Annotated in this window: 102 protein-coding genes, 1 tRNA gene and 1 pseudogene (1 of these 104 only partly in view); 67 read left to right on the top strand and 37 right to left on the bottom strand. The window is 64.9% G+C overall.

Annotation, left to right across the window (positions count from 1 at the left end; translation table 11 throughout):
* The first annotated feature begins 192 nt into the window (after positions 1 to 192).
* The 6 genes from ssuE to HU735_RS04255 all read left to right on the top strand — a co-directional run bounded on the left by ssuE (position 193) and on the right by HU735_RS04255 (position 4,922).
* Complete coding sequence (ssuE, locus tag HU735_RS04230; RefSeq protein WP_186712554.1) at positions 193 to 786, top strand: NADPH-dependent FMN reductase; 594 nt, start codon at positions 193 to 195, stop codon at positions 784 to 786.
* 95 nt (positions 787 to 881) lie between these two features.
* Complete coding sequence (locus HU735_RS04235; protein WP_028689217.1) at positions 882 to 1,847, top strand: sulfonate ABC transporter substrate-binding protein; 966 nt, start codon at positions 882 to 884, stop codon at positions 1,845 to 1,847.
* Between the two features lie 60 nt (positions 1,848 to 1,907).
* The gene (gene ssuD, locus HU735_RS04240) at positions 1,908 to 3,056 is read left to right on the top strand and encodes an FMNH2-dependent alkanesulfonate monooxygenase (protein WP_186712555.1); all 1,149 of its coding nucleotides are present in this window, start codon (positions 1,908 to 1,910) and stop codon (positions 3,054 to 3,056) included.
* An 11-nt stretch (positions 3,057 to 3,067) separates the two neighbouring features.
* Entirely contained in the window at positions 3,068 to 3,865 is a 798-nt protein-coding gene (gene ssuC, locus HU735_RS04245) for an aliphatic sulfonate ABC transporter permease SsuC (protein WP_186712556.1), read from the top strand.
* The gene (gene ssuB, locus HU735_RS04250; protein ID WP_028689214.1) at positions 3,865 to 4,677 is read left to right on the top strand and encodes an aliphatic sulfonates ABC transporter ATP-binding protein; all 813 of its coding nucleotides are present in this window, start codon (positions 3,865 to 3,867) and stop codon (positions 4,675 to 4,677) included. Before ssuC ends, ssuB begins: the two co-directional genes overlap by 1 nt.
* Positions 4,678 to 4,706: 29 nt before the next feature.
* On the top strand, positions 4,707 to 4,922 hold the full coding sequence (locus HU735_RS04255) for a molybdopterin-binding protein (protein ID WP_008095172.1): 216 nt from the start codon (positions 4,707 to 4,709) through the stop codon (positions 4,920 to 4,922).
* A gap of 113 nt (positions 4,923 to 5,035) precedes the next feature.
* Here HU735_RS04255 and HU735_RS04260 read toward each other — a convergent pair whose 3' ends face one another.
* The 4 genes from HU735_RS04260 to HU735_RS04275 all read right to left on the bottom strand — a co-directional run bounded on the left by HU735_RS04260 (position 5,036) and on the right by HU735_RS04275 (position 10,176).
* Positions 5,036 to 5,662, bottom strand: a complete 627-nt coding sequence (locus HU735_RS04260) for a TetR/AcrR family transcriptional regulator (protein ID WP_186712557.1) — start codon at positions 5,660 to 5,662, stop codon at positions 5,036 to 5,038.
* Entirely contained in the window at positions 5,662 to 7,239 is a 1,578-nt protein-coding gene (gene gshA / locus HU735_RS04265; protein ID WP_186712558.1) for a glutamate--cysteine ligase, read from the bottom strand. Before gshA ends, HU735_RS04260 begins: the two co-directional genes overlap by 1 nt.
* A gap of 229 nt (positions 7,240 to 7,468) precedes the next feature.
* Positions 7,469 to 7,852, bottom strand: coding sequence for a PaaI family thioesterase (locus tag HU735_RS04270; protein ID WP_110735521.1), 384 nt, complete (start codon positions 7,850 to 7,852; stop codon positions 7,469 to 7,471).
* A complete protein-coding gene (locus HU735_RS04275) occupies positions 7,852 to 10,176 on the bottom strand; it encodes a Tex family protein (RefSeq protein ID WP_186712559.1) in 2,325 nt (774 codons plus the stop codon). Before HU735_RS04275 ends, HU735_RS04270 begins: the two co-directional genes overlap by 1 nt.
* Positions 10,177 to 10,405: 229 nt before the next feature.
* Between HU735_RS04275 and ompR the strand changes: the two genes are divergently transcribed.
* Complete coding sequence (gene ompR, locus HU735_RS04280) at positions 10,406 to 11,146, top strand: two-component system response regulator OmpR (RefSeq protein WP_050707447.1); 741 nt, start codon at positions 10,406 to 10,408, stop codon at positions 11,144 to 11,146.
* Positions 11,147 to 11,240: 94 nt separating this feature from the next.
* The gene (locus tag HU735_RS04285; RefSeq protein ID WP_110735515.1) at positions 11,241 to 12,554 is read left to right on the top strand and encodes an ATP-binding protein; all 1,314 of its coding nucleotides are present in this window, start codon (positions 11,241 to 11,243) and stop codon (positions 12,552 to 12,554) included.
* Positions 12,555 to 12,661: 107 nt separating this feature from the next.
* On the opposite strand, the gene rimK is transcribed toward HU735_RS04285, so the two are convergent.
* The gene (gene rimK / locus HU735_RS04290) at positions 12,662 to 13,567 is read right to left on the bottom strand and encodes a 30S ribosomal protein S6--L-glutamate ligase (RefSeq protein WP_011531656.1); all 906 of its coding nucleotides are present in this window, start codon (positions 13,565 to 13,567) and stop codon (positions 12,662 to 12,664) included.
* On the bottom strand, positions 13,564 to 14,013 hold the full coding sequence (locus tag HU735_RS04295; protein WP_175406171.1) for an ATP-dependent zinc protease: 450 nt from the start codon (positions 14,011 to 14,013) through the stop codon (positions 13,564 to 13,566). Before HU735_RS04295 ends, rimK begins: the two co-directional genes overlap by 4 nt.
* A 142-nt stretch (positions 14,014 to 14,155) precedes the next feature.
* Here HU735_RS04295 and HU735_RS04300 point away from each other — a divergent pair, with 142 nt between their 5' ends.
* The 6 genes from HU735_RS04300 to gcvP all read left to right on the top strand — a co-directional run bounded on the left by HU735_RS04300 (position 14,156) and on the right by gcvP (position 22,109).
* Positions 14,156 to 14,557: a S4 domain-containing protein gene (locus tag HU735_RS04300; RefSeq protein WP_050707444.1), complete on the top strand. Its 402-nt coding sequence runs from the start codon at positions 14,156 to 14,158 to the stop codon at positions 14,555 to 14,557.
* 123 nt (positions 14,558 to 14,680) lie between these two features.
* Positions 14,681 to 15,682, top strand: a complete 1,002-nt coding sequence (locus tag HU735_RS04305) for an extracellular solute-binding protein (protein WP_186712560.1) — start codon at positions 14,681 to 14,683, stop codon at positions 15,680 to 15,682.
* Positions 15,683 to 15,798: 116 nt separating this feature from the next.
* Positions 15,799 to 17,421, top strand: coding sequence for an iron ABC transporter permease (locus HU735_RS04310; protein WP_186712561.1), 1,623 nt, complete (start codon positions 15,799 to 15,801; stop codon positions 17,419 to 17,421).
* Positions 17,422 to 17,545: 124 nt separating this feature from the next.
* The gene (gcvT, locus tag HU735_RS04315) at positions 17,546 to 18,628 is read left to right on the top strand and encodes a glycine cleavage system aminomethyltransferase GcvT (protein ID WP_186712562.1); all 1,083 of its coding nucleotides are present in this window, start codon (positions 17,546 to 17,548) and stop codon (positions 18,626 to 18,628) included.
* Positions 18,629 to 18,677: 49 nt separating this feature from the next.
* On the top strand, positions 18,678 to 19,061 hold the full coding sequence (gene gcvH / locus HU735_RS04320) for a glycine cleavage system protein GcvH (protein ID WP_186712563.1): 384 nt from the start codon (positions 18,678 to 18,680) through the stop codon (positions 19,059 to 19,061).
* Positions 19,062 to 19,235: 174 nt separating this feature from the next.
* On the top strand, positions 19,236 to 22,109 hold the full coding sequence (gene gcvP, locus HU735_RS04325; RefSeq protein WP_186712564.1) for an aminomethyl-transferring glycine dehydrogenase: 2,874 nt from the start codon (positions 19,236 to 19,238) through the stop codon (positions 22,107 to 22,109).
* Positions 22,110 to 22,254: 145 nt separating this feature from the next.
* Here gcvP and HU735_RS04330 read toward each other — a convergent pair whose 3' ends face one another.
* From HU735_RS04330 to HU735_RS04340, 3 genes are all read right to left on the bottom strand, one after another.
* Positions 22,255 to 22,569, bottom strand: a complete 315-nt coding sequence (locus HU735_RS04330; protein ID WP_050707438.1) for a DUF2388 domain-containing protein — start codon at positions 22,567 to 22,569, stop codon at positions 22,255 to 22,257.
* A gap of 92 nt (positions 22,570 to 22,661) precedes the next feature.
* Positions 22,662 to 24,344, bottom strand: a complete 1,683-nt coding sequence (locus tag HU735_RS04335) for a GspE/PulE family protein (protein ID WP_186712565.1) — start codon at positions 24,342 to 24,344, stop codon at positions 22,662 to 22,664.
* 99 nt (positions 24,345 to 24,443) lie between these two features.
* A complete protein-coding gene (locus HU735_RS04340) occupies positions 24,444 to 24,758 on the bottom strand; it encodes a hypothetical protein (RefSeq protein ID WP_186712566.1) in 315 nt (104 codons plus the stop codon).
* 126 nt (positions 24,759 to 24,884) lie between these two features.
* On the opposite strand from HU735_RS04340, the gene HU735_RS04345 reads away from it, so the two are divergent.
* Positions 24,885 to 25,355, top strand: coding sequence for an Lrp/AsnC family transcriptional regulator (locus tag HU735_RS04345; protein ID WP_050707492.1), 471 nt, complete (start codon positions 24,885 to 24,887; stop codon positions 25,353 to 25,355).
* 72 nt (positions 25,356 to 25,427) lie between these two features.
* Here HU735_RS04345 and HU735_RS04350 read toward each other — a convergent pair whose 3' ends face one another.
* Positions 25,428 to 26,807: a CYTH domain-containing protein gene (locus HU735_RS04350; protein WP_050707435.1), complete on the bottom strand. Its 1,380-nt coding sequence runs from the start codon at positions 26,805 to 26,807 to the stop codon at positions 25,428 to 25,430.
* A 128-nt stretch (positions 26,808 to 26,935) separates the two neighbouring features.
* Here HU735_RS04350 and argE point away from each other — a divergent pair, with 128 nt between their 5' ends.
* Both argE and argA read left to right on the top strand, forming a co-directional pair.
* Positions 26,936 to 28,081, top strand: a complete 1,146-nt coding sequence (gene argE, locus HU735_RS04355) for an acetylornithine deacetylase (protein ID WP_186712567.1) — start codon at positions 26,936 to 26,938, stop codon at positions 28,079 to 28,081.
* 109 nt (positions 28,082 to 28,190) lie between these two features.
* Entirely contained in the window at positions 28,191 to 29,489 is a 1,299-nt protein-coding gene (argA, locus tag HU735_RS04360; protein ID WP_186712568.1) for an amino-acid N-acetyltransferase, read from the top strand.
* 117 nt (positions 29,490 to 29,606) lie between these two features.
* Here the strand turns inward: argA and HU735_RS04365 are convergent, their stop codons facing one another.
* The gene (locus HU735_RS04365; RefSeq protein WP_050707432.1) at positions 29,607 to 30,983 is read right to left on the bottom strand and encodes a glutamine synthetase family protein; all 1,377 of its coding nucleotides are present in this window, start codon (positions 30,981 to 30,983) and stop codon (positions 29,607 to 29,609) included.
* A gap of 667 nt (positions 30,984 to 31,650) precedes the next feature.
* Here HU735_RS04365 and HU735_RS04370 point away from each other — a divergent pair.
* The 7 genes from HU735_RS04370 (at position 31,651) to HU735_RS04400 (ending at position 39,949) form a co-directional block, all read left to right on the top strand.
* On the top strand, positions 31,651 to 33,009 hold the full coding sequence (locus HU735_RS04370; RefSeq protein ID WP_028688542.1) for a glutamine synthetase family protein: 1,359 nt from the start codon (positions 31,651 to 31,653) through the stop codon (positions 33,007 to 33,009).
* A 48-nt stretch (positions 33,010 to 33,057) separates the two neighbouring features.
* Positions 33,058 to 34,419: an aspartate aminotransferase family protein gene (locus HU735_RS04375; RefSeq protein ID WP_186712569.1), complete on the top strand. Its 1,362-nt coding sequence runs from the start codon at positions 33,058 to 33,060 to the stop codon at positions 34,417 to 34,419.
* 169 nt (positions 34,420 to 34,588) lie between these two features.
* On the top strand, positions 34,589 to 35,686 hold the full coding sequence (locus HU735_RS04380; RefSeq protein ID WP_011536274.1) for a polyamine ABC transporter substrate-binding protein: 1,098 nt from the start codon (positions 34,589 to 34,591) through the stop codon (positions 35,684 to 35,686).
* 161 nt (positions 35,687 to 35,847) lie between these two features.
* On the top strand, positions 35,848 to 36,942 hold the full coding sequence (locus HU735_RS04385) for a polyamine ABC transporter substrate-binding protein (protein WP_186712570.1): 1,095 nt from the start codon (positions 35,848 to 35,850) through the stop codon (positions 36,940 to 36,942).
* Between the two features lie 57 nt (positions 36,943 to 36,999).
* Positions 37,000 to 38,142: a polyamine ABC transporter ATP-binding protein gene (gene potA, locus HU735_RS04390; protein WP_011536272.1), complete on the top strand. Its 1,143-nt coding sequence runs from the start codon at positions 37,000 to 37,002 to the stop codon at positions 38,140 to 38,142.
* A gap of 35 nt (positions 38,143 to 38,177) precedes the next feature.
* Positions 38,178 to 39,059: an ABC transporter permease subunit gene (locus HU735_RS04395; protein ID WP_177330865.1), complete on the top strand. Its 882-nt coding sequence runs from the start codon at positions 38,178 to 38,180 to the stop codon at positions 39,057 to 39,059.
* On the top strand, positions 39,056 to 39,949 hold the full coding sequence (locus HU735_RS04400; RefSeq protein ID WP_186712571.1) for an ABC transporter permease subunit: 894 nt from the start codon (positions 39,056 to 39,058) through the stop codon (positions 39,947 to 39,949). Before HU735_RS04395 ends, HU735_RS04400 begins: the two co-directional genes overlap by 4 nt.
* Positions 39,950 to 40,009: 60 nt before the next feature.
* Here the strand turns inward: HU735_RS04400 and HU735_RS04405 are convergent, their stop codons facing one another.
* Positions 40,010 to 41,176, bottom strand: a complete 1,167-nt coding sequence (locus HU735_RS04405) for an AAA family ATPase (protein WP_186712572.1) — start codon at positions 41,174 to 41,176, stop codon at positions 40,010 to 40,012.
* Positions 41,177 to 41,316: 140 nt separating this feature from the next.
* Here HU735_RS04405 and HU735_RS04410 point away from each other — a divergent pair, with 140 nt between their 5' ends.
* The 18 genes from HU735_RS04410 (at position 41,317) to HU735_RS04495 (ending at position 59,322) form a co-directional block, all read left to right on the top strand.
* The gene (locus tag HU735_RS04410) at positions 41,317 to 42,405 is read left to right on the top strand and encodes an efflux RND transporter periplasmic adaptor subunit (protein ID WP_186712573.1); all 1,089 of its coding nucleotides are present in this window, start codon (positions 41,317 to 41,319) and stop codon (positions 42,403 to 42,405) included.
* Entirely contained in the window at positions 42,402 to 43,469 is a 1,068-nt protein-coding gene (locus HU735_RS04415) for an efflux RND transporter periplasmic adaptor subunit (protein WP_186712574.1), read from the top strand. Before HU735_RS04410 ends, HU735_RS04415 begins: the two co-directional genes overlap by 4 nt.
* Positions 43,466 to 46,519: an efflux RND transporter permease subunit gene (locus HU735_RS04420; protein WP_186712575.1), complete on the top strand. Its 3,054-nt coding sequence runs from the start codon at positions 43,466 to 43,468 to the stop codon at positions 46,517 to 46,519. The genes HU735_RS04415 and HU735_RS04420 overlap by 4 nt, the downstream gene beginning before the upstream one ends.
* Before the next feature lie 219 nt (positions 46,520 to 46,738).
* Entirely contained in the window at positions 46,739 to 46,921 is a 183-nt protein-coding gene (gene oscA, locus HU735_RS04425; protein WP_016489716.1) for a sulfur starvation response protein OscA, read from the top strand.
* A 48-nt stretch (positions 46,922 to 46,969) separates the two neighbouring features.
* A complete protein-coding gene (locus tag HU735_RS04430; RefSeq protein WP_186712576.1) occupies positions 46,970 to 47,977 on the top strand; it encodes a sulfate ABC transporter substrate-binding protein in 1,008 nt (335 codons plus the stop codon).
* 183 nt (positions 47,978 to 48,160) lie between these two features.
* Positions 48,161 to 48,979: a sulfate ABC transporter permease subunit CysT gene (gene cysT / locus HU735_RS04435; protein WP_028688531.1), complete on the top strand. Its 819-nt coding sequence runs from the start codon at positions 48,161 to 48,163 to the stop codon at positions 48,977 to 48,979.
* Between the two features lie 12 nt (positions 48,980 to 48,991).
* On the top strand, positions 48,992 to 49,864 hold the full coding sequence (gene cysW, locus HU735_RS04440; RefSeq protein WP_050707422.1) for a sulfate ABC transporter permease subunit CysW: 873 nt from the start codon (positions 48,992 to 48,994) through the stop codon (positions 49,862 to 49,864).
* Positions 49,865 to 49,867: 3 nt separating this feature from the next.
* Positions 49,868 to 50,857 (top strand): sulfate ABC transporter ATP-binding protein, encoded by a 990-nt coding sequence (locus HU735_RS04445; RefSeq protein WP_011536261.1) that lies wholly within the window; start codon positions 49,868 to 49,870, stop codon positions 50,855 to 50,857.
* Between the two features lie 277 nt (positions 50,858 to 51,134).
* On the top strand, positions 51,135 to 51,932 hold the full coding sequence (locus tag HU735_RS04450) for an energy transducer TonB (RefSeq protein WP_186712577.1): 798 nt from the start codon (positions 51,135 to 51,137) through the stop codon (positions 51,930 to 51,932).
* Positions 51,933 to 51,962: 30 nt separating this feature from the next.
* Positions 51,963 to 52,685 (top strand): MotA/TolQ/ExbB proton channel family protein, encoded by a 723-nt coding sequence (locus HU735_RS04455; protein WP_186712578.1) that lies wholly within the window; start codon positions 51,963 to 51,965, stop codon positions 52,683 to 52,685.
* 1 nt (position 52,686) lies between these two features.
* A complete protein-coding gene (locus tag HU735_RS04460; RefSeq protein WP_028688526.1) occupies positions 52,687 to 53,088 on the top strand; it encodes a biopolymer transporter ExbD in 402 nt (133 codons plus the stop codon).
* 236 nt (positions 53,089 to 53,324) lie between these two features.
* A complete protein-coding gene (locus HU735_RS04465; protein WP_186712579.1) occupies positions 53,325 to 53,906 on the top strand; it encodes an alpha/beta hydrolase in 582 nt (193 codons plus the stop codon).
* A gap of 62 nt (positions 53,907 to 53,968) precedes the next feature.
* On the top strand, positions 53,969 to 54,916 hold the full coding sequence (locus HU735_RS04470; protein WP_186712580.1) for a sigma 54-interacting transcriptional regulator: 948 nt from the start codon (positions 53,969 to 53,971) through the stop codon (positions 54,914 to 54,916).
* A gap of 181 nt (positions 54,917 to 55,097) precedes the next feature.
* Entirely contained in the window at positions 55,098 to 55,883 is a 786-nt protein-coding gene (locus HU735_RS04475) for a MetQ/NlpA family ABC transporter substrate-binding protein (RefSeq protein ID WP_050707418.1), read from the top strand.
* Between the two features lie 494 nt (positions 55,884 to 56,377).
* On the top strand, positions 56,378 to 57,043 hold the full coding sequence (locus tag HU735_RS04480; protein WP_050707417.1) for an amino acid ABC transporter permease: 666 nt from the start codon (positions 56,378 to 56,380) through the stop codon (positions 57,041 to 57,043).
* Complete coding sequence (locus HU735_RS04485) at positions 57,024 to 57,683, top strand: amino acid ABC transporter permease (RefSeq protein ID WP_186712581.1); 660 nt, start codon at positions 57,024 to 57,026, stop codon at positions 57,681 to 57,683. The genes HU735_RS04480 and HU735_RS04485 overlap by 20 nt, the downstream gene beginning before the upstream one ends.
* The gene (locus HU735_RS04490) at positions 57,680 to 58,453 is read left to right on the top strand and encodes an amino acid ABC transporter ATP-binding protein (RefSeq protein ID WP_186712582.1); all 774 of its coding nucleotides are present in this window, start codon (positions 57,680 to 57,682) and stop codon (positions 58,451 to 58,453) included. The genes HU735_RS04485 and HU735_RS04490 overlap by 4 nt, the downstream gene beginning before the upstream one ends.
* Complete coding sequence (locus HU735_RS04495) at positions 58,450 to 59,322, top strand: transporter substrate-binding domain-containing protein (protein WP_186712583.1); 873 nt, start codon at positions 58,450 to 58,452, stop codon at positions 59,320 to 59,322. Before HU735_RS04490 ends, HU735_RS04495 begins: the two co-directional genes overlap by 4 nt.
* An 84-nt stretch (positions 59,323 to 59,406) precedes the next feature.
* On the opposite strand, the gene HU735_RS04500 is transcribed toward HU735_RS04495, so the two are convergent.
* Together HU735_RS04500 and HU735_RS04505 are read right to left on the bottom strand one after the other, a co-directional pair.
* Complete coding sequence (locus HU735_RS04500; RefSeq protein WP_186712584.1) at positions 59,407 to 61,773, bottom strand: penicillin acylase family protein; 2,367 nt, start codon at positions 61,771 to 61,773, stop codon at positions 59,407 to 59,409.
* 118 nt (positions 61,774 to 61,891) lie between these two features.
* Positions 61,892 to 62,473, bottom strand: coding sequence for a DUF6436 domain-containing protein (locus HU735_RS04505; RefSeq protein ID WP_186712585.1), 582 nt, complete (start codon positions 62,471 to 62,473; stop codon positions 61,892 to 61,894).
* A gap of 88 nt (positions 62,474 to 62,561) precedes the next feature.
* Here HU735_RS04505 and HU735_RS04510 point away from each other — a divergent pair, with 88 nt between their 5' ends.
* Complete coding sequence (locus tag HU735_RS04510; protein ID WP_186712586.1) at positions 62,562 to 63,488, top strand: alpha/beta hydrolase; 927 nt, start codon at positions 62,562 to 62,564, stop codon at positions 63,486 to 63,488.
* Here HU735_RS04510 and HU735_RS04515 read toward each other — a convergent pair whose 3' ends face one another.
* Entirely contained in the window at positions 63,489 to 64,241 is a 753-nt protein-coding gene (locus HU735_RS04515) for a DUF2059 domain-containing protein (protein WP_186712587.1), read from the bottom strand.
* A gap of 121 nt (positions 64,242 to 64,362) precedes the next feature.
* On the opposite strand from HU735_RS04515, the gene HU735_RS04520 reads away from it, so the two are divergent.
* Positions 64,363 to 64,986 (top strand): 2OG-Fe(II) oxygenase, encoded by a 624-nt coding sequence (locus HU735_RS04520; RefSeq protein ID WP_186712588.1) that lies wholly within the window; start codon positions 64,363 to 64,365, stop codon positions 64,984 to 64,986.
* The gene (locus HU735_RS04525; protein ID WP_186712589.1) at positions 64,973 to 65,470 is read left to right on the top strand and encodes a DUF523 domain-containing protein; all 498 of its coding nucleotides are present in this window, start codon (positions 64,973 to 64,975) and stop codon (positions 65,468 to 65,470) included. Before HU735_RS04520 ends, HU735_RS04525 begins: the two co-directional genes overlap by 14 nt.
* Positions 65,471 to 65,546: 76 nt before the next feature.
* On the opposite strand, the gene HU735_RS04530 is transcribed toward HU735_RS04525, so the two are convergent.
* Entirely contained in the window at positions 65,547 to 66,029 is a 483-nt protein-coding gene (locus HU735_RS04530; protein WP_186712590.1) for a transporter substrate-binding domain-containing protein, read from the bottom strand.
* 228 nt (positions 66,030 to 66,257) lie between these two features.
* Between HU735_RS04530 and HU735_RS04535 the strand changes: the two genes are divergently transcribed.
* Positions 66,258 to 66,734 (top strand): DUF4399 domain-containing protein, encoded by a 477-nt coding sequence (locus tag HU735_RS04535; protein WP_186712591.1) that lies wholly within the window; start codon positions 66,258 to 66,260, stop codon positions 66,732 to 66,734.
* A 58-nt stretch (positions 66,735 to 66,792) separates the two neighbouring features.
* On the opposite strand, the gene HU735_RS04540 is transcribed toward HU735_RS04535, so the two are convergent.
* Together HU735_RS04540 and HU735_RS04545 are read right to left on the bottom strand one after the other, a co-directional pair.
* Positions 66,793 to 67,662 (bottom strand): LysR family transcriptional regulator, encoded by an 870-nt coding sequence (locus HU735_RS04540; protein ID WP_186712592.1) that lies wholly within the window; start codon positions 67,660 to 67,662, stop codon positions 66,793 to 66,795.
* A 32-nt stretch (positions 67,663 to 67,694) separates the two neighbouring features.
* Positions 67,695 to 69,926, bottom strand: a complete 2,232-nt coding sequence (locus HU735_RS04545) for a heavy metal translocating P-type ATPase (protein ID WP_186712593.1) — start codon at positions 69,924 to 69,926, stop codon at positions 67,695 to 67,697.
* 110 nt (positions 69,927 to 70,036) lie between these two features.
* Here HU735_RS04545 and cadR point away from each other — a divergent pair, with 110 nt between their 5' ends.
* The gene (gene cadR / locus HU735_RS04550; protein ID WP_186712594.1) at positions 70,037 to 70,480 is read left to right on the top strand and encodes a cadmium resistance transcriptional regulator CadR; all 444 of its coding nucleotides are present in this window, start codon (positions 70,037 to 70,039) and stop codon (positions 70,478 to 70,480) included.
* A gap of 102 nt (positions 70,481 to 70,582) precedes the next feature.
* Here cadR and HU735_RS04555 read toward each other — a convergent pair whose 3' ends face one another.
* Genes HU735_RS04555 through HU735_RS04565 form a run of 3 tightly spaced genes read right to left on the bottom strand, consistent with a single transcriptional unit; the run spans position 70,583 to position 73,211 of the window.
* Positions 70,583 to 71,554: a thymidylate synthase gene (locus HU735_RS04555; RefSeq protein WP_186712595.1), complete on the bottom strand. Its 972-nt coding sequence runs from the start codon at positions 71,552 to 71,554 to the stop codon at positions 70,583 to 70,585.
* Positions 71,555 to 71,602: 48 nt separating this feature from the next.
* A complete protein-coding gene (gene lgt, locus HU735_RS04560) occupies positions 71,603 to 72,412 on the bottom strand; it encodes a prolipoprotein diacylglyceryl transferase (protein WP_050707398.1) in 810 nt (269 codons plus the stop codon).
* A 16-nt stretch (positions 72,413 to 72,428) separates the two neighbouring features.
* On the bottom strand, positions 72,429 to 73,211 hold the full coding sequence (locus HU735_RS04565; RefSeq protein WP_050707397.1) for a sulfite exporter TauE/SafE family protein: 783 nt from the start codon (positions 73,209 to 73,211) through the stop codon (positions 72,429 to 72,431).
* Between the two features lie 131 nt (positions 73,212 to 73,342).
* Here HU735_RS04565 and HU735_RS04570 point away from each other — a divergent pair, with 131 nt between their 5' ends.
* Positions 73,343 to 74,089, top strand: a complete 747-nt coding sequence (locus tag HU735_RS04570; protein WP_186712596.1) for an NRDE family protein — start codon at positions 73,343 to 73,345, stop codon at positions 74,087 to 74,089.
* A 116-nt stretch (positions 74,090 to 74,205) separates the two neighbouring features.
* Here the strand turns inward: HU735_RS04570 and ppk2 are convergent, their stop codons facing one another.
* The 5 genes from ppk2 to HU735_RS04595 form a co-directional block, all read right to left on the bottom strand.
* Positions 74,206 to 75,216, bottom strand: a complete 1,011-nt coding sequence (ppk2, locus tag HU735_RS04575) for a polyphosphate kinase 2 (RefSeq protein WP_238349752.1) — start codon at positions 75,214 to 75,216, stop codon at positions 74,206 to 74,208.
* A 188-nt stretch (positions 75,217 to 75,404) separates the two neighbouring features.
* Positions 75,405 to 75,480, bottom strand: a tRNA-Phe gene (locus tag HU735_RS04580).
* 90 nt (positions 75,481 to 75,570) lie between these two features.
* Complete coding sequence (locus HU735_RS04585; protein ID WP_110734368.1) at positions 75,571 to 75,843, bottom strand: oxidative damage protection protein; 273 nt, start codon at positions 75,841 to 75,843, stop codon at positions 75,571 to 75,573.
* Positions 75,840 to 76,907 carry an A/G-specific adenine glycosylase gene (mutY, locus tag HU735_RS04590; RefSeq protein WP_186712597.1) on the bottom strand — a complete coding sequence of 356 codons (1,068 nt, stop codon included), beginning with the start codon at positions 76,905 to 76,907 and terminating at the stop codon, positions 75,840 to 75,842. The genes HU735_RS04585 and mutY overlap by 4 nt, the downstream gene beginning before the upstream one ends.
* Complete coding sequence (locus tag HU735_RS04595; RefSeq protein WP_186712598.1) at positions 76,904 to 79,153, bottom strand: AsmA family protein; 2,250 nt, start codon at positions 79,151 to 79,153, stop codon at positions 76,904 to 76,906. The genes mutY and HU735_RS04595 overlap by 4 nt, the downstream gene beginning before the upstream one ends.
* 416 nt (positions 79,154 to 79,569) lie before the next feature.
* Between HU735_RS04595 and HU735_RS04600 the strand changes: the two genes are divergently transcribed.
* The 6 genes from HU735_RS04600 (at position 79,570) to hisF (ending at position 84,538) form a co-directional block, all read left to right on the top strand.
* Positions 79,570 to 81,228: an OFA family MFS transporter gene (locus HU735_RS04600; protein WP_062572540.1), complete on the top strand. Its 1,659-nt coding sequence runs from the start codon at positions 79,570 to 79,572 to the stop codon at positions 81,226 to 81,228.
* A 271-nt stretch (positions 81,229 to 81,499) separates the two neighbouring features.
* Complete coding sequence (hisB, locus tag HU735_RS04605) at positions 81,500 to 82,093, top strand: imidazoleglycerol-phosphate dehydratase HisB (RefSeq protein ID WP_028688464.1); 594 nt, start codon at positions 81,500 to 81,502, stop codon at positions 82,091 to 82,093.
* The gene (gene hisH / locus HU735_RS04610; RefSeq protein ID WP_028688463.1) at positions 82,094 to 82,732 is read left to right on the top strand and encodes an imidazole glycerol phosphate synthase subunit HisH; all 639 of its coding nucleotides are present in this window, start codon (positions 82,094 to 82,096) and stop codon (positions 82,730 to 82,732) included. It begins immediately after the preceding gene.
* Positions 82,733 to 82,993, top strand: coding sequence for a DUF2164 domain-containing protein (locus HU735_RS04615; RefSeq protein ID WP_186712599.1), 261 nt, complete (start codon positions 82,733 to 82,735; stop codon positions 82,991 to 82,993). It begins immediately after the preceding gene.
* 27 nt (positions 82,994 to 83,020) lie between these two features.
* Positions 83,021 to 83,758: a 1-(5-phosphoribosyl)-5-[(5-phosphoribosylamino)methylideneamino]imidazole-4-carboxamide isomerase gene (hisA, locus tag HU735_RS04620; RefSeq protein ID WP_028688461.1), complete on the top strand. Its 738-nt coding sequence runs from the start codon at positions 83,021 to 83,023 to the stop codon at positions 83,756 to 83,758.
* 9 nt (positions 83,759 to 83,767) lie between these two features.
* Positions 83,768 to 84,538 (top strand): imidazole glycerol phosphate synthase subunit HisF, encoded by a 771-nt coding sequence (hisF, locus tag HU735_RS04625; protein WP_186712600.1) that lies wholly within the window; start codon positions 83,768 to 83,770, stop codon positions 84,536 to 84,538.
* A 138-nt stretch (positions 84,539 to 84,676) separates the two neighbouring features.
* On the opposite strand, the gene choV is transcribed toward hisF, so the two are convergent.
* The 3 genes from choV to HU735_RS04640 form a co-directional block, all read right to left on the bottom strand.
* On the bottom strand, positions 84,677 to 85,855 hold the full coding sequence (gene choV, locus HU735_RS04630) for a choline ABC transporter ATP-binding protein (protein ID WP_050703411.1): 1,179 nt from the start codon (positions 85,853 to 85,855) through the stop codon (positions 84,677 to 84,679).
* The gene (choW, locus tag HU735_RS04635) at positions 85,852 to 86,700 is read right to left on the bottom strand and encodes a choline ABC transporter permease subunit (protein ID WP_172402369.1); all 849 of its coding nucleotides are present in this window, start codon (positions 86,698 to 86,700) and stop codon (positions 85,852 to 85,854) included. Before choW ends, choV begins: the two co-directional genes overlap by 4 nt.
* Before the next feature lie 81 nt (positions 86,701 to 86,781).
* Positions 86,782 to 87,729: a choline ABC transporter substrate-binding protein gene (locus HU735_RS04640; protein ID WP_186712601.1), complete on the bottom strand. Its 948-nt coding sequence runs from the start codon at positions 87,727 to 87,729 to the stop codon at positions 86,782 to 86,784.
* Between the two features lie 444 nt (positions 87,730 to 88,173).
* Between HU735_RS04640 and HU735_RS04645 the strand changes: the two genes are divergently transcribed.
* Both HU735_RS04645 and HU735_RS04650 read left to right on the top strand, forming a co-directional pair.
* Positions 88,174 to 89,550, top strand: a complete 1,377-nt coding sequence (locus HU735_RS04645) for an L-serine ammonia-lyase (protein ID WP_186712602.1) — start codon at positions 88,174 to 88,176, stop codon at positions 89,548 to 89,550.
* A gap of 389 nt (positions 89,551 to 89,939) precedes the next feature.
* The gene (locus tag HU735_RS04650; protein WP_050703415.1) at positions 89,940 to 91,046 is read left to right on the top strand and encodes a GlxA family transcriptional regulator; all 1,107 of its coding nucleotides are present in this window, start codon (positions 89,940 to 89,942) and stop codon (positions 91,044 to 91,046) included.
* 103 nt (positions 91,047 to 91,149) lie between these two features.
* Here HU735_RS04650 and HU735_RS04655 read toward each other — a convergent pair whose 3' ends face one another.
* The 5 genes from HU735_RS04655 to choX form a co-directional block, all read right to left on the bottom strand.
* Positions 91,150 to 91,407: a hypothetical protein gene (locus HU735_RS04655; protein WP_028688456.1), complete on the bottom strand. Its 258-nt coding sequence runs from the start codon at positions 91,405 to 91,407 to the stop codon at positions 91,150 to 91,152.
* Between the two features lie 222 nt (positions 91,408 to 91,629).
* A complete protein-coding gene (locus tag HU735_RS04660; protein ID WP_186712603.1) occupies positions 91,630 to 92,148 on the bottom strand; it encodes a thioesterase family protein in 519 nt (172 codons plus the stop codon).
* Between the two features lie 10 nt (positions 92,149 to 92,158).
* Positions 92,159 to 93,124: an L-carnitine dehydrogenase gene (locus tag HU735_RS04665; RefSeq protein WP_186712604.1), complete on the bottom strand. Its 966-nt coding sequence runs from the start codon at positions 93,122 to 93,124 to the stop codon at positions 92,159 to 92,161.
* 20 nt (positions 93,125 to 93,144) lie between these two features.
* Positions 93,145 to 94,029, bottom strand: a complete 885-nt coding sequence (locus HU735_RS04670; protein WP_186712605.1) for a 3-keto-5-aminohexanoate cleavage protein — start codon at positions 94,027 to 94,029, stop codon at positions 93,145 to 93,147.
* Between the two features lie 197 nt (positions 94,030 to 94,226).
* Entirely contained in the window at positions 94,227 to 95,171 is a 945-nt protein-coding gene (gene choX, locus HU735_RS04675; protein WP_186712606.1) for a choline ABC transporter substrate-binding protein, read from the bottom strand.
* A gap of 144 nt (positions 95,172 to 95,315) precedes the next feature.
* On the opposite strand from choX, the gene HU735_RS04680 reads away from it, so the two are divergent.
* Positions 95,316 to 96,260: a GlxA family transcriptional regulator gene (locus HU735_RS04680; protein ID WP_186712607.1), complete on the top strand. Its 945-nt coding sequence runs from the start codon at positions 95,316 to 95,318 to the stop codon at positions 96,258 to 96,260.
* Positions 96,261 to 96,363: 103 nt separating this feature from the next.
* On the opposite strand, the gene HU735_RS04685 is transcribed toward HU735_RS04680, so the two are convergent.
* On the bottom strand, positions 96,364 to 96,765 hold the full coding sequence (locus HU735_RS04685; RefSeq protein WP_050703427.1) for a lysozyme inhibitor LprI family protein: 402 nt from the start codon (positions 96,763 to 96,765) through the stop codon (positions 96,364 to 96,366).
* Positions 96,766 to 97,040: 275 nt separating this feature from the next.
* Here HU735_RS04685 and HU735_RS04690 point away from each other — a divergent pair, with 275 nt between their 5' ends.
* From HU735_RS04690 to HU735_RS27020, 8 genes and pseudogenes are all read left to right on the top strand, one after another.
* Positions 97,041 to 98,018 carry a dipeptidase gene (locus tag HU735_RS04690; RefSeq protein ID WP_186712608.1) on the top strand — a complete coding sequence of 326 codons (978 nt, stop codon included), beginning with the start codon at positions 97,041 to 97,043 and terminating at the stop codon, positions 98,016 to 98,018.
* 78 nt (positions 98,019 to 98,096) lie between these two features.
* Positions 98,097 to 98,627 (top strand): DUF5943 domain-containing protein, encoded by a 531-nt coding sequence (locus HU735_RS04695; RefSeq protein WP_028688448.1) that lies wholly within the window; start codon positions 98,097 to 98,099, stop codon positions 98,625 to 98,627.
* A 15-nt stretch (positions 98,628 to 98,642) separates the two neighbouring features.
* Positions 98,643 to 100,703 carry a dimethylglycine demethylation protein DgcA gene (dgcA, locus tag HU735_RS04700; protein WP_186712609.1) on the top strand — a complete coding sequence of 687 codons (2,061 nt, stop codon included), beginning with the start codon at positions 98,643 to 98,645 and terminating at the stop codon, positions 100,701 to 100,703.
* 208 nt (positions 100,704 to 100,911) lie between these two features.
* Complete coding sequence (gene dgcB / locus HU735_RS04705; protein WP_186712610.1) at positions 100,912 to 102,864, top strand: dimethylglycine demethylation protein DgcB; 1,953 nt, start codon at positions 100,912 to 100,914, stop codon at positions 102,862 to 102,864.
* On the top strand, positions 102,864 to 104,096 hold the full coding sequence (locus HU735_RS04710; RefSeq protein WP_186712611.1) for an electron transfer flavoprotein subunit alpha/FixB family protein: 1,233 nt from the start codon (positions 102,864 to 102,866) through the stop codon (positions 104,094 to 104,096). The genes dgcB and HU735_RS04710 overlap by 1 nt, the downstream gene beginning before the upstream one ends.
* Before the next feature lie 11 nt (positions 104,097 to 104,107).
* Entirely contained in the window at positions 104,108 to 104,878 is a 771-nt protein-coding gene (locus HU735_RS04715; protein WP_186712612.1) for an electron transfer flavoprotein subunit beta, read from the top strand.
* Positions 104,879 to 105,693: 815 nt separating this feature from the next.
* A complete protein-coding gene (locus HU735_RS04720) occupies positions 105,694 to 106,605 on the top strand; it encodes an RHS repeat-associated core domain-containing protein (RefSeq protein WP_238349754.1) in 912 nt (303 codons plus the stop codon).
* A gap of 230 nt (positions 106,606 to 106,835) precedes the next feature.
* Positions 106,836 to 107,075: pseudogene (locus HU735_RS27020) on the top strand (RHS repeat-associated core domain-containing protein); the annotation flags it as partial.
* Between the two features lie 709 nt (positions 107,076 to 107,784).
* Here the strand turns inward: HU735_RS27020 and gbcA are convergent.
* Complete coding sequence (gbcA, locus tag HU735_RS04730; protein ID WP_186712615.1) at positions 107,785 to 109,077, bottom strand: glycine-betaine demethylase subunit GbcA; 1,293 nt, start codon at positions 109,075 to 109,077, stop codon at positions 107,785 to 107,787.
* Between the two features lie 297 nt (positions 109,078 to 109,374).
* Between gbcA and gbcB the strand changes: the two genes are divergently transcribed.
* Positions 109,375 to 110,475, top strand: a complete 1,101-nt coding sequence (gbcB, locus tag HU735_RS04735) for a glycine-betaine demethylase subunit GbcB (protein WP_050703446.1) — start codon at positions 109,375 to 109,377, stop codon at positions 110,473 to 110,475.
* Between the two features lie 93 nt (positions 110,476 to 110,568).
* Here the strand turns inward: gbcB and HU735_RS04740 are convergent, their stop codons facing one another.
* Complete coding sequence (locus HU735_RS04740) at positions 110,569 to 112,194, bottom strand: methyl-accepting chemotaxis protein (protein WP_186712616.1); 1,626 nt, start codon at positions 112,192 to 112,194, stop codon at positions 110,569 to 110,571.
* Positions 112,195 to 112,471: 277 nt separating this feature from the next.
* On the opposite strand from HU735_RS04740, the gene HU735_RS04745 reads away from it, so the two are divergent.
* Positions 112,472 to 112,608: the 5' portion of a hypothetical protein gene (locus HU735_RS04745; protein ID WP_028688440.1), read on the top strand. 94 nt of this gene lie beyond the right edge of the window; only the first 137 of its 231 coding nucleotides appear in the window; the start codon lies at positions 112,472 to 112,474; its stop codon lies beyond the right edge, outside the window.

The raw sequence follows: 112,608 nt of genomic DNA on the forward strand, positions 1-112,608 counted from the left end.
CGTGGGAGCGGGCTTGCCCCGCGATGGCCATCGCGGGGCAAGCCCGCTCCCACGTTGTTTGAAATGTATTTTCGATCTAAACAAATACGAAAATATGATTTCTAGATATATGTGACGAGCTGTTAATGTCACTTCCATCCAGCGGGGACAACCCCTCGCGGCCCTGCAATCGAATCGAAGGAAGCGCTTTCAATGCTGGTTGTTTCTGTCGGTGGTAGCCCCAGTCTTCGTTCACGCTCCGGCGTGCTGCTAGAACGCTCGCGCGACTGGCTGCAGGAGCGCGGTGTCGAGGTGGTGACCTTCCAGGTGCGGGAATTCCCCGCCGAGGACCTGCTCCACGCGCGCTTCGACAGCCCGCAGGTGCGTCACTTCAACGAGCTGGTGGCCCAGGCCGATGGCCTGGTGGTCGCCACGCCGGTGTACAAGGCGTCGTTCGCCGGTGCCCTGAAGACCTTGCTCGACCTGCTGCCCGAACGTGCCCTGGAACACAAGGTGGTCCTGCCGATCGCCACCGGCGGCAGCATCGCCCACATGCTGGCCGTGGACTACGCCCTCAAGCCCGTGCTGTCGGCCCTCAAGGCGCAGGAGACCCTGCAGGGGATCTTCGCCGACGACAGCCAGGTCGCCTACGGCGAAGGCACCCGACCCGCGCAACTGGCCGCTGCCCTGGAGCAGCGCCTGCAGGATTCGCTGGAAACGTTCCACGGCGCCCTGGCGCGCCGGCCTCGGCCGGTGGTGCCGGGCGAGCTCAACGAACGCCTGATCAGTGCCCGTTGGAGCATCTGATCACCCGCTATACCGCTTGACCGTTATTCCCACCTTACTCGCCCGTCAACGAGGCAAGCAGGTGCTACCCGAACCCACTCGCACAGGAGAGCGCCATGCGCACAATCTTCTTGCGTCGCGGTCTGGTCGCCCTGTTTGCGGCGGCTGTGTCCTTCGGCGCCATCACTCAAGCCCAGGCCGAGAGCCTGCGCATCGGTTATCAGAAATACGGCACCCTGGTGCTGCTCAAGGCCAAGGGCTCGCTGGAAAAGCGCCTGAAGGAACAGGGCATCGACGTGCAATGGACCGAGTTCCCCGGCGGCCCGCAACTGCTCGAAGGCCTCAACGTAGGCTCCATCGACTTCGGCGTGACCGGTGAAACTCCACCAGTGTTTGCCCAGGCTGCGGGTGCCGACCTGCTGTACGTCGCCTATGAGCCGCCAGCCCCGCACAGCGAGGCGATCCTGGTGCCGAAGGGATCGACGATCCAGTCAGTGAAGGAGCTCAAGGGCAAGAAAGTCGCCCTCAATAAGGGTTCCAACGTGCACTACCTGCTGGTACGCGCCCTGGAAGACGCCGGCCTCAAGTACACCGATATCCAGCCCGTCTACCTGCCGCCGGCCGATGCCCGCGCCGCCTTCGAGCGCGGCAGCGTCGACGCCTGGGTGATCTGGGACCCGTACCAGGCCGCTGCCGAGCAACAGCTGCAGGCACGCACCCTGCGTGACGGCAAGGACCTGGTCGACAACCACCAGTTCTACCTGGCCACCCGCAGCTATGCCACCCAGCATCCGGCGGTGATCAACACCCTGGTCGAGGAAGTACGCGCCGTGGGCGAGTGGTCCCAGGCCAACCCGCAGCAGGTCACCGACCAGGTCGCGCCGCTGCTCGGCCTGCCCGCCGACATCACCCTGACCTCGGTGAAACGCCAGGGCTACGGCGCCGCGCCGCTGACTCCGGAAGTGATCGCCGCGCAGCAGAAGATCGCCGACACCTTCCAGGCCCTGAAGCTGATTCCCAAGCCCTTGAGTATCAAGGACGTGATCTGGACACCCCCGGCCAAGGTCGCCAGCGCGCCTTGAACGATTCGCCTGCGCCGGGGCGCCGCCCCGGCATGAGCCACCCTTGAGGAGACAACTCCAATGAGCCTTAACATCTTCTGGTTCCTCCCCACCCACGGTGACGGCAAGTACCTGGGCACCAGCGAAGGCGCCCGCGCCGTCGACCACGGCTACCTGAGCCAGATCGCCCAGGCCGCCGACCGCCTGGGCTTCGGCGGCGTGCTGATCCCCACCGGACGTTCCTGCGAGGACTCCTGGCTGGTGGCGGCGTCGCTGATTCCGCTGACCGAGCGCCTGAAGTTCCTGGTGGCCCTGCGCCCGGGGATCATTTCGCCGACCGTGGCCGCGCGTCAGGCCGCCACCCTGGATCGCCTGTCCAACGGCCGGGCGCTGTTCAACCTGGTGACCGGCGGTGATCCGGACGAACTGGCCGGTGACGGCCTGCACCTGAACCACCAGGAGCGCTACGAGGCGTCGGTGGAATTCACCCGCATCTGGCGCAAGGTGCTCGAAGGCGAAACGGTCGACTACGACGGCAAGCATATCCAGGTGAAAGGCGCCAAGCTGCTCTACCCGCCGATCCAGCAGCCGCGTCCGCCGCTGTACTTCGGTGGTTCCTCCGAGGCCGCCCAGGACCTGGCCGCCGAGCAGGTCGAGCTGTACCTGACCTGGGGCGAGCCGCCGGCGGCCGTTGCCGAGAAGATCGCCCAGGTGCGTGAGAAGGCTGCGGCCCAAGGCCGTGAAGTGCGCTTCGGCATCCGCCTGCACGTGATCGTGCGGGAAACCAATGAAGAGGCCTGGGCCGCCGCCGACAGGCTGATCTCGCACCTGGACGACGACACCATCGCCCGCGCCCAGGCGTCGCTGGCGCGCTTCGACTCGGTCGGCCAGCAGCGCATGGCCGCGCTGCACGGCGGCAAGCGCGATAAGCTCGAGGTGGCGCCGAACCTGTGGGCCGGTGTCGGTCTGGTGCGTGGCGGTGCCGGCACCGCGCTGGTGGGCGATGGCCCGACCGTCGCGGCGCGGGTCAAGGAATACGCCGATCTTGGCATCGACACCTTCATCTTCTCCGGTTATCCACACCTTGAGGAGTCGTACCGCGTCGCCGAGCTGCTGTTCCCGCACCTGGACGTGCAGCGCCCGGAGCAGCCGAAGACCGGTGGCTATGTGAGCCCGTTTGGTGAAATGGTCGCCAACGACATCCTGCCCAAGTCCGTGTCGCAGAGCTGAGGACCGGGGCCATGAGTCGTGCATCTCCCACCACCTGGTCCAAGCGCCTGGCGCCCTGGGCCCTGCCGATCCTGCTGCTGGCGGTATGGCAGTTGGCGGTCAGCGCTGGCTGGCTGTCGACCCGCATCCTGCCGGCGCCGAGCGCGGTGGTCAGTGCCGGTGTCGAGCTGGTGCGCAGCGGCCAGATCTGGACCCACCTGGCCATCAGCGGCTGGCGTGCCGGCCTGGGCTTCGTGATCGGTGGCAGCCTCGGCCTGTTGCTGGGCTTCATCACCGGCCTGTCGAACTGGGGCGAGCGCCTGCTCGACAGCTCGGTGCAGATGATCCGCAACGTGCCGCACCTGGCGCTGATCCCGCTGGTGATCCTGTGGTTCGGCATCGACGAGTCGGCAAAGATCTTCCTGGTGGCGCTGGGGACGCTGTTCCCCATCTACCTGAACACCTACCACGGGATCCGCAACGTCGATCCGGCGCTGGTGGAGATGGCGCGCAGCTACGGGCTGTCGGGCTTCGCCCTGTTCCGCCAGGTGATCCTGCCGGGGGCGCTGCCTTCGATCCTGGTCGGTGTGCGCTTCGCTCTGGGCTTCATGTGGCTGACGCTGATCGTCGCCGAGACCATCTCGGCCAACGCCGGCATCGGCTACCTGGCGATGAACGCCCGCGAGTTCCTGCAGACCGATGTGGTGGTGTTGGCCATCGTCCTGTACGCGGTGCTCGGCAAGCTGGCCGACCTGGCTGCCCGGGGCCTGGAGCGGGTGTGGCTGCGCTGGCACCCGGCGTACCAGGTGGCGAAGAAGGAGGGCGCATGATGACCGTGCTCAAGGAACAGCCGCCACGCCTGCTGCGTGGCATCCCCCTGGCGGCCCGGGACCTGCGTCGCACCTTCGGCCAGCGTGAAGTGCTGCGCGGCATCGACCTGCACATTCCGGCCGGCCAGTTCGTCGCCATCGTCGGCCGCAGCGGATGTGGCAAGAGCACCTTGCTGCGCCTGCTGGCCGGGCTCGACCAACCCAGCGCCGGCCAACTGCTGGCGGGGGCCGCGCCGCTGGCCGAGGCCCGCGAGGATACCCGCCTGATGTTCCAGGACGCACGCCTGCTGCCCTGGAAGAAGGTGATCGACAACGTGGGCCTGGGCTTGTCCGGCAACTGGCGGCCCCGCGCCCTGGAGGCACTGGAGGCGGTCGGACTGGTCGATCGCGCCAACGACTGGCCGGCGGCGTTGTCCGGCGGCCAGAAGCAGCGGGTGGCCCTGGCCCGGGCGCTCATTCACCAGCCGCGCCTGCTGCTGCTGGACGAGCCATTGGGTGCGCTGGATGCCCTGACCCGCATCGAAATGCAGCAATTGATCGAGCGCCTGTGGCGCCAGCACGGTTTCACCGTGTTGCTGGTCACCCACGACGTCAGCGAAGCCGTCGCCGTGGCCGACCGGGTGATCCTGATCGAAGACGGCGCCGTCGGCCTGGACCTGGTCGTCGACCTGCCCCGGCCACGGGTGCGGGGTTCGCACCGCCTGGCGGCGCTGGAAAGCGAAGTGCTCAACCGTGTTCTGTCCGTCCCGGGCACCCCGCCCGATCCGGAACCTGTAGCCCCCTTGCCCACGCAGTTGCGTTGGGCTCACTGAATCCTCGAAGCCGCAAAAGGAATGACGCCATGACCATCAAAGCCATCAACGTTCGCAACCAGTTCAAAGGCACCGTGAAGGAAATCCTCGAAGGCCCGGTACTGTCGGAAATCGACGTGCAGACCGCCTCCGGTATCGTCACTTCGGTGATCACCACCCGCTCCGTGAAGGAGCTGGAGCTGCAGGTGGGCAGTGAAGTGATCGCCTTCGTGAAATCGACCGAGGTGTCCATCGCCAAGCTCTGATTTCCGGTGTCTTGCGAAGCGTGGGAGCGGGCTTGCCCCGCGATGGCGTCAGTCGACACATCTACGTGGCCTGACTTGACGCTATCGCGGGGCAAGCCCGCTCCCACGCGGGATCAGCGCTTGGCCAGATAAGGCGGCAGATACAGCCCCAGATAGGCCTCAAACACCCGCATCCCCTCTTCCGCCATGCGCGGCGTGATCGCTTCATGCAACTGCATCGAGCGGGCATACACCCGGTCGCTCAGCTCCATCGCCAACGCGAACACATCCATGTCCCTAGGCATCGCCGGCAGCTGGAAATGCCGGTCGAACAGCCGGTGCATCAGCTCGCCCAGCTCCAGGTCGTGCTGACGGTCGGCCTGCACCACCTCACTCAACCCATGCTGGGCCAGGATCAGCTGCCGCGCCGCGGCATCTTCGTTGTAGATGTCGAGCATGCGCTGCTCGATCAGCCGCGACAGTTGCGGCCAGGTACTGAACGCGCTGCTGTCGATGGGCGCGTTCAGGGCCTCGCGAAACGCCCGGTGCACATCGGCGGTCAACGCCTCGAGCAAGGCCGGCACGCTGGCGAAGAAGTGATACACCGACGACGGCGGAATCTGCGCCCGTTCGGCCACGCTGTAGATCGACAGCGCCGCCACCCCTTGCCCGGCCAGCAGCTCGCGGGCCGCGGCCAGGATCGCTTCGATCCTGGCCTGGCTGCTGGCGCGTGGCTTGCGTGGGGAGGTGGGGCGGGTCATCAGTTGCTGATCGCCAGGATGCTGGCCTGGTAGGCGCCGACGAACAGGTCGAAGTCACCCACCTCCTGCTGCTCCAGGCGCGACTGCTCGGCCAGGGATTCACGGGCGAGGGTTTCGAAGGCCTGCTGGCGCTCGGCGGGCAGCGGCTGCTCGCGGAAGCTCTCGGCGTGCAGGCGGCTCTGGCGCAGGGAGAACTGGACGAAGCTCTCGTCGTGCTCGGTCATGCGCGCCAGCACCTGGGCCGATGGCGTCAGCTCGGGGTCGTCGACCTTGGCCTGTTGCGCTTCCAGGGCCTTGGCGTGTTCGTTGCCGCCCTGGGCGCGGTCGAGCAGCCCGGCCAGCTGGCCGATGCGTTCGATAAGTTCGCTTGCCCATGCCTTCAGCGCGACCGGCTGGCCGTCACGGCGCAGCTCCAGGCCCGGGCGCCGGCCGTCCTTGACCACGGTGAGGAAGTTGTCGGTGCACTGGCCGCACTCGCCGTTGTCCAGCTGCGGGCTTTCTTCCAGGGCGCAGAACAGCAGGAAGGCGTCGAGGAAGCGCGCTTCGGTCAGGTCGATACCCACCGGCAGGAACGGGTTGATGTCCAGGCAGCGCACTTCCACGTACTGCACGCCACGGGAGGTCAGGGCCTGGATCGGCCGCTCGCCGGTGTAGGTGACGCGCTTGGGGCGGATGTTCGAGTAGTACTCGTTCTCGATCTGCAGGATGTTGGTGTTCAACTGCACCCACTCGCCATCCTTGTGCGTGCCGACCTCGACATAGGGCGGGTAGGGCGTGCCGACGGCCTTGCGCAGGCTGTCGGTGTAGCTGGCCAGGTTGTTGTAGCAGGGCGTCAGGCCCGCCTGGGCGTTGCTCTGGTAGCCCAGGTCGCTCATGCGCAGGCTGGTGGCGTAGGGCAGGTAGAGGGTCTGGGCATCCAGCTCTTCGAGCTGGTGCGGGCGGCCGCGCAGGAAGCCTTTGTCCAGGGCCGGGGAGGCGCCGAACAGGTACATCAGCAGCCAGCTGTAGCGGCGGAAGTTGCGGATCAGCGCGATATAGGCCGAGGACTGGTAGTCGCGGTCGTCCTGCTCGCCGCCTTCGGCGTCGCGCAGCAACGGCCACAGCGCCTCGGGCAGGGAGAAGTTGTAGTGGATGCCGGCGATGCACTGCATGGTGCGGCCGTAGCGCAGGGCCAGGCCCTTGCGATAGACGTGCTTGAGCTTGCCGATGTTCGAGCTGCCGTATTCGGCGATCGGGATGTCTTCCTCGGCCGGCAACGCGCAGGGCATCGACGGGCTCCACAGGTATTCGTCGCCCAGCTTGGTGTAGACGAAGCGGTGGATCTGGTCGAGGCTCTCGAGCACCTTGGCCGGGTCGGCCAGGGCCGGGGTGATGAACTCCAGCAGCGACTCGGAATAGTCGGTGGTGATCTGCTCGTTGGTCAGCGCCGAACCCAGGGCCTCGGGGTGCGGGGTCTGGGCCAGGCGACCGTCGTCGGTCACGCGCAGGCATTCGCGCTCAATGCCGTGCAGGCACTGCTTGAGCAGGTCGATATTGTCGCCGAGCAGGCTCAGGCGGCGGTTGAGGAGGTCGCTCAAGATGGATTCCTTCACGCGTCAGTCGCCCCAATATGGGGGTAGGGATGACGGTCTACAAGGGTAGTTGGGAAAGGAACTGGCGTTGTCGCCTGGTTTGCTCGGTTCCGGTGCATCTGATCGCGGGGCAAGCCCGCTCCCATGAAGTCTGTGAACGTTCGTGGGAGCGGGCTTGCCCCGCGATCAGGTGTACAGCAATGCGCCGAAAATACCGCAGATGGGGGCCTGTCAGCTAGAGAACCGCGAAGGTTCCCTGGGCCTTGGCCACCAGCTTGTCGTCCTGAAGCACGTCGGCGTCGACCACCAGCGTGCGCCGCCCGGCGTGCAGCACCCGGGCGGTGCACAGCACCTCGCCCTCGCTGACGGCGCGCATGTAGTTGATCTTGCACTCGATGGTCACGCTCTGCTGGTCGAAGCCATGGCTGGCCGAGCAGGCCAGGCCCATGGCGATGTCCACCAGGCTGAAGATCGCTCCGCCGTGCAGCTTCTGGCCGCGGTTGCGCAGGTGCGGCTCGAGCGCCAGGGCCACCTCTGCAACACCCGTGTCCAGGCGTTGCAGGCGGCAGCCCAGGAGCTGGCTGAAGGCGCTCTCGACGTACGCTTTCGGTACGTCCATCACTTCTTCTTCAGTTGCTTGGCGTTGGCGAACAGCGATGCCATGGCGTTGTTGGCCGGCGCGGCGGTGCTGGCCTCGCGCTGGCGCGGCGCCTGCTGCTGGCGGTTGCCGCCGTTGCCACGGTTGCCACCGCGGTTGCCCTCGACCTTCTCGCCCGGGGTGTCGCTCATGCGCATGGACAGGCCGACGCGCTTACGCGGGATGTCCACTTCCATGACCTTGACCTTGACCACGTCGCCGGCCTTGACCGCTTCACGCGGGTCCTTGACGAACTTCTCCGACAACGCCGAGATGTGCACCAGGCCGTCCTGGTGCACGCCGATGTCGACGAAGGCACCGAAGTTGGTGACGTTGGTCACCACGCCTTCGAGGATCATGCCCGGCTCCAGGTCCTTGAGGTCCTCGACGCCGTCCTGGAAGGTGGCGGTCTTGAACTCCGGGCGCGGGTCGCGGCCCGGCTTGTCCAGCTCCTGGAGGATGTCGGTGACGGTCGGCAGGCCGAAGCTTTCGTCGGTGAATTTCTTCGGATCCAGGCGTTTGAGGAAACCGCTGTCGCCGATCAGCGAGCGAATGTCGCGGTCGGTGTCGGCGGCGATGCGCTGCACCAGCGGGTAGGCTTCCGGGTGCACCGCCGAGGCGTCCAGCGGGTTGTCGCCGTTCATCACGCGCAGGAAGCCGGCGGCCTGTTCGAAGGTCTTCTCGCCCAGGCGGCTGACTTTCTTCAGCGCGGCGCGGGTGGCGAACGGGCCGTTGGCGTCGCGGTGGGCGACGATGTTCTGCGCCAGGGTGGCGTTGAGGCCGGAGATGCGCGTCAGCAGCGCCACGGAAGCGGTGTTGACGTCCACGCCCACGGCGTTCACGCAGTCCTCGACCACGGCGTCCAGGCCGCGGGCCAGCTTCACCTGCGACACGTCGTGCTGGTACTGGCCGACGCCGATGGATTTCGGATCGATCTTGACCAGTTCGGCCAGTGGGTCCTGCAGGCGGCGAGCGATGGACACCGCGCCACGGATCGACACGTCCAGGTCAGGGAATTCGCGGGCGGCCAACTCGGAAGCCGAGTACACCGAGGCGCCGGCCTCGGAGACCATGATCTTGGTGATCTTCAGGGCCGGGTATTTCTTGACCAGCTCGGCCACCAGCTTGTCGCTTTCGCGGCTGGCGGTGCCGTTACCGATGGCGATCAGCTCGACCGAGTGCTTGGCGCACAGCGCGGCCATGATGGAAATGGTGCGGTCCCAGTCGTTCTTCGGCGCGTGCGGGTAGACCGTGGTGTGGTCCAGCAGCTTGCCGGTGGCGTCGACCACGGCGATCTTGCAGCCGGTGCGCAGGCCCGGGTCGAAGCCCAGCGTTGCGCGCGGACCGGCCGGGGCGGCCAGCAGCAGGTCGTGCAGGTTGTGGGCGAAGACGTTGATCGCCTCGCCTTCGGCGTTGTCGCGCAGCTCGCCGAACAGGTCGGTTTCCAGGTGGGTGTACAGCTTGACCTTCCAGGTCCAGCGCACCACTTCGCCCAGCCATTTGTCGGCCGGGCGGCTGCGGTTTTCGATGCCGACATGGTTGCCGATCATCAGTTCGCACGGGTGCAGGGTGCCCGGCAGCTCCTCGCCGACTTTCAGCGAGGCGCTCAGCACGCCTTCGTTGCGCCCGCGGAAGATCGCCAGGGCACGGTGCGATGGCGCGCTGCGCAGCAGTTCGTCGTGGGCGAAGTAGTCGCGGAACTTGGCGCCTTCCTCTTCCTTGCCAGCGACCACGCGGGCGGTCAGCACCGCTTCCTGCTTGAGGAAACCGCGCAGCTTGTCGAGCAGGGCGGCGTCCTCGGCGAAGCGCTCCATGAGGATGTACTTGGCGCCTTCCAGGGCGGCCTTGACGTCGGCCACGCCTTTTTCGGCGTCGACGAAACGTGCCGCTTCGCTTTCCGGGTTCAGCTGCGGGTCGTTGAACAGGCCGTCGGCCAGCTCGCCCAGGCCCGCCTCCAGGGCGATCTGGCCCTTGGTGCGGCGCTTCTGCTTGTACGGCAGGTACAGGTCTTCGAGGCGGGTCTTGGTGTCGGCCAGCTTGATCTCGCGGGCCAGCTCCGGGGTCAGCTTGCCCTGCTCCTCGATGCTGGCCAGGATGCTGGCGCGGCGCTCGTCGAGCTCGCGCAGGTAGCGCAGGCGCTCTTCCAGGTGGCGCAGTTGGGTGTCATCCAGGCTGCCGGTCACTTCCTTGCGGTAACGGGCGATGAAGGGCACGGTCGATCCTTCGTCCAACAGGCCCACGGCCGCTTCGACCTGCTGTGGGCGCACGCCCAGTTCCTCGGCGATACGGCTGTTGATGCTGTCCATGAAAACCACCTGACAAATAGTGAATGCAAGGCCGCGGGTGGGCATTCATGCCCGGCGGCGCTGGGTGAAAGCCGCGCATTATACCCATCGTGCCGGGCTTGCGGTGATGGCGCGGCGCCAGCCGACGACGGGGCGACAGTGGCATGCCGGGAAAAATCTGCTAACAATGCACACGGCACGCGCTGCAGTGGCTACGCCATAATGCGCGGCGATATCAGAGGAGTTATTCATGACCAGCACCGCAAACGCCGCAGAAGGCGACAAGATTCTCATCGTCGACGACGACCCGGGCCTGAGCAGCCTGCTGGACCGTTTCTTCACCAGCAAGGGCTTCCGTGTCCGCACCGTGCCCAACGTCGAACAGATGGACCGCCTGCTGGCCCGTGAAGTGTTCAATTTGGTGGTCCTCGACCTGATGCTGCCGGGCGAGGACGGCCTGTCCGCGTGCAAGCGCCTGCGCGCGTCGAACAACCAGATCCCGATCATCATGCTCACCGCCAAGGGCGACGAGCTCAGCCGCATCAAGGGCCTGGAGCTGGGCGCCGACGACTACCTGGCCAAGCCGTTCAACCCCGACGAACTGGTGGCCCGGGTCAAGGCCGTGTTGCGTCGCCAGTCCCCGAGCGTGCCGGGCGCGCCGGGCAGCGAGGAAGAGACTGTCACCTTCGGCGACTACGAGCTGTCGCTGGCAACCCGCGAACTCAAGCGCGGCGACGAGACGCACATGCTCACCACCGGTGAGTTCGCCGTGCTCAAGGCCCTGGTGATGCACGCCCGCGAGCCGCTGACCCGCGACAAGCTGATGAACCTGGCCCGCGGCCGCGAGTGGGACGCCCTGGAGCGCTCCATCGATGTGCAGATCTCGCGCCTGCGCCGGATGATCGAGCCCGACCCGTCCAAGCCACGCTACATCCAGACCGTATGGGGTGTGGGCTACGTCTTCGTGCCGGACGGAAACGCCGGCAAATGAGCCTGTCGGCACGTCAGGGTGCAGCAGGGCGACCCATGCGGGTCGCCCTGTTTGCGTCTGTGGCGGCCGGCCTTTTCAGCGCAGTAGTTGATCGATGAAAACGCCTCTCTGGTTCCCGCAAAGCTTCTTCGCCCGCACCCTCTGGCTGGTGCTGATCGTCGTGCTGTTCTCCAAGGCACTGACGCTCGTGTACCTGCTGATGAACGAGGATGTGCTGGTCGACCGCCAGTACAGCCACGGCGTGGCCCTGACGCTGCGCGCCTACTGGGCCGCGGATGAAGAGAACCGTGACCAGATCGCCGAGGCGGCCGGCCTGATCCGCGTGACCGGCGCCGGCGTGCCGGAGGGCGAGCAGCACTGGCCCTACAGCGAGATCTACCAGCGCCAGATGCAGGCCGAGCTGGGCGATGACACCGAGGTGCGGCTGCGCATCCACGCGCCGCCCGCGCTGTGGGTCAATGCCCCGAGCCTGGGCCCGGGCTGGCTCAAGGTGCCGCTGTATCCGCACCCGCTGCGTGGGCAGAAGATCTGGAACGTGCTCGGTTGGTTCCTGGCCATCGGCCTGTTGTCCACGGCATCGGCCTGGATCTTCGTGCGCCAGCTCAACCAGCCGCTCAAGCGCCTGGTATTTGCTGCCCGCCAGCTGGGCCAGGGGCGCAGCGTGCGCCTGCCGATCAGCGACACCCCGAGCGAGATGACCGAGGTGTACCGGGCGTTCAACCAGATGGCCGAGGATGTCGAGCAGGCCGGGCGTGAGCGCGAGCTGATGCTGGCCGGGGTGTCCCATGACCTGCGCACGCCGCTGACCCGGCTGCGCCTTTCGCTGTCGCTGATGGACAACGACAGCGACCTCAGCGAGGACATGGTCCGCGACATCGAGGACATGGACGCGATCCTCGACCAGTTCCTGGCGTTCATTCGGGACGGGCGTGACGAACCGGTGGAGGAGGTCGACCTCAACGACCTGATCTACGAAGTGGTGGCGCCCTACAACCAGCACAAGGAGCAGGTGCGCCTGTGCCTGGAGCCGATCCCGCCGTTCCCGCTGCGCCGGGTGTCGCTCAAGCGCATGCTGGGCAATCTGATCGGCAACGCCCTGCATCACGCCGGCAAGGGCGTCGAAGTGGCGGCCTATGTGTCGGGCGACCAGAGCGCGCCGTATGTGGTGCTCAGCGTGCTGGACCGTGGCGCTGGCATCGACGAGTCGGAGCTGGAGACCATCTTCAACCCGTTCATCCGTGGCGACCGGGCACGGGGCGGCAAGGGCACCGGGTTGGGGTTGGCGATCGTCAAGCGCATTGCCGCGCAGCATGGCGGCAACGTGGAGCTGCGCAACCGCTCGGGTGGCGGGATCGAGGCGCGGGTGAGACTGCCGCTGGGGTTGTTGCTGCCGCGTAACGCTGTCTGATCGTTGTTGATTGTACGGGCCTCTTCGCGGCTAAAGCCGCTCCCACAGGTTTTTGCATGTTCTCTGTGGGAGCGGCTTTAGCCGCGAAGAGGCCCGTAAAGGCGCCATCAGCCCTTGCCCTTGGTCCGCGTCTGATTCGGCCCGCTGTTCTTCTCCAGGTGCTCGATGATCATCCCGGCCACGTCCTTGCCGGTGGTTACCTCGATACCCTCAAGCCCCGGCGATGAATTCACCTCCATCACCAGCGGCCCGTGATTGGAACGCAGGATATCCACCCCCGCCACGCTAAGGCCCATGACCTTCGCCGCGCGAATGGCGGTCATGCGCTCCTCGGGGGTGATCTTGATCAGGCTGGCCACGCCACCGCGGTGCAGGTTGGAGCGAAACTCGCCCGGCTTGGCCTGGCGCTTCATCGAGGCGATCACCTTGTCGCCCACCACGAAGCAGCGAATGTCGGCACCCCCGGCCTCCTTGATGTATTCCTGGACCATGATGTTCTGCTTCAGGCCCATGAACGCCTCGATCACCGATTCGGCGGCCTTGGTGGTCTCGCACAGCACCACGCCGATGCCCTGGGTGCCTTCGAGCACCTTGATCACCAGTGGCGCGCCGTTGACCATCTGGATCAGGTCGGGAATGTCGTCCGGCGAGTGGGCGAAACCGGTGATCGGCAGGCCGATGCCGCGCCGAGACAGCAATTGCAGCGAACGCAGCTTGTCCCGCGAGCGGGCAATGGCCACCGATTCGTTGAGCGGGTACACGCCCATCATCTCGAACTGGCGCAGCACCGCGCAGCCATAGAAGGTGACCGATGCACCGATGCGCGGGATCACCGCATCGAACCCCTCCAGCGGCTTGCCGCGGTAATGGATCTGCGGCTTGTGGCTGGCGATGTTCATATAGGCCCGGAGCGTGTCGATCACCACCACTTCGTGGCCCCGCTGGGTACCGGCCTCGACCAGGCGGCGGGTGGAATACAGACGCGGATTGCGCGACAGCACAGCGATCTTCATGCAGCACCTGTGACAGGGGAAAGGGTGGCCGGGAAGGCCGGTTTGTCCTGGACGTACTTAAGGCCTGGGTTGACCACCAGCTGGCCATGGATGAGCGCCTTCGAGCCGAGCAGCAGCCGATAGCGCATGCTCTTGCGGCAGGCCAGGGTGAACTCGACCTCCCAGACCCGGTCGCCGAGTGCCAGGGCCGTACGGATCACGTAGCGGATCTGGGCCTGGCCGTTGGAGCTCTTGATGGTCTTCATGGTCACCAGTGGCGCCTCGCAACGCCGGTGGCGCAACTGCACCACCGAGCCCAGGTGCGCGGTGAAGCGCACCCATGGCTGGCCATCGCGCTCGAACGGTTCGACCTCGGTGGCGTGCAGGCTGGAGGTGCTGGCGCCGGTGTCGATCTTGGCGCGCAGGCCGGCGACACCCAGCTCGGGCAGGGCGACCCACTCGCGCAGGCCGATCACAGTCAGGTGGTCAAATGTCTTCACGAAGCGTGCCCTGGGGATATGGAGGTGAACTGTAATGACGGCACGGACTTTTTGCATCCGTCAGTCACGGTAGTACAGTTCCGTGAAAGACAGAATTCGAGGAAAGACCATGGCACAAAAGCCTGAAGACGACGACAAGGTACGCCTGGACAAATGGCTGTGGGCGGCGCGCTTCTACAAGACCCGCGCCCTGGCCAAGGCGGCGATCGAAAGCGGCAAGGTGCACTGCCGGGGCGAGCGCTGCAAGCCGGGCAAGGAGCCGCGGGTGGGCGACGAGTTCGTGCTGCGCACCGGTTTCGACGAGCGCACCGTGGTGGTCAGGGCATTGTCGGTGGTGCGCCGCGGCGCGCCCGAGGCGCAGGCGCTGTATGAGGAAACGGCCGAAAGCATGAAGCGCCGCGAACAGGCGGCCGAGATGCGCAAGGCGGGCGCGCTGGGCATGACCAGCGACGGGCGGCCGAACAAGAAGCAGCGGCGCCAGATCCACCAGTTGCACGGCAGTTTCGACTGATCGGGGCTGTCGTTTGGTTCGTTGCAACCAGCCCTTGCAACATTCGGTAACTCCTCGGCAGATGAGCAAGAAAATGGGATTCACTACCATTTACATCTCTCAATCCAGCGAGGAGTACCCCCGATGTTGCCCCGCAAGCCCCTACTGGCCGCCCTGGCCCTCACTCTGTTCGGCGGCACCGCCCAGGCGGCGGATGAAGTGGTGGTGTACTCCTCGCGCATCGACGAGCTGATCAAGCCGGTGTTCGACGCCTATACCGCCAAGACTGGCGTCAAGATCAAGTTCATCACCGACAAGGAAGCCCCGTTGATGCAGCGCATCAAGGCCGAGGGCGAGAACGGCGTGGCCGACCTGCTGCTCACCGTCGATGCCGGCAACCTCTGGCAGGCCGAACAGATGGGCATCCTGCAGCCGATCAAGTCGGCGGTCATCGACCAGAACATCCCGCCGCAGTACCGCGCCTCGTCCCATGACTGGACCGGCCTGAGCCTGCGCGCGCGGACCATCGCCTACTCCACCGACCGGGTCAAACCGGGGGAACTCAGCACTTACGAGGCACTGGCCGACAAGAACTGGGAGGGCCGCCTGTGCCTGCGCACGGCGAAGAAGGTCTACAACCAGTCGCTGACCGCCACGCTGATCGAGAACCACGGCGAGGCCGCGACCGAGAAGCTGATCAAGGGCTGGGTCAACAACCTGTCCACCGATGTGTTCTCCGACGACACCGCAGTAATCCAGGCCATCGCCGCCGGCCAGTGCGACGTGGGTATCGTCAACACCTACTACTACGGGCGCCTGCACAAGGAGAAGCCTGACCTGCCGGTGAAGCTGTTCTGGCCCAACCAGGCTGATCGCGGCGTGCACGTCAACCTGTCGGGCATCGGCCTGACCAAGCACGCACCGCATCCGGAAGCGGCGAAGAAGCTGGTGGAGTGGATGACCGGCGAGGAGGCGCAGAAGCTGTTCGCCGATATCAACCAGGAGTTCCCGGCCAACCCGAAGGTCAAGCCTTCGGCGGAAGTCGCGGCTTGGGGCACCTTCAAGGCCGACAGCATTCCGGTGGAAGTCGCCGGCAAGCGCCAGGCCGAAGCCATTCGCTTGATGGACCGGGCTGGCTGGAACTGAGCCTATCGCCTTATCCTTGAGAACCAATCGCGGGGCAAGCCCGCTCCCACGAACCATGCGGACGTGGGAGCGGGCTTGCCCCGCGATGCTATCGCCCAGCCATCGAGATCTTCGATTTGCCTCACACCCCCCAACGCCGCTGGTACCTGCCGGTCTCCCTGACCGCCGCCCTGGTCCTGCTCCCACTGAGCGTCCTGCTGCTGTCCTGGCAATCGGTCGACATGCAGATCTGGTCGCACCTGCTCGACACCCAGATGAGCCGCCTGCTGGGCAACACCCTCACCCTGGTGCTGGGGGTGGGCCTCGGCGTGACCGTGCTGGGGGTGAGCCTGGCCTGGCTCACCAGCCTCTGCGAGTTCCCCGGCCGGCGCTGGCTGGACTGGGCGCTGATGCTGCCGTTCGCGATTCCGGCCTATGTCCTGGCGTTCGTCTTCGTCGGTCTGCTCGACTTCTCAGGCCCCGTGCAGACGGCCCTGCGCGAGGTGTTCGGGCCCATGCGCCTGCCACGGGTACGTTCCACCGGCGGGGTGATCACAGTATTGGTGCTGGTGTTCTATCCCTACGTCTACCTGCTGGCGCGCACCGCGTTCCTGGCCCAGGGCAAGGGTCTGATGGAGGCCGCGCGGGTGCTCGGGCTGTCGCCGCTGCAGGCGTTCTGGCGGGTGGCCTTGCCCATGGCGCGCCCGGCCATCGGCGCCGGCATCGCCCTGGCGCTGATGGAGACCCTGGCCGATTTCGGCGCGGTGGCGGTGTTCAACTTCGACACCTTCACCACGGCTATCTACAAGACCTGGTACGGCTTCTTCAGCCTGTCCAGCGCGGCGCAGCTGGCCAGCCTGCTGCTGCTGGCGGTGATGCTGGTGCTGTATGGCGAGCGCCGTGCCCGGGGCGCCAGCCGCAGTGGCAACGAGCGACCACGGGGTCAGGCGCTGTATCACCTGCGAGGCATCAAGGCCTTGGCCGCGAGCGGCTGGTGCCTGCTTGTCTTCGCCTGCGCCTTCGTCATCCCGATGCTGCAGCTGCTGGCGTGGTTCTGGCAGCGCGGCCGGCACGACCTGGACGAGCGCTACCTCGGCCTGGTCATGCACACCCTGTACCTCGGCGCCATGGCGGCGCTGATCACGGTCAGCGTGGCCATGCTGATGGCCTTCGCCCGGCGCCAGGCACCGACCACGGCCATCCGCGCCGGGGTCGGTCTGGCCAACCTCGGCTATGCCTTGCCGGGCTCGGTGTTGGCGGTGTCGATCATGCTGGCGTTCAGCTACCTGGACAACCAGCTGGTGATACCGCTGTCGCAGTGGTTGGGCGGGGCGGGCAAGCCATTGTTGCTGGGCAGCCTGTCGGCCCTGCTGCTGGCCTACCTGGTGCGGTTCATCGCCGTGGCCTATGGCCCGCTGGAAAGCAGCCTGGAGCGGATCCGCCCGTCGTTGCCGGAGGCGTCACGCAGCCTCGGGGTCGCCGGGCCGGGATTGTTTTTCAAGGTGTATCTGCCGCTGCTGGTGCCCGGTGCGCTCAGCGCCGCCCTGTTGGTGTTCGTCGACGTGTTGAAGGAGATGCCGGCGACACTGCTGATGCGCCCATTCGGCTGGGACACCCTGGCCGTGCGGGTGTTCGAGATGACCAGCGAGGGCGAGTGGGCACGGGCCTCGCTGCCGGCCCTGACCCTGGTGCTGGTCGGCCTGCTGCCGGTGATCGGCCTGATCCGTCGCTCGGCCCATCGTCCGGGCCACCCGCGCTGAGGGTGCCACGCAGCTTCCTTGCGGCTACAATGCGCGGCATTCGCAGCGACGGGTCCTACAAAAACAGGTGATGATTGAACATCGCCGACCGCCGCCGCCTCGCCACGCCCGGAAGGAGAAACCCATGGGACAGCGTACGCCTCTGTATGACCTGCACCTGGCGCTCGGCGCCAAGACGGTCGATTTCGGCGGATGGGACATGCCCCTGCATTACGGCTCGCAAGTCGAGGAGCACCATCAGGTGCGCAGTGACTGCGGGGTCTTCGATGTCTCCCACATGACCGTCATCGATATCGACGGTTGCGCCGCCACGCCCTGGCTGCAACACCTGCTGGCCAATGACGTGACGCGTCTGGAAAACCCCGGCAAGGCCCTCTACAGCCCCCTGCTCAACGCCGCTGGCGGAGTGATCGACGACCTGATCGCCTACCGCACCGAGGACGGCTACCGCCTGGTGGCCAACGCCGCCACCCGCGACAAGGTACTGGCCTGGCTGCAAGCGCAGAGCGAAGGTTTCAAGGTCGGCTTCAAGGTCCGTCCCGAGCTGGCCATTCTCGCCATCCAGGGCCCGCATGCCCGGGAAAAGGTCGCTGCCCTGCTCAGCGCCTCGCGTGCCGCGCTGATCCGCGAGCTGCGCCCCTTCGAAGGCCTTGCCGACGGTGACTGGTTCATCGCCCGTACCGGTTATACCGGCGAGGACGGCCTGGAGATCATCCTTCCCGGCGAGCAGGCCCCGGCGTTCTTCAACGACCTGGTCGGCGCCGGCATCGCCCCGAGCGGCCTGGGCGCGCGCGACACCCTGCGCCTGGAAGCCGGCATGAACCTGTACGGCCAGGACATCGACGAAGCCCACACCCCGCTGACCTCCAACCTGGGTTGGAGCGTCGCCTGGGAGCCGGCGGGCCGCGAGTTCATCGGCCGTGCCGGCCTGCTGGCGGAAATCGAGCAGGGCGTGAAGGAAAAACTGGTCGGCCTGGTGCTCGAGGAGCGTGGTGTTCTGCGTGCCCACCAGGTGGTCCGTGTATCCGGGATTGGCGAAGGAGAGATCACCAGTGGTAGTTTCTCGCCTACGCTGAGCAAATCCATTGCCCTGGCCCGCGTGCCCATGGCCACCGGCGACCGCGCCGAAGTGGAGATCCGTGGCAAGTGGTACCCGGTGCGGGTGGTCAAGCCGACCTTCGTGCGCCATGGCAAGATCCTGATCTGATTATCCAAATGGCGGGCCGACCGCTGACCCTAACGAGGAATACAAGACAATGAGCCAAATCCCCGCCGACCTGCGTTATGCCGAAAGCCATGAATGGGCCCGCCTGGAAGCCGATGGCACCGTGACCGTGGGCATCAGCGACCACGCCCAGGCCGCACTGGGTGACGTGGTGTTCGTCGAGCTGGCCGAAGTCGGCAAGGTGTTCGCCGCCGGCGACGCCGCTGGCGTGGTCGAGTCGGTCAAGGCTGCCTCGGACATCTATGCGCCGGTGGGCGGCGAGGTGATCGCGGTCAATGAAGAACTGGCCGACAGCCCGGAACTGCTCAACGAAGAGCCCTACGAATCGTGGATCTTCAAGCTCAAGCCGAGCGACAAGTCCGAGCTGGACAAGCTGCTGGATGCCGCTGGTTACGCAGCCCTGATCGGCGAGTGACAGGACCGGCTTCATCGCGGGGCAAGCCCGCTCCCACGCATGGTACACATCGTGGGAGCGGGCTTGCCCCGCGATGAGGCCTGCACTGCAAATGCAATAATCCCCGCACATTCGGCAATCCTTCCTAGACTTGTAAGTCTCCCTTGAGAACTGGTCCAGGAAGAGATCGTCGCCATGTCCCAGTCGCCATCCCTGCATCAACTGCAAGAGCCCAACCCTTTCCTGCGTCGCCACCTGGGGCCCGATGCCCAGGAGCAGCAGGCCATGCTCGACGTCCTCGGCGTCGCCAGCCGCAGCGAACTGATCGAGCAGACGGTACCGCCGGGCATCCGCTTCAACCGCCCGCTGGACCTGCCGCCGGCCCTCGATGAGCAGGCCGCGTTGGCCAGGCTGGCGGGCCATGCCGCGCAGAACCAGCTGTGGACCAGCCTGATCGGCATGGGCTACCACGCGACCATCACCCCTACTGTCATCCTGCGCAACGTGCTGGAGAATCCCGGCTGGTACACCGCCTACACGCCCTATCAGCCGGAGATCGCCCAGGGGCGCCTTGAGGCGCTGCTGAACTACCAGCAGATGGTCATCGACCTCACCGGCCTGGCGCTGGCCAATGCCTCCTTGCTCGACGAGGCCACCGCCGCCGCCGAGGCCATGGCCCTGGCCAAGCGCGTGGCGCGCAGCAAGAGCAACGCCTTCTTCGCCGACGAGCACTGCCACCCGCAGACCCTGTCGGTGCTCAAGACCCGTGCCGAGGGCTTTGGTTTCGAGCTGATCATCGATTCTGTGGATAACCTGGCCAAGCACAAGGTGTTCGGGGCGTTGCTGCAGTACCCGGACACCCACGGCGAAGTGCGCGACCTGCGCCCGCTGATCGACCAGCTGCACGCCCAGCAGGCCCTGGCCTGCGTCGCCGCCGACATCCTCAGCCTGGTGGTGCTCACGCCGCCGGGCGAACTGGGGGCCGATGTGGTGCTCGGCTCGACCCAGCGTTTTGGCGTGCCGATGGGCTACGGCGGGCCGCACGCGGCCTATTTTGCCTGCCGCGACGACTACAAGCGGGCCATGCCCGGGCGCATCATTGGGGTGTCCCGCGATGCCCGCGGCAACACCGCGCTGCGCATGGCCCTGCAGACCCGCGAGCAACACATTCGTCGGGAGAAGGCCAACTCCAATATCTGCACGGCCCAGGTGCTGCTGGCCAACATCGCCGGCTTCTACGCTGTCTACCACGGCCCTGAAGGCCTGCAACGCATCGCCCAGCGGGTGCACCGGCTGACCTTCATCCTCGCCGCCGGCCTCGAAGCCAAGGGCATCAAGCGCCTCAACCAGCATTTCTTCGACACCCTGACCCTGGACGTCGGCGGCACTCAGGCGGCAATCATCGAGAGCGCCGAGGCCGCGCGTATCAACCTGCGCATCCTCGGGCGCGGGCATCTGGGGGTGAGCCTGGACGAAACCTGTAACGAAGCCACGGTGCTCAAGCTGCTGGATATCTTCCTCGGCGTCGATCATGGCCTGGACATCGCCACGCTCGATCAGCAGGCGCTGCCCGAAGGCATCCCCGGCGCGCTGGTGCGCCGTACGCCGATCCTCGGGCACGCGGTGTTCAACCTGCACCACAGCGAAACCGAGATGCTGCGCTACCTCAAGCAGCTGGAGAACAAGGACCTGGCGCTGAACCAGTCGATGATCCCGCTGGGCTCGTGCACCATGAAGCTCAATGCCAGCAGCGAGATGATCCCCATTACCTGGCCGGAGTTCGCCCAGCCGCATCCCTTTGCCCCAGCCGCCCAGGTGCAAGGCTACAAGGCGATGATCGACGAACTGGAAAGCTGGTTGTGCGCCATCACCGGCTTCGACGCCATCTGCATGCAGCCCAACTCCGGTGCCCAGGGTGAATACGCCGGGCTCATGGCCATCACCCGTTACCACCGCAGCCGCCACCAGCCCGGGCGCACCTTGTGCCTGATTCCGTCCTCGGCCCATGGCACCAACCCGGCATCGGCGCAGATGGCCGGCATGGAGGTGGTGATCGTCGAGTGCGACGAAGACGGCAACGTCGATCTCGACGACCTCAAGGCCAAGGCCCACGCCGCCGGCGAGCGGCTGTCATGCCTGATGGTGACCTACCCCTCCACCCACGGCGTGTACGAGGAGGGAATCCGCGAGATCTGCGAAGTGGTGCACCAGCACGGCGGGCAGGTGTACATGGATGGCGCCAACCTCAATGCCCAGGTGGGGCTGGCGCGACCGGCGGACATCGGTGCCGATGTCTCGCACATGAACCTGCACAAGACCTTCTGCATTCCCCATGGCGGTGGCGGCCCGGGCATGGGCCCGATCGGCATCCGCGCCCACCTCAAGCCGTTCGTCGCCAGCCACCCGGTGGTGCCGGTGCCAGGGCTGGAACCGACCAACAGCGCGGTGAGCGCGGCGCCCTGGGGCAGTGCCAGCATCCTGCCGATCAGCTGGATGTACATCGCCATGATGGGGCCGCAACTGGCCGACGCCAGCGAGGTGGCGATCCTGTCCGCCAACTACCTGGCCAGCCAGCTGCGCGATGCCTTCCCGGTGCTCTACCGTGGGCGCAACCAGCGGGTCGCCCACGAGTGCATCTTCGACCTGCGGCCGCTCAAGGCGCTGACCGGCATCACCGAGGAGGATGTGGCCAAGCGCCTGATGGACTACGGCTTCCATGCGCCGACCATGTCGTTCCCGGTGCCGGGCACGCTGATGGTCGAGCCCACCGAGAGCGAGTCGAAGGCCGAACTGGACCGTTTCGTCGAGGCGATGCTGGCGATCAGGGCGGAAATCGCCGAGGTGCAGGAGGGCAACTGGCCGACCGAGGACAATCCGCTCAAGCATGCGCCGCACACCCTGGCCGATGTGCTGGCGCCGTGGGACCGGCCATACAGCATCGAGCAGGGCATCGCCCCCAGCGCTCACGCGCGCCAGCATAAATACTGGCCGGCGGTGAACCGGGTCGACAACGTGTATGGGGACAGGAATCTGTTCTGTGCGTGCGTGCCGGTGGAGGCATATCGCTAGCGTCTGGCGTGGTGTCTTGCATTGGGGCCGCTGTGCGGCCCATCGCCGGCAAGCCGGCTCCCACAGGGGCCGCGTATGGCCTGAGGCGACGCGATCGGGGTGGGAGCCGGCTTGCCGGCGATGGGCTGCAAAGCAGCCCCGGGACTTACTCGGCCACGGCGTTCTTGGCCAGGATCGCGTTGGCCAGTTCCATGTCGCTGGCCTGGACGCCCGGGTTGTCCGCGCGTACCTGACGGATCGCGGCTTCCAGGAACGGACCGCGGATGGCGCCTTCACTGGCGACGAAGCTGCCGGCGTCGTCCTGGGCGGCGACGATCAGCTTGTGGTCCTTGAAGGTCAGGTAGGTCGAGGCAGTGGTGGCACCGGAGGAGATGACGTTGCGCCAGAACGTGTCGGCCATGGCGGAGCCAAGGGGCAGCGAGCAGAGGACGGTGGCTGCGATGGCTGTTTTGAAACGCATGATGAATCACCTCGGTCGATGAGGGCTGTCGGAATGCCGGTTTGATCCGGTTTACCGCTGCCAAGTTCCCGACCACACAGGGGATTTCTTACTTATCCACAGACCCGCAGCACTTCCTCCAGGGAGGTCAGCCGTTGCTCGGCCAGCCGGCGCCCGCAGCGGCGCAGGTCGTGCAGGCCATCGGCGGCCGCCTGCTGGCGCAGCGCCTCCAGGTCGGCGCCCGGGGTGATACGCTGGCGCAACGCGCTGCCGACCCGGAGCAGCTCGAACAGCCCGGTGCGGCCATGAAACCCGCTGCCCCGGCAGGTCTGGCAGGCGGGGCGATCGGTGTTTTCCATGCCTTGGCAGGATGGGCACAGGGTGCGCACCAGGCGTTGGGCCATGACCCCGAGTAGCGTGGCCCTGATCAGATAGTCGGCCACCTTCAGCTCCTGCAAGCGGGTGATCGCCGCGCAGGCATCGTCGGTGTGCAGGGTGGACAGCACCAGATGGCCGGTCAAGGCCGCCTGTACCGCCACCTGGGCGGTTTCCTGATCGCGGATCTCGCCGATCATGATGATGTCCGGGTCTTGCCGCAGCAGGGCGCGCACGCCATCGGCGAAGCCCAGGCCCAGGCCGGGTTGCACCTGCAACTGGTTGATCGTCGGCTCCAGGCGCTCGATGGGGTCTTCGATGCTGCACAGGTTGACCTGGGGCGTGGCCAGGTGGCGCAGGCTGGCGTAAAGGGTGCTGGTCTTGCCCGAACCGGTGGGGCCGGTCACCAGCAGGATGCCCTGGCGCCGCTGCAGCAGGGCTTTCCACTGGGCCAGCAAGGGCGCGTCCAGGCCAAGGTGTTCGAGGGCTTCGTGGCGTAGCTGCGGATCGAACAGGCGCAGCACCAGCTTCTCGCCGAATGGCGTGGGCAGCGTGGACAGGCGCAGTTCGATCTGCGCGCCATCCGGCAGGCGGCTTTTCAGGCGACCGTCCTGTGGCCGGCGTTTCTCCGCCACGTTCATCCGGCCCAGGTGCTTCAGGCGGCTGACCATGGCCAGGGCGACGCCCGCCGGGAAGGCGTAGACGGGGTACAGCAGGCCATCGATGCGCAGGCGCAGGTGACCCAGCTCGCGGCGCGGTTCCAGGTGGATATCGCTGGCGCGCTGCTCGATGGCGTACTGCAGCATCCAGTCGACGATGCGCACCACATGTTGATCCTCGGCGCCCGCCTGGGCCTGGCTGGCGCCCAGCTCCAGCAGTTGCTCCAGCTCGCCGAGCCCGGTTGCCGGGGGCTGTCCGGCGCCGCGCAGCGAATGCGCCAGGCCGAAGAAGGTGGGCGTCAGCTGGCGAATCTGCCGTGGACTGGCCAGCACCCGTTGCACGCGCTTGCCCAGGCCTTGGCTCAGGTCGGCTTCCCAGTCACGTCGATAGGGTTGGGCGCTGGCCACGGTCACGCTGCTGTCATCCAGCGCCACGGCGAGGATGCCGTGACGCTCGGCGAAGGCCGCGGACATCAGGCTGGCGACCTGTGCCAGGTCGACCTGCAGCGGGTCGATGTGCAGGAACGGCTGGCCTACCAGGTCGGCCAGCCAGTGGCAGAGCGCATCGAGGCCCAGGCGCTGGCCAGGGTGCAACGGGTCTGCCAGGGCCAGCTCGGCGATCAGCTCCAGGGGATGTTCGTCAGGGTGCTGCCTGGCCCGCTCGAGCGCCTTGAGCGCGTCGCAGGCGGCGATCCGTTGTTCGGCGAGCAAGGCGTCGAGCAGCCGGTTCAGGTCCAGGTCTTGGCTAGCGTTGGCGAACATGGCGATATCCCTGCCAGGTGATCCATGACGCTGGCAAGGCTAGCCAGAGGGCGCGCCGGTCGGGTGAATAAAGGGTTTCGGAATCTTGCCGGAGCGCGATCAGGCCGAGGCGGCCTGCGCCAGGCGTGGCTGGCACTCCAGGCTGACATCGGCCACGCAGACCAGGTTGCGCAGCTTCTGCGCGATGACTTCGGCGCGGTGCCAGCTCAGGCCGCCGATGCCGATTTCCATGTCCAGCAGGTCATCGCACTGGCTGACCCGCACGCTGTGCGGCGTGAGGAACTGCAGGGCGAACAGGTTGAGCACGCGGCACAGGCTGTCCGGCTCCGCTTCGGCCTGCAGGCGATAGTGGACAATGCTGTGGGCGGTGTTGGCGGCCCAGGCGTCGATCCTGGGGTGTTCGGCTGCGTGCATGGCGTTTCTCCGCGAAAGTGGAGAAATTCTTGCACGTTGGTGGTGGTATTTTTTCGCTATGATTTAAGTGTTTTGTATTGTTTGCGAATAATTCAATTCGCAAAGTCAGACTTTGGAGAATTGATGATGCATGGCGAACTGGACGCCTATGATCGGCGGATCCTCGAACTGCTGCAGGAGGACGCGTCACTGTCCAGCGCGCAGATCGCCGAGCGTGTGGGCCTGTCGCAGTCGCCGTGCTGGCGGCGCATCCAGCGCTTGAAGGAGGAGGGCGTGATCCGCGGGCAGGTGACCCTGCTCGATCGCAAGAAGGTGGGGCTGAACACGCAGATCTTTGCCGAAGTGAAGCTCAACGCCCACGGGCGTTCGAACTTCGCCGAGTTCACCGAGGCGATCCGCGGTTTTCCCGAAGTGCTGGAATGCTACGTGCTGATGGGGGCGGTGGACTTCCTGCTGCGCATCGTCACCTCGGATATCGAGGCTTACGAGCGGTTCTTCTTCGAAAAACTATCGAATGTGCCGGGTATCCAGGAAGTGAATTCGATCGTGGCGCTCTCGGAGATCAAGTCGACCACCAGCTTGCCGTTGAGACCCTGAAGAGCCGATCGCGGGGCAAGTCGCAACGGCGCACCGCCGCTCCCACGCAGTGCAGGAGCGGGCAGCGCGGACTCAGGCCTTGAGCAGGTGTTTCCAGGCGCGGTTCTGCTCGATGGCGCGGGCCTGCTCGATGCGGGCTTCGAGCAGTTCTTCCTTGCCTTCTTCCACCAGCGGCTGCTCGGCCAGCTCGTGCAGCTTGTTCAGCTCGCCGTAGAGGCGGTCCTGCTGCGGTAGGTCCAGCACCTGGCGGGCGTGGTGCAGCCAGGTCTGCACGCATTCGATGCGCGGCAGCTGTTCGGCCAGGTCTTCCGGGCGCTGCACGTACAGCGGCAGCTTCAGGGCACGGGACTCCTCGCCCAGCAGGTGCTGCAGCCAGCTGGCCAGCTGCGCCTTGCCCTGGCGCTCGCCACGGCCCTTGCGCTCGGCGGTCCAGGCGCGGGCGCTCAGCCAGCGCGCGGTCTCCAGGGAGAACTGGCCCCAGCGCGGGTCTTCCAGCTCTTCGGCGAACTGCTCGGGGGCGGCGCGGCGAATGTCCTCGTCATCGTTGCCGGCCAGCACCAGCGGGCGCCAGTCTTCCAGTAGCGCGTCGAGGCTGGCGCGCAGGGCGCGGGTGGTCGGGCGCGGCGCGGCCTGGCCGAGGCTGGCAGTGAGGGCGCGCAGTTCGGCCAGGCAGCGAACCCAGTCTTGCAGCAGGCGCCAGTGGCCATTATGGCGATACTGCTCGGCCAGGCGCTGGCTGCTGCCCAGCAGTTGCCAGGCGAGGGCGGCATAGGCGTCGTCCAGCGGCATCTCGGCCTGCAGTTCGGTCACCGGCAGGCCCAGCTCGTAGCTGTCCGGATCGAGCAGGCGGTAGCCGCGCTCGGCCTTGCTGATGTCGCAGGGCATCAGCGGCAGGCTGGCGGCCAACTCGGCGGCCAGCTCCAGCAGCGCCTCAGGGGTGCCTTCACGCAGTTCCAGCTCCAGCTCGCAGATTTCTTCCTTGCGCTTGCCTGCGATCACGAAACCTTGATCCAGCGCGGCCTCGATCACTACCTTCGCCTTGCCGCGGCCCCAGGCGATCTCGGCGTACTCGCGGGTGAAGTCGGTGGTGAACAGCGGCTTGATGGTCTTCTTGTCCAGCTCGGCCAGTTGCTCGGGCCAGCAGGTGGCGTCGAGCTTCTTCAGATCGAGCTTGACCTTGTCCAGGTGCCACTCGTGCTCGTTGCGCTCGGACAGCCCGGCGACGCTCTGGCCACGGCACTTGAGGGTCTGGATGATGACCTCGCCATCACGGCGCAGGCGCAGGGCGACGCGGGCGGCGGACAGGTCGCGCTCCGGGGTGTCGAAGTACTGGTTGAGCAGTTCGCGGGTCTGCCAGCCGGACTTGTTGCGCTTCTTCAGCAGGGGGTGCTCGCGCAGGGCGGCAAGGGTCTCGCGGCTGGCGCGGAGTTTGAGTTCGGTTTCTTTGTGCATCGCGGGCTCGGAAGGAGGGGCATCGTTGCCGGGCAGTCTACAGTACTTGCTCCACGAGGATGCTGTGGATTGCCAGGTGACGGGTCGCCATTGTTATGATGCCTTTCACGCCGTCGAGGAGTCCGCGCATGCCGTTGCCGTCGCTGAAAGACCAGTTCGCCGCCCTGATCGCCGCGCCCTCGGTCAGTTGCACCCAGCCTGCGCTGGACCAGTCCAACCGCGCGGTCATCGACCTGCTGGCCGGCTGGCTGGACGACCTGGGGTTCACCTGCGAGATCCAGCAGGTCAGCCCCGGCAAGTTCAACCTCCTGGCCAGTCGCGGCACCGGCCCGGGCGGCCTGGTGCTGGCCGGGCACAGCGATACCGTGCCCTACGACCCGCAGCTGTGGCGCAGCGATCCGCTCGAGCTGACCGAGGTCGATGGCCGCTGGGTCGGGCTGGGCAGCTGCGACATGAAAGGCTTCTTCGCCCTGGTCATCGATGCGGTCATCCCGCTGCTCGAACACGATTTCAAGCAACCGCTGCTGATTCTCGCCACCTGCGACGAGGAAAGCTCGATGTCGGGCGCCCGCGCCCTGGCCGAGGCCGGCCAGCCGCTCGGACGGGCGGCGGTGATCGGCGAACCCACCGGGCTCAAGCCGATCAGGATGCACAAGGGCATCCTCATGGACCGCATCGATATCCTCGGACGCAGTGGCCATTCGTCGGATCCGAGCCTGGGCCGCAGTGCCATGGAAGCCATGCACGCGGTGATGGGCGAGCTCATGGGCCTGCGCCGCACCTGGCAGGAGCAGTACCGCAACCCGCAGTTCACGGTGCCGACGCCGACCCTGAACTTCGGCTGCATCCACGGTGGCGACAATCCCAACCGTATCTGTGGCCAGTGCGCCCTGGAATTCGACCTGCGCCCGCTGCCGGGCATGGATGTCGAGCAGCTGCGCGCGGCGATCCGCGGCAAGATCGCGCCGCTGGCCGAGCGCCACGACGTGCGTATCGACTTTGCGCCGCTGTTCCCCGAAGTGCCGCCGTTCGAGCAGAACGCCGACAGCGAACTGGTGCGCCTGGCCGAGCGCCTGACCGGCCACCGCGCCGAAGCGGTGGCCTTCGGCACCGAAGCGCCTTATCTTCAGCAGCTCGGTTGTCAGACCATCGTGCTCGGCCCGGGTGACATCGCCTGTGCCCACCAGCCCGGTGAATACCTTGAAATGTCACGAATCGAGCCTACCGTGCGTCTATTGCGTGACCTGATCCGGCACTATTGCCTGAGCCATTGATCTTTCCCTGAGCAGAGGAGACCGCGCGTGACCGCAAGCCTGTTCCGACGATGACTTTCGAACGTTGTGCGCCTTTTCGTTCTCCGTTCACTTATCCACAGGCCCTGTCATGCCCGATTACGTCAACTGGCTGCGTCATGCGTCTCCCTACATTAACGCCCACCGCGACTGCACCTTCGTGGTCATGCTCCCCGGTGACGGCGTCGAACACCCGAACTTCGGCAACATCGTCCACGACCTGGTGCTGCTGCACAGCCTTGGCGTGCGCCTGGTGCTGGTCCACGGCTCGCGCCCGCAGATCGAAAGCCGCCTGGCCGCGCGCGGCCTGACCCCGCACTACCATCACGGCATGCGCATTACCGACGCGGCGACGCTCGATTGCGTGATCGATGCGGTTGGCGCCCTGCGCCTGGCCATCGAGGCGCGCCTGTCGATGGACATGGCGGCCTCGCCGATGCAGGGCTCGCGCTTGCGGGTGGCCTCCGGCAACCTGGTCACCGCACGGCCGATCGGCGTGCTCGAAGGGGTCGACTACCACCACACCGGCGAAGTACGCCGGGTCGACCGCAAGGGCATCAACCGCCTGCTCGACGAGCGCTCCATCGTGCTGCTGTCGCCGCTGGGCTATTCGCCGACCGGCGAGATCTTCAACCTCGCCTGCGAGGACGTGGCCACCCGCGCCGCCATCGAGCTGGGCGCCGACAAGCTGCTGCTGTTCGGCGCCGAACCGGGCCTGCTGGACGAGCGTGGCCAGCTGGTGCGCGAGCTGCGGCCACAACACATCGCGCCGCACCTGCAGCGCCTGGGCAGCGACTACCAGGCCGAGCTGCTGGACGCCGCCGCCGAGGCCTGCAAGGGCGGCGTGGCGCGCAGCCATATCGTCAGCTATGCCGAGGACGGTGCGCTGCTGACCGAGCTGTTCACCCGTGGCGGTGGCGGTACGCTGGTCTCCCAGGAGCAGTTCGAAGTGGTGCGCGAGGCGACCATCGAGGATGTCGGCGGCCTGCTGGAGCTGATCAGCCCGCTGGAAGAGCAGGGCATTCTGGTGCGCCGTTCGCGCGAGGTGCTGGAGCGGGAGATCGAGCAGTTCAGCGTGGTCGAGCGCGAGGGCATGATCATTGCCTGCGCGGCGCTGTACCCGATTGCCGACTCCGAGGCCGGGGAGCTGGCGTGCTTGGCGGTGAACCCGGAGTACCGGCATGGCGGGCGTGGCGACGAACTGCTCGAGCGCATCGAGGAGCGGGCGCGCAAGCTTGGGCTCAATACCCTGTTCGTGCTGACGACTCGGACCGCGCATTGGTTCCGAGAGCGAGGCTTTGCGCCCAGTGGCGTGGAGCGGCTGCCGGCGGCGCGGGCTTCGCTGTACAACTACCAGCGCAATTCGAAGATCTTCGAGAAGCCGCTCTGATGCCATCGCGGGTCAAGCCCGCTCCCACGGTGTACCTAGGCTGGCGCACGTGGGAGCGGGCTTTACCCGCGATGCGATGGCAAAGAAAAACGCCGCCCTTGTGGGCGGCGTTTTCGTTTACACGGTATGCAGGTACCAGTTGTACTCGAGGTCGGAGATCGAATGCTCGAACTCCTCCAGCTCGCTCTCCTTGCACGCGACGAAGATGTCGATGTACTTCGGATCGATGTACTTGTTGAGGATCTCGCTGTCGTCCAGCTCGCGCAGGGCATCGCGCAGGTTGTTCGGCAGGCTCTGCTCCAACTGTTCGTACGAGTTGCCTTCGATCGGCTCGCCCGGTTCGATCTTGTTGGTCAGACCGTGGTGCACGCCGGCCAGCACGGCGGCCATCATCAGGTACGGGTTGGCGTCGGCGCCGGCCACGCGGTGCTCGATGCGCACGGCGTCCGCCGAACCGGTCGGCACGCGCAGGGCCACGGTGCGGTTGTCCAGGCCCCAGCTCGGTGCGTTGGGCACGTAGAACTGCGCGCCGAAACGGCGGTACGAGTTGACGTTCGGGCAGAGGAACGCCATCGAAGCGGGCAGGGTCTCGAGCACACCGCCGACAGCGTGACGTAGCGCGGCGTTCTGCTCGGGATCCTCGCTGGTGAAGATGTTGTTGCCATCCTTGTCCAGCACGGAGATGTGTACATGCAGGCCGTTGCCTGCCTGGCCCGGGTAGGGCTTGGCCATGAACGTGGTGTCCATTTCATGGTCGTAGGCGATGTTCTTGATCAGGCGCTTGAGCAGCACCGCGTAGTCACAGGCCTTGAGCGGGTCGGCGACGTGGTGCAGGTTGACTTCGAACTGCGCCGGGGCGCTTTCCTTGACGATGGCGTCGGCGGGGATGCCTTGCTCCTTCGCGCCTTCGAGGATGTCCTGCAGGCAGTCGGCGTATTCGTCGAGGTCGTCGATCAGGTAGACCTGGGTCGACTGCGGTCGCTTGCCCGAGATCGGCGAGCGCGGCGGCTGCGGACGGCCGTTCACGTTCTCCTGGTCGATCAGGTAGAACTCCAGCTCGAACGCGGCGCAGATGGTCAGGCCCATCTCGGTGAACTTGCTCACCACCTGGCGCAGTACTTCGCGCGGGTCGGCGAAGAAGGGTTCGCCTTCGAGTTCGTGCATGGTCATCAGCAGCTGCGCGGTTGGGCGCTTCTGCCAGGGTTCGTTGGAGAGGGTGCCGGGGATGGGGTAGCAGATGCGGTCGGCATCGCCGATGTCCAGGCCAAGGCCGGTGCTTTCGACGGTCGAACCGTTGATATCCAGGGCGAAGAGGGAGGCAGGCAGGTTGATGCCTTTCTCGTAAACCTTGTGGAGGCTGGTGCGCTCGATGCGCTTGCCACGCACCACACCATTCATATCTGCAATCAGAAGGTCAACGTAGAGAACCTCAGGATGTTCCTTAAGGAACGCGTTCGCTTCGTTAAGCTGAACGGCACGCGGGGGTACCGACATGATGCAACACCTTTGTTGTTAAAAATATCAATCAAGGGGGGCTTGCAACCCCAGTCAATCGGAAAGACCAGGTGAAGTCAAGCCAAGCCCATGATGCCCTTAAATGGCACATCTACGGCAGATTTGCTGCATATCGGGGCGTGCCATTATCCGCTATTTTCGCCCTGAAGGGTTATCCCGAGCAGGGCGTGTTTTATTTTTTACGGAGAGGTTGTGTAAAAAAATGAACGAGGATAAGCTCGGTCACAACCCAGAACACAATAATACGAGGGTCACATGGTCCGCTTGCCGAGACCTGTCAGCGCCGCATGCACGGTGCGTTCAGGTACATCTCCCGGTTGCCGTCCGGTCATCGCACGCCTGCATCGAAGGGGCGCCGCGCTGGCCGCAATAATTGACGGTTCGCGTAAAAAAGCCATACCTCGTAACGCTTTACCGCAACGCCTCCTTTCCTTCTGCCCTTCGCTTTTTGTCCGGACACGCTTTCGTGGTGTGTATCCGCTGTGGTCTCGCGCGTGGGGTTTTGCTTTAGCCATGCACAGCATCCAGAATCAAGGCGCGGGCCTTTCCAGGCCCCTCGGCGCCCTGCGCGCCGACTTTGCCCGACGCCTGGCGTCAGTGGCCGCCGGTTGCCTTCAGCCGCGCCACATTACCTCCTGAGGTATTTATGAGTCACAACCTCGACCAGCTCACCGATTGGTTGAAAGAGCACAAGATCACCGAAGTGGAATGCCTGATCAGCGACCTGACCGGCATCACCCGCGGCAAGATCTCGCCCACCAACAAATTCATCGCCGAGAAAGGCATGCGCCTGCCCGAGAGCGTGCTGCTGCAGACCGTGACCGGCGATTACGTCGACGACGACATCTATTACGAACTGCTCGACCCGGCCGACATCGACATGATCTGCCGCCCCGACGAGAACGCGGTGTTTCTCGTGCCATGGGCCATCGAACCGACCGCCCAGGTGATCCACGACACCTACGACAAGAAGGGCAACCCGGTCGAGCTGTCGCCGCGCAACGTGCTGAAGAAGGTCCTGAAACTCTACGCCGACAAGGGCTGGCAGCCGATCGTCGCGCCCGAGATGGAGTTCTACCTCACCAAGCGTAGCGAAGACCCGGACTTTCCGCTGCAGCCGCCGGTGGGCCGTTCCGGCCGTCCGGAAACCGGCCGCCAGTCGTTCTCCATCGAGGCGGCCAACGAATTCGACCCGCTGTTCGAGGATGTCTACGACTGGTGCGAACTGCAGCAGCTGGACCTCGACACGCTGATCCACGAGGACGGCACGGCGCAGATGGAGATCAACTTCCGTCACGGCGACGCGCTGCACCTGGCAGACCAGATCCTGGTGTTCAAGCGCACCATGCGCGAGGCCGCGCTCAAGCACAACGTGGCCGCCACCTTCATGGCCAAGCCCATGACCGGCGAGCCGGGCAGCGCGATGCACCTGCACCAGAGCGTGGTCGACGTGGCCACCGGCAAGAACATCTTCTCCAACGCCGACGGCAGCATGAGCGAGCTGTTCCTACACCATATCGGTGGCCTGCAGAAGTTCATCCCCGAGGCGCTGCCGCTGTTCGCCCCCAACGTCAACTCGTTCCGCCGCTTCCTGCCCGACACCTCGGCGCCGGTGAACGTCGAGTGGGGCGAAGAGAACCGTACCGTCGGCCTGCGCGTGCCGGATGCCGGCCCGCAGAACCGCCGGGTCGAGAACCGCCTGCCGGGCGCCGACGCCAACCCTTACCTGGCCATCGCCGCGAGCCTGCTGTGCGGCTATATCGGCATGGTCGAAGGCATCGAGGCCAGCGCGCCGGTGCAGGGCCGAGGCTACGAGCGGCGCAACCTGCGCCTGCCGCTGACCATCGAGGATGCCTTGGAGCGCATGGAGAACAGCCGCGCGCTAGTGCAGTACCTGGGCAAGAAATTCATCACCGGCTACGTCGCCACCAAGCGCGCCGAGCATGAGAACTTCAAGCGCGTCATCAGCTCCTGGGAGCGTGAGTTCCTGCTGTTTGCTGTGTGATCAACCCTGAGGCCGCCTGCGGGCGGCCACCGGAAAATGGAGAGGCACATGAGCGTCAACAACCCGCAAACCCGTGAATGGCAAACCCTGAGCGGCGAGCACCACCTTGCACCTTTCAGTGACTACAAGCAGCTGAAGGAGAAGGGGCCGCGCATCATCACCAAGGCGCAGGGCGTGCATTTGTGGGACAGCGAGGGGCACAAGATCCTCGACGGCATGGCCGGCCTGTGGTGCGTGGCGGTCGGCTATGGCCGCGAAGAGCTGGTGCAGGCGGCAGAAAAGCAGATGCGCGAACTGCCGTACTACAACCTGTTCTTCCAGACTGCCCACCCGCCGGCGCTGGAGCTGGCCAAGGCGATCACCGACGTGGCGCCCGAGGGCATGACCCATGTGTTCTTCACCGGTTCCGGCTCCGAGGGCAACGACACCGTGCTGCGCATGGTCCGTCACTACTGGGCGCTGAAGGGCAAGCCGCACAAGCAGACCATCATCGGCCGCATCAACGGCTACCACGGCTCCACCTTTGCGGGTGCGTGCCTGGGCGGCATGAGCGGCATGCACGAGCAGGGTGGCCTGCCGATTCCGGGCATCGTGCATATCCCGCAGCCATATTGGTTTGGCGAGGGTGGCGACATGACCCCGGACGAATTCGGCGTGTGGGCGGCCGAGCAGCTGGAGAAGAAGATTCTCGAAGTCGGCGAGGACAACGTCGCCGCCTTCATCGCCGAGCCGATCCAGGGCGCCGGCGGGGTAATCATTCCGCCTGAGACCTACTGGCCGAAGATCAAGGAGATCCTCGCCAAGTACGACATCCTGTTCGTCGCCGACGAAGTGATCTGCGGTTTTGGCCGCACCGGCGAGTGGTTCGGCTCCGACTACTACGACCTTGCGCCTGACCTGATGACCATCGCCAAGGGCCTGACCTCCGGTTACATCCCCATGGGCGGTGTGATCGTGCGTGACACAGTGGCCAAGGTGATCAGCGAAGGTGGTGACTTCAACCACGGTTTCACCTACTCCGGCCACCCGGTGGCGGCGGCGGTGGGCCTGGAAAACCTGCGCATCCTGCGTGACGAGAAGATTGTCGAGCGTGCCCGCACCGAAACGGCACCGTATTTGCAAAAACGACTGCGTGAGCTGCAGGACCACCCGCTGGTGGGCGAGGTACGCGGCCTGGGCCTGCTCGGCGCGATCGAGCTGGTCAAGGACAAGGCCACTCGCAGCCGCTACGAGGGCAAGGGCGTCGGCATGATCTGCCGCACCCACTGCTTCGAGAACGGCCTGGTGATGCGCGCGGTGGGCGACACCATGATCATCGCGCCGCCGCTGGTGATCAGCCGCGAAGAGATCGACGAACTGGTGGAAAAGGCGCGCAAGTGCCTGGACCTGACCTACGAAGCGGTGAAATGACAGTCTGCTAGGCTGGCGAGGTGACATTAATGTCGTTGCAAGGCCCTGCTTCTGTTGAAACAGCGCCTTGTAACTTGCCAGACTAACGGCTGTTTAGTCGCCCAACGCGCGTCCCGTGGTACCTGGCTGCTGAACAGATGGCTTGATAATAAATTCTGGAGCATTACGCATGAAGAAATTGGGCAAGACGCTGCTGGCCGCCGCCCTGATGGGTGCCATGGCCACCGCTGTTCAGGCTGACGACAAGGTGCTGCACGTCTACAACTGGTCGGACTACATCGCCCCGGACACCGTGGCCAACTTCGAGAAGCAGACCGGCATCAAGGTGGTCTACGACGTCTTCGACAGCAACGAGACCCTCGAAGCCAAGCTGCTGGCGGGCAAGTCGGGCTACGACATCGTCGTGCCGTCCAACAACTTCCTGGCCAAGCAGATCAAGGCGGGCGTCTATCAGGAACTGGACCGCTCCAAGCTGCCCAACTGGAAGAACCTCGACCCGGCGCTGCTCAAGGCCGTGGGTGATGCCAGCGACCCGGGCAACAAGTTCGCCTTCCCGTACATGTGGGGCTCCATCGGCATTGGCTACAACCCGGAGAAGGTCAAGGCCGCGCTGGGCGTGGACAAGATCGACTCGTGGGATGCCGTGTTCAAGCCCGAGAACATCGCCAAGCTCAAGAGCTGCGGCGTGAGCTTCCTCGATGCCCCGACCGAGATGATCCCGGCCGCGCTGCACTACCTGGGCCTGCCCAGCGACAGCACCAAGAAGGAAGACCTGAAGGCAGCGGAAGACCTGTTCCTGAAGATCCGTCCTTCGATCACCTACTTCCACTCCTCCAAGTACATCTCGGACCTGGCCAACGGCAACATCTGCGTGGCCGTGGGTTACTCGGGTGACCTGGAGCAGTCCAAGGCCCGTGCCCATGAAGCCGGCGACAAGGTCAAGCTGAGCTACACCATTCCGAAGGAAGGTGCCGGTACCTTCTACGACATGGTCGCCATTCCGAAGGATGCCGAGAACGTCGAAGCCGCCTACAAGTTCATGGACTTCCTGCTGCAGCCGGAAGTGATGGCGGGCATCACCAACGCCGTGCGCTTCCCGAACGGCAACAAGGCCGCCACCCCGTTGGTGGACAAAGAGATCACCAGCGATCCGGCCATCTACCCGTCCGATGAAGTGAAGGCCAAGCTGTACGCCATCAAGGCACCGGAGAAGACCGCCCAGCGCGAGATCACCCGCAGCTGGACCAAGATCAAGTCGGGCAAGTAAGCCTGATGCAAGGCCCTCTGGGCCGGGGTTTCCCGGCCTGGAGGCAGGTTAAGGCAAATAAGTTTGCGGCATCCACGCCGTGAAGGTAAGTTGCGCGCCGGTTTTGCGTGTGCGGCCGAGTTTTTCCGCCACTTGAGGCACTGATTGTGAGGACCACCCACTTGTCTATTTCTGTATTTCGCAAGGCCTTGATGGCTGGAGCGGGTCTGACGCTGGCTTGCAGCGTCCAAGCGGCGCCCACGGTGCACATCTACAACTGGTCCGACTATGTCGGCCCCAACACCCTTGCCGATTTCCAGAAGGAAACCGGCATCACCCCGAAATACGACGTCTTTGACAGCAACGAGACGCTGGAAGGCAAGCTGCTGGCCGGGCGCACCGGCTATGACGTGGTCGTGCCGTCCAACCATTTCCTCGGCAAGCAGATCAAGGCGGGCGCGTTCCAGAAGCTCGACCGTGACCTGCTGCCCAACTACGCGAACCTCGACCCGGCGCTGATGAAGCGTCTGGAGAAGAACGATCCGGGCAACCAGTACGCCGTCCCCTACCTGTGGGGCACCAATGGCATCGGCTACAACGTCGAGAAGGTCAAGGCGGCGCTGGGCACCGACAAGATCGACTCCTGGGCGGTGCTGTTCGAACCCGAGAACATGAAGAAGCTCAGCAAATGCGGCGTGGCCTTCCTCGACTCGGCCGACGAGATGCTCCCTGCGGTGCTCAACTACATGGGCCTGGACCCGAACAGCAGCAACCCCAAGGACTACCAGAAGGCGGAAGAGAAACTGCTGGCCGTGCGCCCGTACGTGACCTACTTCCACTCCTCGAAGTACATCACCGATCTCGCCAACGGCGACATCTGCGTGGCCGCCGGCTTCTCCGGCGATATTTTCCAGGCCAAGGCCCGCGCTGAAGAAGCGAAGAAGGGTGTGAAGCTGGCCTACGCCATTCCCAAGGAAGGCGGCAACCTCTGGTTCGATGTGCTGGCGATTCCCAAGGACGCCAGCAACGTCAAGGAGGCCCACGCCTTCATCAACTATTTGCTGAAACCTGAGGTGATCGCCCAGGTCAGTGATTACGTCGGTTACGCCAACCCGAACCCCAAGGCTGGCGACCTGATGGACCAGGCCGTGAGGACTGACGCCGCGGTTTACCCACCGCAGGAAGTGCTGGACAAGATGTTCGTCAACGCCGAGTTGCCACCCAAGGTGCAACGTTTGATGACCCGCAGCTGGACCAAGGTCAAGTCGGGCAAGTAACAATCCAGGCCCGCCAGCGCAGCGGCGGGCACATAAATCTTGTTGGGAGTTTCACTCATGGCAGTTGCCTCCGGTGCCTATAAGAAAGCCCTCGAGGGTGGCCAGCAACCCAAGCAGGTGCTGGTCAAGATCGACCGGGTCACGAAAAAATTCGACGAAACGGTAGCCGTGGACGATGTGTCCCTGGAAATCCGCAAGGGTGAGATCTTCGCCCTGCTGGGTGGCTCCGGGTCCGGCAAATCGACCTTGCTGCGCATGCTGGCCGGCTTCGAGCGTCCGACCGAAGGGCGGATCTTCCTCGACGGCGTCGACATCACCGACATGCCGCCCTACGAGCGGCCGATCAACATGATGTTCCAGTCCTACGCGCTGTTCCCGCACATGACCGTGGCGCAGAACATCGCTTTCGGCCTGCAGCAGGACAAGATGCCCAAGGCTGAGATCGACGCCCGCGTGGCCGAGATGCTCAAGCTGGTGCACATGACCCAGTACGCCAAGCGCAAGCCGCACCAGCTGTCCGGTGGCCAGCGCCAGCGCGTGGCCCTGGCCCGCTCGCTGGCCAAGCGCCCGAAACTGCTGCTGCTCGACGAGCCGATGGGCGCTCTGGACAAGAAACTGCGTTCGCAGATGCAGCTTGAGCTGGTGGAGATCATCGAGCGCGTGGGCGTGACCTGCGTGATGGTGACCCACGACCAGGAAGAGGCCATGACCATGGCCCAGCGCATCGCCATCATGCACCTGGGCTGGATCGCCCAGATCGGCAGCCCGATCGACGTCTATGAAACCCCGACCAGCCGCCTGGTCTGCGAGTTCATCGGCAACGTCAACCTGTTCGAGGGCGAGGTGGTCGACGACGCCGAAGGCCATGCGATCATTGCCAGCCCGGAACTGGAGCGCAAGATCTACGTCGGCCACGGCGTCACCACCTCGGTCGAGGACAAGCACATCACCTACGCCCTGCGTCCGGAGAAGCTGCTGGTCACCACCGAGCAGCCGACCTGCGAGCACAACTGGTCGCGCGGCAAGGTCCACGATATCGCCTACCTCGGCGGTCACTCGGTGTTCCACGTCGAGCTGCCCGGCGGCAAGATCGTCCAGTCGTTCGTCGCCAACGCCGAGCGCCAGGGCACCCGTCCGACCTGGGATGACGAAGTCTACGTGTGGTGGGAAGACGACAGCGGAGTGGTACTGCGCTCATGAAACCACGAAAGCTCAAACGAGCCCTCCAGCGCTTGATCCCCGAAGGACGGCACATGGTGATCGGCGTGCCGTTCATCTGGCTGTTCCTGTTCTTCATGCTGCCGTTCTTCATCGTCCTGAAGATCAGCTTCGCCGAAGCCGACGTGGCGATCCCGCCATACACCGAGATCTACACCTATCTCGAAGGCAAGGTGCAGCTGGTGCTGAACCTGGCCAACTACGGCCTGCTCACCGAGGACGAGCTGTACATCGCGGCCTACCTCGGCTCGTTGAAGGTGGCCTTCTTCAGCACTTTGCTGTGCCTGCTGATCGGCTATCCGATGGCCTACGCCATCTCCAAGGCCAAGAAGGAGTCGCAGACCGTCCTGCTGCTGCTGATCATGATGCCGACCTGGACCGCGATCCTGATCCGCGTCTATGCCTGGATGGGCATTCTCAGCAACAACGGGCTACTCAACAGCTTCCTGCTGTGGCTGGGCCTGATCGACCAGCCGCTGCAGATCCTCAACACCAACCTGGCGGTGTATATCGGCGTGGTCTATTCGTACCTGCCGTTCATGATCCTGCCGTTGTACGCCAACCTGGTGAAGCACGACGAGAGCCTGCTCGAGGCGGCTTCCGACCTGGGTTCGAGCACCTTCAACAGCTTCTGGAAGATCACCGTGCCGCTGTCGAAGAACGGCATCATCGCCGGCTGCATGCTGGTGTTCATCCCGGTGGTGGGCGAGTTCGTCATCCCCGAGCTGCTCGGCGGCCCGGAAACCCTGATGATCGGTAAAGTGCTGTGGCAGGAGTTCTTCAACAACCGCGACTGGCCGGTGGCGTCCGCCCTGGCGGTGGTGATGCTGGCGATCCTGATCGTGCCGATCCTGCTGTTCAACCGTAGCCAGGCCAAAGAGATGGAGGGCCGCGCATGAAACGCTTCAGTTTCTCCAAGCTGATGCTGGTGCTCGGCTTGCTGTTCATCTACCTGCCGATGCTGATCCTGGTGATCTACTCGTTCAACGCCTCGAAACTGGTGACGGTGTGGGGCGGCTGGTCAGTGAAGTGGTACGTCGGCCTGCTCGACAACACCCAACTGATGGGTTCGGTGATGCGCTCTCTGGAGATCGCCTGCTACACGGCGGTCGCCGCAGTGGCGCTGGGCACCCTGGCGGCCTTCGTGCTGACCCGGGTCACCCGCTTCAAGGGCCGCACCCTGTTCGGTGGCCTGGTCACCGCGCCGCTGGTGATGCCCGAGGTAATCACCGGTCTGTCGCTGCTGCTGCTGTTCGTGGCCATGGCGCAGATGATCGGCTGGCCCCAGGAGCGGGGCATCGTCACCATCTGGATCGCCCACACCACGTTCTGCGCCGCCTATGTGGCGGTGGTGGTGTCGGCGCGCCTGCGCGAGCTGGACCTGTCCATCGAAGAGGCGGCCATGGACCTGGGCGCCAAGCCGTGGAAGGTGTTCTTCCTGATCACCATCCCGATGATCGCGCCGTCGCTGGCGGCGGGCGGCATGATGTCGTTCGCCCTGTCGCTGGATGACCTGGTGCTGGCCAGCTTCGTCTCCGGCCCGGGCTCGACCACCCTGCCGATGGAAGTGTTCTCGGCCGTGCGCCTGGGCGTGAAGCCGGAGATCAACGCCGTGGCCAGCCTGATCCTGCTGTCGGTGTCGCTGGTGACCTTCCTGGTCTGGTACTTCAGCCGCCAGGCCGAAGAGCGTCGCCGTCGGGCGATCCAGCAGGCCATCGAAGAGGGCGCCGCGGCGAACGTCTCGCAGCCGCAGGCCCGTCGACCGGCCCAGGCCACCGCGCAGGCCTGATCCGACGCATCGCGGGGTAAGTCGCATCGGGGCACCGATGCGCCTTGCCCCGCGATCTTTTCAGCCCTGGTCCGGCCAGTTCCAGGCCGGTTCATCCAGCATGCCTTGCCCGACGATATCGGTCTGCCCCAAGGTTTTCTCCAGGTGGATCGAATTGCAGTCGGCATCCTCCTCCAGCGCCGCCACCAGACGAGGCGCGTGCGATACCACCCATACCTGACATTGCTGTGCCGCGCGGCGGATCAGGCGTGCCAGTGCCGGCAACAAGTCCGGGTGCAGGCTGGTCTCCGGCTCGTTGAGCACCATCATGCTTGGCGGGCGTGGCGTGAGCAGGGCAGCCACCAGCAACAGGTAGCGCAGGGTGCCGTCGGACAGCTCCGCGGCGCTCAGCGGCCGCAGCAGCCCGGCCTGGTGGAAACGCAGGCCGAACAGGCCGCCGGGCTGGGCGTCGACCGCGAGCCGGGCACCGGGAAAGGCGTCGCTCACGGCGTCTTGCAGGGCCTGCAGGTCACCGATCTCGTCGATGGTCTGCAGGGCGGCGGCGAGGTCGCGGCCGTCGTGATGCAGCACTGGTGTGCGCGTGCCCAGCCGCGCTTGGCGGGCTGGGGCTTCGGCATCGGTACGAAAATGGTCGTAGAAGCGCCAGCTGCGGATCTGTTCGCGCAGATGCAAGACCTCGGGGGAGCTCTGGAGGCTGCCGACCTGGTCGAACAGACTGTCGAACTCGGTCATGTGCTGGTGCAGCACCTGCCATTGGCGCCCGTCGCGGGCCTTGACCATCCCCGCGTTGCGCTGCACCAGCTGGCTGGCGGGCCGGCACAGGGGGCCGGCCCAGATCGTCTCCTGCTTGATCTGCGGGTCCAGGGCGAACTGCGACCGGCTGGGCTCGGGCAGGCCGAGGCTGATCGCGTAGCCGAAGTCTTCGCCGGCGAAGCCCATCTTCAGGCGCCTGGCTTGCTGGCGCGGCCCGCCTTCCACTGGCACCTCGCCGTTGAGCATGCGCCGGGTGAGCTTCTCGGGGCCGGCCCAGAAGGTCGACTCCAGCCCGCCCTCGGCAGCCAGCGCGTTGACCACGCCGCCGCGGGCGGTCTCGGCCAGCAGGCGCAAGGCCTTGTACAGGTTGGACTTGCCGCTGCCGTTGGCGCCGGTGATCACGTTGAGCCGCCCGAGCGGCATCACCAGCTGGTTGATCGAGCGGTAGTTGGCAATGGCCAGGGTGGTCAGCATCGGCGGTGTCCTTGAGCGTCTGGCTGGCAGTATCGCCGATAGCGCTGTGCTTTGTTGAGCCGACAGCGGTGTCGTTTGTCCATCCCTGATCTACGCTTCAAACGCATCCCTCTCACCCTTTGTCGAAGCAAGGAGCCTGCATGACGGTAACGCGTCCGCCGATGGTTGTTTGCCTGGGGCTGCTGTTCACGCTTGCGGGCTGTGGCAAGGAGGAGGCCGCCCCGGTATTGCCCCGGGTCGCGGTGCAGCAGGTGCAGCCCACCGACTTTGCCGCCCGGGTCACCTTGACCGGTGACGTGCAGGCGCGGGTGCAGACCGACCTGTCGTTCCGTGTGGGCGGCAAGATCATCGCCCGCGGCGTCGATGTCGGCGACCACGTCAAGGCCAACCAGGTGCTGGCACGCCTGGATCCCAAGGACCTGCAGAACACCGTCGACTCGGCCAAGGCCGAGGTGTTCGCCGAGCAGGCGCGGGTCACCCAGACCAGCGCCGCGTTCGTGCGCCAGCAGAAGCTCCTGCCCAAGGGCTACACCAGCCAGAGTGAGTACGATTCCGCCGAAGCCGCGCTGCGTAGCAGCCAGAGCGCGCTCAAGGCCGCCCAGGCGCAGTTGGCCAATGCCAACGAGCAGCTGAGCTACACGGCGCTGGTGTCCGAAGCCGATGGGGTGATCACCGCGCGCCAGGCCGAGGTTGGCCAGGTGGTGCAGGCGACCATGCCGATCTTCAGTCTGGCGGTCGATGGCGACCGTGACGCGGTGTTCAATGTCTACGAATCGCTGCTGGTGAAATCCCCCAGCGACGAGGGCGTTGTCGTCAGCCTGCTGGACAACCCGGCGATCAAGGCCGAAGGCCGGGTCCGCGAGATCACCCCGACGGTGTCCGCCGAGAGCGGCACGGTGCAGGTCAAGGTCGCGTTGCGCAACGTGCCGGCCGGCATGCAGCTGGGCTCACCGGTCACGGCCACTGGCAACACCCAGGGCCGGCCCAGCATCGAATTGCCGTGGTCGGCGTTGACCAAGGCGCTGAAGGAGCCGGCGGTGTGGGTGGTGGGCGAGGGCGACAAGGTCGAATTGCGCAAGGTCCAGGTCGCGCGCTACCTCACCGGCAAGGTGGTGATCGCCGACGGTATCAAGGGCGGCGAGACCGTGGTGGTGGGCGGTGGGCAACTGCTGCACCCGGGCATGCAGGTCGAGAAGGTCAGCGCCAAGGACGGAGGGGCCGCGCCATGAAACGTCAGATGCTGATACTGTCGGTCAGCCTGATGCTGGGGGCCTGCGGGAGCGATGAGGCGCCGCCTGAGGCGATACGCCCGGTGCTGTCGACGCTGGTCGAGCCGCAGGTCCAGTCGCAGCTGGGCCGCTTTGCCGGCGCCATCCAGGCCCGATACGAAAGCACCCTGGGGTTTCGGGTGTCCGGACGCATCGCCCGGCGCTGGCTGGATGTCGGCGCCCGGGTAAGCCCTGGCGACACCCTGGCCACCCTCGACCCGACCGACCAGCAGAACCAGTTGCGCGCCGCAGAAGGCGACCTGGCCAAGGTCCAGGCGCAATGGATCAATGCCCAGGCCAATGCCCGCCGCCAGCAGCAGTTGTACGACCGTGGTGTCGGCGCCCAGGCCCAGCTGGACATCGCCCAGACCGACCTGAAAACCACCGGTGCCGCGCTGGACCAGGCGCGCTCGGCAGTCAGCCAGGCCCGCGACCAGCTCGGCTACAGCACCCTGCGCAGTGATCATGCGGCAGTGGTCACCGCCTGGCAGGCCGAGGCGGGGCAGACCGTCAGCGCCGGTCAGGCGGTCGTCACCTTGGCCCGCCCGGACGTCAAGGAGGCGGTGATCGACCTGCCGATCCCGCTCGCCGAACAGTTGAACAAGGACCTCACCTTTACCGTCGCTTCGCAGCTCGACCCGAGCATCAATACCACCGCCACGCTGCGCGAGCTCGAGCCACAGGCTGACGCCACCACCCGTACCCGCCGTGCCCGATTGACCCTGACCAGCACGCCCGATGCCTTCCACTTGGGCACCGCGGTCAGCGTCACCCTGACCTCGGCGGTGAGCCCGCGCAGCGAGTTGCCGCTGACCGCGCTGCTTGAGCGTGATGGCAAGACCCAGGTGTGGGTGGTCGATCCGCAGCAGAAAACCGTGGCCACCCGCGAGGTCGCGTTGATCGAGCGAACCGCCGACAGCATCGTCCTGGCCTCCGGCGTGCAGCCCGGCGAGCGCGTGGTGACCGCTGGAGTGAACAGCCTCAAGCCCGGCCAGAAGGTCACCTTCGACGAGGACGCGCAATGAAAGGAAGCTTCAACCTCTCGGAGTGGGCGCTGAAGCACCAGTCCTTCGTCTGGTACCTGATGTTCGTCGGCCTGCTGATGGGGATCTTTTCCTACTTCAACCTTGGTCGTGAGGAGGACCCGTCCTTCACCATCAAGACCATGGTCATCCAGAGCCGCTGGCCGGGCGCCACCCAGGACGAGACGCTGTACCAGGTCACCGACCGCATCGAGAAGAAGCTCGAGGAACTCGACTCGCTCGACTACGTGAAGAGCTACACCCGCCCGGGCGAGTCCACGGTCTACGTCTACCTGCGCGACACCACCAAGGCCAAGGACATCCCCGAGATCTGGTACCAGGTGCGCAAGAAGATCCAGGACATCCGCGGGCAGTTCCCCGCAGGCATCCAGGGGCCGGCGTTCAACGATGAGTTCGGCGACGTGTTCGGCTCGATCTACGCGTTCACCGCCGACGGCCTCACCCTGCGCCAGCTGCGCGACTATGTCGAGGTGGCGCGGGCCGAGGTGCGCGAGGTGCCCAACATCGGCAAGGTCGAGCTGATCGGCACCCAGGACGAAGTGCTGTACCTGAACTTTTCCACCCGCAAGCTGGCCGCGCTGGGCATTGATCAGCGCCAGGCCATGCAGGCCCTGCAGCAGCAGAACGCGGTGACCCCGGCCGGGGTGATCGAGGCCGGGCCCGAGCGCATCTCGGTGCGCACCACCGGGCAGTTCGCCTCGGAGAAGGACCTGCAGACGGTGAACCTGCGCATCAATGACCGGTTCTTCCGCTTGGCCGACATCGCCGATATCGAGCGCGGCTATGTCGACCCGCCGTCGCCGATGTTCCGCTTCAATGGCCAGACCGCCATTGGCCTGGCGATCGGCATGAAGGCCGGTGCCAACATCGAGGTGTTCGGCGCGGCCCTGAAGGCGCGGATGGACAGCATCGTCCGCGACCTGCCGGTGGGCGTGGGCGTGCACAATGTGTCCGACCAGGCGGTGGTGGTCAAGCAGGCGGTCGGCGGCTTCACCAGCGCGCTGTTCGAAGCCGTGGTGATCGTGCTGGCGGTGAGCTTCGTCAGCCTGGGCATTCGCGCGGGGCTGGTGGTGGCCTGTTCGATCCCGCTGGTGCTGGCGATGGTGTTCGTGTTCATGGAGTACAGCGACATCACCATGCAGCGGATCTCGCTCGGTGCGCTGATCATTGCCCTGGGCCTGTTGGTGGACGACGCGATGATCACCGTCGAGGTGATGGTCACGCGCCTGGAGATGGGCGAGACCAAGGAGCAGGCGGCCACCTTCGCCTACACCTCCACGGCCTTCCCCATGCTCACCGGCACCCTGGTGACGGTGGCCGGTTTCGTGCCGATCGGCCTCAACGCCAGTTCCGCGGGCGAGTACACCTACACACTGTTCGCGGTGATTGCCGTGGCCTTGCTGGTGTCCTGGGTGGTGGCAGTGTTCTTCGCTCCGGTGCTGGGCGTGCACATTCTCAGCAGCAGCAAGCTCAAGCCCCACGAGGCCGAGCCCGGGCGCGTCGGCCGGGCGTTCGAGGGCGGGCTGCTGTGGTGCATGCGCCATCGCTGGCTGACCATCATCGGCACGGTGCTGCTGTTCGCCCTGTCGATGTTCAGCATGCGCTTCGTGCAGAACCAGTTCTTCCCATCGTCGGACCGGCCGGAGATCCTGGTTGACCTCAACCTGCCGCAGAATGCCTCGATCGAAGAGACGCGCAAGGTCGTCGACCGCCTGGAAGCGAGGATCAAGGACGACCCGGACCTGGTGCGCTGGAGCACCTACATCGGCCAGGGCGCGATCCGCTTCTACCTGCCCCTCGACCAGCAATTGCAGAACCCGTACTACGCCCAGCTGGTGATCGTCAGCAAGGGCTTCGAGGAGCGCGAGGGCATGATGCAGCGCCTGCAGAAGCTGCTGCACGAAGAGTTCGTCGGCATCGGCACCAACGTCCAGTCGCTGGAAATGGGCCCGCCGGTGGGCCGGCCGATCCAGTACCGGGTCAGCGGCAAGGACATCGACCAGGTGCGCAGGCACGCCATCGAGCTGGCGACCCTGCTCGACAGCAACGAACACATCGGCGAGATGATCTACGACTGGAACGAGCCCGGTAAGGTGCTGCGCATCGAGATCGCCCAGGACAAGGCACGCCAGCTGGGCCTGTCGTCCGAGGACGTGGCCAATGTGATGAACAGCATTGTCAGCGGCGTGCCGGTCACCCAGGTCAACGACAACATCTACCTGGTCAACGTGGTGGCCCGCGCCGAGGACAGCGAGCGCGGCTCGCCGGATACCTTGCAGAACCTGCAGATCGTCACGCCCAGCGGCGCCTCGATTCCGCTGCTGGCCTTCGCCACCGTGCGCTACGAGCAGGAGCAGCCGCTGGTATGGCGCCGCGACCGCAAGCCGACCATCACCATCAAGGCCTCGGTGGTCGGTGATATCCAGCCCACCGACCTGGTGGCCGAACTCAAGCCCGGCATCGATGACTTCGCCAGCAAGCTGCCGGTGGGCTATGACGTGGCCACCGGCGGTACGGTGGAGGAGAGCAGCAAGGCCCAAGGGCCGATCGCCGACGTCATACCGCTGATGCTGTTCCTGATGGCGACCTTCCTGATGATCCAGCTGCACAGCGTGCAGAAGCTGTTCCTGGTGGTCAGCGTCGCGCCGCTGGGGCTGATCGGCGTGGTGCTGGCGCTGGTGCCCACCGGCACGCCGATGGGCTTCGTGGCGATCCTCGGGATTCTTGCCCTGGCCGGGATCATCATCCGCAACTCGGTGATCCTGGTGACCCAGATCGACGAGTTCGAAGAGCAGGGCTATTCGCCGTGGGACGCGGTGGTGGAGGCGACCAACCACCGCCGCCGGCCGATCCTGCTGACGGCGGCGGCGGCGAGCCTGGGCATGATCCCGATCGCCCGGGAAGTGTTCTGGGGGCCGATGGCCTACGCCATGATTGGCGGCATCATCAGTGCAACGCTGCTGACGCTGCTGTTCCTGCCGGCGCTGTATGTGGCCTGGTACAAGATTCGCGAGCCAAAGCGCGAGTCCTGACACGTACTTCGTGGGAGCGGGCTAGCCCCGCGATGACGATGGTGAATCCATTCATGTCATCGCGGGGCTAGCCCGCTCCCACGATTCGTAAAAGCAGTTATATAAACATTCTTAAACAGTATTTTTAAGAATATCCGCGCCTCACTAGTATTGCCTTCAAGCCAGGCGCAAATCCCCTTCAAACCTCTGCCCGGCACCCTTACTCACAGGAGAACGAGCATGAGTGCATCTCTGCGCAGCATCGACGGTCAGGACGAAGCCACCATTCTGCGTGAAATCCAGAGCGCGTTGCGCGACCTGCGCTTCGGCGCGGTGGAGATCACCGTGCACAACGCCCAGGTGGTGCAGATCGAACGCAAGGAGAAGTTCCGCCTGCAGCAGCCCGGCAACAAGTCCGGCTGACACCGCATCACTTCAAAAACTAGAAAAATGCCAATCGGGAGCTTCACCATGTCCATCCGCCGTTATGCGCTTGCCGCCCTGGCCAGTGCCGTTTTTGCCGGTTCCGCGATCGCCAAGGACTACGAACTGCTGAACGTGTCCTATGACCCGACCCGCGAGCTGTACCAGCAGTACAACGCCGAGTTCATCAAGCACTGGCAAGCCGCCCACCCGGGCGACAAGGTGAAGATCCAGCAGTCCCACGGTGGTTCGGGCAAGCAGGGGCGCGCGGTCATCGACGGCCTGCGCGCCGACGTAGTGACCTTGGCCCTGGCCGGCGACATCGACGAGATCGCCAAGCTCGGCAAGACCCTGCCGGAGGACTGGCAGAAGCGCCTGCCGGACGCCAGCACGCCGTATACCTCGACCATCGTGTTCCTGGTGCGCAAGGGCAACCCGAAAGGCATAAAGGACTGGGGCGACCTGATCAAGAAGGATGTCTCGGTCATCACTCCCAACCCGAAAACCTCCGGCGGTGCCCGCTGGAACTTCCTCGCCGCCTGGGCCTACGGCCTGAAGACCGGCGGCAATGAAGACAAGGCCAAGGCCTACGTGCAGGAGCTGTTCAAGCACGTGCCGGTGCTCGATACCGGCGCCCGTGGCTCGACCATCACCTTCGTCAACAACGGCCAGGGCGATGTGCTGCTGGCCTGGGAAAACGAGGCCTTCCTCGCGCTGAAGGAAGACGGCGGCGCCGACAAGTTCGAGATCGTCGTGCCTTCGCTGTCGATCCTGGCCGAGCCACCGGTGGCGGTGGTCGACAAGAACGCCGAGAAGAAGGGCAACGAAAAGATCGCCGAGGAGTACCTCAAGCACCTGTACAGCCCGGCTGGCCAGAAGATCGCCGCAGAGAACTTCTACCGTCCGCGTGACGCCAAGGTCGCCGCCGAATTCGGCAAGCAGTTCCCGAAACTGGACCTGGTGACCATCGACAAGGACTTCGGCGGCTGGAAGACTGCGCAGCCGAAGTTCTTCAATGATGGTGGGGTGTTCGACCAGATCTATCAGGCACAGTGATCGGTAGTTCCGCCAGTGTCTGGGTATGTTGTGGGAGCGGGCTTGCCCCGCGATGGCGTCGGTAAGCCCACCATCGTAATCGCGGGGCAAGCCCGCTCCCACGCTTACCACCGTTTCACCCTTCAGTAGCCTGCACCGGCCCGGGAGCGCTCCCGGGCTTCGTGCGTTCAACCAGGGACCTTTATGTCACGTCGCATTTCCCCCGTCATACCCGGCTTCGGGCTGACGCTGGGCTACACCTTGGTGTACCTCAGCCTGATCGTGCTGATACCGCTGGCCGCCATGTTCGTGCATGCCGCGCAGCTCACCTGGGAGCAGTTCTGGAACATCATCAGCGCACCACGGGTGCTGGCCGCGCTGAAACTGAGTTTCGGCACCGCCCTGTTCGCCGCCATCATCAACGGTGTGATCGGCACCCTGCTGGCCTGGGTGCTGGTGCGCTACACCTTCCCCGGGCGCAAGGTCATCGACGCGATGATCGACCTGCCGTTCGCCCTGCCCACCGCCGTCGCCGGTATCGCCCTGACTGCCCTGTACGCCCCGGCGGGCTGGGTCGGCCAGTTCGCCACCGACCTCGGCTTCAAGATCGCCTACACCCCCCTGGGCATCACCCTGGCGCTGACCTTCGTCACCCTGCCGTTCGTGGTGCGCACGGTGCAACCGGTGCTGGCCGACATCCCGCGTGAAGTCGAGGAAGCCGCCGCCTGCCTGGGCGCGAAGCCCTTGCAGGTGTTCCGCCACGTGCTGGCGCCCGCGCTGCTGCCGGCGTGGCTGACCGGCTTCGCCCTGGCCTTCGCCCGGGGCGTGGGCGAGTACGGTTCGGTGATCTTCATCGCCGGCAACATGCCGATGAAGACCGAGATCCTGCCGTTGCTGATCATGGTCAAGCTCGACCAGTACGACTACACCGGCGCCACCGCCATCGGCGTGCTGATGCTGGTGGTTTCCTTCATCCTGCTGCTGCTGATCAACCTGCTGCAGCGGCGCATCGAAACCCCTTGAAGGAGGCCGGCAATGTCTAGTCAACCCATGAGCGCAACCGCCGCCGCCAACGCCGCCCGACGCAGCAGCGCCACTTCACGCCGGGTGCTGATCACCCTGGCCTGGATCGTTTTCGCGCTGTTCCTGGCGCTGCCGCTGGTGATCGTGGTGTCGCAGGCGCTGAAGAACGGCTTCGGCACGTTCTTCGAGGCGATCTTCGAGCCCGACGCGCTGTCCGCGCTCAAGCTCACCCTGCTGGCGGTGGCCATCTCGGTGCCGTTGAACCTGGTGTTCGGCGTGTCCGCCGCCTGGTGCGTGAGCAAGTACAGCTTCCGCGGCAAGAGCATCCTGGTCACCCTGATCGACCTGCCGTTTTCGGTGTCGCCGGTGATCGCCGGTCTGGTCTACGTGCTGATGTTCGGTGCGCAGGGCCTGTTCGGGCCGTGGCTGCAGGATCACGATATCCAGATCGTCTTCGCCTTGCCGGGCATTGTCCTGGCGACCATCTTCGTCACCGTGCCGTTCGTCGCCCGTGAACTGATCCCGCTGATGCAGGAGCAGGGCACCCAGGAAGAGGAGGCGGCGCGCCTGCTGGGCGCCAACGGCTGGCAGATGTTCTGGCACGTCACCCTGCCGAACATCAAATGGGGCCTGATCTACGGCGTGGTGCTGTGCACCGCCCGGGCCATGGGCGAGTTCGGCGCGGTGTCGGTGGTGTCCGGCCATATCCGCGGCGTCACCAACACCTTGCCGCTGCACGTGGAGATCCTCTACAACGAGTACAACCACGTCGCGGCCTTCAGCGTGGCCAGCCTGCTGCTGATCCTGGCGCTCTTCATCCTGCTGCTCAAGCAGTGGAGCGAGAACCGTATTAACCGCCTGCGCCACAGCGCCGCGGAGGAATGATTCATGTCGATCGAAGTTCGTAACGTCAGCAAGCGCTTCAACAGCTTCCAGGCCCTGGACAACATCAACCTGGATATCCACAGCGGCGAGCTGGTGGCCCTGCTCGGCCCGTCCGGCTGCGGCAAGACCACCTTGCTGCGCATCATCGCCGGCCTCGAGACCCCGGACAACGGCAGCATCGTGTTCCACGGCGAGGACGTGTCCGGCCATGACGTGCGTGATCGCAACGTTGGTTTCGTGTTCCAGCACTACGCGCTGTTCCGCCACATGAGCGTGTTCGACAACGTCGCCTTCGGCCTGCGCATGAAGCCCAAGGGCGAGCGCCCGAGCGAGAGCAAGATTGCCGAGAAGGTCCATGAACTGCTGAACATGGTCCAGCTCGACTGGCTGTCCGATCGTTACCCCGAGCAGCTGTCCGGCGGCCAGCGCCAGCGTATCGCCCTGGCCCGCGCCCTGGCGGTGGAGCCCAAGGTGCTGCTGCTCGACGAGCCGTTCGGGGCGCTGGATGCCAAGGTGCGCAAGGAGCTGCGCCGCTGGCTGGCGCGCCTGCACGAGGACATCAACCTGACCTCGGTGTTCGTCACCCACGACCAGGAAGAGGCCATGGAAGTCGCCGACCGTATCGTGGTGATGAACAAGGGCGTGATCGAACAGATCGGCTCGCCGGGCGAGGTGTACGAGAAGCCGGCCAACGACTTCGTCTACCACTTCCTTGGCGATTCCAACCGCCTGGCGCTGAGCGAAGGGCACCACGTGCTGTTCCGTCCGCACGAAGTGTCGCTGTCGCGCCATGAGACCGAGGGGCATCATGCTGCCGAAGTGCGCGATATCCGTCCGCTGGGGGCGACCACGCGAGTCACGCTGAAGGTGGAAGGGCAGAGCGAGCTGATCGAGGCCGAAGTGGTCAAGGATCACGACAGCCTCACCGGGCTGGCACGGGGCGAGACGTTGTTCTTCCGGCCGAAGGTGTGGCAAAAGGTGGCGGATATCTGAGCCGGCGCTTGTGATGGAAAACCCGGGCATGGTCCCGGGTTTTTTTTGCCTGAACGGACGCAATCGCATGCCATTCGAGCATTTTTCATATGCCCTTCAGGCATCGAAAAAGCACTGGTCGGCTGCAGGCCTTTACTACCGGGCCCTGCAAGGAACTTGGTAAAACAATTAGATCAAAACGATCTAGCTTTAACTTTAAACATTGCTTTATGAGCTAAGTCTCTGGGCCCGATGATTCAGCCACACACCTGAATCAAGAACCCCAGGAGTTTTAGCAATGGGCAATGTCCAGACGGCCGTCAGGGCCTACGACCAGCCATGGCGCCCGGCATCGGGTGACCTGGTCGAGCTCGGACGCACGCTGCGCCTGCCGCTGGGCCAGTTGCGCCTGCAACGCACGCCGGTCAGCGGCCTCAAGCGTCGCGACAAGCTGGTGCTGGGCCTGCTGGTGCTGATGCTGCATGGCGCGGCGGCGTACTGGGTCAGCCATCAGCCGACCCCCGAGCTGCCGGTCATCCCGCCGAAGATTCCGCCCATGACCATCGAGTTCGCCGCGCCCGCACCACCGGTGGTCGAGCCGCCGCCGCCGGCCCCTGTGGTCCAGCCGCCACCACCACCACCGGTGGTCGACGAACTGGCCGCCAGGCCCGCGCCCAAGCCGGTCCCCAAACCCAAGCCAGTGCCCAAGCCCGTGGCCAAGCCGCAGCCCAAGCCAGTCGAGGCGCCACCGCCAACACCGGTCGCCGCGCCAACACCCCCGGCGCCGGCACCTGCGCCACCCGCACCTGCGCCAGTGACCCCGGCCTCGGCCAACGCCGCGTACCTGAAGAACCCGGCGCCGGAGTATCCGCAGATGGCCCAGCGCCGCGGCTGGGAAGGCACCGTGCTGCTGCGCGTGGAGGTGCTGCCCAGTGGCAAGCCGGGGCAGATCCAGATCCAGAAGAGCAGTGGCCGCGACGCCCTGGACGCCGCTGCGCTGGCTGCGGTGAAGCGCTGGAGCTTCGTCCCGGCCAAGCAGGGCGACGTGGCCCAGGTGGGCTGGGTCAGCGTACCGATCGATTTCAAGCTTCGTTAACTTGCGACCGCATACAGGAAGGACTTCATCATGAGCTTGTTGGCATCTCCCCTCGAATCCGTTGAAAGCGCGGTCATCTGGCTGCTGGTCGGCTTCTCCGTCGCCACCTGGGCACTGGCCCTGGTCAAGGTCGTGCAGTTCGTGCGCCTGAAGAACCAGGACAAACGCTTCCACCAGCAGTTCTGGGCCGCGTCCAGCCTCGACTCCGCCGCCGAGCCCGCCCATGACCTGCCAGGCCCGGCCGCCCGTGTCGCCCAGGCGGGCTTTGCGGCGATCGCGGTCGGCGAGCCTGGCCAGGCCAGTGACCTCAGCCAGACGATCAACCATCAGGACCGCCTGGAACGCGCCCTGCGCCAGCAGATCGTCCGCGAGCGCCGTTCGCTGGAAACCGGCCTGGCAGTGGTGGCCAGTATCGGCAGCACCTCGCCGTTCATCGGCCTGTTCGGCACCGTGTGGGGCATCATGGAAGCCCTCAAGGGCATCAGCGCGGCGGGCTCGGCGAGCCTGGAAACCGTGGCCGGCCCGATCGGCGCGGCGCTGGTCGCCACCGGCGTGGGTATCGCCGTCGCGGTGCCGGCGGTGCTGGTCTACAACTACTTCCTCCGTCGCCTCAAGCTGACTGCGGCCGACCTCGACGACTTCGCCCACGACTTCTACAGCCTGGCGCAGAAGAGTGCCTTCCGCGTGCTGGTGCACCCGGCGGTGCAACGCCAGCACACCGGCTTCACCCAACCTGTGAAGGAGGCCTCCTGACATGGCCTTCTCGACCCAGGACAGCGATGAAGTGTTGAGTGAAATCAACGTCACGCCATTGGTGGACGTCATGCTGGTGCTGTTGGTGGTGTTCATCGTCACCGCGCCGTTGCTGACCAATGCCATCCCGATCAACCTGCCCAAGACCGAGGCCGTGGCCCCGGTGGAGCAGAAGGACCCGCTGGTGGTGAGCATCGACGGCAGCGGCAAGCTGTTCATCAACAAGGACGAGATCCAGCCCGACCTGCTGGAGACCAACCTCAAGGCTGCCAAGGACAAGGACGCCGAGCTGCGTGTGCAGCTGCAGGCCGACGATGGTGTGAATTACGGCGAGGTCGCCCGCGCGATGGCGGCGATCGAACGTGCCGGGATCAGCAAGCTGGCGGTGATTACCGCCCGCTGACCGGCGATACCCTCTTCAGGCAAGTGCTTAGGGGCCATTTTCCTTGGCAGGGGATGGCCCTTTTTTTATTGGAGACGCGGATTTGAAGCCTTTCGCGATCCCTGTAGGACTTAGCACTGTGCAAGACAATTGCTTTCTGGAATTTTGGTTATTAATAAATAGCTTCTTATTCCTTTACGAATATAACCCCCTCCCTATACTTGCACCCAAGCACGCAAACTTCCGGAGGCGTCCCCATGCGCAATGAGTCGATTCGTTACCTGATTGTGCCGGGCTGGCAAGGATCGCCAGACAACCATTGGCAGAGTCACTGGCAGCGTAGCCTGCCCAACAGCGCCCGGGTCGAGCAGCATGACTGGCTGACCCCGCAGCGGCGCGACTGGGTCCAGGCGCTGGAGCAGGCGATTGCCGCCGAACGCTCGCCGGTGATTCTCATCGCCCACAGCCTGGGCTGCATCACGGTCGCCCATTGGGCCGCCCAGGCCAGCCCCGAGCTGCTGCGCCGGGTACGTGGCGCATTGCTGGTGGCGCCGGCGGATGTCGAGCGTCCGACCTGCGCGCCGGCCTTGCGCAATTTCGCGCCGATTCCACTGCAGGCCTTGCCGTTCCCCAGCCAGATGGTCAGCTCCGACAACGACCCGGCGGTGAGCGTGCCGCGTGCGCTGTACCTGACGCAGGTCTGGGGCGCCGAGGCTGGGCTGCTGGCCGACGCCGGGCATATCAACGTCAAGTCGGGTCATGAGCGTTGGGAACAGGGTTTCGCCTACCTCTACCGCTTGCAGGCCCGTATCGATCAGCGCGCGCTGCGCCGCGCCTGATCCGCTGGTTTCATCGAACGAGTCGAATCCCCGGCCGCCTGCGGCCGGGGCGGGAGTATTCCATGACGTTTCACACTGCTTTCGGCCAGCCGTTGCTGACCTTCCCCGAACTGGACAAGAGCCCGCTGAGCATTCGCGCCAAGGCGCTGGTGTTCGTCGATCCGCGTTCCCAGGCGCTGCGCCAGACCCTGGAGCGGTTGGCGCCACAACCCTTGCCCGTGTTGATCCGTGGTGAGACCGGCACCGGCAAGGAGTTGCTGGCCCGGCAGATCCATCGCGGCAGTGACCGCGGGGGGTTGTTCGTGTCGGTCAACTGCGCGGCCATCAGCCCGACCTACGCCGATGCCGAGCTGTTCGGCTACAGCGCCGGCACCCAGGGCGGCACCGCCAGCAGTCGAGCCGGCTGGTTCGGCTCGGCCAACGGCGGCACGCTGTACCTGGACGAGATCGCCGACCTGCCCCTGGCGATCCAGAGCAAGCTGCTGGCGGCCCTGGAAAACCGCGAGGTGACCCGGGTCGGCGCCACCCAGCCGCAGGCCGTCGATGTGCGGCTGGTGGCCGCTTCCAGCATCGACCTGGCCCAGGCCGTGCGCGCCGGTCGCTTCAACGAGCGGCTTTACCATTACCTGCATGAGGGTGAACTCGAGCTGCCGGCATTACGCGATCGGGTCGGCGATATCCTGCCGTTGGCCGAGTACTTCGTCGGTATCTACAGCGTACGCCTGGATCGGCCGCTGCCCCTGATCAGCGAGGCGGCCCAGCAGGCGCTGGAGGCCCATGCCTGGCCGGGCAATACCCGTGAACTGGAGAACGTCATCCACTTCGCCCTGCTGGTCAGCGACGGTGAGGAGATCCTTCCCGCGCATCTCGACCTTCCGGATACCGCGCCATTGGCCAGCCTGGCCCGTCAGCTCGCGCAACTGGGTGCCAGTCGGGAGCCGCAAACCCTGGCCGACCTGCGCGGGCTGCTGAGCGCAGCCTTGGCGCAATTGGGCAAATCCGCGCCGTAGAGCTGTGCGTGGCCGCTCATAAGCAAAGGTCGTGATGGCGATTTGTTTTTGGAATAAGCAGCTAATCAAAAGATATTGTTACGGAATAAAAAATCTCGGTATTGTCCGTTTCACGCCCACCCGAACGGATGGGCACCCGACTCGCCATCTGCGATGGCCCAGCTTTAGAACAAGGATCACCATGAAAAAGACCCTGCTGACCACCGCCCTGGCCGCCGCCCTTTCGTTCGCTGGCCTGGCCAATGCCGCCGAGAAACTGGTGGTCGCCGCCACGCCCGTGCCGCATGCCGAAATCCTCGAACTGATCAAGCCGACCCTGGCCAAGGAAGGCGTGGACCTGCAGATCAAGGTCTTCACCGACTATGTCCAGCCCAACGTGCAGGTCGACCAGAAGCGCCTGGACGCCAACTACTTCCAGACCCTGCCTTACCTGAAGAACTTCAACGAAGGCAAGGGCACCCACCTGGAAACCGTGATCGGCGTGCATGTCGAGCCGTTCGGTGGCTACTCGAAGAAGGTCAAGAGCCTGGCCGAGCTGAAGGATGGCGCCACCGTCGCCATCCCCAACGAAGGCAGCAACAGTGGCCGCGCCCTGCTTCTGCTGCAGAAGGCTGGCCTGATCACTCTGAAAGACCCGAAGAACGCCCTGGCCACGCCGAAAGACATTGCCGAGAACCCGAAGAAGCTCAAGTTCCGCGAGCTGGAATCGGCCATGCTGCCGCGTGTGCTGGACCAGGTCGACCTGGACATGATCAACACCAACTACGCCCTGGAAGCCGGCCTGAACCCGGCCAAGGACGCCCTGGTGATCGAAGGCAGCGACTCGCCGTACGTTAACTTCCTGGTCGCCCGCCCGGACAACAAGGACAGCGAGGCCATCCAGAAGCTGGCCAAGGCGCTGACCAGCCCGGAAGTGAAGGCGTTCATCGAGAAGAAGTACAGCGGTGCGGTACTGCCGGCGTTCTGATACGCGGCCTGGTACGAAAAACGCCGACGCATTTTGCGTCGGCGTTTTTGTTTGGGCTGGCTTGAAGAGGGGGGCGGCAGGCTGCGTGGGAGCGGGCTTGCCCCGCGATGGCGTCTTCAGCGCTGACTGGCCAGCGCCCGGCGCAGGGCCAGGAGCCACAGCAGTTGTTCATTCGAAGCAGGCAAGCAGGGGCTGTTCATCGTTGTCTTCCTTGTTGAATGTGATGGGCCGTGCAAGTCACAGTTTGAGACCCCTTGGAGGGGGAAAGTCTCGGAAAGATCCGCATGTCATGAAGGAAATTTCCGAGCGTCACGGGGTGGTGATATAGATATGCAATAAAGATATTTATAAAAATATTTTTATGCCTTTAGAGTCTAGGGATCGTGCTTACCGGCACAGCGCCACCATTCGTGAAACGACGCCGAGCCACCCTCGTGCCGACCCTGGACCTTCCCCATGCCGTACCTTCGTGACTCCGTGTCGAGGCCCCTTCCATGAGCTTCGACACCGCTTTCATGCTTAGCACACTGCCGGCCTTCTTCAAGGCCGTTGGCGTGACCCTGCAAGTCGGGGCGATCGCCATCGTCACTTCGTTGCTGGTGGCGCTGCTCAACGCGACGATCCTGGTGCTGCGCACGCCGTACCTGTGGCGCCTGGTCAAGGGCTACGTGGAACTTGCCCGCAACACACCACTGCTGATCCAGCTGTTCTTCGTCTACTTCGCCTTGCCGAGCCTGGGGCTGAAGGTCTCCGGCTTCGCCGCCGCGATCATCACCCTGACGTTCATGGGCGGTGCCTACCTCACCGAGGTGCTGCGCGCCGGGGTCGAGGCCGTGCCGCGGGCGCAACTGGAGTCCGGGCGCTCCATCGGGCTCTCCGAAGGGCAGTTGCTGCGCCACGTGATCCTGCCCCAGGCCGGCATCCTCAGCCTGCCGGCACTGTTCGCCAACTTCGTGTTCCTGCTCAAGGAGACCACCGTGGTGTCGGCGGTGGCGGTGCCGGAGATCCTCTACACCACCAAGAACTACATCGCCCTGTACTACAAGACCTACGAAATGCTCGCCGTGCTGACCCTGCTCTGCGTGCTGATCTTCCTGCCGCTGTCGCTGCTGCTGCGCTACCTGGAACGGAGGCTGCAACATGGCCAGTTCGGGCATTGAGCTGCTGCTGGTTTCGCTGCCGCAACTGGCCACGGGCGCCGGGCAGACCTTGGCGATCTCGGCCCTGGGCATCCTGTTCGCCACTTTGGGCGGCGTGCTCTACGGCGTGCTGGCGACCCTCGGCAGCCGTTGGCTGAACATTCTGCTGCAGGTGTACCTGGAGTTGTTCCGGGCGATTCCGGTGCTGGTATGGCTGTACCTGGTGTTCTTCGGCTTGCCGATCTTCTTCGGCCTGAGCATCCCCAGCTTCTGGTGCGCGGTGCTGGTGCTGGGCCTGTGGGGCGCCAGCGAGGTCGGCGAGGTGGTGCGCGGCGCCTTGCAGTCGCTGCCACGCGGGCAGCGCGAGGCGGGGTTGTCGATCGGCCTGGGCGGCTGGCAGCTGTATGGCTACGTGCTGCTGCCCCAGGCGCTCAAGCGCATGACCCCGCCGACCATCAACATCTACACGCGGATCATCAAGACCAGCTCGCTGGCGGTACTGATCGGCGTGGTCGAAGTGATCAAGGCGGGGCAGCAGATCATCGAACGCACCTACGAATCGGTGCTGATCTACGGCGCGCTGTTCCTGTTCTTCTTTCTTGTCTGCTATCCGCTGTCGGCCGCCTCCCGCGTGCTGGAGCGGCGCTGGGCCCACGCATGAATCCATTGATCGAATTCCAAGGCTTCAACAAGTTCTTCGGCCAGCACCAGGTGCTCGCGGACATCGACCTCAAGGTCCAGGCCGGCGAGGTGGTGGTGATCCTCGGCCCCAGCGGCTGCGGCAAGAGCACCCTGCTGCGCTGTCTCAACGGTCTGGAGGAGGCCCAGGGCGGCAGCCTGCGCCTCGACGGCCAGGAGCTGCTCGGCTCCGACACCGACTGGCGCCAGGTGCGCCAGCGGGTCGGCATGGTGTTCCAGAGCTATCACCTGTTCGGCCACATGAGCGTGATCGACAACCTGCTGCTGGGTCCGCTGAAGGTGCAGAAGCGCGAACGGCGCGAAGCCCAGGCCCAGGCCGAGGCGCTGCTGGCCCGGGTCGGCCTGCTGGACAAGCGCGACGCCTTTCCCCGCCAGCTCTCCGGTGGCCAGCAGCAACGCATCGCCATCGTCCGTTCGCTGTGCATGAACCCCCAGGTGATGCTGTTCGACGAGGTCACCGCCGCCCTCGACCCGGAGATGGTCAAGGAGGTGCTGCAGGTGATCCAGGGCCTGGCCCGCGAAGGCATGACCCTGCTCATCGTCACCCACGAAATGGCCTTCGCCCGCGCGGTGGCCGACCGCATCGTGTTCATGGAGGCCGGCAGGATCCTTGAACAGAACCACCCCGAGCGCTTCTTCACCCAACCGCAGAGCGCACGCGCGCAGCAGTTCCTGGAGAAATTCTCGTTCGTCGAAAGCCTGCCCAAGACACTGCACAAGGAACTGTCATGAAGACTGCCCCGTTCGCCAAACTGCTCGCTCCACTGCTTGGCCTGGCCCTGCTGGCCGGCTGCAACAAGTCCGAAGACCCGGGCAAGCCCGCCGCGGCCTCGCCGGCCACCAGCTACCTGGAAACCATCAAGGCCCGCGACAAGCTGATCGTCGGCGTGTTCACCGACAAGCCACCGTTCGGCTTCGTCGATGAAAGCGGCCGCTACGTGGGCTTTGACACCGACATCGGCCGCCGCTTCGCCAAGGACCTGCTGGGCGATGAAAGCAAGGTCGAGTTCGTCGCCGTGGAGCCTGCCAGCCGCATTCCGTTCCTGCAGAGCGACAAGGTCGACCTGATCCTCGCCAACATGACCGTCACCCCCGAGCGCAAGGAAGCGGTGGACTTCACCAACCCCAACCTGCGCGTGGCGGTACAGGCCATCGTCGCCGACGGCAGTCCGGTGCAGAAGCTCGACGACCTGGCCGACAAGACCATTATTGTCACCACCGGTACCACAGCCGATATCTGGCTGACCAAGAATCACCCGGACTGGAAGCTGCTGAAGTTCGAGAAGAACACCGAGTCGCTGGCCGCCCTGGCCAATGGCCGCGGCGATGCCTATGCCCAGGACAACCTGATCCTGTTCAGCTGGGCCAAGCAGAACCCGGGCTACCGCGTGCTGCCGCAGTTGCTGGGCGACGAAGCACCGATCGCTCCGGCGGTGAAGAAGGGCAACACCGAGTTGCGCGACTGGGTGAACAGCGAGCTGGCCAAGCTGGGCGAGGAGAAGTTCCTGCTCAAGCTGTACGACCAGTACGTGCGCAAGGAACTGAGCGACGACACCAAGCCTGAGAGCGTCATCGTCGAAGGCGGCAAGTGGCAGGGTTGAGCCCCGCCTGCTGATCGCGGGACAAGCCCGCTCCCACAACTGGCATTCGTGCGTGGGAGCGGGCTTGCCCCGCGATGGGGCGAATCAATTACCCGGCACCAACCGCAACGTGCTCTGCGCCGGAATCACTCCCATCCGCGCCTTGTGATAGCGCCCCTCGATATAGTCTTCGGCCTGGTCGCCGTAATGCCGGTCGAACGGCACGCCACTCTGCCCGACCGGGTTGATGGTCAGCGCGGTGCCTGCGTCTGCAAAGTCGATCAACCGGCGCGTGGAAGGGCCATAGGTGACCGGCCAGGGCGCCGGGCCGATCTTCGCCGACAGGTTGTTCGGCACCTCGTGGGTGCCGGGCGCGGCAAACGGGCCGACGTTGAACAGCAGGTTGAGCGGCTTCTTCACCCCCAGTGGATGGTTGTGGGTGAGGGTGTGGGCCTTGCCCCATTGCCAGCTGGCCGGATCCTTGCCGAATGTCTCGTGCAGGTGCTTGAGGCTGCGTTGCCAGGCCAGGCGCACGATGGCGCCACGGTCGGTGCGTTCGCTGGCGCCGCGCAGGTTCCACCAGGGCGATGCCGGGTCCGCGGCCAGGCGGGGCAGGGCGGCGTCGATGGCGCGGGTGCTGATCAGCACCGGGAACCAGGTGTCGCCCAGCTCGTCGTGCAGGGCGGCGAACGCCAGTTCGTAGAGGAACTGGTTGAACAACGTGGCACTGGTGGAGTCCAGCGGATAGTCGCCGCGCCAGGCGGCCAGTTGCTCGACCAGCTCCTTCTCCTCGTCGCCCTGGGCGACGTTGCGCAAGGTGCCGAGCAGCGGCGCCAGGGTGCGCGGGCCGTAGTCGGTGCTGGTGTCCAGTTGCAGGGCCTGGCTGTTCTGGGTGTCCCACTTGATGTCCGGGTCGCTCAGCTGGCGATCGAGCTGACGACCGCGATCGGCCAGGTTGTAGTAACCGGGCACGGGGATTGCGCCGGGCGGCTGGTAGTTGGCCGAGACGATGTAGCCGCTCGCCGGATTCTCCTGCTGCGGATTGGCGCTGAACGGGTAGAAGCCCGGCTTGGCGGCCTGGCCGCTGGCGCCATCGAGAATGAACGCCGGGTTGACGCCGTCCGGGCGGATCGGCAGTCGTGCCGCCGCCCACCAGCCGATATCGCCCCGGGCATTGGCCCACACCAGGTTCAGCCCCGGCGCCTGGACCTTGGCGGCTGCCTCGCGCATCTTGCCCAGGGTGTCGGCGCGGTTGATCTGGTAGAAGCCTTCGAGGATCGGGTTGTCGGTTTCCAGGAACGCCCACCACATGGCGATGGGCGTCGGGCCGGCGGTATCGCCGAGCACGCTGTTGACGATCGGGCCATGGGGCGAGCGGCGCAGGGTGATGCTGGCAGGTTCCGCGTCCTTGACCGCGATCTTCTGCTCGGTCTTTTCCAGTGGCTGCCATGTGCCGTCGACCATCACCTGCTCGGGGTTCTGCGGATTGGTCCGCTCCGCGATCAGGTCGACGTCGTCGTTCTGGAACATGGTCAGGCTCCAGCCGAAGTCGCGATTGTGGCCGAGCAGGGCGAACGGGTTGAGCGCCTGGAAGTAGCCATACAGGTTGAAACCCGGCGCCGACAGCTCCGCCTCGTACCAGATCGCCGGCACGGCGAAGCTGATATGCGGGTCGCCCGCCAGCAGCGGCCGGCCACTGCGGGTGCGGCTGCCGGCCACGGCCCAGGCGTTGCTGCCTTCGAACTGCGGGATGCCGGCGTCGCCCAGGGCCTCGTGGCTCAGCCGCGCCAGCTGCTCCAGGCTGCGCCAGGCGGCGGCGGCCAGGGGCGTGGCCACGGCGCCGTCGGGCTGCCAGTCGAGGTCGAAGATCTTCAGGTAGTCGGGGCCGAGCTGGTCGCGGATGTAGGTCAGCGCGGGATCGGTACGGAATGCCGCGGCGAAGCTGTAGGCGAGGTAGCCGGCGATGCTCAGGGTGTCCTCGGCGGTGAAGGGGCGTGGCGGGATGCCGAGCAGGTCGAACTCCATCGGTTTGGGATGGCTGGCCTGCCACTGGTTGATGCCGTCCAGGTAAGCCTGCAGCGCCTGCCAGGCCGGCGACTGGCGGTCCTGGCGCTGCGCCATAAGAGCCGCCTGGTCACGGATGCGCAGGCTGCGGAACAGGGTGTCGGTGGGCAGCAGCTTCTCGCCCAGCACCTCGGCCAGCTCGCCACGGGCCAGGCGGCGCATGATCTCCATCTGGAACAGGCGGTCCTGGGCGTGCACGTAGCCCAGGGCGCGGTAGAGGTCCTGCTCGTTCTGCGCCTGCAGGTGCGGCACGCCGCGGGCATCGAAACGCACGCTGACCGGCGCCTGCAATCCACCGACGGCCACCTCGCCGTCACGTTGCGGCTGCTTGTCCCGCACGTACCAGTAACCGGTGCCTGCGGCGGCCACGGCGATCACCACCGCCAGCAAGGTCAGGCTGCGCTTCATCGAGACTCCTTGTACGTTCGAGCGAGAAATATGGTCCGATCATCGGCGGATGCGCGAACTGAGCATAGCCCTGGAAGGCACTTTCATGTCCCTCGGCGAAAAACAGCGCGCGGGCGCTTCATTCGGTCCAGGGGCAATAGCAGCCGACTGCCAGGGTGTTGGACGCCTGCACCCGGCGGCCTTCATTCAGCGCCGTGAGGATCGGCTCGATGAAGCTATTGCTGGAGTTGCACACCGCGCCTTCGCTGTAGGGGCCGAAGTAGGCGAGGTTACCGTCGCGGTCCCAGATCGCCACGGCGGGGGTGGCCGGCAGCTGCTCGCTGCCGGGCAGGCTGGCCAGGGGCTTGAGCGCGGCGAGGTTGGCCGGCAACTGGCCGTGGCTGCCGTGGCGCTGCACGACATGGAAGCTGACGCCCTGCGGCGCGAAGTGCTCGACCAGTTCACCCAGGTGCTGCTGGTTGCCGACGTTGCACGGGCAGGCCGGGTCCCAGAAGTGCACCACGCGGATCGGGCCCGGACCTGCCAGCTCGGGGGGCAGGCGTAGCTGGCTGCCGTCGAAGAAGGTGGTCTGGTTGTCGAAGGTGCGCAGGTAGCGGGACTGGAAGCTGTCGTAGGCCCACCAGAGGGCGGTGGCGCAGAGCAGCAGTGCAAGTAATGTGAGAAATCGCTTCGCCATGGGGGCCTTGGCACGAGGTCGCATTGTTGGTCGGAGGAGGGGCCAAGCTTGCCATGACGCGGCCCAGAGCTGAATATCGCAGATCAATACTTGCTTCACTGTGGATCTACTGATGCCCGCCAGCTTCAATCCCGACCAGCTGCGTACCAGCCTGTCGCCCCTCGTTGATCTTCAGCCGTTGTCCGCCCAGGGCCAGGCCTACCAGCGCTTCTATGGCCTGGATCTGCCTGCGCGCAGTTGGCTGGGTGGCTTCCGGGTGGCGGGCTTCGACCTGGTCGGCCAGCTCTGGCTGCCGGAGCAGCCGGTGGCGACGGTGTTCCTGCTGCACGGCTACTACGATCACATGGGCCTGTACCGGCATGTGATCGAGTGGGCATTGGGCCAGGGCTACGCGGTGATCGGCTGCGACCTGCCCGGCCATGGCCTGTCCAGTGGCGAGCGGGCCAGCATCGATGATTTCGGCATCTACCAGCAGGTGCTCGATGCGCTGTTCGAGCAGGCCCGCCTGCTGGAACTGCCGCGACCCTGGCATCTATGTGGACAGAGCACCGGCGGGGCGATCGTGGTCGATCACCTGCTGCACCAGGGCGAACGCAGCCCGGCCGATGGCCAGGTGATCCTGCTCGCGCCTCTGGTGCGCCCGCGTGCCTGGCACTGGTCGAAGTTGAGCTATCGGGTGCTGCGTCACTTCGTCAACGGCATCGAGCGGCGGTTCAGCGAGAACACCAACGACCCGGCCTTCCTGCCCTTCCTCGAGGCCGATCCGCTGCAGCCGCGGCGCCTGCCGACCGCCTGGGTCGGGGCGCTAATGAAGTGGGTCCGGCGTATCGAAGCCGCGCCGCGCAGCACGCGCCGGCCCCTGATCGTGCAGGGCGAGGCGGACGGCACGGTGGACTGGCCCTACAACCTCAAGGTGCTCAAGGCCAAGTTCGCCGAGCCGCAGATCCTCATGCTGCCTGAGGCGCGGCATCATCTGGCCAACGAGCTGCCCGGCATTCGCCAGCGCTACTTCGACTTCATCGGCCAGCGCCTGGGCTGATCACTTCAGCTCGGTGGCGTTCTGGCCCACGGCCAGGGCGGCGCGTACCGCGGCCACCGCTGCCTTGTAGTAGGCCTGGCCGTCGGCGGATTCGGCGAAGGTGGCGAATTCCTCCAGCTCGGCGTCCGACAGGTCGCGATAGACGTACAGCAGGGTGTTGTTCAGGTCTTCGCCGACCTGGTTCATCAGGCGCTGGCGCTGGCCATCGAGCAGGTTCTGCGCCTGGCCGCCACCGAACAGGCCGGGCAGCATCGAGCTCAGGCTGTCGGCTGCCACGCCGGCGATCGCCAGGCTGACCTCGGCGCCGGCTTCGCGGGCTGGCAGGGCCTGGGCCAGGTGGCCGACGATCAACAGGCGGTTGTCGCTGGCCTGGACCTTCGGCAGGCCCTTGGCGTTCTTCGCCAGCTGGTCCTTGCGCGTGGCCAGCAGCTCGGCGGCCACCACCTTGCGCCCCAGTGGCGACTGGAAGAACGCCAGGGCCGGCGAGGGGTTCGCCAGGTTGGCGCGCAGCTGCGCCTGAGCCCGGCGGTCCATGGCCTGGGCCTGGAAGCGCTGGTTGCTGTTGTTGACCAGCGCCTGGTAGACGGCAGGCGGCAGGCTGTTGCGGTAGCGCTGCTGGGCGGCGCTCACGGCATCGTTGAAATGGGCGCGCTGGTCGGGCCAACCGGCGGCCTTGTACAGCTGATCGAGGCTGTCTGCCCAGACAGGCATGGTGCAGATCATCAGCAGAAGCAGGGAAAACAGACGGCGCATTCAGGACTCCTGTCGGCAGGCCGCTATTGTCCTAGGCGTGGCGGGGCTTTGTCGAGTCGCCAGCGGCGCTTCCTGACCAAGTGGCGCTGTGCGAGCGATTAGCGAATGGCTATGATGCGCCATGCACACTCCTTTCGAACATCCTCTGCTGTCGACGATCGTCGACGACCTGGCCTCCCGTGGCTGGTCGCAGCAACCTCTTTTCCTGCCCGACGCGCTGTCGCGCGCGCTGGCGGCCGAATGCCGTCGCCGTCACGCCGAGGGCGAACTCAACCCGGCCAGCGTCGGTCGTGGCGCCGCGCAGGAGATCCGCGAGGCGATCCGTGGTGATCAGATCCAGTGGCTCGACCCCGGCGAGTCGGAGGTCTGCGACCGCTACCTGGGCGCGATGGACAGCCTGCGCCAGGCCATCAACCAGGGCTTGTTCCTGGGGCTTGAGGACTTCGAGTGCCATTTTGCCCTTTATCCGCCGGGGGCGTTCTACAAGCGCCATCTCGACCGCTTCCGTGACGACGACCGGCGCATGGTGTCGGCCGTGCTCTACCTCAATGAAGGCTGGCAGCCGGAGGACGGCGGGCAGCTGCGGATGTTCCTGAAGGATGGTGTCGAGCACGACGTGCAGCCGGTCGCGGGTAGCCTGGTGGTGTTCCTGTCGGGTGAAGTGCCGCACGAAGTGCTTCCGGCCGGGCGTGAGCGCCTGTCGTTGACCGGCTGGTTCCGGCGCCGTGGCAATGATCCGTTCTGAGCGGCCGAAGGTGCTGGTCAGCGCCTGTCTGCTGGGCCAGCCGGTGCGCTATGACGGGCGTGCCAGCGGTCATCCCGACATCCTGCAGCGCTGGCAGGCCGAAGGCCGGGTGGTCCCGCTGTGCCCGGAGGTGGCCGGTGGCTTGCCGACGCCGCGCCCGCCTGCGGAAATTCCGGGCGGGCAGGGCGGCCAGGTCCTGGATGGGCAGGCGCGGGTAGTGACGGTGTCCGGCGACGATGTCAGCGAGGCGTTCCTGTCCGGGGCCCGACTGGCGCTGGAGCTGGTGCGTCGGCATCGCATCCGTGTGGCGGTGCTCAAGTCCGGCAGCCCGTCGTGTGGCAACCTGCAGACCTATGACGGCAGTTTCAGCGGTGTGAAGGTGGCGGGGGAAGGGGTGACCACGGCCTTGCTGCGTCGCGAAGGGGTACTCGTGTTCAGCGAACTGGAGCTGGAAGACGCGCAGCGAGCGTTGGCCAAGGTCTGATCGCGGGGCAAGCCCGCTCCCACGCAATGGTGACCATGACGGCAGCGTGGGAGCGGGCTTGCCCCGCGATGCGGTGTTACTGTCCGGCGGTCGCCTGCTTGGTGCCCTTGAGCCATTTGCTTTCCAGGTCAGCCAGACGGCCATCGTTCTCGATCCGCTGCAGAGCATTGTTCACAGCCGTCTCGAAGGCTGGATTGCCCTTCTGGTATGGGATCACCAGTTTCTGGTTGGCCAGGGTACGAATGGCGTCGAGCTTATCGCTCAGTTCGGCGTCTTGCTGGTTGAAGGTCATATCGAACTTGCCGCTCTCCACCCCAGGCAGCACCTCTTCGGCGGGCGTCTCGACGAACTCGGCCCGCACATCCAGCTCCTTGGCCAGGGCCTGCCCCAACTCGATCTCGAAGCCAGTCAGGTGTTCGTTCTCCTTGAACGCATAGGGTGGCGCGTCGCCAAGCACGGCGATGCGCAGTTCGCCACGGTCATTGATTTCGTCGATCAGTTCGGCCTGGGCCAGTGGGCTGAACAGTACCGCCAGCAGAATGCCAATGGTCAAACGCATGAGTGCCCCTTTCTTGTTCGGCAGATGAAGTGCATTCGCCGTGGCTTTCTCGTCTGCCCCGGTCGAACGCAGCCTATGACCTCCAGGTAGCGGCAAGGTTTTCTTCTGCCCTGAAATATTTCTGTCCCTGTTTTTGAACCTCTGCCGGCCGAGCTGGACTATGGTGAAGTACCGCCGTACTTCGTTTAAGCGATAGCGGTCAATTGAAGTGAATCACAGGAGAAGTGAATGAAAAGCCTATTTTCGCGTGCTGCCGTCGCCGGTCTGCTGATGGGGGCGTCGGTGTTCGCCAGTGCCGCGGATACCCTGAAGAGCGAGCAGCCACCGGAAGGCGCCAAGGTCTTCATCGTTTCGCCCGCCGACGGGGCCACGGTCGATAAGACCTTCACCGTCAAGTTCGGCATCGAAGGCATGGGCCTCAAGCCCGCGGGTGACCAGACCCCGCACACCGGCCATCACCACCTGCTGGTGGACGTGGACAAGGCGCCCCTGGCCGACCAGCCGCTGCCCACCAGCCTGATGCCGGAGAACAACGCGCCGCTGCCGGCAGGTCCGCAGGTGCTGCACTTCGGCAAGGCGCAGACCGAGGCGACCATCACCCTCACGCCGGGCAAGCACACCCTGCAGTTGGTGCTGGGCGACAAGTACCACGTGCCGTTCAAGCCGAGCGTCGAGTCGCAGAAGATCACCGTCAACGTGAAGTGATCCGCCGCGCCATCGCCGGCCGGCCCGCTTGCCGGCGATGAGCTCATTGCCGGCCGTTTCAGAACTGCGAGCCAACCACTTCCTGCGCCACGCCCAGAAAAGCCGCCGGCAACCGCGCCTGGCGCCGCTCCTTCAGGCAATACAGGTACTCGTGCATCACCGGCGCATCCTCCAGCACCAGCACCCGCAGTTCCGGGTTATGCGGCACCTCGTGGCGGGCAATGATGCTGATGCCGATATTGCGCAGCACCGCCTCGCGAATCGACTCGCGGCTGCCGATCTCCAGCAAGGCCCCGGCCTTCACATTGGCTTCTTGCATCATCTGCTCGGTCAGCTTGCGCGTGGTCGAGCCCTGCTCGCGCATCAGCAGGCAATGCCCGGCCACCACGTCGATGGACACCGCCTGACGCTGGGCCAGCGGATGATTGCGGTGCACCGCCACCACCAGCGGGTCGGTGCCCAGCACCCGGCGCACCAGGCGCGCATCCTCGAGCAGTTGCGAGGACGCGGCGATATCCACCCGGTAATCCTCGAGCATCTCCAGCACCTGCTGCGAGTTGCCGATTTCCACTGCCACTTCCACCTGGGGCAGGCGCTCGCGGAAGATCTTCACCAGGTCGAGGATGTAGTAGGGCGCCGTGGCGGCGATGCGCAGGCTGCCCTGGGCCTGACCGCTGTTGCGCAGCTCGAACTCGATGTCGGCCTCCTGCTGCAACAGCGCCTTGACCATCGGCAGCAGGCGCACGCCTTCCTCGCTCAGCACCAGGCGCCGACCACCGCGGTAGAACAGTTCGACGTTGTACTGGCCCTCGAGATTGCGGATTTGCGTGGTCACCGTCGGCTGGCTGAGCCCGAGCTTCTTCGCCGCCAGGGTGATGCTGCCCAGGCGGGCCACCATGTAGAAGGCTTTGAGCTCGGCGCTCAGCATTGTGGATAACCTCTGTTCTGCGCTGCGGGCGCCTATTTGCGCAGCAGGCGCAAGCCGTTGAACACCACCAGCAGGCTCACGCCCATGTCGGCGAACACCGCCATCCACATGGTGGCCATGCCGGCAAAGGTGATTGCCAGGAAGATCGCCTTGATTCCCAGGGCCAGCACGATGTTCTGGGTGAGGATCGCCGCGCTTTGGCGCGACAGCCTGACGAACGCCGGGATTTTGCGCAAGTCGTCGTCCATCAGCGCCACGTCGGCGGTCTCGATGGCCGTGTCGGTGCCGGCGGCGGCCATGGCGAAGCCGATCTCGGCACGGGCCAGGGCCGGTGCGTCGTTGATGCCGTCACCGACCATGCCGACCCGATGGCCCTCGCCGTACAGGCGCTCGATGCTGGCCAGCTTGTCCGCCGGCAGCAGGTTGCCCTCGGCGCGATCGATCCCCACCTGGGCGGCGATGGCCTGGGCGGTATGGGGATTGTCGCCGGTCAGCATGACAGTCTTGATGCCCAGCTCGTGCAGTTCGGCGATGGCCTGGCGGCTGCTGTCCTTGACCGTGTCGGCCACGGCGAACAGCGCCAGCGGGCCGGAGCGGTCGAGCAACAGCACCACGGTCTTGCCCTGGCGCTCCAGCACATCGAGCTGCGCTTCAAGCTCCGGGGAGCACAGGCCGAGCTCTTCGACCAGGCGATGGTTGCCCAGGTGGTAGGTCTGGCCCTCGATATCACCGCGCACACCGCGACCGGCCAGGGCGGCGAATTCGCTGACCTCGCTCAAGGCCAGGTCCTGTTCCCTGGCGAACAGGGCGATGGCACCGGACACCGGGTGGTCGGAGCGGGCGGCCAGACTGGCGGCCAGGGCCTGGGCACGGCCTTCGAACAGTGGGTCGAGGACCTTGCTGTCGGTCTGCACCGGCTTGCCGTGGGTGATGGTGCCGGTCTTGTCCAGGGCGAGGAAGTCCAGCTTGCGCCCGCCTTCGAGGTACACGCCGCCCTTGATCAGGATGCCCTTGCGCGCTGCCGCGGCCAGGCCGCTGACGATGGTCACCGGGGTCGAGATCACCAACGCGCATGGGCAGGCCACCACCAGCAGCACCAGGGCACGGTAGATCCAGTCGAACCAGGCGCCGGCCATGAACAGCGGCGGTATCACCGCCACGGCCAGGGCCACGGCGAACACCACCGGGGTATAGATGCGCGAGAACTGGTCGACGAAGCGCTGGGTCGGCGCACGGGCGCCCTGGGCCTCCTCGACGGCCTTGATGATCCGCGCCAGGGTCGACTGGCCGGCGGCGGCGGTGACGCGGTACTCCAGGGCACCGGCCTGGTTGATGGTGCCGGCGAACAGCTTGTCGCCCACGGTCTTCTCGACCGGCAGGCTCTCGCCGGTGATCGGCGCCTGGTCGACGCTGGACTGGCCACTGACCACCTCGCCATCCAGGCCGATGCGCTCGCCCGGCCGCACCCGCACCAGGGCGCCGATCGGCACTTCGCGCACGTCGAGCTCGCGCCACTGGCCGTCGGCCTGCTGCACGGTGGCCAGGTCCGGCGCCAGTTGCATCAGGCCGCCAATGGCATTGCGCGCGCGATCCAGCGAGCGGGCCTCGATCAGCTCGGCGATGGTGAACAGCACCATGACCATGGCCGCCTCCGGCCATTGGCCGATCAGCACGGCGCCGGTCACGGCGATGCTCATCAGGGCATTGATGTTGAGGTTGCGGTTCTTCAGGGCGATCCAGCCCTTCTTGTAGGTGCCCAGGCCGCAGCCGAGGATCGCCGCCAGGGCCAGTGCGGCGACCACCCACTCCGGCGCCTTGCCGGAGAAGTGCACGACTTCGGCGGCGATCGCGGCAATACCCGACAAGGCCAGCGGCCACCAGCGGGTCTTGCTCGCCTGGGGCGCATTGGCGCTGCCGTCGCCCTCGGCGGCCAGCGGTTCGGCCTTCATCCCCAGGCTGTCGATGGCCCGCTCGATCTCGGCGGTGCCAACCAGCGTGTGGCGCACGCCGAGCACCCGGTTGATCAGGTTGAACTCCAGTTGCTCGATGCCGGCCAGCTTGCCCAGCTTGTCCTGGATCAGCGTCTGTTCGGTGGGGCAGTCCATGGCTTCGATGCGAAAGCGGCTGAGCTGGGCCTGGGCGCTGGCCTTTTCGGTCAGCTGCACCAGGGCCGGGGCAGCCTTGCTGGCACAGCAGCTGTGGGCGTGGGGCTCATGGCCATGCGCGTGGTCATGCTTGTGGTCGGGGCTGACAGGCTGGTTCATGGAATCATCCTTAACTGAGCACTGGCCTCTGCGGATATCCACAGAGTGGTTGTTGCCAAGTGAACACCCTGTAGCCACTATAGGGTCAAGCCCTCTGCTGGAGATTTGCCATGAAGATCGGAGAACTGGCCAAGGCCACCGACTGCGCCGTGGAGACCATCCGCTACTACGAACGCGAGCAACTGCTGCCCGAGCCCGCCCGCAGCGACGGCAACTATCGGCTCTACACCCAGGCCCATGTCGAGCGGCTGACCTTCATCCGCAACTGCCGCACTCTGGACATGACCCTCGATGAAATCCGCAGCCTGTTGAGCCTGCGCGACAGCCCCGATGGCTCGTGCGGCAGCGTCAATGCGCTGATCGACGAACATATCGAGCATGTGCAGGCGAGGATCGACGGGCTGGTGGCGCTGCAGGCGCAGCTGGTGGAGTTGCGCCAGCAGTGCAATGCGCAGGGGGCGGAGTGCGCGATATTGCAGCAGTTGGAGACCAATGGGGCCGTGTCGGTGCCGGAGACCGAGCATTCCCATGTGGGGCGCAGTCACGGGCATTGATGCCAAAAGCATCGCGGGGCAAGCCCGCTCCCACGTGACTCAATGCATACGTGGGAGCGGGCTTGCCCCGCGATTGCGTCAGCTCAGACAGATGAAGATCTGTCAGACCGCCATCGGCGCCGTCATCGGCGCATGGTGCTCATAGCCTTCCAGCCAGAAGTCGCTCGGCTCGATCTTCTCCAGCCACTCCGGCTCGTACTTGCCGGTCTCGGCGAATGCCGGCACGCGGTCGCTGATCACCAGCTTCGGCGCGGCCAGCGGTTCGCGTTTCATCTGCTCGCCCAGCATGTCCAGGTGGTTCTCATACACATGGGCATCGCCGATGAAGTAGGTGAACCAGCGCGGGGTGTAGCCGGTCAGGCGGCCGAACAGCGACAGTAGCGCCGCGCCCTCGGTGAGGTTGAACGGCGTGCCCAGGCCCAGGTCGTTGGAGCGGATGTAGAGGGTCAGGGAGATTTCCTTCGTCTCGACATTCGGGTGGAACTGGTACAGCAGGTGGCACGGCGGCAGGGCCATCTCATCCAGCTGGGCGCAGTTCCAGCCGTGGAACAGGATGCGCCGGCTGCCCGGGTCGTTGGCGATGGTGTCCAGGCACTGGCGCACCTGGTCGATGGCCTTGTACAGGATGACGAACGCCTGGCCGTCTTCCTCGTCCTGGGCGATGCGGCGAAAACCTGCCTGCTCGGCCATCTCGATGGCCGCCGGGTTGCTCAGCGGGATGCGCTTGTAGCCCGGCCACTGGCGCCATTGCACGCCGTAGATCTCGCCGAGGTCGTCGTGGCCCTGGCGGAACGGGTTGGCCAGCCACTGGGCGTTCTCGTTGGCGTTCTGGTCCCAGACCTTGCAGCCCAGCTCGCGGAACTCGCCGGCGTTCTTCACGCCGCGCAAAAAGCCCACCATCTCGCCAATCGCCGACTTGAACGCCAGCTTGCGCGTGGTGATGGCCGGGAAGCCTTTCTGCAGGTCGAACTTGAGCATGGCGCCCGGCAGGCTGATGGTGCGGATGCCGGTGCGGTTTTCCTGCAGCGTGCCGTTTTCGATGACGTCACGGACCAGATCTAGATACTGTTTCATGGCTTACCTGTAGCAAGAACGGCAGGGGGATCGCCCCTGCCGTGAAAATCAGACGGTGGCCTTGGCCGACGGTTTACGGTTGTAGGCCCACCAGATCAGGAAGATGCCGCCGACGATCATCGGCACGCAGAGCAACTGACCCATGGTCAACCAGCCGAAGGCGATGTAGCCCAGCTGGGCGTCGGGTACCCGCACGAATTCCACGATGAAGCGGAAGATGCCGTAGAACAGCGCAAACATGCCGGAAACGGCCATGGTCGGACGCGGCTTGCGCGAGTACAGCCAAAGAATGACGAATAATGCCACACCTTCGAGGGCGAACTGATACAGCTGCGACGGGTGACGCGGCAGCTGGGCCGGGTCGCTGAACGGCGGGAACACCATCGCCCACGGCACGTCGGTGGCCTTGCCCCACAGCTCGGCGTTGATGAAGTTGCCGATACGCCCGGCGCCCAGGCCGATCGGCACCAGCGGCGCGACGAAGTCCATCAGCTCGAAGAACGACTTGTTGTTGCGCTTGCCGAACCACAGCGCGGCCAGCATCACGCCGATGAAACCGCCGTGGAACGACATGCCGCCTTTCCACACCTCGAAGATCAAGGTCGGGTTGGCCAGGTACTGGTGCAGGTCGTAGAACAGCACGTAGCCCAGGCGGCCGCCAACGATCACCCCCATCGACAGCCAGAACACCAGGTCGGAGAGTTTCTCGCGGCTCCAGGTCGGGTCGAAGCGGTTCAACCGGCGCGAGGCCAGCAGCCAGGCGCCGCCGATGCCGATCAGGTACATCAGGCCGTACCAGTGGATTTTCAGTGGACCGAGGGCCACGGCCACCGGGTCGATCTGCGGGTAAGGCAGCATTGTCTTTCCTCTAGGTTCAGATAAGGAAGCTGAGTCCGACGCAGAACAGCAGCGCGGCGAACAGACGCTTGAGCACGCGCGGCGACAGCTTGTGCGCCAGTCGCGCGCCGTAGCGGGCGAAGAACATGCTGGTGGCAGCGATGCCGACCAGCGCCGGAAGGTAGACGTAGCCCAGGCTGTGGGCCGGCAGGTGTTCCTCATGCCAACCCAGCCAGATGAAGCCCAGGGCACTGGCCAGGGCGATCGGCAGGCCGCAGGCCGACGAAGTCGCCACTGCCTGCTGCATGGGCAGGCTGCGCCAGGTGAGGAACGGCACGGTCAACGAGCCGCCACCGATGCCGAAGATGGCCGAGGCCCAGCCGATCACCCCGCCGGCGGCGGTCAGGCCGGGCTTGCCGGGGATGCCGCGGCTGGCCTTGGGCTTGAGGTCCAGGGCCATCTGCGCGGCGATCACCAGGGCGAACACGCCGATGATCTTCTGCAGCATCGGGCCCTGGATCAGCGAGGCGGTCTTGGCCCCGACCAGCGCGCCGAGCAGGATGCCCACTGTCATCCAGGCGAAGATCGGCCATTGCACCGCGCCCTTGCGCTGGTGCTCGCGCACGGCATTGATCGAGGTGAAGACGATGGTCGCCAGCGACGTGCCGACCGCCAGGTGGGTCAGCACCGAAGGGTCGAAGCCCTGCAGGGTGAAGCTGAACACCAGCACCGGCACGATGATGATGCCGCCACCGACGCCGAACAGCCCGGCCAGCACGCCGGCGCAGGCGCCCAACAGCAGATAGAGAGCGAATTCCATTCGTGGCCCCAGTGGAAAACAATCCGGCATGGTAACGGAAGCCAAGCCCGGCGCTCTAGTGAACTCTGTGTCAGATGATGGCTAGCGGTCGGCGGCGCGGGTAGAGTGGCCGAAAACACAGGGGACAACCTATGTGCCTGATCGTATTCGCCTGGCGGCCGGGGACAGCCCGGCCGCTGATCGTCGCGGCCAACCGCGACGAGTTCTACGCCCGGCCGACCCAGGCCCTGGCCGCCTGGGAGGATGCCCCGGGGGTGCATGCCGGGCGTGACCTGGAGGCAGGCGGAACCTGGCTGGGGGTAGGGCCGAACGGGCGCTTCGCCGCGCTGACCAATATCCGCGATCCGCGCCAGCCGCTCGGGCCGCGCTCACGGGGCGAGCTGGTGGCGGCGTACCTGCAGGGCGAGCTGGGGGTCGAAGCCTACCTGGACCAGGTGGCCAGCCGCAGCGGGCAGTACTCGGGCTTCAACCTGCTGGTGGGTGATGGCGAACGGCTGGGCTACCTGCATGCCCGCGAGGCCGCGCCGCGCATGCTGGCGCCTGGGGTCTACGGGCTTTCGAATGCCGGGCTGGATACGCCGTGGCCGAAGCTGGTCAAGGCGCGCCGTGGGCTTGAGGGATTGCTCGAGGCCGACGATCCGCAACGACTATTGGCCCTGCTGGGCGATGCGCAGCCCGCGCCAGACGGTGAATTGCCGGAGACCGGCGTGGGGCTGGCCACCGAAAGGCTGCTGTCGAGCGTGTTCATCGCCAGCCAGAACTATGGGACGCGGGCAAGCACGGTGCTGATCGTCGATGACCAAGGGCGGCGGCAGATGGTCGAGCGCAGTTTCGGGCCGTTTGGTGGGCACTTGGGCGAGGTGGCTATAGACGTTTGAAAGCAGGGGGCGCTTTGCGCCCCTTTCGCGGCACAAGGCCGCTCCTACAGAGGTTACGCGATCCCTTGTAGGAGCGGCCTTGTGCCGCGAAAGGGCTGCGAAGCAGCCCCTGCGATTCAGTCGACTAGCGCCGCCGGCTCATCCTCCTCGAACCCCCGCGAAGCCCGCCCGACCAGCAACGGATCTGGCGCATGCGCCACGCCATGGTCCTTACCCGGATAATCCAGCGAATGCAGGAAGTGGCGAATGCAGTTGATCCGTGCCCGCTTCTTGTCGTCCGACTTGATTACCGTCCATGGCGCATCGGCGGTGTCGGTATGGAAGAACATCGCTTCCTTGGCCGCGGTGTAGTCCTCCCACTTGTCCAGCGACTTGATGTCGATGGGCGACAGCTTCCAGTGCTTGAGTGGATCGTCACGGCGAGAGATGAAGCGGCGCAATTGCTCTTCGCGGTTCACCGAGAACCAGAACTTGAACAGCAGGATGCCGCTGTTGCACAGCATGCGCTCCAGCTCCGGCGCTTGGCGCATGAACTCCAGGTACTGCAGCGGCGAGCAGAAGTCCATGACCTTCTCGACCCCGGCGCGGTTGTACCAGGAGCGGTCGAAGAACACCATTTCACCGGCCGTGGGCAGGTGCTGGACATAGCGCTGGAAGTACCACTGCCCCTTCTCCTGCTCGGAGGGCTTCTCCAGTGCGACGATGCGCGCGCCGCGTGGGTTCAGGTGCTCCATGAAGCGCTTGATGGTGCCGCCCTTGCCGGCGGCGTCGCGGCCCTCGAACAGCACGACGATGCGCTGACCGGTTTCCTTCACCCAGTTCTGCACCTTGAGCAGTTCGATCTGCAGGTCATGCTTGGCCTTCTCGTAGTCCTGGCGGCGCATGCGCGTGCGGTACGGGTAGTTGGCCGGCAGGCGAGCGGAGGTGCTGTCTTCGTTGCTGCCTTTGCGGGCGTTGGCCACTTCCAGGGCGGCGGGCTGCTGGCTGACCTGGATGATGGTCTCTTGCGCGGCGGTGCTGGTGGCTGGCTTGCGCTGGCGTGGGCGACGAGGGCGAGGAGCTGGCTTGGGGCTGCTGTCGGCCTCGGCGGGCGCTGGCAGGAGGAGGGTGGCGGATTCTTCGCTCATGGAGGTCCTTGCGGGGGTCGGTCGAATGTCCACCTTCCATCCTATGCAGGGGTGAAGGGAGGCATTTTGATATCGATCAACCAGGGGCGAAGGATTCCTGGGGTAAAACTACAGACAACAAAAAACCCGCACTAGGCGGGTTTCTTGTGTCGCTTCGGGTAACTTTGCAACCACCAGAAGCTTGAAGGTGGTGCCCAGAGACGGAGTCGAACCGCCGACACGAGGATTTTCAATCCTCTGCTCTACCGACTGAGCTATCTGGGCGACGGGGTGAATTAAATAGATTTTCTCAGAGGCCGTCAACGACTTTTTTCAAAAAAATTTAAATTAATTCCGTCGCTTACGATTCGTGGGTCAATTCGAGGGCGGAACGTAGCCTTCGGCCTGAGCGTAATCCTCGCCGGCGAAGAACTTGTCCATCTCGGCCTGGATGAATTTGCGGTCCTCGGCATTCATCATGTTCAGGCGCTTCTCGTTGATCAGCATGGTCTGGTGGTCCTGCCACTCCTTCCAGGCTTTCTGCGAGATGTTTTCGAAGATGTCCTGACCCTTGGCGCCTGGATAGGGCGGGCGGTCCAGGCCGGGGAGTTCTTCGTTGTACTTGCGGCACTTCACGGTGCGGGTCATGGCTTGTCTCCTGCAATCAGTTCGTCGGCCGCGCGTTGCAGCAGCTTCTTGACCGGGGCGGCGAGGCCCAGGCGCGGCGGGGTGGCGAGGTTATACCAGAGCCAGTCGGGCTCGGCCACGTGCGAGCCGACGGGCTCGACACGCACCAGCCAGGGCTCGATGGCCAGCTGAAAATGGCTGAAGGTGTGGGTCAGGCCGTCCAGGGCCTGGCTGCCGCTCAGGCGCAGGCCGTGCTGGTAGGCGAGGTCGTCGAGCTGTTCCAGGCTGTCCAGCTCCGGCAGGCTCCACAGTCCGCCCCACAGGCCGGAGGAGGGCCGGCGGTAGAGCAGTATCGCGCCTTCGTGGTTGGTCAGCAGCGGCATCAGGGTCTTGCGCTGAGGCAGGGCCTTGCGCGGCTTGGGCTCGGGGTAGCGGGCTTCCTCGCCATGCAGGTGCGCTTCACAACCCCTTTGCAGCGGGCAGATCAGGCAACTGGGCTTGCTGCGGGTGCACAGCGTGGCGCCCATGTCCATCATCGCCTGGGTGAAGTGGTTCACCCGGGTCATCGGCGTGAAGCGCTCGGCGGTGGCCCATAGCTGGTTGGCCACTTTGGGCTCGCCGGGGTAGCCGGCCTGCGCGGTGAAGCGGGCCAGCACGCGCTTGACGTTGCCATCGAGGATCGGCGCGCGGATGCCCATGCTGATGCTGGCGATGGCGCCCGCCGTGGAGCGCCCGATGCCGGGCAATTCGGTGAGTTGCTCGACGCTGCGCGGGAACTCGCCACCATGCTGCTCGACGACGATCTTCGCGGCCTTTTGCAGGTTACGGGCGCGGGTGTAGTAGCCCAGGCCCGTCCACAGGTGCAGCACCTCGTCCTCCGGCGCTTCGGCCAGGGCCTGCACGGTCGGCAGGGCCTGCATGAAACGGTCGAAGTAGTTGAGCACGGTGCTGACTTGCGTCTGCTGCAGCATGATTTCGGAGACCCACACCCGATACGGGGTGATGCCCTGTTGCCAGGGCAGGTCGTGGCGGCCGTGCTGGTCGTACCACTCCAGCACGGCGCTGGAGAACTGCTGGGGGCTCATCGTTTGAACAGCCCCTTGAGCGCATCTTTGAGTTCCGGGCTCACCTTGTCTCCGAGTTTCTCTTCGAGTTTTTCATCGATCTTGTCCTTCAGGCGGTTGCCGGCCAGCTTCGCGGCGACCTTGCCCAGGCCGTCCTGGTCCAGGCGGCAGGCCTTGGCGCCCAGCTCCAGCGGGCCACGGCAGCGCAGCGGCACTTCGACACCGGCAAAGCGCTCGTTGACCTGGCAGGCCGGGTCGGGCATGGCGCGCTGGTCGCCCTCGACGATCACGCCGATGTTGTAGTCCATGCCCAGCACGCGCAGGTCGAGGTCACCATGGCCGTTGACGGTCAGGCCCGGGATGCGCGCCTTGAGGTCCGGGTTGCTGGCCACGCCGTTACGCACCACCAGGCTGCCGCGCAGTTCCTGGAAGGGCGTGTCCTTGCCCCGCTGTTCGCCGCTGAGCTGCTTGCGGTTGAGGGTGGCAATGGCCTGGCACAGCTGCTGTTCCAGGTTGGCATTGACCAGCACGCCGTCGTTGATGGTGAAGCTGGCGTTGCCGTTGAGGGTCTCGACCAGGGCTTTCTGGCTGTTGCCGGTGGCGGTCAGGTCGCTGTTCAAGGTCAGCAGGCCCTTGACCGGCGGCGCCTGGTCCGGGCTTTCGCGCTTGATGAAGTGCTCCACCGGCACGCGATTGATCTTGGTGCTCACGCCGATCTGCGGCACGGCGGGGCGTACATCGACAGTGCCCTTGGCCTCGAAGGTGCCGTTGTACAGGCCGCCGCGCAGGGTCTGCAGGGTGACCAGGCCGGCCTGGCCGCTGGCGGTCAGCTGTGCGTCGCTGATCGGCAGCTTGTCCAGGGTCAGCGCGCCGAACGACAGGTCGGCCTGCAGGTCCAGGGCGCGCAGGCGGTCGACCGGCAACAGCTTGTCGTTGCTCCAGGCCACCTGGGTCGGTGCGTCGGGCAGCGGTGTGGTGCCCGCGCCAGCGACGGCGGTGGCTTCCTGCTGCTTGACCTCGGCCTGGCGCGCCGCCGTGGCGCCCTTGGCCTCTTCGCTTTTGGCCGGCAGGTAGCGATCGGCGTCGAACGTGTCGGCTTTGAGGCGTACGCGCAATGCTTGCTTGGCGAAATCGTCCACGGCGACACGGCCGGTGAAGGTGCTGTCGTCCAGCTTCACCGCCAGGTCTTCCATGGCCAGGCTGTTCTGCGTGCCCTGCAGGCGGGTGACCAGCTCCAGCTTCTTGAACGCCGCCGGGTCGGCGGTGGCCGGCAGCGGGTGACCGATGCCGTCAAGGAAGGTGCGCAGGTCGAACTGGGCGATGGACAGGCCGCCGCTGACCTGCGGGGCCTTGTCCAGATCACGCACGTTCAGTTCGCCCAAGGCGCGCAGCTGGTTGGCCGAGACCTTCAGGCCGCTCCAGGACGCGACATTGGCCGCCAGGTCGACCAGTACCTGCCCTTGGGCAACGAAGGTCAGGGTCTTGCCGGCCAGCGGCTCGCCCGAGGTCTCGCCGGACAGGCGCATGTCCTCGAGGTTGTAGCGCTTGAGCTTGCGGTCGAAGCGCAGCTCGCCGGTCAGCTCGGTGCGCGCCTTGATGTTCGGCTGGCTGGCGCTGAGGAAGGCGCTGGCCTTGAGCGCGATGTTCGCGCCTTCGTGCACGGGGCCGGTGCTCAGCTGGATGCTTTCGGCGCCGTAGGTCTGCCCGGCCTTCTCGTCGGTGTAGAGCACGCGGGCGTTATTGACGGTCAGGCTGTCGATGTCGAGCTTGACCGAGCGTTCGCTGGCTTCAGCGTTGGCTGGCGCGGCGGCTGGCGCTTCAGCCGGCGTGCTGGCCGGCGCGCCGGCGACGGTCGGCTGCGGCAGTGGCTTGCCGATGTCTTCCCAGTTGCCGTGGCCATTGGCGTCGCGGGTCAGGGTCAGGTTGAGGCCCTCGACCCGCACATCGCTCATCTGTACCTCGCGGCGCAGCAGCGGCAGCACGCGCACCGACAGGCCGAGCATCTGCAGGTCGGCGAACGGCACCTTGGGGTTGTTCAGCGTGGCGATGCTCGCCTCGTGCAGCTCCAGGCCCAGCCAGGGGAACAGGCTCCAGCCGATGTCGCCGTTGAGGGTCAGTTCCACATGGGCCTTGTCGCGGGCCAGCTTGCGGATTTCGTCTTTGTAGTCGTTGGGATCGAAGAGGTGGGTCAGGGCGAAGCCCAGCGCCACGATGATCAGCAACAACCCGAGAAGCCCCAGCCCCAGGATTTTGCCGAACGCTTTCATGGGCGAGTCCTTGTAGTCCGATTTAGAAATTCAGCGGCGAGTATAGCGCCGTGGCACTTGGCTCTGCGTATCCGACATTTCGACAGTGGGAATGATGACAGTTCATTTATCACCTGCTTGGACCTAATCGCAGGGCCGAGACCAGCGTGGTACCTGCGTGGGAGCGGGCTAGCCCTGCGATGAGGCCCGAACAGGCGACACAATCTCACCTGGATACGCGAAATACCGATTCAGCTGACGAAAAAAACACGATATCAGATTGCTTTCATGTCACCCCCTGCTGGTAATCTTGCGCCCGCCCGTGGAGCCCCCGCGACCCATTGTCGCGGGGTGCCAGCCCAAGCGGCCGGGCTGCCTTGCGTGCAGCCGAAGCAGAGCCGTCCACGCGCACAGCCCACCTACAAAAGGAACAATCCATGAACAGCAGTATCACGGCGGGGGCGGTGGCGAGCGCGCCGGGCTTCCTGTCGAAGGAGCGCATCATCGCCCGCCCGGGCTTCAACCGCTGGCTGGTGCCGCCAGCGGCCCTGGCGATTCACCTGTGCATCGGCATGGCCTATGGCTTCTCGGTGTTCTGGCTGCCGCTGTCCCAGGCCCTGGGCGTCAGCGCGCCGGTGGCCTGCGCCGCCGACATGGGCTTTGTCGCCCGTCTGTTCAGCGCCGAGTGCGACTGGCCAATCTCCATGCTCAGCTGGATCTACACCCTGTTCTTCGTGTTCCTCGGCTGCTCGGCCGCGGTGCTCGGCGGCTGGCTGGAGCACGCCGGTCCGCGCAAGGCCGGCCTGGTATCGGCGCTATGCTGGTGCGGTGGCCTGCTGATCTCGGCGATCGGCGTGAAGACCCACCAGCTGTGGCTGATGTGGCTGGGCTCGGGGGTGATCGGTGGGATCGGCCTGGGTCTGGGCTACATCTCGCCGGTGTCGACGCTGATCAAGTGGTTCCCGGACAAGCGCGGCATGGCCACCGGTATGGCGATCATGGGCTTTGGCGGGGGTGCCATGGTGGGCGCGCCGCTGGCCACCGCGCTGATGGGCCATTTCTCCAGCCCGACCGAAGTGGGCGTATGGCAGAGCTTCGTCGCCATGGCCGCGATCTACTTCGTGTTCATGACCGCCGGCGCCCTGGCCTACCGCGTGCCGCCGACCGGCTGGAAGCCTGAAGGCTGGACGCCGCCGGCGAAGAAGGCCAACGCCATGGTCACCGACCGTCACGTGCATGTCAGTGTGGCCTGGAAGACCCCGCAGTTCGCCCTGGTGTGGCTGGTGCTGTGCCTGAACGTGTCGGCCGGTATCGGCATCCTCGGCATGGCCTCGCCGCTGCTGCAGGAAGTGTTCGCCGGCAAGCTGCTGGGCAACGAGCTGACGTTCAGTGAGCTGAATGCCGCGCAGCTGGCGCAGATTGCCGCCATCGCCGCCGGTTTCACCGGCCTGCTGAGCCTGTTCAACATCGGCGGACGCTTCTTCTGGGCGTCGTTCTCTGACTACATCGGTCGCAAGAACACCTACTTCGCCTTCTTCGCCCTGGGCGTGGGCCTCTACAGCCTGGTGCCGAACATGGGGCACATCGGCAACGTGGCGCTGTTCGTGGCGGCGTTCTGCATCATCCTGTCGATGTACGGCGGCGGTTTCGCCACTGTGCCGGCGTACCTGGCCGACCTGTTCGGCACACAGATGGTCGGCGCCATCCATGGTCGCCTGCTGACTGCCTGGGCGGCGGCCGGCGTGCTCGGCCCGGTGCTGATCACCTACCTGCGCGAGGCGCAGCTGGCGGCAGGGGTGGAGCGGGCCGCGGCCTACGACATGACCCTGTACATCCTCGCCGGCCTGCTGGTGCTGGGCTTCATCTGCAACATGCTGGTGCGGCCGGTGGCGGACAAGTACTTCATGACCGATGCCGAACTGGCTGCCGAGCGGGCGCTGAGCCATGACAAGGGCGTGGATTCGGCGCGCTCGCTGGAGTGGCATGCGGCGCCGGGCAGCCTGCCGCTGGTGCTGCTGGCCTGGGCCGTGGTGGTGATTCCGCTGGCCTGGGGGGTGTGGATCACCCTGCAGAAGACGGCGGTGCTGTTCCACTGAGTTAGCTGGACCTGGGGGCGCATTGCGCCCCTTTCGCGACACAAGGCCGCTCCCACAGGCGTTGCGTATCTCCAGGGTTATGAGGTTCCTGTGGGAGCGGCCTTGTGTCGCGATGGGCTGCGGAGCAGCCCCGACAGCTACTTGTATAGACCTGTAGACCCATTCCACCCCCGTAATTACTAGCCCTGCCATATGTCATCCGCGTTTCAAGCCGGCGCGTTCTGGGCCTATAATGGAGCCCTTTTCGCCCAATGATTTTGCGGAGCTGGTGATGGTCGAACGTAAGGCTTCCGTCGAGCGCAATACCCTGGAAACCCAGGTCAAGTGCTCGATCAACCTCGATGGCAGCGGCAAGGCCCGATTTGAAATCGGCGTGCCTTTCCTTGAACACATGCTCGACCAGATCGCCCGACATGGGCTGATCGACCTGGACATCGAGTGCAAGGGTGACCTGCATATCGACGATCACCATACCGTCGAGGACGTCGGCATCACCCTCGGCATGGCGTTCGCCCAGGCCATCGGCGACAAGAAAGGCATCTTCCGCTACGGCCATGCCTATGTGCCGCTGGACGAAGCGCTGTCGCGCGTGGTCATCGATTTCTCGGGGCGCCCAGGCCTGCAGATGCATGTGCCCTACACCCGCGCCACCGTCGGCGGCTTCGATGTCGACCTGTTCCAGGAGTTCTTCCAGGGCTTCGTCAACCACGCCCTGGTGACCCTGCACATCGACAACCTGCGTGGCCACAACACCCACCACCAGATCGAGACCGTGTTCAAGGCTTTCGGCCGCGCCCTGCGCATGGCCGTCACCCTAGACGAGCGCATGGCCGGGCAGATGCCGTCCACCAAAGGGTGCCTGTAAATGCAGACGGTAGCCGTAATCGACTATGGCATGGGCAACCTGCACTCGGTGGCCAAGGCCCTCGAGCACGTGGGCGCCGGCAAGGTGCTGGTGACCAGCGACGCCGCGGTGATTCGTGAGGCCGACCGCGTGGTGTTCCCCGGCGTCGGCGCGATCCGCGACTGCATGGCCGAGATCCGCCGCCTGGGCTTCGACAGCCTGGTGCGCGAGGTCAGCCAGGATCGCCCGTTCCTCGGCATCTGCGTGGGCATGCAGGCATTGCTCGACCACAGCGAGGAAAACGATGGCGTCGACTGCATCGGGCTGTTCCCCGGCCAGGTGCGTTTCTTCGGTAAAGATCTGAAGGAAGACGGCGAGCACCTGAAGGTGCCGCACATGGGCTGGAACGAAGTGAGCCAGACCATCGACCACCCGCTGTGGCACGACATCCCCGACCGCGCGCGCTTCTACTTCGTGCACAGCTACTACATCAACGCCGGCAAGCCGGGTCAGGTGGTCGGTCGCGGCCACTATGGCGTCGACTTCGCCGCCGCGCTGGCCGATGGCTCGCGCTTTGCCGTGCAGTTCCACCCGGAGAAGAGCCATACCCATGGCCTGCAGCTGCTGCAGAACTTCGTCGCCTGGGACGGGCGCTGGTAAATGAGCCGATCGAAGACCAAGGCCCCGATCATCACCCTGGCCCCGGAGCAGGAGCGCGACGCGCTCGACACGCTCAAGCGCTTCCTCGAAGACCGCTTCGAGCTGCAGTTGGGGTCGTTCGAGGTGGCCGAGGTCCTCGAGCTGTTCAGCAAGGAAATTGCACCCCACTACTACAACAGGGCGATTGCCGATGTTCAGCTGCACCTCAAGGAGCGGTTCGAAAGCATCGAAAGCGACCTGTGGGCGCTCGAGAAGCCCTGAACCCAACGAACAAGACAGGTTGCCAAGATGCTGATTATCCCCGCTATCGATCTCAAGGACGGTGCCTGCGTACGCCTGCGCCAAGGCCGCATGGAAGACTCCACCGTATTCTCCGACGACCCGGTGAGCATGGCCGCCAAATGGGTCGAGGGTGGCTGCCGTCGCCTGCACCTGGTCGACCTGAACGGCGCCTTCGAAGGCCAGCCGGTCAATGGTGAGGTGGTCACCGCCATCGCCAAGCGCTACCCGAACCTGCCGATCCAGATCGGCGGCGGCATCCGCTCGCTGGAAACCATCGAGCACTACGTCAAGGCCGGCGTCAGCCACGTGATCATCGGCACCAAGGCGGTCAAGCAGCCGGAGTTCGTCGCCGAAGCGTGCAAGGCCTTTCCGGGCAAGGTCATCGTCGGCCTTGATGCGAAGGACGGCTTCGTCGCCACCGACGGCTGGGCCGAAGTCAGCTCGGTGCAGGTCATCGACCTGGCCAAGCGTTTCGAGGCCGATGGCGTCTCGGCGATCGTCTATACCGACATCGCCAAGGACGGCATGATGCAGGGCTGCAACGTACCGTTCACCAAGGCCCTGGCCGAAGCCACCTCGATCCCGGTGATCGCCTCGGGCGGCATCCACAACCTGGGCGACATCAAGGCCCTGCTGGACGCCAAGGCCCCCGGCATCATCGGCGCCATCACTGGCCGTGCCATCTACGAAGGCACCCTCGACGTCGCCGAGGCCCAGGCCTTCTGCGACAACTACCAAGGCTGAGGAACGACCATGGCACTGGCCAAGCGCATCATCCCTTGCCTGGACGTGGACAACGGCCGGGTGGTCAAGGGCGTCAAGTTCGAGAACATCCGCGATGCCGGCGACCCGGTGGAGATCGCCCGGCGCTACAACGAGCAGGGCGCGGACGAGATCACCTTCCTGGATATCACCGCCAGCGTCGATGGCCGTGACACCACCCTGCATACCGTCGAGCGCATGGCCAGCCAGGTGTTCATCCCGCTGACCGTCGGCGGCGGCGTGCGCACCGTGCAGGACATCCGCAACCTGCTCAACGCCGGTGCCGACAAGGTGTCGATCAACACCGCCGCGGTGTTCAACCCGGAGTTCGTCGGTGAGGCGGCGGACCGTTTCGGTTCGCAGTGCATCGTCGTTGCCATCGACGCCAAGAAAGTCTCCGGCCCCGGTGAAACGCCGCGCTGGGAGATCTTCACCCACGGTGGTCGCAAGCCGACCGGGCTGGATGCCGTCGAGTGGGCGAAAAAGATGGAAGGCCTGGGGGCCGGCGAGATCCTGCTGACCAGCATGGACCAGGATGGCATGAAGAACGGCTTCGACCTCGGGGTTACCCAGGCGATCAGCGATGCGCTGGGGATTCCGGTGATTGCCTCGGGTGGCGTGGGTAACCTGCAGCACCTTGCCGATGGGATTCTGGAAGGGCATGCCAGCGCGGTGCTGGCGGCCAGTATCTTCCACTTTGGCGAGTACACGGTGCCTGAGGCGAAGGCCTATATGGCTGCGCGTGGGATCGTCGTTCGCTGAGCCATTGCTGGGAGGGCTTTGCCCTCCTTTCGCGACACAAGGCCGCTCCCACAGGTACAGTACCAGCCTTAGGGGCAGCGCTGTACCTGTGGGAGCGGCCTTGTGTCGCGAAAGGGCCGCGAAGCGGCCCCAGAGGCATCACCCGTGGTTCTTGCCAAGCAAGGCATGGTAAAGCTCGGTATCCCCCAGAATCCCCACCACCTTGTCGTTATCCTGCAACACCAGCTTGTTGCCGGTCTGGTAACGAATCCGCAGCGCCTCGCGCATGCCGATATCGGCGTGCACCACGGTCGGCCTGCGCTCCAGCAGCTCCACATCCTGCCCCGGTGCCCAGTTCTGCATGTCCAGCCCGTTCTGGCCCTGGCGTGCGCGCTTGAGCGAGCCCCCTTCGCCGAGGTCCAGCCATGAGTCGATTCCCGGGTCCAGGCACACCGAGCCGTTGACCCGCTTGCACTGGTCCAGGCTGCGCATCAGGCTGCGGCCGCACAGCACGTTGAGCGGGTTGGTGTGGGCGACGAAGGTGCGCACATACTCGTCGGCCGGGTTGAGCACGATGTCTTCCGGCTTGCTGTACTGGATGATCCGCCCGTCCTTCATGATCGCGATGCGGCTGCCCAGTTTCAGGGCTTCGTCGAGGTCGTGGCTGACGAACACGATGGTCTTGCTCAGCTTGCTCTGCAGGGCCAGCAGTTCGTCCTGCAGGCCTTGGCGGATCAGCGGGTCGAGGGCCGAGAACGGTTCGTCCATCAGCAGGATGTCGGCGTCCATCGCCAGCGCCCGGGCCAGGCCCACGCGCTGCTGCATGCCGCCGGAGAGTTCGTCCGGCTTCTTGTTGCGCCACTGGGTCAGGCCCACCAGCTCGAGCTTCTCGTCGACCAGCTTGCGCCGTTCCTTCTCTGGGCGGCCCTGCATTTCCAAACCGAAGCTGATGTTCTCGCGCACCGTCAGCCAGGGCATCAGGGCGAACTTCTGGAACACCATGGCGATGCGTTTGGTGCGCATCATCTTGAGCTCCGCCGGGGTGCAGTGGGCAATGTCGATGTGCTTGCCTTCGTGCTCGACGAACAGCTTGCCGCGGCTCACGGTGTTGAGGCCGTTGATGCAGCGCAGCAGGCTGGACTTGCCCGAGCCGGACAGGCCCATCAGCACGCAGATCTCGCCCTTGTTGATGTCCAGGTTGGCCTTCTCGACGCCGACCACCAGCCCTGTTTGCTTGAGGATCTGCTCGCGGGTCTTGCCCTGGTCGAGCAGGGAAAGCGCCTCGCGCGGCTTGTTGGAGAAGATGACGTCGACGTCTTCGAAACGAATGATGCTCATGCCTCACCCCTTACCGGCAGCTCCGGTTGCTTGCAGATACGGTCGAGCATGATTGCCAGCAGCACGATCGCCAGGCCCGCTTCGAAGCCCAGGGAGATATCGGCGGTGTTCAGTGCGTTGACCACGGGTTTGCCCAGGCCGTCGGCGCCCACCAGGGCGGCGATCACCACCATCGACAGCGACAGCATGATGCACTGGGTCACGCCGGCGGCGATGCTCGGCATGGCGTGTGGCAGTTCGATACGGGTCAGCAATTGGCGGCGCGAGCAGCCGAAGGCCTTGCCGGCGTCCATCAGTTCCTGCGGCACGTCGCAGATGCCCAGATAAGTGAGGCGGATGGGCGCGGCGATGGCGAACACCACGGTGGAGATCAGCCCCGGCACCACGCCCAGGCCGAACAGGGTCAGGGTCGGGATCAGGTAGACGAAGGTGGGCACGGTCTGCATCAGGTCCAGCACCGGGCGCATGGCGGTATAGAACATCGGTTTGTGCGCGGCGGCAATGCCCAGCGGCACGCCGATGACCACGCAGACCACCGTGGCGAAGGTGACCTGCGCCAGGGTTTCCATGGTTTCCTGCCAGTAGCCCAGGTTGAGGATCAGCAGGAACGACAGGGCGACGAATACGGTAAGGGCCCACTTGCGCTGGATCAGGTGCGCGAGGGCGGCGAACAGGGCGATGAGCACGAACGGGTTGAACCAGGTCAGGGCGCTGGTGACCCCATGGATCATGAATTCCAGGCCTGCGGCGATGGCGTCGAAGTAACTGGCGCCGTTCTGGGTCAACCATTCGACGAATGAGGCGATGTACTGCCCCAGGGGTATTTTCTGATCGATAAGCATGATAGCGAGCTTCCACCTGCAAAGATTGAAATCAGTCCGGGGCGGGCACGGTCCCGCCCCGCGGTGTTGCCATTGCGTCTTGCGTTATTGCGTCAGTTTGGCCTTGGCCGCCTCGAGGCCTGGCTTGCCGTCTACGGTGCTCACGCCGGCCAGCCAGGCATCCAGCTTGCCGGGGTTGTCCTTGAGCCACTTCTTGGCCGCCGCCTCGGGTTTCATCTTGTCGTCCAGGACATAGCCCATCATGGTGCTTTCATCCTTGAGCTCGAACGACAGGTTCTTCAGCAGCTGGCCGACGTTGGCGCATTCCTGCGCATAGCCCTTGCGGGTGTTGGTGAGCACGGTGGCCTTGCCGAAGTCGGGACCGAAATAGGCGTCCCCGCCGGTCAGGTACTGCATCTTGAAGCGGGTGTTCATCGGGTGCGGTTCCCAACCGAGGAACACGATCGCCTCGTCGCGCTTCTGCGCCCGGTCGACCTGGGCGAGCATGCCGGCCTCGCTGGACTGCACGATCTGGAAACCGGCGTCCTTCAGGCCGAAGGCGTTGTCGTCGATCATCTTCTGGATGGTGCGGTTGCCGTCGTTGCCGGGTTCGATGCCGTAGATCTTGCCCTTGAGCTCCTGCTTGAACTTGGGCAGGTCGGCGAAGTCCTTCAGGCCCTTGTCATACAGGGCCTGGGGCACGGCCAGGGTGTACTTGGCGTTCTCCAGGTTGGCGCGCACGGTCTCGACGGTGCCGGCGTCGCGGTACTGCTTGATGTCGTTCTCCATGGTCGGCATCCAGTTGCCGAGAAACACGTCCAGGTCCTTGCCGGTGGCCAGCGACTTGTAGGTCACCGGCACCGAGATCATGGTGGTGTGGGTCTTGTAGCCCAGGGCTTCGAGCACGACGCTGGTGGTCGCGGTGGTGACCGTGATGTCGGTCCAGCCGACATCCGAGAAACGCACCGTCTGACACTGCTCGGGTTCGGCGGCCTGGGCCAGCAGCGGAGCGGACAGCAACGCGACCAGCAACAGCTTGGGTGAACCTTTCATGGATGGACTCCTGTGATTTTATCTTCGGGTTCGCGTGGGTCGCCGGGCGTTCTCAGGGCTCCGGTCGACCAGGCCTGCAGAGGGCAGGATGCGAGGCCGTGCAATACGAGTCGCTTTCGATAATCCTCCAGCGTTCGGCAATCGCCTACTGGTGGCGTCGTATCCAGTACAGGACGGGTCGCATCCAGTACGGACGATGTCGCAACTGGATTTTTCCACCCCCCGGCCTCGGTTTTTACGGCGTCCCGGCGCTGGAAAACGGCGCACGCAGGGCCGGTGCAGTGGCGGCGCTGCTGGACAAAAGTACGTCGGTTGCAGACGGCGAGGGGGTGGGCAAAAGCCCGATGATGCGAGCATTCCGAGGCGGCTCGAGCTTTCAGCCTAGCAGTTGCGCAAGGCGGTGTTCGGCGCTGCGAGACAAGCCCATCAAGAGGTGATGCGACAATGGCCATCAGCGTGTTCGACCTGTTCAAGATCGGTGTCGGGCCTTCCAGCTCACACACCGTCGGCCCCATGCGCGCTGGCGCGCTGTTCGTCCAGGGGCTGCGCGAACGCGGCGAGCTGGAGCAGGTATGGCGCATCGAGGTGCGGCTGTATGGCTCGCTGTCGGCCACCGGCGTTGGCCACGGTACCGACAACGCCACGATCATGGGTCTGATGGGCGAATGGCCCGACGCCATCGACCCCAGCCAGATCACCCCGCGCATCGCCGACTTGCGCGAAACCAACGTGCTCAAGCTCGACAACCGCTTACCCATCGAGTTTGTCTGGGGCCGCGACATGCTGCTGCTGGACGAGAACCTGCCGTACCACCCCAACGCCATGACCCTGATCGCCGAAGGCGAGGGCGGCGAGCTGCATCGCGACACCTATTACTCGGTGGGCGGCGGCTTCGTGGTCGATGCCGCCCAGGCCGCCAGTGGCGTGCTGGACGCCGACCAGACCGTGCTGCCTTATGACTTCAACAGCGCTGCAGAACTGCTGCGCCTGTGCAGGCAAAACGACCTGAGCGTGTCGCAATTGATGCTGGCCAACGAAAAGGTCTGGCGCAGCGAGGCCGAGATCCGCGCCGGCCTGCTCAAGCTCTGGCAGGCCATGCAGGAGTGCGTGGACAACGGCCTCAAGCACGAAGGGATTCTGCCCGGCGGGCTCAATGTGCGCCGCCGCGCCGCCAAGCTGCACCGCAGCCTGCAGGAGCTGGGCAAGCCCAATGTGATCGGTTCGACCATGAGCGCCATGGAGTGGGTCAACCTCTACGCCCTGGCGGTCAATGAGGAGAACGCCGCCGGCGGGCGCATGGTCACCGCGCCCACCAACGGCGCGGCCGGGATCATTCCGGCGGTATTGCACTACTACATGCGTTTCTCCGATGTGGTGGACGAATCCAACGTGGTGGACTTCTTCCTCGGCGCGGCGGCGGTGGGCATCCTGTGCAAGAAGAACGCCTCGATCTCCGGCGCCGAGGTCGGTTGCCAGGGCGAGGTCGGTTCGGCCTGCGCCATGGCTGCCGCAGGGCTGGCCGAAGTCCTCGGCGCCACTCCGGCACAACTGGAGAACGCCGCCGAGATCGCCCTGGAGCACAACCTCGGCTTGACCTGCGACCCGGTCGGCGGTCTGGTCCAGGTGCCGTGCATCGAGCGCAACGCCATCGCCGCGGTGAAGGCGATCAACGCCGTGCAGATGGCCCTGCGCGGCGACGGCGAGCACTTCATCTCCCTCGACCAGGTGATCCGCACCATGCGCGACACCGGCGCCGACATGCACGACAAGTACAAGGAAACCTCGCGCGGCGGCCTGGCGGTCAGCGTCATCGAGTGCTGATGCGCCGTTCTGGCCCACGCCTGACCGATGCGCCACATTCTGGCGCATCGGTTGTCATCTACCGGCCGTCGCCTGTCGTTACCAGCAGGGTCGTTGTCGGTGACACTCAAGTCTGTCGCATCTGGGCAACCTTCCCACAAGTGCTACCGAATTGCTCAGCGGTGACGCGCAGGGGCGCTGGCGCGCCCGTTTGCGTTTGACCTGACGCTTATCACCCGGCCCGCTGGAAGGCGCATGCCGACGTCGTTTTTGGGTTTTATTGGATGAGCGTTCAATTTCAGGCATGCCATTTGCGTTGAGATTGGCAAAGCCCCTGCATACGAAACGGGGCCATTACAAGAACAGTGCTCGCCTGAGGCACACCCTGCATTGTGTGAGGAGAAATCGCGATGACGTCGTACACCTCCGGGAACCCAACCCAGAACCGCACAGCACCCCAGTCCATCGGCTTTCTCCTGCTGGACAACTTCACCCTCATTTCCCTGGCCTCGGCCGTCGAACCCCTGCGCATGGCCAACCAGCTGTCCGGTCGCGAGCTGTACCGCTGGCACACGCTGACCGTCGACGGTGGCCAGGTATGGGCCAGTGATGGCCTGCAGATCACCCCGGACGCGGCAATGCACAATGCACCGCCCATGGACACGGTGATCGTCTGCGGCGGCGTGGGCATCCAGCGCACCGTTACCCGCGAGCACGTCACCTGGTTGCAGGCCCAAGCCCGCCAGTCGCGCCGCCTGGGCGCGGTGTGCACCGGCAGCTGGGCGCTGGCCTGCGCCGGATTGCTCGACGGTTTCGACTGCAGCGTGCACTGGGAATGCCTGGCGGCGATGCAGGAAGCCTACCCGCGGGTCAACATGAGCACCCGCCTGTTCACCCTCGACCGCAACCGCTTCACCAGCTCCGGCGGCACCGCACCGCTGGACATGATGCTGCACCTGATCAGCCGCGATCATGGCCGCGAGCTGTCGGCGGCGATCTCCGAGATGTTCGTCTACGAGCGCATCCGCAACGAGCAGGACCACCAGCGCGTACCGCTCAAGCACATGCTCGGCACCAACCAGCCGAAGCTGCAGGAGATCGTCGCGCTGATGGAAGCCAACCTCGAGGAGCCGATCGACCTGGACGAACTGGCGGTGTACGTGGCGGTATCGCGGCGTCAGCTCGAGCGATTGTTCCAGAAGTACCTGCACTGCTCGCCGTCGCGCTACTACCTCAAGCTGCGCTTGATCCGGGCGCGGCAACTGCTCAAGCAGACGCCCATGTCGATCATCGAGGTGGCGTCGGTGTGCGGGTTTGTGTCCACGCCGCACTTCTCCAAGTGCTACCGCGAGTACTTCGGCATTCCGCCGCGTGACGAGCGCGTGGGTTCGAACACCACCCAGCAGGTGGCGATGATGCCGATCCCGCAGGCCATGGCCCTGTCGCCGCACAGCGGGCCGATGGCGGCGCTGAGCCAGGCGCGCAACGAGTCGACCTTTGCCAGTGTGCGCTTGTAAACGTGGGAGCGGGCTTGCCCCGCGATAGCGTCTGACCAGGCGATGGCGTTGCCCTTGTGGACGCCATCGCGGGGCAAGCCCGCTCCCACGTTTGTTGCTGGCTTCAGGCGCGTTTGTTGAACTGCGCCAACGCCGGCAGCAACTGCTTGTCGATGGCCTGGCGCACGGCCGGGAGGATGGTCGCGCTGCCGGTGTACATCTGCTCGACCATGCCCTTCAGGGCCCGCGCATTGGGCTCGGTCAGCCCGCGTATCACCACCTCGCAGGCCTGCTCGGCGCTGGCGCCGGCCGGAATGTCGAAACCCCGCGAGCGCAGCTGGCCCAGCAGGTCGTCCTGGTCGATCAAGTCCGCATGCATCATGACTAATGTCCTTCGCCGCTGTTGTTTGCCATCGATTCTGTGTCCGACGCGCCAGGGCGGCAAGGGCGGATTGTCGCGATGGCCGCTTTGGCTAAGAACAGGTCGTTTACGGCTAAATCGTCGGGGAAGGAAGGCCGCACACTGAAGTCATTCACGGCACCGAGGGTTTGGTCACCCTCACTGCATGCATAGTGGATGTTGCTCGCTCTTGGCCCCGGATGCTCACGGCTTTCCGGGGTTGTTTTTTATGTGGGCGAACATCTCGTGGGAGCGGGCCGGTAATTGTATGGTGCGGCCGATAAGTCCAGGAGGTGGTTGGTCCTGCTGCTGATTGGCCAGCGCTTGCAACTGTTCTCTGCACCGCTCACTGAACGGCGCCGACCTCGGCCCCGCCAGGTCCACATGCAGCAACATCTGTTCACTGGCCGCCAACGCCTCGTCAAACCCTTCCCGATGCAGGCTGTGGTACAGGTGCAGGCGCTTCCTGTCGAAGCCGATGACCTGCGTCTGCACCCACACCTCAGTATCGAGCTTCACCTCGTGCAGGTAGTTGATGTGTGCCTCCAGGGTGAACAGCGAATGCCCGCTCTGCCCACGGGCATCGGCGTCCAGGCCGATACGTTCCATCAGCGCATCGGTGGCGTAGCTGAAGATCAGCAGGTAGTAGGCATCGCGCAGGTGGCCGTTGTAGTCGACCCATTCCGGCAGCACCTGGGTACGGTAGGTGATCAAGGCGGGCATCGTTTTCTCCTCAGTCGCCGAAGGCCATGCCGTGGCTGGCTTTGCTGTTGCGTACTGCTTCCAGTACTGCCAGCAGGGTGTCATCACGATAGCGCTCCAGCGCGGCGATGCTGCGTTCGCCCAACTGCTCCGAGGTACCTTCCACCACATCGTCGATCAGCTTGTCGGTCAGCTCCGGGGCCGGAAGGTAAGTCCAGGGCAGCTTCAGCGCGGGGCCGAACTGGGCCATGAAGTGGCGCATGCCGGCGTCGCCACCGGCCAGGGTGTAGGTGAGGAAGGTGCCCATGAACGACCAGCGCAGGCCGGCGCCGAAGCGGATCGCGTCGTCGATCTCGCCGGTGCTGGCGACACCGTCGTTGACCAGGTGCAAGGCCTCGCGCCACAGCGCTTCGAGCAGGCGGTCGGCGATAAAACCGGGGACTTCCTTGCGCACGTGCAGCGGGCGCATGCCCAGCGCGGTGTAAATGGTTTTCGCCGCTTCGATGGCGTCGGGGCTGGTGTTGCGGCCACCGACGATCTCCACCAGTGGCAGCAGGTACACCGGGTTGAACGGGTGGCCGACCACGCAGCGCTCGGGGTGGATGGCCGACTCGTAGAACTCGCTGGGCAGCAGGCCCGAGGTGCTGGAGCCGATGATCGCGTTGGGCTTGGCGGCGGCGCTGATCTTCGCGTGCAGGTCGAGCTTGAGGTCCAGGCGTTCGGGCGCGCTCTCCTGGATGAAATCGGCGTCGCGCACGCACTCCTCGATGGTGGCGACGAAGGTCAGGCGATCCTGCGAGGCGCCGGGCGCCAGGCCCTGCTTCTGCAGGGCTGGCCAGGCGTTGGCGATGCGCTTGCGCAGCGCGGTCTCGGCGCCGGGTGCGGGGTCCCAGGCAACCACGTCCAGGCCATGGGCCAGGGCACGGGCGACCCAGCCGCTGCCGATCACGCCGCTACCCAGGGCGGCGAAGGTCTTGATGTCGGTGATGAAAGGCATATTGGGCTCCTGTAGGGATATCAGCGACGCTTGAGGTTCATCTTTTCCCGGCCTTCTGCCGGAGTAAGTACGCGGGCACCCATGCGGGTGATGATTTCCGCCGCCCGTTCCACCAACTGGCCGTTGCTGGCCAGCACGCCACGGTCCAGGTACAGGTTGTCTTCCAGCCCCACCCGCACGTTGCCGCCGAGCAGCACGGCCTGGGCGGCCATGGGCATCTGCATGCGGCCGATACCGAAACCGGCCCAGGTGACGTTGGCCGGCAGGTTGTCGACCATCGCCTTCATGGTGGTGGTGTCGGCCGGCGCGCCCCAGGGGATGCCCAGGCACAGCTGGAACAGCGGGTCGTCCAGCAGGCCTTCCTTGATCATCTGCTTGGCGAACCACAGGTGACCGGTGTCGAAGATCTCCAGCTCGGCCTTCACCCCCAGCTCGGTGATGCGTTTGGCGCCCGCGCGCAGCTGGGCCGGGGTGGAGACGTAGATGGCATTGCCGTCGCCGAAATTGAGGGTGCCGCAGTCGAGGGTGCAGATTTCCGGCAGCAGTGCCTCGACGTGGGCCAGACGCTCCAGCGGACCAATCAGGTCAGTGCCTGGGCCGAACTCCATGGGCGACTCGCCCGGGCCGATCTCCAGGTCGCCGCCCATGCCGGCGGTGAGGTTGACGATGATGTCGACGTCGGCCTCGCGGATGCGCTCCATCACTTCGCGGTAGAGGTTGACGTCGCGGCTGAAGCGGCCGGTTTGCGGATCACGAACGTGGCAGTGGACCACGGTGGCGCCGGCCTTGGCGGCTTCGATGGCGGATTCGGCGATCTGTTTCGGGGTGACCGGGACCAGGTGGCTCTTGGCGACCGTGTCGCCGGCGCCGGTGAGGGCGCAGGTGATGATGACGTCGTGGTTCATGGTGGATTCCTTTTTATGACTATGGGCCGGATCTCTGTAGGAGCGGCCTTGTGTCGCGATAGGGCCGCAAAGCGGCCCCATCAACATCTGCCTGATGCATGAATCCTGGGGTTGCTTCGCACCCCTTTCGCGACACAAGGCCGCTCCTACACCGACCGGGTAGACCTGTCAGTGGACGAGTAGGCGATGAGGTTCTGTCAGTTGGCAGTGAGCTTGAGGTTGTCCGCGGCGGGCTTGCCATCGAAGGTCGTTACCCCCTCGAGCCAGCGAGCCTTGTCCTCGGGATGGTCTTTCAGCCACTGGCGGGCGGATTCCAGCGCGTCCTTGTGATCGAGCAGCGGCTGCATCATCCGGCTCTCGTCCTCGGCGCTGAAGCTGAGGTTGGCCAGCAGGCGGTGGGCGTTCGGGCAGCGTTCGGCGTAGTCCGGCGCGGTCACCGTCCACACCGTGGCGCGGCCTTCATCCGGGCCCAGGGCATCCTGGCTGTCGCCGAGGTAGACCATGTCGATGTTCACGTTCATCGGGTGCGGCGCCCAGCCGAAGAACACCACCGCCTCCTTGCGCCGTACCGCGCGATCTACCGCGGCAAGCATGCCGGCCTCGCTCGACTCGACCAGCTGGAACTTGCCCAGGTCGAACTGGTTCTTGGTGATCATCGCCTTGATCTGGGTATTGGCGCCGGAGCCTGGCTCGATGCCATAGATCTTGCCGCCCAGCTCCTTCTGGAACTTGTGGATGTCGGCGAACGTCTTCAGGCCCTGGTCGGCCAGGTACTTCGGCACGGCCAGGGTGGCGCGGGCGTCTTCCAGGCTGGGCTTGTCGAGCACCTTGACCTGCTTGGCCTGGATGAACGGGGTGATGGTCTGGGTCATGATCGGGTTCCAGTACCCGAGGAACATGTCCAGGCGCTTGTCGCGGATGCCGGCGAAGATGATCTGCTGCGAGGCGCTGGTCTGCTTGGTCTGGTAGCCCAGGCCTTCGAGCAGCACCTGGGCCATGGCGCTGGTGGCGATCACGTCGGTCCAGTTGACCACGCCCAGGCGCACGTCCTTGCAGACGGCGGGTTCGGCGGCGAACAGGGGAGCGGCTACGGTGGTGCTGAGCGCGAGGGACAACAGGCTGCGGCGGATAAAGCGTTGCATGGTGGCTCTCCATCGGCAGTGCATATTGTTATGGGTCCGGCCTCTGCGGGCCGTGAGAACACGCTACGCTGCCAGCAGGGTGGAAAATCGCACCCTGGCGACCAACACTTGCACGGAGGCGACCACCTTTGCGCGGAGCATGCGATGCCGGAAACCATAGACTTCCTGTTGCTACCCGGCTTTTCCGCCATGGGTTTCATCAGTGCCATCGAGCCGCTGCGCGTGGCCAATCGCTTCCGTGGCCCGTTGTACCGCTGGCGCGTGCTGAGCCTGGACGGTGGTGCGGTAGAGGCCAGCAACGGCATGTCGGTGAATGCCGATGGCGCGCTGGGGGAGGGCGGGCATGGGCGGCTGTTGCTGCTGGTGGCCGGCTTCGAGCCACTGGCGTGCTATGGCGCGGCGCTGCAGCAGGCGCTGCGTCGTCTCGACCATGAAGGCGTGGTGCTCGGGGGCATCGACACGGGCGCGATGGTACTCGCCGAGGCCGGGCTGCTCGACGGTCACCGGGCGACCCTGCACTGGGAGGCGCTGGAGGCGTTCAAGGAGCGCTACCCACGCCTGCAGGCGACCCAGGAGCTGTTCGAGATCGACCGCCGGCGCATCACCTGCGCCGGTGGCACGGCCTCCATCGACCTGATGCTCGACCTGATCGCCCAGGCCCACGGCAGCGAGCTGGCGGTGCAGGTTTCCGAGCAGTTCGTGCTCGGGCGAATACGCCCGCGCCAGGACCACCAGCGCATGGAAATCGCCACGCGCTATGGGCTGCGCAACAAGAAGCTGGTGAAGGTGATCGGCGAGATGGAGCGCAATACCGAGCTGCCGCTCAACACCCAGGTGCTGGCCGATGGCGTGCAGGTGACCCGGCGCCAGTTGGAGCGACTGTTTCGCCTGTACCTGGACGACACGCCCAGCGGTTTCTACCTGCGCCTGCGGCTGGACAAGGCCCGGCAGCTGCTGCGCCAGACCGACATGAGCGTGCTGGAGGTGGCGGTGGCGTGCGGGTTCGAGTCGGCGTCGTATTTCACCCGCTGCTATCGGGCGCGGTTCGAGCGGTGTCCGAGGGAAGACAGGCGATTGGTGGTGTCATGAAGTGAGCATTCGCGGGGCAAGCCCGCTCCCACGTTATGGACGGGTATCCAGCACTTCATGGCGTGGGAGCGGGCTTGCCCCGCGATAGGGCCGGTCCAGCCGGTCACTGCTGCCCGATCGACTGCAGATACTCCGACCGCTCGTCGCTACGCTGCGCCACGCAGGTGTTCCACGCCGCCTCGAAGGCCTTGCTCCCCGGCTTCTCGGCCCAGGTCTCGACCTTGCAGTCGGCGTCGCGCAACTGCGCCCACAGCTTTTCGGCGGCCTCCATCTTGCCGCTCAGCGCCGCGGCCTTGTCGCTTTCATCGGCGTACTGGTCGCGGATACGTTGCATCAGGTCGTCATAGGCCGCCTTCAGCTCGCGCTCGGCGGTCTGCTTGTTGTAGGCCGCGCAGGCGTACCCCTGCTGGTCGGTCTCGACGTTGTCGCAGGGCGTGCTTTCTTCCTCGGCGGCGTGCGCGGTGCCCGCGACGGCCAGCAGGACCAGCCATGCCATTGATTTCATCCGATTTCTCCTGAACAGGCTGACCAATCGCTGGATTCTCGCTCAGCGCAGGTTCGGGCGATAGCTCCCTGACGAAATGTTCATCAAACGCCGTTATCGAGACTCGCTCTCATTGCCGAGGGCCGTGCCAGAGCGTGCCAGGTCGGCCATTGACGCTTTCGGCAAACCCCCTGTCGTTTTTGCATCGGGGCGCCTCGGGCGGCAGGCATATGCTGGCCCCAAAGCGCCGGCACAAGGTTCGGCGCATGCAGACTTCAATAAAAGGGGACAGCCTGATGAGCCCAGCCGAACTTCACGCCGACAGCATCGTCATCGACGGCCTGATCATTGCCAAATGGAACCGCGAGCTGTTCGAGGATATGCGCAAGGGCGGGCTGACCGCGGCCAACTGCACGGTCTCGGTGTGGGAGGGCTTCAAGGCCACCGTCGACAATATCGCTGCCAGCCAGAAGCTGATCCGCGAGAACAGCGACCTGGTGATGCCGGTGCGCACCACCGCCGACATCCGCAAGGCCAAGGAGCTGGGCAAGACCGGCATCCTCTTCGGCTTCCAGAACGCTCATGCGTTCGAAGACCAGATCGCCTATGTCGACGTGTTCAAGCAGCTCGGCGTTGGCATCGTGCAGATGTGCTACAACACCCAGAACCTGGTGGGTACCGGTTGCTACGAGCGTGATGGCGGCCTGTCGGGCTTCGGCCGCGAGATCGTCGCCGAGATGAACCGCGTCGGCATCATGTGCGACCTGTCCCACGTCGGCTCCAAGACTTCCGAGGAAGTCATCCTCGAGTCGAAGAAGCCGGTCTGCTATTCCCACTGCCTGCCCTCGGGCCTGAAAGAACACCCGCGCAACAAGTCCGACGCAGAGCTGAAGTTCATCGCCGACCACGGCGGCTTCGTCGGCGTGACCATGTTCGCGCCGTTCCTGGCCAAGGGCATCGACTCGACCATCGACGACTATGCCGAGGCCATCGAGTACACCATGAACATCGTCGGCGAGGATGCCATCGGTATCGGTACCGACTTCACCCAGGGCCACGGCCAGGACTTCTTCGAGTACCTGACCCACGACAAGGGCTACGCCCGGCGCCTGACCAACTTCGGCAAGATCATCAACCCGCTGGGTATCCGCACCGTCGGCGAGTTCCCCAACCTCACCGAAACCCTGCTCAAGCGCGGCCATTCCGAACGGGTGGTGCGCAAGATCATGGGTGAAAACTGGGTGAACGTCCTCAAGGATGTGTGGGGCGAATAAAGCCGCTCTCCAAGCCTGAAAGCCCCTGCCAGCAACGCCGGGGCATCCAAACAAAAAATTTTATGGAGTTGAGTTTCCATGGCCAAGATCGCCCCGCAATTGCCAATCGAAGTCGACAGCGAGACCGGTGTCTGGACCAGCGACGCCCTGCCGATGCTCTACGTGCCACGGCATTTCTTCGTCAACAACCACATGGGCATCGAGGAAGTGCTGGGCGCCGACAAGTACGCCGAGATCCTCTACAAGGCCGGCTACAAGTCCGCCTGGCACTGGTGCGAGAAAGAGGCCGAATGCCATGGACTGGAAGGCGTGGCGGTGTTCGAGCACTACATGAAGCGCCTGTCCCAGCGGGGGTGGGGCCTGTTCCAGATCCAGGACATCGACCTGGACAAAGGCACCTGCAGCGTCAAGCTCAAGCACTCCGCATTCGTGTACGTCTATGGCAAGTGCGGCCGCAAGGTCGACTACATGTTCACCGGCTGGTTCGCCGGGGCCATGGACCAGATTCTCGCTGCCCGCGGCAGCTCGATCCGCACCGTGGCCGAACAGGTCTACGGCGGGTCGGAAGAAGGCCACGAAGATGGTCTGTTCGTTACAAAGCCGTTGTAAGCCGGAGATAGCGTCATGGCCTTCGAAGCAATGTTCCAGCCGATCCAGATCGGCAAGCTGACCGTCCGCAACCGCGTGCTGAGTACCGCGCACGCCGAGGTCTATGCCACCGACGGCGGCATGACCACCGACCGCTACGTGAAGTACTACGAAGAGAAGGCCAAGGGCGGCATCGGCCTGGCCATCTGCGGCGGCTCGTCGGTGGTGGCCATCGACAGCCCGCAGGAGTGGTGGTCGTCGGTCAACCTGTCCACCGACCGCATCATCCCGCACTTCCAGAACCTCGCCGACGCCATGCACAAGCATGGCGCCAAGATCATGATCCAGATTACCCACATGGGCCGTCGCTCGCGCTGGGACGGTTTCAACTGGCCGACCCTGATGTCGCCGTCGGGCATCCGCGAACCGGTGCACCGCGCCACCTGCAAGACCATCGAGGTGGAAGAGATCTGGCGGGTGATCGGCAACTACGCGCAAGCGGCGCGTCGTGCCAAGGAGGGCGGCCTGGACGGCGTCGAGCTGTCGGCCGTGCACCAGCACATGATCGACCAGTTCTGGAGCCCACGGGTCAACAAGCGTACCGACGAGTGGGGCGGCACCTTCGAAGGCCGCATGAAGTTTGGCCTGGAAGTGCTCAAGGCCGTGCGCAAGGAAGTCGGCGACGACTTCTGCGTGGGCATGCGCATCTGCGGCGACGAGTTCCACCCCGATGGTCTGAGCCACGAGGACATGAAGCAGATCGCCGCCTACTACGACGCCACCGGCATGCTCGATTTCATCGGCGTGGTCGGCTCGGGCTGCGACACCCACAACACCCTGGCCAACGTCATCCCCAACATGAGCTACCCGCCGGAGCCGTTCCTGCACCTGGCGGCCGGCATCAAGGAAGTGGTCAAGGTCCCGGTGCTGCACGCGCAGAACATCAAGGACCCGAACCAGGCCACGCGCATCCTCGAAGGCGGCTACGTCGACATGGTCGGCATGACCCGCGCGCACATCGCCGACCCGCACCTGATCGCCAAGATCAAGATGGGCCAGGTCGACCAGATCAAGCAGTGCGTCGGCGCCAACTACTGCATCGACCGCCAGTACCAGGGCCTGGATGTGCTGTGCATCCAGAACGCCGCGACCTCCCGTGAATACATGGGCGTGCCGCACATCATCGAGAAATCCACCGGGCCGAAACGCAAGGTGGTGGTGGTTGGCGCAGGGCCTGCCGGCATGGAGGCGGCCCGCGTCGCCGCCGAGCGTGGCCACGACGTCACCGTGTTCGAGAAGAAAGACCAGATCGGCGGGCAGATCACCATCGCCGCCAAGGCCCCGCAGCGCGACCAGATCGCCGGTATCACCCGCTGGTACCAGCTGGAGTTCGCCCGCCTGAAGGTCGACCTGCGCCTGGGCACCGCCGCGGATGTGGACACCATCCAGGACCTGCGCCCGGACATCATCGTGCTGGCGGTGGGCGGCCATTCGTTCCTCGAGCAGAACGAGCACTGGGGCGCCGCCGAAGGGCTGGTGGTCAGCAGCTGGGACGTGCTCGACGGCAAGGTCGCGCCGGGCAAGAACGTGCTGGTGTACGACACCATCTGCGAATTCACCGGCATGTCGGTGGCTGACTTCATCGCCGACAAGGGCAGCCAGGTCGAGATCGTCACCGACGACATCAAGCCGGGCGTGGCCATGGGCGGCACGACCTTCCCGACCTACTACCGCAGCATGTACCCCAAGGAAGTGATCATGACCGGCGACATGATGCTGGAGAAGGTCTATCGCGAGGGCGACAAGCTGGTGGCGGTGCTCGAGAACGAATACACCGGCGCCAAGGAAGAGCGCGTGGTCGATCAGGTGGTGGTGGAGAACGGCGTGCGCCCTGACGAGCAGCTGTACTACGCGCTCAAGGAAGGCTCGCGCAACAAGGGCCAGATCGACGTGGAGGCGCTGTTCGCCATCAAGCCGCAGCCGATCCTCAGCCAGCCGGGCGAGGGTTACCTGCTGTACCGCATCGGTGACTGCGTGGCCCAGCGCAACGTGCATGCGGCGATCTATGACGCCTTGCGCTTGTGCAAGGACTTCTGATCGCACCGCCTCTCTAGGGGCGGGATTGGCCCCCTGTAGGAGCGGCCTTGTGTCGCGAAAGGGTCGCGAAGCGACCCCGGGATCTGTGCATCACCGCTGAGCCCCCGGGGCTGCTACGCAGCCCTTTCGCGACACAAGGCCGCTCCTACAGGGGTCGGTGCCGCCCATGAGAGCGGCGCAGGATTCTAGCTGTTTGTGGGAGCCTCCCATGTTGAACACCCTCTTACCCATCCTGCTGTTCACCGCCCTCGGCCTGGCGGTGCTCGGCGCCCTGCGCCGGGTGCGCATGTGGCGGCGCGGGCGACCGAGCAAGGTCGACCTGATCAAAGGCCTGCTGGCCATGCCGCGGCGCTACCTGGTGGACCTGCACCATGTGGTCGAGCGCGACAAGTACATGTCCAAGACCCACGTGGCCACCGCAGGCGGCTTCGTGCTGTCGGCCGTGCTGGCGATCCTGGTGCACGGCTTCGGCCTGCACAGCACGATCCTGGGCTACGCCTTGCTGGTGGCCACGGTGATCATGTTCAGCGGTGCGATCTTTGTCTTCAAACGCCGCCTGAACCCACCGTCGCGCCTGTCAAAGGGCCCTTGGATGCGTCTGCCCAAGAGCCTGCTGATGTTCGCGGCGAGCTTCTTCATCGCCACGCTGCCGGTTGCCGGCATCCTGCCGGAAGGGACCGGTGGCTGGGTGCTGGTCGCCTTGCTGGGCATCGGTGTGCTGTGGGGCGTGTCCGAGCTGTTCTTCGGCATGACCTGGGGCGGCCCGATGAAACACGCTTTCGCCGGTGCCCTGCACCTGGCCTGGCACCGCCGCGCCGAGCGCTTCGGCGGTGGCCGCTCCACCGGCCTCAAGCCGCTGGACCTCGAAGACCCCAACGCACCGCTGGGCGTGGAGAAACCGGTCGACTTCACCTGGAACCAACTGCTCGGCTTCGACGCTTGCGTGCAGTGCGGCAAATGCGAGGCCATGTGCCCGGCGTTCGCCGCCGGCCAGCCGCTGAACCCGAAGAAACTCATCCAGGACATGGTCATCGGCCTGGCCGGTGGCACCGACGCGCAGTTCGCTGGCAGCCCCTACCCGGGCAAGCCGGTCGGCGAGCATGGCGGCCATCCGCACCAGCCGATCGTCAACGGCCTGGTGGATGCCGAGACGCTGTGGTCGTGCACCACCTGCCGCGCTTGCGTCGAGGAATGCCCGATGATGATCGAGCACGTCGATGCCATCGTCGACATGCGCCGCCACCTGACCCTGGAAAAGGGCGCCACGCCGAACAAGGGCGCCGAGGTGCTGGACAACCTGATCGCCACCGACAACCCCGGCGGCTTCGCCCCCGGTGGGCGGATGAACTGGGCGGCCGACCTCAACCTCAAGCTGTTGTCCGAGGTGAAGCGCACCGAGGTGCTGTTCTGGGTCGGCGACGGTGCCTTCGACATGCGCAACCAGCGCACCCTGCGCGCGTTTGTCAAAGTGCTCAAGGCCTCGGGCGTGGACTTTGCCGTGCTCGGCCTGGAAGAACGCGACAGCGGTGACGTGGCCCGACGCCTGGGCGACGAGGCGACCTTCCAGCAACTGGCCAAACGCAATATCCAGACCCTGGCCAGGTACCAGTTCCAGCGCATCGTCACCTGCGACCCACACAGCTTCCATGTGCTGAAGAACGAGTACGGCGCTCTCGGCGGCGAATACCAGGTGCAGCACCACAGCACCTACATTGCCGAGCTGATCGCCGCGAACAAGCTCAACCTCGGCCAGCACAAGGGTGGCAGCGTCACCTACCACGACCCGTGCTACCTGGGCCGTTACAACGGCGAATACGAAGCCCCGCGCGAAGTGCTCAAGGCGCTGGGTATCGAAGTGCGCGAGATGCAGCGCTCGGGCTTCCGCTCACGCTGCTGCGGTGGTGGTGGCGGTGCGCCGATCACCGATATTCCCGGCAAGCAGCGTATTCCCGACATGCGCATGGACGATATCCGCGAGACCGAGGCCGAGCTGGTGGCGGTGGGTTGCCCACAGTGCACGGCGATGCTCGAGGGCGTGGTCGAACCGCGTCCGCAGATCAAGGACCTGGCCGAGCTGGTGGCTGATGTGCTGATCGAAGACCAAACCCCTGCAACCGCGAAGTCGCAGGCTGCCAAACGTGAACCTGCGGAGGTGCACTGATGAGCGACATCATCCGCCGCGATCCACGCGCCGAGTGGATCGCCCGTAACCGCCTGCACCCGCTGCACGCGGCGATGCAGACGCAACAGACGAGCTGGATGGGCCCGCACGGGATCATCCGCAAGAACCCGCACGCGATCGCCGCCGGCTTCATTGGCCCCAGCGGCCTCAAGCGCATCGACCGCAGCGGCGTCCAGCAGGGCACCGGTGTCGGCGGGCGACGCAGCGCGGCCGCCGAAGTGCAGTTGCCACTGCATCAGGTGGCGGATCCTGCCTTCTACATCGCCGTGGTGCCGGACATGGTCGGTGGCCGCCTGGGCAGCCACGACCGCGACCTGCTGGGCCTTGCCCACAGCCTTGCCGGCAGCGACGGCGCGGTGCTGGCCATCGTCTTTGGCGAGCACAAGGAAAGCAACTTTTCCACAGCCGGCGTCGACCGGCTGCTGGTCATCGAGGGCGAGGCCTTCGCTGGTTATGCACCGGAGCAACTGGTGCAGGGCTTGCGGGCTGTGGATAACCAGTTCGCGCCGCGCCACTGGCTGTTGCCCGACAGCCGTACTGGCGGCGGCGAACTGGGCCGCCGCCTGGCCGCCGCACTGGGCGAGCGCCCGGCGACGCGGGTGTGGCAGATCAAGGATGGCCAGTGCATCGGCCGTGCCGGTGCCGGCCAGCAGGATATCCAGCGTAGCGTGCCGCGGTTGATCCTGGCCGCCGCCGAATGCGCCGAACCGGTCAGCGAAACCCGTCACGAAGCGCTGCCGGTGGAGTTGTCCACAGGCGTGGCGCGCAGCCTGTCGCGTATCGAAGACCTGGGCTCGGTGGCCGTGGACCCGGCCGCCATCGCCATGGCCGAGGCCGAGTTCATCGTCTCCGGCGGCAACGGCGTCAAGGACTGGGACCTGTACCACCGGGCCACGGCGGCCTTGGGCGCCACTGAAGGCGCCTCGCGGGTGGCGGTGGACGACGGCTTCATGCCGCGCAACCGCCAGGTCGGCGCCACCGGCACCTGGGTCACGGCGCGGGTCTACGTGGCTGTGGGTATCTCCGGCGCCATCCAGCACCTGCAGGGCATCGGCGCCTGCGACAAGGTGGTGGCGATCAACATGGACCCGGGCTGCGACATGATCAAGCGGGCCGACCTGTCGGTGATTGGCGACAGCTCGGCGATTCTCAAGGCGCTGATCGAGGCTGTGGACAACTTCCGCAGCGGCGGCCAGCGCGACGCGGCATAGGGGCAGCGAGCATGAGTACGAAAGTCATCAGCTTGGTCTCGATCGGCGCCCACCCAAGCTCCGGCCGCGCCCGCCGCGCCGAGCAGGATGCCCGCGCCGTTGAGCTGGGCTTGCAACTGGCTGGGGATAACTTGCAGGTGGTGCATGCCGGCGATCCTCGCGAAGAGGCGCTGCGTGCCTACCTGGGCATGGGGCTGGACCATCTGGATGTGCTGGAACAGCCTGCCGGCGCCGATGTGTTGGGCGTGCTTGGCGACTATCTGCGTGATGCGGGCGCCCAGCTGGTGCTGACCGGCAGCCAGGCTGAAACCGGCGAAGGCTCGGGGATGCTGCCATTCCTGCTGGCCGAGAAGCTGGGTTGGCCGCTGGTGGTGGGGCTGGCCGAGGTCGAATCCATCGACAACGGCACCGCCCAGGTGCTGCAGGCTCTGCCACGGGGCCAACGGCGCCGCCTGAAGGTGCGCCTGCCGTTGCTGGCGACTGTGGATAACGCTGCGCCCAAGCCTCGGCAGTCGGCGTTCGGCCCGGCCCGGCGTGGTGTACTGGCGGCGCGCAACGTGGCGCTGATCGAGGATCCGCTACTGCTCGAGGATGCCCTGCAACCGGCCAGGCCACGGCCCAAACGGCTCAAGGTGATCAAGGCCAAGAGTGGTGCGGACCGCATGAAAGCCGCCACGGCCAAGGCCAGTGGCGGGGGCGGCAAGGTGCTCAAGGATGTGTCGCCACAGGAGGGCGCCGAGGCGATCCTGAAGTTGCTGGTGGAGGAGGGTGTCCTGCGCTGACTTGCGGAACCCACTATCCACAAGCTCATAACGCCTGATGACGGTGTCCAAAATCATTGGGCCAGTTCAGTTTGCGCTCCGCCATCGCCGTGCTGATCCCTGTGCATAACTATCCTCGGAATCCAGCACGGCTGACATCGATTCGAACCCGCGCCGTCACTTGCCCACTGAATCTGTTTGCCAGGCTGTGTATAAAATGTTCGTGCATTGCCAGAGGCATTGAAATTAAAGGCCTACAGGGGGCAGATCAAAAAATGATCAGTTCGGTGAGACGCACAACCCAACCGCAGTGCCAGGTTCCAGCGAAGTTGCTCACAATCGCTGTTGGTGGTCCTGTGGACAACATGTTTGGATTTCTCTACAGGCATTGAATCCATTGGGTTGGATAGTGTTGTATGTTTTTTGATCAATCCTTCGTCATTGTGGCTAAAGTCCTGGAATGTAAGCGCTTCATGACGCTATCCACAGGCCTGCAAGATTCTGGGTCAGCCTTATCAACATTCCCTGTTGGTCCATCTGTGGAAAACGTGTTTGGTCTTGTCTCAACCCCTCGCTTTCAAAGGACTACAGGAGGTTGGTTGTTTTTTGACCATTCCAAAAATCCCTGTCATTCAAACTATGTCGTCCAGTCTACTTGAGGGGCTGTGGATAAAAACCTTCAATCAGGCACTTCCGGTCATGGAGACCTGGCATTTTTGTCAGTTATCACAACACAACGGCAATGCTAGCTTGGCGCTAATCAGCCCATAGAGCTCAAGCACATGGCCAGGGAATGTTTGCTCGCCACAGACAGGTCGCAAAGCCCGCATTCGATCATGACTTCGTCAGGCCGACTATCGGTCGCCTACACACCCTATGGCTTGCGCCCCGCGCCGGAAGGGTCTTCGATAACGGGGTTCACTGGCCAACTTCGCGAAGTCGAGCGGGGTTGGTACCTGTTGGGTAATGGCCACCGCGTTTTTTGCCCGTCGTTGATGCGGTTTCTCTCCGCTGATGTGTTGAGTCCATTTGGGAGAGGCGGAGTGAATTGCTATGCCTATTGCCTAGGTGACCCTGTCAATAAGCATGACCGCGGTGGACGGCGCCCTCGACCCCATACAACCCTGTTGCCGCTTGAAACCAGTACACCAGGTGGGTATGGATTTTCCGATGCGATGAATGACTATGCGGGCTTCTTGCCAGCAGCGTCCGGTATTGGGGTACTGTTCGCGAGTTGGTGGCTGAAACAGCCTTTTTCCCGGACATCCGTGGGGTCGGTTGTAACCGGCGTCCTTGGGGGCGGACTTTATACTGCCGGGCGCAGCATGGAAGCGCTGGGGCAACCCTCCGGGTCTGCTATTGCGACTTCCGGCGTCGTCTTGATGAACATTGGAGGCACGGTAGCCACGGGGGATGGCCTCAGAAGCATGTGGCGTAATCGGCCGGGCGCACAGAGGCATGCGTCAAATATTTCAAGGGCTGGCAGCGCGTCACCATCGAGTGAGTTGATTCCACCCCCAACGCCCTCTGCTAGCAGTACATCATCCAGCGGTTCCACCCAAAGTTCTAAACAAAAAATTGCTGGGGTGTTCGCGGGTGGAGTGCTTCAGCGAACGGTGGACGCGAGTAGTCCTCTCCCTACCAGTCCTACCACGAGGTCAGTAACTCATGCCAATGATCAAGTGGCGGATGTTCGTGAGCTGGAAAGTTTGATCAATAATTTGCAATCTGCGGCTAGCACTCTTTAATTTTCTCAAACAATTATTTGCCATCCTGTGCAGGCTTGCCAACTATCCAGGTAGATATGAGCAGCCAGATGACCTGACATTTTTACCAGGTTCGCTTACCTCATCAGATTGTTAGATTAAGCACAAACACCCCAATAAAGGTGCGTCGAATGGCTACGCAAACGCTACTGGCGAGCGACAGGTTGCAAAGTCCTTGCCTGGCAAAGGGCTCCGCTGACAGCTTGGCCGCGGCCTACACGCCATATGGACAAAGGTCGCCAGCGTCGTTCCCCACGGCACTGGGCTTCACCGGCCAGCCATTTGAGCAAGCACTGTGTGGCTATGTGCTGGGCAGTTATCGCGTCTACAGCACCAAGCTCATGCGCTTTCTCAGTGCGGATTCGTGGAGCCCTTTTGGTGGCGGGGGACTCAATGCCTATGCGTACTGCGCGGGGGACCCGGTCAATCGACGTGATCCTAGCGGCCATGTGATAGCGACTGCGACCATGCTAGGGCCTTACGCCGGGGCGCTAAGTAATGCTGCTACAGTGAGTTGGGCGATTTTCGGGAAAACCCCCGAAACCAGCTTCGACCTTGGCGTTGCTAGAGGAATGATTACGGGGGGGGTAGGAGGAGGGCTAACCAAGGTAGCGAAGCAGTTCGTTCCTCCTGGGCCAGCCAAAGATGCGCTCACGGTAGCGGAGGTGGCGTTTACCGGCATCGGTGCCACCGCCAGTGGGGCGAGGGTGGTCAAGGCAATTTCGACCTCTGGAAAAGAGTCATTCAGAAAGGCGAGGAAAACACTTGGAGTTCTGATAGGTGGATTGCCAGCTGCACCGACAGATCCCGTAACGCCCTCCAGCGTTAAGGGTGGCAGCGTATCAATCAATATTGATTCGGACGCTTCTTCGAGTGCTTCTTCTGGTTGGCCTGATGGGCTTAGGTATCGAGGCAGCGGATCTTCGAGCGACTCTGAATCTGATTCGTCTCGCACTCCACCTGATACCCCACCTCCGACTCCGTTTGCTTTGAGCGACAGGTTCTTTCCTGGTAACAAGAATACTATTGTTCGCAGGGAAACCAATCACGATCACAGTGATTGACTGCTGTATATCTCGCACGAATGTATTTCTTGGTTTGTCTATGGGCAGAATAAAAAAGGGCTGCATTGCAGCCCTTTGATTAATAACACCATGCAGTTTACTGGGCCTGCACTTCCCTCAGATAAGCCGCCGGCTCCGCCCCCAGATTGTTCAACAGCCGCTGGCTATACCAGTCGATGAAGTTCACCACCCCAAACTCATAGGTCTTCGAGTAAGGCCCCGGCTGATACGCCGTGGAGTTGATGCCGCGTTGGTTCTCCTCCGCCAGCCGCCGATCCTGATCGTTGGTGGCGTCCCACACCTTGCGCATGTCCTCGGGGTTGTAATCGACGCCCTCCACCGCATCCTTGTGCACCAGCCACTTGGTGGTGACCATGGTCTCCTGGGCGCTGATCGGCCACACGGTGAACACGATCATGTGGTCGCCCATGCAGTGGTTCCACGAATGCGGCAGGTGCAGGATGCGCATCGAGCCGAGGTCCGGGTTCTTGATGCGGCCCATCAGCTTCTGGCAGGCCTGCTTGCCGTCCATGGTCATCGACACGGTGCCCTTGAGCAGCGGCATGCGCACGATGCGGTTACGCAGGCCGTGGCTCTTGTGCAGGTATGGAATCTTTTCGGCTTCCCAGGCGGCGGCCGAGGCGGCGACGTGATCCTTGAATTCCTGGCTGGCGCGAGGGTCGTTGGTGTCGTCCCACTCCAGCAGCGTCTTCAACAGCTCCGGGTGCGAGCCGCTGCAGTGGTAGCACTCGCGGTTGTTCTCCAGCACCAGCTTCCAGTTGGCCTTCTCCATCAAGGTGGTCTGCACCGCCACCTTGGTGTTCTCCATGTCGTAGGGTTCCATGTAGTGGTCCAGCGTTGCCAGGAACTCATCGATGGCCGGCGGGTTCTCGGCCAGGCTGATGAAGATGTAGCCACCGGCCACCTTCACGTTCACGGGCTTGAGGCCGTACTGGTTCATGTCGAAGTCGGCGCCCATCTCGGTGCCGGCGAACAGCAGGCGACCGTCGAGCTCGTAGGTCCACTGATGGTAGTGGCAGACCAGCTTGGCCACCTTGCCTTTGTCGCTGACGCACAGGCGCGAGCCGCGGTGGCGGCAGACGTTGTGGAAGGCATGCACCTTACCTTCAGCACCGCGAATCACGATGATCGGGTTCTTGCCGATCTGCAGGGTGATGTAGTTGCCCTTGGTCGGGATCTCGCAAACCATGCCGGCAATCAGCCACTCCTTGTGGAAGATCTCCTGCATGTCGATCTGGAACAGGCGCTCGTCGCAGTAGAACGGTTGCGGCAGCGAGTAGGTGCGCTCGCGGGTCTGCAGCATCTCGGCGGTAGCCTTGCGTGCAGGTTCCAGTGGATCGCCCAGGCTCAGGGTTGCGGTGACGTCCATCGTGTGGTCCTCGGGGCCGCGTGCGGCCGGCTGAAGTGGCTAATCGTTGTTGTAGTGCCGCAAGGCTGTTGTTCGCGATAAACAGCCTGTTGTTTTGCCGAGGAGTGTGCGTCCGGGCCGGGAAAGGACCATATCCACGGGCGACATGGCCGCATCGAATTCCGACGCGCCAGCCCTTGTAGCGCGGGGCTGGTCGCGATAAGCACGCCGATGTCGCGGATGGGAATGTACGGCGCGGTGCGCTTGCGCATTATCGGAGCCATAAGAATGGCCGACAGTCGGCTGCTGGAGATGAACATGTCCGATACCTTCCTCAATCCGGTTACCACCCAGACCTGGGCCAATGGCCGCCACATCGTGCGTTGCGTCAAGGTCATCCAGGAAACCTGGGACGTGCGCACCTTCTGCTTCATGGCCGACCAGCCGATCATGTTCTTCTTCAAGCCCGGGCAGTTCGTCACCCTGGAGCTGGAGATCGAAGGCAAGCCTGTGATGCGCTCGTACACCATCTCCAGCTCGCCGTCGGTGCCCTACAGCTTCTCCATCACGGTCAAGCGCGTGCCGGGCGGGCTGGTGTCGAACTTCCTCCACGACACCATGCACGAGGGCGCTGAGCTGCCCGTGCACGGGCCGGTGGGGTTGTTCAACGCCATCGACTTTCCGGCGGGCAAGGTGCTGTACCTCTCGGGCGGCGTCGGCATCACCCCGGTGATGTCCATGGCCCGCTGGTTCTACGACACCAACGCCAACGTCGACATGGTCTTCGTGCACAGCGCCCGCTCGCCGAAGGACATCATCTACCACCGCGAGCTGGAGCAGATGGCCTCGCGCATCCCCAACTTCAGCCTGCACATCATTTGCGAGAAGCACGGGCTGGGCGAGCCGTGGGCGGGTTATCGCGGCTACCTGAACCAGCGGCTGATGGAGCTGATCGCCCCGGACTACCTGGAGCGCGTGATCTTCTGCTGCGGCCCGACGCCGTACATGAGCGCGGTCAAGCGCATGCTCGAGGCGGTCGGCTTCGACATGAAGAACTATCACGAGGAATCGTTCGGCGCGACGCCGCCTGAGGCCAAGGCCGACGCGGTGGAGCATGCCGAGGCGGCTGCCGATGCGCCGGAAGTGGATGTGGCCGACCTCAACCTGGTGGAGTTCGTCGGCAGCGACAAGAGCATCCGCGTGGCCCCGGGCGAGACCGTGCATGCGGCGGCGGCCAAGGTCGGGCTGATGATTCCCAAGGCCTGCGGCATGGGCATCTGCGGCACCTGCAAGGTGCTCAAGCTCGGCGGTGAGGTGGAGATGGAGCACAACGGCGGGATTACCGAAGAGGATGAGGCCGAGGGCTACATCCTGTCGTGCTGCAGCGTGCCGAAGGGTGATGTGCGGATCGAGTATTGATCTGGCACTGCAAAGCATCGCGGGGCAAGCCCGCTCCCACGCCAGATCCAGGTTTGGCGTGGGAGCGGGCTTGCCCCGCGATGGTGTTGACGGTCAGGTACGGAACCGCGCTACCAGGCCACTGAGGTCCACTGCCAGCCGCGACAGCTCGGCACTCGCCGCGCTGGTCTGATGCGCCCCAGTGGCACTCTGCACCGACAGGTCGTTGATGTTCACCAGGTTGCGGTCCACTTCACGGGCGACCTGGGCCTGCTCTTCGGCGGCACTGGCGATCACCAGGTTGCGCTCGTTGATCTGCGCCACCGCGCCGGCGATGGTATCAAGCGCCAGGCCCGCGCCACGGGCGATGTTCAGGGTCGACTCGGCGCGTTCGGTGCTGGTGCGCATCGAATCCACGGCCTGCTCGGTGCCGCCCTGGATGCTGCCGATCATCCGCTCGATCTCGCTGGTGGACTGCTGGGTGCGATGCGCCAGTGCGCGCACCTCGTCGGCGACCACGGCGAAGCCACGACCGGCCTCGCCGGCGCGGGCGGCCTCGATGGCGGCGTTGAGCGCCAGCAGGTTGGTCTGGTCGGCCAGGCCGCGGATCACATCCAGTACCTTGCCGATATCGCGGGACTGCTCGGCCAGGTGGGTGATCAGCTTGGCGGTGGACTGCACGTCGCCGCTCATGCGCTCGATGGCGCCCACGGTCTCCATCACCAGGTCACGGCCATCGCCGGCCGAACGGCTGGCTTCGCTGGAGGCCTCGGAGGTGCTTACCGCGTTGCGCGCCACTTCCTCGACCGCGCTGGTCATCTCGGTGACGGCGGTGGCGGCCTGCTCGATCTCGTTGTTCTGCTGCTGCAGGCCACGGGCGCTTTCGTCGGTGACGCTGTTCAGCTCTTCGGCGGCGGAGGCCAGCTGGGTGGCGGAGCCGGCGATCAGCTGCAGGGTGTCGCGCAGCTTGTCCTGCATCTTGGCCATGGCCTTGAGCAGGCGCGCGGCTTCGTCGGTGCCCTCGGCATCAATGTGGTGGGTGAGGTCGCCTTCGGCGATCTGCTCGGCGGACTTCAGCGCCTCATCGATGGGCTTGACGATACTGCGGGTGAGCAGGAAGGCGAACAGCAGGGTCAGCACCGTGGCGGCCACCAGCAGGCTGATCACCAGGCCGAAGGCGCCGCTGTACTGCGCGGCGGCCTGGGCGTTGGTGGCGCTGGTCTGGTCGGTGTTGATGCGTACCAGGGTGTCCATGATCTTGTTGATCTGCTCGGAGTTGTCCAGCAGGTCGCGGTTGAGCAGGTCGCGCAGGGCGTCCAGATCGCCGGCCTGGCTCAGCGTGCGCATGCGCGCCTCGAGCTGGCGGTACTGGTTGAGTAGCAGGCCATACTGGTCGAAGGCGGCTTTCTCGTCGGCGGCGGTTACCAGCGGCTCGTAGGCGCGGCGGGCCTTGTCGATCTGCGCGTTGCGCTCGTCGAGCAGGCGCAGGGTGTCCTGCTGGGTGGCCGGCTCGCGGTTGAGCAGCAGGCGGTAGGACAGGGTGCGCAGGCGCAGGTTGAGCGCGGTCAGCTCGTCGAGGGTCTTGATGCTGGGCACGCTGATTTCCTCGATGGTCACCCCGGCCTGGCGGATGTTGCCCATCTGGATCAGCGAGAACACACCGAGGCCCAGCATCAGCAGGCCGATCACGGCGAACCCGAGCAGCGCGCGCGGCGCGATATTCATATTGCGTAAGGACATGGAGGCAGTTCCCAAGGCAGAAGAGGTGCCGCGATCCATGCGACGGAAGAAGACCTGCCTGCCTATCGGTCGTGACCGGCCAGTCTTGAGTCCGTCATGCAAAAATTGTGAGGCAGCTAACTATTTTCCTGACCAGCGGTTGATCCAGGTCGGAACAAGGGGGCCGATCCTGGGTCAACCTGAACCAGGCAAACACCTTTTGAATCCGATATTTAATGGCGGGGGCGGCGGTTTTTCCTTATCGTGTGCGCCCTTTGCAACAACCCGAGATAGACGCATGTTGGAAACTTCCCTGAATCAACTCGAGCAACTGGTCAGCGACCTGATGCACAAGAACGCGCAACTGGCCGAGCAGAACGCCAGCCTCGGCCAGGAACTGGCCCAGGCCAAGGAAGAGAACGACAGCCTGCAGTT

It is taken from the genome of Pseudomonas sp. BW16M2, from assembly GCF_014268865.1.
GTDB lineage: Bacteria > Pseudomonadota > Gammaproteobacteria > Pseudomonadales > Pseudomonadaceae > Aquipseudomonas > Aquipseudomonas peradeniyensis.

What these genes read in the sequence shown, in the direction of transcription:
- ssuE (WP_186712554.1), top strand. Translation starts at nt 193, where the DNA reads ATGCTGGTTGTTTCTGTCGGTGGTAGCCCCAGTCTTCGTTCACGCTCC.
- HU735_RS04235 (WP_028689217.1), top strand. Translation starts at nt 882, where the DNA reads ATGCGCACAATCTTCTTGCGTCGCGGTCTGGTCGCCCTGTTTGCGGCG.
- ssuD (WP_186712555.1), top strand. Translation starts at nt 1,908, where the DNA reads ATGAGCCTTAACATCTTCTGGTTCCTCCCCACCCACGGTGACGGCAAG.
- ssuC (WP_186712556.1), top strand. Translation starts at nt 3,068, where the DNA reads ATGAGTCGTGCATCTCCCACCACCTGGTCCAAGCGCCTGGCGCCCTGG.
- ssuB (WP_028689214.1), top strand. Translation starts at nt 3,865, where the DNA reads ATGACCGTGCTCAAGGAACAGCCGCCACGCCTGCTGCGTGGCATCCCC.
- HU735_RS04255 (WP_008095172.1), top strand. Translation starts at nt 4,707, where the DNA reads ATGACCATCAAAGCCATCAACGTTCGCAACCAGTTCAAAGGCACCGTG.
- HU735_RS04260 (WP_186712557.1), bottom strand. Translation starts at nt 5,662, where the DNA reads ATGACCCGCCCCACCTCCCCACGCAAGCCACGCGCCAGCAGCCAGGCC.
- HU735_RS04270 (WP_110735521.1), bottom strand. Translation starts at nt 7,852, where the DNA reads ATGGACGTACCGAAAGCGTACGTCGAGAGCGCCTTCAGCCAGCTCCTG.
- HU735_RS04275 (WP_186712559.1), bottom strand. Translation starts at nt 10,176, where the DNA reads ATGGACAGCATCAACAGCCGTATCGCCGAGGAACTGGGCGTGCGCCCA.
- ompR (WP_050707447.1), top strand. Translation starts at nt 10,406, where the DNA reads ATGACCAGCACCGCAAACGCCGCAGAAGGCGACAAGATTCTCATCGTC.
- HU735_RS04285 (WP_110735515.1), top strand. Translation starts at nt 11,241, where the DNA reads ATGAAAACGCCTCTCTGGTTCCCGCAAAGCTTCTTCGCCCGCACCCTC.
- rimK (WP_011531656.1), bottom strand. Translation starts at nt 13,567, where the DNA reads ATGAAGATCGCTGTGCTGTCGCGCAATCCGCGTCTGTATTCCACCCGC.
- HU735_RS04300 (WP_050707444.1), top strand. Translation starts at nt 14,156, where the DNA reads ATGGCACAAAAGCCTGAAGACGACGACAAGGTACGCCTGGACAAATGG.
- HU735_RS04305 (WP_186712560.1), top strand. Translation starts at nt 14,681, where the DNA reads ATGTTGCCCCGCAAGCCCCTACTGGCCGCCCTGGCCCTCACTCTGTTC.
- gcvT (WP_186712562.1), top strand. Translation starts at nt 17,546, where the DNA reads ATGGGACAGCGTACGCCTCTGTATGACCTGCACCTGGCGCTCGGCGCC.
- gcvH (WP_186712563.1), top strand. Translation starts at nt 18,678, where the DNA reads ATGAGCCAAATCCCCGCCGACCTGCGTTATGCCGAAAGCCATGAATGG.
- gcvP (WP_186712564.1), top strand. Translation starts at nt 19,236, where the DNA reads ATGTCCCAGTCGCCATCCCTGCATCAACTGCAAGAGCCCAACCCTTTC.
- HU735_RS04330 (WP_050707438.1), bottom strand. Translation starts at nt 22,569, where the DNA reads ATGCGTTTCAAAACAGCCATCGCAGCCACCGTCCTCTGCTCGCTGCCC.
- HU735_RS04335 (WP_186712565.1), bottom strand. Translation starts at nt 24,344, where the DNA reads ATGTTCGCCAACGCTAGCCAAGACCTGGACCTGAACCGGCTGCTCGAC.
- HU735_RS04340 (WP_186712566.1), bottom strand. Translation starts at nt 24,758, where the DNA reads ATGCACGCAGCCGAACACCCCAGGATCGACGCCTGGGCCGCCAACACC.
- HU735_RS04345 (WP_050707492.1), top strand. Translation starts at nt 24,885, where the DNA reads ATGCATGGCGAACTGGACGCCTATGATCGGCGGATCCTCGAACTGCTG.
- HU735_RS04350 (WP_050707435.1), bottom strand. Translation starts at nt 26,807, where the DNA reads ATGCACAAAGAAACCGAACTCAAACTCCGCGCCAGCCGCGAGACCCTT.
- argE (WP_186712567.1), top strand. Translation starts at nt 26,936, where the DNA reads ATGCCGTTGCCGTCGCTGAAAGACCAGTTCGCCGCCCTGATCGCCGCG.
- argA (WP_186712568.1), top strand. Translation starts at nt 28,191, where the DNA reads ATGCCCGATTACGTCAACTGGCTGCGTCATGCGTCTCCCTACATTAAC.
- HU735_RS04365 (WP_050707432.1), bottom strand. Translation starts at nt 30,983, where the DNA reads ATGTCGGTACCCCCGCGTGCCGTTCAGCTTAACGAAGCGAACGCGTTC.
- HU735_RS04370 (WP_028688542.1), top strand. Translation starts at nt 31,651, where the DNA reads ATGAGTCACAACCTCGACCAGCTCACCGATTGGTTGAAAGAGCACAAG.
- HU735_RS04375 (WP_186712569.1), top strand. Translation starts at nt 33,058, where the DNA reads ATGAGCGTCAACAACCCGCAAACCCGTGAATGGCAAACCCTGAGCGGC.
- HU735_RS04380 (WP_011536274.1), top strand. Translation starts at nt 34,589, where the DNA reads ATGAAGAAATTGGGCAAGACGCTGCTGGCCGCCGCCCTGATGGGTGCC.
- potA (WP_011536272.1), top strand. Translation starts at nt 37,000, where the DNA reads ATGGCAGTTGCCTCCGGTGCCTATAAGAAAGCCCTCGAGGGTGGCCAG.
- HU735_RS04400 (WP_186712571.1), top strand. Translation starts at nt 39,056, where the DNA reads ATGAAACGCTTCAGTTTCTCCAAGCTGATGCTGGTGCTCGGCTTGCTG.
- HU735_RS04405 (WP_186712572.1), bottom strand. Translation starts at nt 41,176, where the DNA reads ATGCTGACCACCCTGGCCATTGCCAACTACCGCTCGATCAACCAGCTG.
- HU735_RS04410 (WP_186712573.1), top strand. Translation starts at nt 41,317, where the DNA reads ATGACGGTAACGCGTCCGCCGATGGTTGTTTGCCTGGGGCTGCTGTTC.
- HU735_RS04415 (WP_186712574.1), top strand. Translation starts at nt 42,402, where the DNA reads ATGAAACGTCAGATGCTGATACTGTCGGTCAGCCTGATGCTGGGGGCC.
- HU735_RS04420 (WP_186712575.1), top strand. Translation starts at nt 43,466, where the DNA reads ATGAAAGGAAGCTTCAACCTCTCGGAGTGGGCGCTGAAGCACCAGTCC.
- oscA (WP_016489716.1), top strand. Translation starts at nt 46,739, where the DNA reads ATGAGTGCATCTCTGCGCAGCATCGACGGTCAGGACGAAGCCACCATT.
- HU735_RS04430 (WP_186712576.1), top strand. Translation starts at nt 46,970, where the DNA reads ATGTCCATCCGCCGTTATGCGCTTGCCGCCCTGGCCAGTGCCGTTTTT.
- cysT (WP_028688531.1), top strand. Translation starts at nt 48,161, where the DNA reads ATGTCACGTCGCATTTCCCCCGTCATACCCGGCTTCGGGCTGACGCTG.
- cysW (WP_050707422.1), top strand. Translation starts at nt 48,992, where the DNA reads ATGTCTAGTCAACCCATGAGCGCAACCGCCGCCGCCAACGCCGCCCGA.
- HU735_RS04445 (WP_011536261.1), top strand. Translation starts at nt 49,868, where the DNA reads ATGTCGATCGAAGTTCGTAACGTCAGCAAGCGCTTCAACAGCTTCCAG.
- HU735_RS04450 (WP_186712577.1), top strand. Translation starts at nt 51,135, where the DNA reads ATGGGCAATGTCCAGACGGCCGTCAGGGCCTACGACCAGCCATGGCGC.
- HU735_RS04455 (WP_186712578.1), top strand. Translation starts at nt 51,963, where the DNA reads ATGAGCTTGTTGGCATCTCCCCTCGAATCCGTTGAAAGCGCGGTCATC.
- HU735_RS04460 (WP_028688526.1), top strand. Translation starts at nt 52,687, where the DNA reads ATGGCCTTCTCGACCCAGGACAGCGATGAAGTGTTGAGTGAAATCAAC.
- HU735_RS04465 (WP_186712579.1), top strand. Translation starts at nt 53,325, where the DNA reads ATGCGCAATGAGTCGATTCGTTACCTGATTGTGCCGGGCTGGCAAGGA.
- HU735_RS04470 (WP_186712580.1), top strand. Translation starts at nt 53,969, where the DNA reads ATGACGTTTCACACTGCTTTCGGCCAGCCGTTGCTGACCTTCCCCGAA.
- HU735_RS04475 (WP_050707418.1), top strand. Translation starts at nt 55,098, where the DNA reads ATGAAAAAGACCCTGCTGACCACCGCCCTGGCCGCCGCCCTTTCGTTC.
- HU735_RS04480 (WP_050707417.1), top strand. Translation starts at nt 56,378, where the DNA reads ATGAGCTTCGACACCGCTTTCATGCTTAGCACACTGCCGGCCTTCTTC.
- HU735_RS04485 (WP_186712581.1), top strand. Translation starts at nt 57,024, where the DNA reads ATGGCCAGTTCGGGCATTGAGCTGCTGCTGGTTTCGCTGCCGCAACTG.
- HU735_RS04490 (WP_186712582.1), top strand. Translation starts at nt 57,680, where the DNA reads ATGAATCCATTGATCGAATTCCAAGGCTTCAACAAGTTCTTCGGCCAG.
- HU735_RS04495 (WP_186712583.1), top strand. Translation starts at nt 58,450, where the DNA reads ATGAAGACTGCCCCGTTCGCCAAACTGCTCGCTCCACTGCTTGGCCTG.
- HU735_RS04500 (WP_186712584.1), bottom strand. Translation starts at nt 61,773, where the DNA reads ATGAAGCGCAGCCTGACCTTGCTGGCGGTGGTGATCGCCGTGGCCGCC.
- HU735_RS04505 (WP_186712585.1), bottom strand. Translation starts at nt 62,473, where the DNA reads ATGCGACCTCGTGCCAAGGCCCCCATGGCGAAGCGATTTCTCACATTA.
- HU735_RS04510 (WP_186712586.1), top strand. Translation starts at nt 62,562, where the DNA reads ATGCCCGCCAGCTTCAATCCCGACCAGCTGCGTACCAGCCTGTCGCCC.
- HU735_RS04515 (WP_186712587.1), bottom strand. Translation starts at nt 64,241, where the DNA reads ATGCGCCGTCTGTTTTCCCTGCTTCTGCTGATGATCTGCACCATGCCT.
- HU735_RS04520 (WP_186712588.1), top strand. Translation starts at nt 64,363, where the DNA reads ATGCACACTCCTTTCGAACATCCTCTGCTGTCGACGATCGTCGACGAC.
- HU735_RS04525 (WP_186712589.1), top strand. Translation starts at nt 64,973, where the DNA reads ATGATCCGTTCTGAGCGGCCGAAGGTGCTGGTCAGCGCCTGTCTGCTG.
- HU735_RS04530 (WP_186712590.1), bottom strand. Translation starts at nt 66,029, where the DNA reads ATGCGTTTGACCATTGGCATTCTGCTGGCGGTACTGTTCAGCCCACTG.
- HU735_RS04535 (WP_186712591.1), top strand. Translation starts at nt 66,258, where the DNA reads ATGAAAAGCCTATTTTCGCGTGCTGCCGTCGCCGGTCTGCTGATGGGG.
- HU735_RS04540 (WP_186712592.1), bottom strand. Translation starts at nt 67,662, where the DNA reads ATGCTGAGCGCCGAGCTCAAAGCCTTCTACATGGTGGCCCGCCTGGGC.
- HU735_RS04545 (WP_186712593.1), bottom strand. Translation starts at nt 69,926, where the DNA reads ATGAACCAGCCTGTCAGCCCCGACCACAAGCATGACCACGCGCATGGC.
- cadR (WP_186712594.1), top strand. Translation starts at nt 70,037, where the DNA reads ATGAAGATCGGAGAACTGGCCAAGGCCACCGACTGCGCCGTGGAGACC.
- HU735_RS04555 (WP_186712595.1), bottom strand. Translation starts at nt 71,554, where the DNA reads ATGAAACAGTATCTAGATCTGGTCCGTGACGTCATCGAAAACGGCACG.
- lgt (WP_050707398.1), bottom strand. Translation starts at nt 72,412, where the DNA reads ATGCTGCCTTACCCGCAGATCGACCCGGTGGCCGTGGCCCTCGGTCCA.
- HU735_RS04565 (WP_050707397.1), bottom strand. Translation starts at nt 73,211, where the DNA reads ATGGAATTCGCTCTCTATCTGCTGTTGGGCGCCTGCGCCGGCGTGCTG.
- HU735_RS04570 (WP_186712596.1), top strand. Translation starts at nt 73,343, where the DNA reads ATGTGCCTGATCGTATTCGCCTGGCGGCCGGGGACAGCCCGGCCGCTG.
- ppk2 (WP_238349752.1), bottom strand. Translation starts at nt 75,216, where the DNA reads ATGAGCGAAGAATCCGCCACCCTCCTCCTGCCAGCGCCCGCCGAGGCC.
- HU735_RS04585 (WP_110734368.1), bottom strand. Translation starts at nt 75,843, where the DNA reads ATGACCCGCACCGTGAAGTGCCGCAAGTACAACGAAGAACTCCCCGGC.
- mutY (WP_186712597.1), bottom strand. Translation starts at nt 76,907, where the DNA reads ATGAGCCCCCAGCAGTTCTCCAGCGCCGTGCTGGAGTGGTACGACCAG.
- HU735_RS04595 (WP_186712598.1), bottom strand. Translation starts at nt 79,153, where the DNA reads ATGAAAGCGTTCGGCAAAATCCTGGGGCTGGGGCTTCTCGGGTTGTTG.
- HU735_RS04600 (WP_062572540.1), top strand. Translation starts at nt 79,570, where the DNA reads ATGAACAGCAGTATCACGGCGGGGGCGGTGGCGAGCGCGCCGGGCTTC.
- hisB (WP_028688464.1), top strand. Translation starts at nt 81,500, where the DNA reads ATGGTCGAACGTAAGGCTTCCGTCGAGCGCAATACCCTGGAAACCCAG.
- hisH (WP_028688463.1), top strand. Translation starts at nt 82,094, where the DNA reads ATGCAGACGGTAGCCGTAATCGACTATGGCATGGGCAACCTGCACTCG.
- HU735_RS04615 (WP_186712599.1), top strand. Translation starts at nt 82,733, where the DNA reads ATGAGCCGATCGAAGACCAAGGCCCCGATCATCACCCTGGCCCCGGAG.
- hisA (WP_028688461.1), top strand. Translation starts at nt 83,021, where the DNA reads ATGCTGATTATCCCCGCTATCGATCTCAAGGACGGTGCCTGCGTACGC.
- hisF (WP_186712600.1), top strand. Translation starts at nt 83,768, where the DNA reads ATGGCACTGGCCAAGCGCATCATCCCTTGCCTGGACGTGGACAACGGC.
- choV (WP_050703411.1), bottom strand. Translation starts at nt 85,855, where the DNA reads ATGAGCATCATTCGTTTCGAAGACGTCGACGTCATCTTCTCCAACAAG.
- HU735_RS04640 (WP_186712601.1), bottom strand. Translation starts at nt 87,729, where the DNA reads ATGAAAGGTTCACCCAAGCTGTTGCTGGTCGCGTTGCTGTCCGCTCCG.
- HU735_RS04645 (WP_186712602.1), top strand. Translation starts at nt 88,174, where the DNA reads ATGGCCATCAGCGTGTTCGACCTGTTCAAGATCGGTGTCGGGCCTTCC.
- HU735_RS04650 (WP_050703415.1), top strand. Translation starts at nt 89,940, where the DNA reads ATGACGTCGTACACCTCCGGGAACCCAACCCAGAACCGCACAGCACCC.
- HU735_RS04655 (WP_028688456.1), bottom strand. Translation starts at nt 91,407, where the DNA reads ATGATGCATGCGGACTTGATCGACCAGGACGACCTGCTGGGCCAGCTG.
- HU735_RS04660 (WP_186712603.1), bottom strand. Translation starts at nt 92,148, where the DNA reads ATGCCCGCCTTGATCACCTACCGTACCCAGGTGCTGCCGGAATGGGTC.
- HU735_RS04665 (WP_186712604.1), bottom strand. Translation starts at nt 93,124, where the DNA reads ATGCCTTTCATCACCGACATCAAGACCTTCGCCGCCCTGGGTAGCGGC.
- HU735_RS04670 (WP_186712605.1), bottom strand. Translation starts at nt 94,029, where the DNA reads ATGAACCACGACGTCATCATCACCTGCGCCCTCACCGGCGCCGGCGAC.
- choX (WP_186712606.1), bottom strand. Translation starts at nt 95,171, where the DNA reads ATGCAACGCTTTATCCGCCGCAGCCTGTTGTCCCTCGCGCTCAGCACC.
- HU735_RS04680 (WP_186712607.1), top strand. Translation starts at nt 95,316, where the DNA reads ATGCCGGAAACCATAGACTTCCTGTTGCTACCCGGCTTTTCCGCCATG.
- HU735_RS04685 (WP_050703427.1), bottom strand. Translation starts at nt 96,765, where the DNA reads ATGAAATCAATGGCATGGCTGGTCCTGCTGGCCGTCGCGGGCACCGCG.
- HU735_RS04690 (WP_186712608.1), top strand. Translation starts at nt 97,041, where the DNA reads ATGAGCCCAGCCGAACTTCACGCCGACAGCATCGTCATCGACGGCCTG.
- HU735_RS04695 (WP_028688448.1), top strand. Translation starts at nt 98,097, where the DNA reads ATGGCCAAGATCGCCCCGCAATTGCCAATCGAAGTCGACAGCGAGACC.
- dgcA (WP_186712609.1), top strand. Translation starts at nt 98,643, where the DNA reads ATGGCCTTCGAAGCAATGTTCCAGCCGATCCAGATCGGCAAGCTGACC.
- dgcB (WP_186712610.1), top strand. Translation starts at nt 100,912, where the DNA reads ATGTTGAACACCCTCTTACCCATCCTGCTGTTCACCGCCCTCGGCCTG.
- HU735_RS04710 (WP_186712611.1), top strand. Translation starts at nt 102,864, where the DNA reads ATGAGCGACATCATCCGCCGCGATCCACGCGCCGAGTGGATCGCCCGT.
- HU735_RS04715 (WP_186712612.1), top strand. Translation starts at nt 104,108, where the DNA reads ATGAGTACGAAAGTCATCAGCTTGGTCTCGATCGGCGCCCACCCAAGC.
- HU735_RS04720 (WP_238349754.1), top strand. Translation starts at nt 105,694, where the DNA reads ATGACTTCGTCAGGCCGACTATCGGTCGCCTACACACCCTATGGCTTG.
- gbcA (WP_186712615.1), bottom strand. Translation starts at nt 109,077, where the DNA reads ATGGACGTCACCGCAACCCTGAGCCTGGGCGATCCACTGGAACCTGCA.
- gbcB (WP_050703446.1), top strand. Translation starts at nt 109,375, where the DNA reads ATGTCCGATACCTTCCTCAATCCGGTTACCACCCAGACCTGGGCCAAT.
- HU735_RS04740 (WP_186712616.1), bottom strand. Translation starts at nt 112,194, where the DNA reads ATGTCCTTACGCAATATGAATATCGCGCCGCGCGCGCTGCTCGGGTTC.